105 protein-coding genes, 1 pseudogene and 1 riboswitch (2 of these 107 running past the window's edge) are annotated in these 115343 nt (G+C 39.1%); of the genes and pseudogenes, 20 read left to right on the top strand and 86 right to left on the bottom strand.

The window, feature by feature from the left end; all coding sequences use genetic code 11:
- Together WAA20_RS09850 and WAA20_RS09845 are read left to right on the top strand one after the other, a co-directional pair.
- On the top strand, window positions 1-151 hold the final stretch of the coding sequence (locus WAA20_RS09850) for an amino acid ABC transporter permease (protein WP_073387871.1). It extends 506 nt beyond the left edge of the window; 151 of the gene's 657 nt are visible here — the last part of the coding sequence; its start codon lies beyond the left edge, outside the window; it ends in the stop codon at window positions 149-151.
- Window positions 152-299: 148 nt separating this feature from the next.
- Window positions 300-1052 carry an amino acid ABC transporter ATP-binding protein gene (locus tag WAA20_RS09845; RefSeq protein WP_073387873.1) on the top strand — a complete coding sequence of 251 codons (753 nt, stop codon included), beginning with the start codon at window positions 300-302 and terminating at the stop codon, window positions 1050-1052.
- 137 nt (window positions 1053-1189) lie between these two features.
- On the opposite strand, the gene WAA20_RS09840 is transcribed toward WAA20_RS09845, so the two are convergent.
- Complete coding sequence (locus WAA20_RS09840; protein WP_167562716.1) at window positions 1190-2278, bottom strand: GGDEF domain-containing protein; 1089 nt, start codon at window positions 2276-2278, stop codon at window positions 1190-1192.
- A gap of 221 nt (window positions 2279-2499) precedes the next feature.
- Window positions 2500-3024 (bottom strand): hypothetical protein, encoded by a 525-nt coding sequence (locus tag WAA20_RS09835; protein ID WP_073387876.1) that lies wholly within the window; start codon window positions 3022-3024, stop codon window positions 2500-2502.
- A 334-nt stretch (window positions 3025-3358) separates the two neighbouring features.
- On the opposite strand from WAA20_RS09835, the pseudogene WAA20_RS21065 reads away from it, so the two are divergent.
- From WAA20_RS21065 to WAA20_RS09825, 3 genes and pseudogenes are all read left to right on the top strand, one after another.
- Window positions 3359-3484, top strand: a pseudogene (locus WAA20_RS21065) (helix-turn-helix domain-containing protein); the annotation flags it as partial.
- A 180-nt stretch (window positions 3485-3664) separates the two neighbouring features.
- On the top strand, window positions 3665-4669 hold the full coding sequence (locus WAA20_RS09830) for an IS30 family transposase (RefSeq protein WP_242951176.1): 1005 nt from the start codon (window positions 3665-3667) through the stop codon (window positions 4667-4669).
- Between the two features lie 443 nt (window positions 4670-5112).
- Window positions 5113-6402, top strand: a complete 1290-nt coding sequence (locus WAA20_RS09825; protein ID WP_139263702.1) for an IS30 family transposase — start codon at window positions 5113-5115, stop codon at window positions 6400-6402.
- A 439-nt stretch (window positions 6403-6841) separates the two neighbouring features.
- Here WAA20_RS09825 and WAA20_RS09820 read toward each other — a convergent pair whose 3' ends face one another.
- From WAA20_RS09820 to WAA20_RS09805, 4 genes are all read right to left on the bottom strand, one after another.
- A complete protein-coding gene (locus WAA20_RS09820) occupies window positions 6842-7279 on the bottom strand; it encodes a hypothetical protein (RefSeq protein ID WP_073389802.1) in 438 nt (145 codons plus the stop codon).
- Between the two features lie 103 nt (window positions 7280-7382).
- Window positions 7383-7667, bottom strand: coding sequence for a hypothetical protein (locus WAA20_RS09815; protein ID WP_073389800.1), 285 nt, complete (start codon window positions 7665-7667; stop codon window positions 7383-7385).
- 314 nt (window positions 7668-7981) lie between these two features.
- Window positions 7982-8365: a hypothetical protein gene (locus tag WAA20_RS09810; protein WP_073389799.1), complete on the bottom strand. Its 384-nt coding sequence runs from the start codon at window positions 8363-8365 to the stop codon at window positions 7982-7984.
- Window positions 8366-8511: 146 nt separating this feature from the next.
- The gene (locus WAA20_RS09805) at window positions 8512-9549 is read right to left on the bottom strand and encodes an aldo/keto reductase (RefSeq protein WP_073389797.1); all 1038 of its coding nucleotides are present in this window, start codon (window positions 9547-9549) and stop codon (window positions 8512-8514) included.
- 234 nt (window positions 9550-9783) lie between these two features.
- Between WAA20_RS09805 and WAA20_RS09800 the strand changes: the two genes are divergently transcribed.
- The 3 genes from WAA20_RS09800 to WAA20_RS09790 are packed head-to-tail and all read left to right on the top strand — an operon-like array spanning window position 9784 to window position 13365.
- Window positions 9784-10758 carry a TAXI family TRAP transporter solute-binding subunit gene (locus WAA20_RS09800; RefSeq protein ID WP_242951226.1) on the top strand — a complete coding sequence of 325 codons (975 nt, stop codon included), beginning with the start codon at window positions 9784-9786 and terminating at the stop codon, window positions 10756-10758.
- A 4-nt stretch (window positions 10759-10762) separates the two neighbouring features.
- Window positions 10763-12757 (top strand): TRAP transporter permease, encoded by a 1995-nt coding sequence (locus WAA20_RS09795; RefSeq protein WP_330393674.1) that lies wholly within the window; start codon window positions 10763-10765, stop codon window positions 12755-12757.
- 5 nt (window positions 12758-12762) lie between these two features.
- A complete protein-coding gene (locus WAA20_RS09790) occupies window positions 12763-13365 on the top strand; it encodes an AAA family ATPase (protein WP_073389794.1) in 603 nt (200 codons plus the stop codon).
- A 250-nt stretch (window positions 13366-13615) separates the two neighbouring features.
- Here WAA20_RS09790 and WAA20_RS09785 read toward each other — a convergent pair whose 3' ends face one another.
- From WAA20_RS09785 to WAA20_RS09775, 3 genes are read right to left on the bottom strand one after another with little or no spacing between them, the layout of a single operon-like run.
- Window positions 13616-16519, bottom strand: a complete 2904-nt coding sequence (locus WAA20_RS09785) for a glycoside hydrolase family 3 N-terminal domain-containing protein (protein ID WP_073389793.1) — start codon at window positions 16517-16519, stop codon at window positions 13616-13618.
- A gap of 5 nt (window positions 16520-16524) precedes the next feature.
- A complete protein-coding gene (locus WAA20_RS09780; protein ID WP_073389792.1) occupies window positions 16525-17082 on the bottom strand; it encodes a hypothetical protein in 558 nt (185 codons plus the stop codon).
- 56 nt (window positions 17083-17138) lie between these two features.
- A complete protein-coding gene (locus tag WAA20_RS09775; RefSeq protein WP_073389790.1) occupies window positions 17139-19559 on the bottom strand; it encodes a glycoside hydrolase family 3 C-terminal domain-containing protein in 2421 nt (806 codons plus the stop codon).
- A gap of 370 nt (window positions 19560-19929) precedes the next feature.
- Between WAA20_RS09775 and WAA20_RS09770 the strand changes: the two genes are divergently transcribed.
- The gene (locus WAA20_RS09770; protein WP_073389788.1) at window positions 19930-21294 is read left to right on the top strand and encodes a sodium-dependent transporter; all 1365 of its coding nucleotides are present in this window, start codon (window positions 19930-19932) and stop codon (window positions 21292-21294) included.
- Window positions 21295-21350: 56 nt separating this feature from the next.
- Here the strand turns inward: WAA20_RS09770 and WAA20_RS09765 are convergent, their stop codons facing one another.
- From WAA20_RS09765 to WAA20_RS09725, 9 genes are all read right to left on the bottom strand, one after another.
- The gene (locus tag WAA20_RS09765; RefSeq protein WP_242951225.1) at window positions 21351-22022 is read right to left on the bottom strand and encodes a thiamine phosphate synthase; all 672 of its coding nucleotides are present in this window, start codon (window positions 22020-22022) and stop codon (window positions 21351-21353) included.
- Window positions 22003-23253 (bottom strand): 2-iminoacetate synthase ThiH, encoded by a 1251-nt coding sequence (gene thiH, locus WAA20_RS09760; RefSeq protein ID WP_330393673.1) that lies wholly within the window; start codon window positions 23251-23253, stop codon window positions 22003-22005. The genes WAA20_RS09765 and thiH overlap by 20 nt, the downstream gene beginning before the upstream one ends.
- The gene (locus WAA20_RS09755) at window positions 23253-24074 is read right to left on the bottom strand and encodes a thiazole synthase (RefSeq protein WP_073389785.1); all 822 of its coding nucleotides are present in this window, start codon (window positions 24072-24074) and stop codon (window positions 23253-23255) included. Before WAA20_RS09755 ends, thiH begins: the two co-directional genes overlap by 1 nt.
- Before the next feature lie 16 nt (window positions 24075-24090).
- Window positions 24091-24789, bottom strand: coding sequence for a thiamine biosynthesis protein ThiF (gene thiF / locus WAA20_RS09750; RefSeq protein ID WP_081373954.1), 699 nt, complete (start codon window positions 24787-24789; stop codon window positions 24091-24093).
- Window positions 24789-24983 (bottom strand): sulfur carrier protein ThiS, encoded by a 195-nt coding sequence (thiS, locus tag WAA20_RS09745; protein WP_073389784.1) that lies wholly within the window; start codon window positions 24981-24983, stop codon window positions 24789-24791. Before thiS ends, thiF begins: the two co-directional genes overlap by 1 nt.
- 232 nt (window positions 24984-25215) lie before the next feature.
- A riboswitch (TPP riboswitch) is annotated at window positions 25216-25321 on the bottom strand.
- Between the two features lie 169 nt (window positions 25322-25490).
- Window positions 25491-26258 (bottom strand): inositol monophosphatase family protein, encoded by a 768-nt coding sequence (locus WAA20_RS09740; RefSeq protein WP_073389782.1) that lies wholly within the window; start codon window positions 26256-26258, stop codon window positions 25491-25493.
- Window positions 26259-26448: 190 nt separating this feature from the next.
- Window positions 26449-26601: a hypothetical protein gene (locus tag WAA20_RS09735; RefSeq protein ID WP_022757447.1), complete on the bottom strand. Its 153-nt coding sequence runs from the start codon at window positions 26599-26601 to the stop codon at window positions 26449-26451.
- Window positions 26602-26613: 12 nt separating this feature from the next.
- Window positions 26614-27267, bottom strand: coding sequence for a M15 family metallopeptidase (locus WAA20_RS09730; RefSeq protein WP_081373953.1), 654 nt, complete (start codon window positions 27265-27267; stop codon window positions 26614-26616).
- Between the two features lie 6 nt (window positions 27268-27273).
- Window positions 27274-28419 (bottom strand): tocopherol cyclase family protein, encoded by a 1146-nt coding sequence (locus tag WAA20_RS09725; protein ID WP_073389781.1) that lies wholly within the window; start codon window positions 28417-28419, stop codon window positions 27274-27276.
- 213 nt (window positions 28420-28632) lie between these two features.
- Between WAA20_RS09725 and WAA20_RS09720 the strand changes: the two genes are divergently transcribed.
- Window positions 28633-28980, top strand: a complete 348-nt coding sequence (locus WAA20_RS09720; protein ID WP_073389780.1) for a type II toxin-antitoxin system RelE/ParE family toxin — start codon at window positions 28633-28635, stop codon at window positions 28978-28980.
- Window positions 28977-29267, top strand: a complete 291-nt coding sequence (locus tag WAA20_RS09715) for a helix-turn-helix transcriptional regulator (RefSeq protein WP_073389778.1) — start codon at window positions 28977-28979, stop codon at window positions 29265-29267. Before WAA20_RS09720 ends, WAA20_RS09715 begins: the two co-directional genes overlap by 4 nt.
- 137 nt (window positions 29268-29404) lie before the next feature.
- On the opposite strand, the gene hisC is transcribed toward WAA20_RS09715, so the two are convergent.
- The 15 genes from hisC to WAA20_RS09640 all read right to left on the bottom strand — a co-directional run bounded on the left by hisC (window position 29405) and on the right by WAA20_RS09640 (window position 44052).
- A complete protein-coding gene (hisC, locus tag WAA20_RS09710) occupies window positions 29405-30496 on the bottom strand; it encodes a histidinol-phosphate transaminase (protein WP_073389776.1) in 1092 nt (363 codons plus the stop codon).
- A 29-nt stretch (window positions 30497-30525) separates the two neighbouring features.
- Entirely contained in the window at window positions 30526-31686 is a 1161-nt protein-coding gene (locus WAA20_RS09705; protein ID WP_073389808.1) for an iron-containing alcohol dehydrogenase, read from the bottom strand.
- Between the two features lie 49 nt (window positions 31687-31735).
- On the bottom strand, window positions 31736-32488 hold the full coding sequence (locus WAA20_RS09700; RefSeq protein ID WP_167562760.1) for an amino acid ABC transporter ATP-binding protein: 753 nt from the start codon (window positions 32486-32488) through the stop codon (window positions 31736-31738).
- A 22-nt stretch (window positions 32489-32510) separates the two neighbouring features.
- Window positions 32511-33170 carry an amino acid ABC transporter permease gene (locus WAA20_RS09695; protein WP_073389775.1) on the bottom strand — a complete coding sequence of 220 codons (660 nt, stop codon included), beginning with the start codon at window positions 33168-33170 and terminating at the stop codon, window positions 32511-32513.
- Window positions 33171-33191: 21 nt separating this feature from the next.
- Window positions 33192-34013, bottom strand: coding sequence for a transporter substrate-binding domain-containing protein (locus WAA20_RS09690; RefSeq protein WP_073389774.1), 822 nt, complete (start codon window positions 34011-34013; stop codon window positions 33192-33194).
- 69 nt (window positions 34014-34082) lie between these two features.
- A complete protein-coding gene (locus tag WAA20_RS09685) occupies window positions 34083-35066 on the bottom strand; it encodes a C-terminal binding protein (protein WP_073389772.1) in 984 nt (327 codons plus the stop codon).
- Window positions 35067-35084: 18 nt separating this feature from the next.
- Window positions 35085-35948, bottom strand: a complete 864-nt coding sequence (locus tag WAA20_RS09680) for a transporter substrate-binding domain-containing protein (RefSeq protein ID WP_081373952.1) — start codon at window positions 35946-35948, stop codon at window positions 35085-35087.
- A 68-nt stretch (window positions 35949-36016) separates the two neighbouring features.
- Window positions 36017-36709, bottom strand: coding sequence for an amino acid ABC transporter permease (locus WAA20_RS09675; RefSeq protein ID WP_073389770.1), 693 nt, complete (start codon window positions 36707-36709; stop codon window positions 36017-36019).
- Between the two features lie 16 nt (window positions 36710-36725).
- Window positions 36726-37460, bottom strand: coding sequence for an amino acid ABC transporter ATP-binding protein (locus WAA20_RS09670; RefSeq protein WP_073389769.1), 735 nt, complete (start codon window positions 37458-37460; stop codon window positions 36726-36728).
- A gap of 204 nt (window positions 37461-37664) precedes the next feature.
- On the bottom strand, window positions 37665-38273 hold the full coding sequence (locus WAA20_RS09665; protein WP_073389767.1) for an AAA family ATPase: 609 nt from the start codon (window positions 38271-38273) through the stop codon (window positions 37665-37667).
- Between the two features lie 11 nt (window positions 38274-38284).
- Complete coding sequence (locus WAA20_RS09660; RefSeq protein ID WP_073389766.1) at window positions 38285-39271, bottom strand: arginine deiminase family protein; 987 nt, start codon at window positions 39269-39271, stop codon at window positions 38285-38287.
- A 61-nt stretch (window positions 39272-39332) separates the two neighbouring features.
- Window positions 39333-40610: an aspartate aminotransferase family protein gene (locus WAA20_RS09655; protein WP_073389803.1), complete on the bottom strand. Its 1278-nt coding sequence runs from the start codon at window positions 40608-40610 to the stop codon at window positions 39333-39335.
- A 40-nt stretch (window positions 40611-40650) separates the two neighbouring features.
- Window positions 40651-42306: a M20/M25/M40 family metallo-hydrolase gene (locus tag WAA20_RS09650; protein WP_073389764.1), complete on the bottom strand. Its 1656-nt coding sequence runs from the start codon at window positions 42304-42306 to the stop codon at window positions 40651-40653.
- Window positions 42307-42466: 160 nt separating this feature from the next.
- On the bottom strand, window positions 42467-43123 hold the full coding sequence (locus WAA20_RS09645; RefSeq protein WP_073389763.1) for a GntR family transcriptional regulator: 657 nt from the start codon (window positions 43121-43123) through the stop codon (window positions 42467-42469).
- Between the two features lie 14 nt (window positions 43124-43137).
- Window positions 43138-44052, bottom strand: coding sequence for an AEC family transporter (locus WAA20_RS09640; protein ID WP_081373951.1), 915 nt, complete (start codon window positions 44050-44052; stop codon window positions 43138-43140).
- 238 nt (window positions 44053-44290) lie between these two features.
- Between WAA20_RS09640 and WAA20_RS09635 the strand changes: the two genes are divergently transcribed.
- The gene (locus WAA20_RS09635; RefSeq protein ID WP_073389760.1) at window positions 44291-46066 is read left to right on the top strand and encodes a diguanylate cyclase; all 1776 of its coding nucleotides are present in this window, start codon (window positions 44291-44293) and stop codon (window positions 46064-46066) included.
- A 126-nt stretch (window positions 46067-46192) separates the two neighbouring features.
- Here the strand turns inward: WAA20_RS09635 and WAA20_RS09630 are convergent, their stop codons facing one another.
- From WAA20_RS09630 to eno, 10 genes are all read right to left on the bottom strand, one after another.
- Window positions 46193-47308, bottom strand: a complete 1116-nt coding sequence (locus WAA20_RS09630) for a GTP-binding protein (protein WP_073389758.1) — start codon at window positions 47306-47308, stop codon at window positions 46193-46195.
- A 194-nt stretch (window positions 47309-47502) separates the two neighbouring features.
- On the bottom strand, window positions 47503-50109 hold the full coding sequence (locus tag WAA20_RS09625; RefSeq protein ID WP_073389757.1) for an FtsX-like permease family protein: 2607 nt from the start codon (window positions 50107-50109) through the stop codon (window positions 47503-47505).
- A complete protein-coding gene (locus WAA20_RS09620) occupies window positions 50109-50801 on the bottom strand; it encodes an ABC transporter ATP-binding protein (RefSeq protein ID WP_073389755.1) in 693 nt (230 codons plus the stop codon). Before WAA20_RS09620 ends, WAA20_RS09625 begins: the two co-directional genes overlap by 1 nt.
- Before the next feature lie 226 nt (window positions 50802-51027).
- Window positions 51028-52023 (bottom strand): HAMP domain-containing sensor histidine kinase, encoded by a 996-nt coding sequence (locus tag WAA20_RS09615; protein ID WP_073389754.1) that lies wholly within the window; start codon window positions 52021-52023, stop codon window positions 51028-51030.
- A gap of 99 nt (window positions 52024-52122) precedes the next feature.
- Window positions 52123-52827: a response regulator transcription factor gene (locus WAA20_RS09610; RefSeq protein ID WP_073389752.1), complete on the bottom strand. Its 705-nt coding sequence runs from the start codon at window positions 52825-52827 to the stop codon at window positions 52123-52125.
- A gap of 94 nt (window positions 52828-52921) precedes the next feature.
- Window positions 52922-53782, bottom strand: coding sequence for a LysR family transcriptional regulator (locus WAA20_RS09605; protein ID WP_139263838.1), 861 nt, complete (start codon window positions 53780-53782; stop codon window positions 52922-52924).
- 212 nt (window positions 53783-53994) lie between these two features.
- Window positions 53995-55623: an IS1182 family transposase gene (locus tag WAA20_RS09600; protein WP_073386038.1), complete on the bottom strand. Its 1629-nt coding sequence runs from the start codon at window positions 55621-55623 to the stop codon at window positions 53995-53997.
- Window positions 55624-55883: 260 nt separating this feature from the next.
- Window positions 55884-57875 (bottom strand): FAD-dependent oxidoreductase, encoded by a 1992-nt coding sequence (locus WAA20_RS09595; protein ID WP_073387565.1) that lies wholly within the window; start codon window positions 57873-57875, stop codon window positions 55884-55886.
- A gap of 477 nt (window positions 57876-58352) precedes the next feature.
- Window positions 58353-58706: a hypothetical protein gene (locus WAA20_RS09590; protein WP_073387567.1), complete on the bottom strand. Its 354-nt coding sequence runs from the start codon at window positions 58704-58706 to the stop codon at window positions 58353-58355.
- Between the two features lie 240 nt (window positions 58707-58946).
- Window positions 58947-60245 carry a phosphopyruvate hydratase gene (eno, locus tag WAA20_RS09585; protein WP_073387570.1) on the bottom strand — a complete coding sequence of 433 codons (1299 nt, stop codon included), beginning with the start codon at window positions 60243-60245 and terminating at the stop codon, window positions 58947-58949.
- 232 nt (window positions 60246-60477) lie between these two features.
- On the opposite strand from eno, the gene WAA20_RS09580 reads away from it, so the two are divergent.
- A complete protein-coding gene (locus WAA20_RS09580; protein WP_073387571.1) occupies window positions 60478-60768 on the top strand; it encodes a hypothetical protein in 291 nt (96 codons plus the stop codon).
- A 90-nt stretch (window positions 60769-60858) separates the two neighbouring features.
- On the opposite strand, the gene WAA20_RS09575 is transcribed toward WAA20_RS09580, so the two are convergent.
- The 11 genes from WAA20_RS09575 to WAA20_RS09525 all read right to left on the bottom strand — a co-directional run bounded on the left by WAA20_RS09575 (window position 60859) and on the right by WAA20_RS09525 (window position 67847).
- Window positions 60859-61707: a hypothetical protein gene (locus tag WAA20_RS09575; protein ID WP_073387574.1), complete on the bottom strand. Its 849-nt coding sequence runs from the start codon at window positions 61705-61707 to the stop codon at window positions 60859-60861.
- A gap of 280 nt (window positions 61708-61987) precedes the next feature.
- Complete coding sequence (locus WAA20_RS09570; protein WP_073387575.1) at window positions 61988-63091, bottom strand: SGNH/GDSL hydrolase family protein; 1104 nt, start codon at window positions 63089-63091, stop codon at window positions 61988-61990.
- A gap of 48 nt (window positions 63092-63139) precedes the next feature.
- A complete protein-coding gene (locus WAA20_RS09565) occupies window positions 63140-63691 on the bottom strand; it encodes an NUDIX domain-containing protein (RefSeq protein ID WP_073387577.1) in 552 nt (183 codons plus the stop codon).
- A gap of 38 nt (window positions 63692-63729) precedes the next feature.
- A complete protein-coding gene (locus tag WAA20_RS09560) occupies window positions 63730-64137 on the bottom strand; it encodes a GNAT family N-acetyltransferase (protein ID WP_081373812.1) in 408 nt (135 codons plus the stop codon).
- A 77-nt stretch (window positions 64138-64214) separates the two neighbouring features.
- Window positions 64215-64670, bottom strand: coding sequence for a tRNA (N6-threonylcarbamoyladenosine(37)-N6)-methyltransferase TrmO (gene tsaA, locus WAA20_RS09555; RefSeq protein ID WP_073387579.1), 456 nt, complete (start codon window positions 64668-64670; stop codon window positions 64215-64217).
- A gap of 43 nt (window positions 64671-64713) precedes the next feature.
- Window positions 64714-65337, bottom strand: a complete 624-nt coding sequence (locus WAA20_RS09550) for a methyltransferase type 11 (RefSeq protein WP_073387581.1) — start codon at window positions 65335-65337, stop codon at window positions 64714-64716.
- Window positions 65338-65392: 55 nt separating this feature from the next.
- A complete protein-coding gene (locus WAA20_RS09545) occupies window positions 65393-65941 on the bottom strand; it encodes a GNAT family N-acetyltransferase (protein WP_073387582.1) in 549 nt (182 codons plus the stop codon).
- A 110-nt stretch (window positions 65942-66051) separates the two neighbouring features.
- Window positions 66052-66276, bottom strand: a complete 225-nt coding sequence (locus WAA20_RS09540) for a hypothetical protein (protein WP_073387585.1) — start codon at window positions 66274-66276, stop codon at window positions 66052-66054.
- Window positions 66277-66311: 35 nt separating this feature from the next.
- Window positions 66312-66419: a DUF3990 domain-containing protein gene (locus tag WAA20_RS09535; protein WP_139263740.1), complete on the bottom strand. Its 108-nt coding sequence runs from the start codon at window positions 66417-66419 to the stop codon at window positions 66312-66314.
- Window positions 66416-66631, bottom strand: a complete 216-nt coding sequence (locus tag WAA20_RS09530; protein WP_073387586.1) for a DUF3791 domain-containing protein — start codon at window positions 66629-66631, stop codon at window positions 66416-66418. The genes WAA20_RS09535 and WAA20_RS09530 overlap by 4 nt, the downstream gene beginning before the upstream one ends.
- A 127-nt stretch (window positions 66632-66758) precedes the next feature.
- Complete coding sequence (locus tag WAA20_RS09525) at window positions 66759-67847, bottom strand: acyltransferase family protein (protein WP_073387587.1); 1089 nt, start codon at window positions 67845-67847, stop codon at window positions 66759-66761.
- 430 nt (window positions 67848-68277) lie between these two features.
- On the opposite strand from WAA20_RS09525, the gene WAA20_RS09520 reads away from it, so the two are divergent.
- Window positions 68278-70350, top strand: coding sequence for an endo-1,4-beta-xylanase (locus WAA20_RS09520; RefSeq protein WP_167562709.1), 2073 nt, complete (start codon window positions 68278-68280; stop codon window positions 70348-70350).
- A 116-nt stretch (window positions 70351-70466) separates the two neighbouring features.
- Here WAA20_RS09520 and WAA20_RS09515 read toward each other — a convergent pair whose 3' ends face one another.
- The 4 genes from WAA20_RS09515 to WAA20_RS09500 form a co-directional block, all read right to left on the bottom strand.
- The gene (locus WAA20_RS09515; RefSeq protein WP_073387589.1) at window positions 70467-70937 is read right to left on the bottom strand and encodes a GNAT family N-acetyltransferase; all 471 of its coding nucleotides are present in this window, start codon (window positions 70935-70937) and stop codon (window positions 70467-70469) included.
- Between the two features lie 79 nt (window positions 70938-71016).
- Window positions 71017-72132 carry a hypothetical protein gene (locus WAA20_RS09510; protein ID WP_073387592.1) on the bottom strand — a complete coding sequence of 372 codons (1116 nt, stop codon included), beginning with the start codon at window positions 72130-72132 and terminating at the stop codon, window positions 71017-71019.
- A gap of 143 nt (window positions 72133-72275) precedes the next feature.
- Window positions 72276-72563 carry a Nif11-like leader peptide family natural product precursor gene (locus WAA20_RS09505; protein WP_073387593.1) on the bottom strand — a complete coding sequence of 96 codons (288 nt, stop codon included), beginning with the start codon at window positions 72561-72563 and terminating at the stop codon, window positions 72276-72278.
- 59 nt (window positions 72564-72622) lie between these two features.
- The gene (locus WAA20_RS09500; protein ID WP_073387596.1) at window positions 72623-72925 is read right to left on the bottom strand and encodes a hypothetical protein; all 303 of its coding nucleotides are present in this window, start codon (window positions 72923-72925) and stop codon (window positions 72623-72625) included.
- A 436-nt stretch (window positions 72926-73361) separates the two neighbouring features.
- Here WAA20_RS09500 and WAA20_RS09495 point away from each other — a divergent pair, with 436 nt between their 5' ends.
- The gene (locus WAA20_RS09495; protein ID WP_073387597.1) at window positions 73362-73925 is read left to right on the top strand and encodes a sigma-70 family RNA polymerase sigma factor; all 564 of its coding nucleotides are present in this window, start codon (window positions 73362-73364) and stop codon (window positions 73923-73925) included.
- A complete protein-coding gene (locus WAA20_RS09490) occupies window positions 73922-74776 on the top strand; it encodes a hypothetical protein (RefSeq protein WP_073387599.1) in 855 nt (284 codons plus the stop codon). The genes WAA20_RS09495 and WAA20_RS09490 overlap by 4 nt, the downstream gene beginning before the upstream one ends.
- A gap of 162 nt (window positions 74777-74938) precedes the next feature.
- On the opposite strand, the gene WAA20_RS09485 is transcribed toward WAA20_RS09490, so the two are convergent.
- The 10 genes from WAA20_RS09485 to WAA20_RS09440 all read right to left on the bottom strand — a co-directional run bounded on the left by WAA20_RS09485 (window position 74939) and on the right by WAA20_RS09440 (window position 88877).
- A complete protein-coding gene (locus tag WAA20_RS09485) occupies window positions 74939-76918 on the bottom strand; it encodes a TIM-barrel domain-containing protein (protein WP_073387600.1) in 1980 nt (659 codons plus the stop codon).
- A 111-nt stretch (window positions 76919-77029) separates the two neighbouring features.
- On the bottom strand, window positions 77030-78361 hold the full coding sequence (locus WAA20_RS09480) for an MATE family efflux transporter (RefSeq protein WP_073387603.1): 1332 nt from the start codon (window positions 78359-78361) through the stop codon (window positions 77030-77032).
- 228 nt (window positions 78362-78589) lie between these two features.
- Window positions 78590-79951 carry an ElyC/SanA/YdcF family protein gene (locus tag WAA20_RS09475; protein WP_073387605.1) on the bottom strand — a complete coding sequence of 454 codons (1362 nt, stop codon included), beginning with the start codon at window positions 79949-79951 and terminating at the stop codon, window positions 78590-78592.
- 287 nt (window positions 79952-80238) lie between these two features.
- Window positions 80239-81519, bottom strand: a complete 1281-nt coding sequence (locus WAA20_RS09470) for an FUSC family protein (protein ID WP_338802714.1) — start codon at window positions 81517-81519, stop codon at window positions 80239-80241.
- 143 nt (window positions 81520-81662) lie between these two features.
- Window positions 81663-82484 carry an amino acid ABC transporter permease gene (locus tag WAA20_RS09465; RefSeq protein ID WP_073387608.1) on the bottom strand — a complete coding sequence of 274 codons (822 nt, stop codon included), beginning with the start codon at window positions 82482-82484 and terminating at the stop codon, window positions 81663-81665.
- 1 nt (window position 82485) lies between these two features.
- The gene (locus tag WAA20_RS09460) at window positions 82486-83202 is read right to left on the bottom strand and encodes an amino acid ABC transporter permease (RefSeq protein ID WP_073387610.1); all 717 of its coding nucleotides are present in this window, start codon (window positions 83200-83202) and stop codon (window positions 82486-82488) included.
- A 16-nt stretch (window positions 83203-83218) separates the two neighbouring features.
- Entirely contained in the window at window positions 83219-84121 is a 903-nt protein-coding gene (locus WAA20_RS09455) for a transporter substrate-binding domain-containing protein (RefSeq protein WP_073387612.1), read from the bottom strand.
- Between the two features lie 28 nt (window positions 84122-84149).
- Window positions 84150-84872: an amino acid ABC transporter ATP-binding protein gene (locus WAA20_RS09450; RefSeq protein WP_167562714.1), complete on the bottom strand. Its 723-nt coding sequence runs from the start codon at window positions 84870-84872 to the stop codon at window positions 84150-84152.
- 320 nt (window positions 84873-85192) lie between these two features.
- The gene (locus WAA20_RS09445) at window positions 85193-87766 is read right to left on the bottom strand and encodes a PEP/pyruvate-binding domain-containing protein (protein WP_073387615.1); all 2574 of its coding nucleotides are present in this window, start codon (window positions 87764-87766) and stop codon (window positions 85193-85195) included.
- 397 nt (window positions 87767-88163) lie between these two features.
- Window positions 88164-88877, bottom strand: coding sequence for a GH25 family lysozyme (locus WAA20_RS09440; protein WP_081373814.1), 714 nt, complete (start codon window positions 88875-88877; stop codon window positions 88164-88166).
- Window positions 88878-89056: 179 nt separating this feature from the next.
- Between WAA20_RS09440 and WAA20_RS09435 the strand changes: the two genes are divergently transcribed.
- Window positions 89057-89590: a Uma2 family endonuclease gene (locus tag WAA20_RS09435; RefSeq protein WP_073387616.1), complete on the top strand. Its 534-nt coding sequence runs from the start codon at window positions 89057-89059 to the stop codon at window positions 89588-89590.
- A gap of 56 nt (window positions 89591-89646) precedes the next feature.
- On the opposite strand, the gene WAA20_RS09430 is transcribed toward WAA20_RS09435, so the two are convergent.
- Window positions 89647-89799, bottom strand: coding sequence for a hypothetical protein (locus WAA20_RS09430; RefSeq protein WP_167562710.1), 153 nt, complete (start codon window positions 89797-89799; stop codon window positions 89647-89649).
- Between the two features lie 172 nt (window positions 89800-89971).
- Between WAA20_RS09430 and WAA20_RS09425 the strand changes: the two genes are divergently transcribed.
- A complete protein-coding gene (locus WAA20_RS09425) occupies window positions 89972-90814 on the top strand; it encodes a DegV family protein (protein ID WP_073387618.1) in 843 nt (280 codons plus the stop codon).
- A 136-nt stretch (window positions 90815-90950) separates the two neighbouring features.
- On the opposite strand, the gene WAA20_RS09420 is transcribed toward WAA20_RS09425, so the two are convergent.
- A complete protein-coding gene (locus tag WAA20_RS09420) occupies window positions 90951-91685 on the bottom strand; it encodes a DUF4097 family beta strand repeat-containing protein (protein ID WP_073387620.1) in 735 nt (244 codons plus the stop codon).
- A gap of 322 nt (window positions 91686-92007) precedes the next feature.
- Window positions 92008-92739, bottom strand: coding sequence for a LytTR family DNA-binding domain-containing protein (locus WAA20_RS09415; protein ID WP_073387744.1), 732 nt, complete (start codon window positions 92737-92739; stop codon window positions 92008-92010).
- An 883-nt stretch (window positions 92740-93622) separates the two neighbouring features.
- Between WAA20_RS09415 and WAA20_RS09410 the strand changes: the two genes are divergently transcribed.
- Window positions 93623-94234 (top strand): GHKL domain-containing protein, encoded by a 612-nt coding sequence (locus WAA20_RS09410; protein ID WP_338802711.1) that lies wholly within the window; start codon window positions 93623-93625, stop codon window positions 94232-94234.
- A 192-nt stretch (window positions 94235-94426) separates the two neighbouring features.
- Entirely contained in the window at window positions 94427-94750 is a 324-nt protein-coding gene (locus tag WAA20_RS09405; protein ID WP_073387624.1) for a hypothetical protein, read from the top strand.
- 134 nt (window positions 94751-94884) lie between these two features.
- On the opposite strand, the gene WAA20_RS09400 is transcribed toward WAA20_RS09405, so the two are convergent.
- The 15 genes from WAA20_RS09400 to WAA20_RS09330 all read right to left on the bottom strand — a co-directional run.
- Window positions 94885-96345 carry a sensor domain-containing diguanylate cyclase gene (locus WAA20_RS09400; RefSeq protein ID WP_073387626.1) on the bottom strand — a complete coding sequence of 487 codons (1461 nt, stop codon included), beginning with the start codon at window positions 96343-96345 and terminating at the stop codon, window positions 94885-94887.
- 251 nt (window positions 96346-96596) lie between these two features.
- A complete protein-coding gene (locus WAA20_RS09395) occupies window positions 96597-98495 on the bottom strand; it encodes a hypothetical protein (RefSeq protein WP_073387628.1) in 1899 nt (632 codons plus the stop codon).
- 82 nt (window positions 98496-98577) lie between these two features.
- Window positions 98578-98997 carry a hypothetical protein gene (locus WAA20_RS09390; protein ID WP_073387630.1) on the bottom strand — a complete coding sequence of 140 codons (420 nt, stop codon included), beginning with the start codon at window positions 98995-98997 and terminating at the stop codon, window positions 98578-98580.
- A gap of 203 nt (window positions 98998-99200) precedes the next feature.
- Window positions 99201-101663, bottom strand: coding sequence for an adenosine deaminase (locus WAA20_RS09385; RefSeq protein WP_073387631.1), 2463 nt, complete (start codon window positions 101661-101663; stop codon window positions 99201-99203).
- Between the two features lie 325 nt (window positions 101664-101988).
- Window positions 101989-103431 (bottom strand): cobyrinate a,c-diamide synthase, encoded by a 1443-nt coding sequence (locus WAA20_RS09380; RefSeq protein ID WP_073387633.1) that lies wholly within the window; start codon window positions 103429-103431, stop codon window positions 101989-101991.
- Window positions 103432-103796: 365 nt separating this feature from the next.
- A complete protein-coding gene (gene cobK / locus WAA20_RS09375) occupies window positions 103797-105923 on the bottom strand; it encodes a precorrin-6A reductase (protein WP_073387635.1) in 2127 nt (708 codons plus the stop codon).
- Between the two features lie 63 nt (window positions 105924-105986).
- Window positions 105987-106742: a precorrin-3B C(17)-methyltransferase gene (cobJ, locus tag WAA20_RS09370; protein WP_073387637.1), complete on the bottom strand. Its 756-nt coding sequence runs from the start codon at window positions 106740-106742 to the stop codon at window positions 105987-105989.
- 100 nt (window positions 106743-106842) lie between these two features.
- On the bottom strand, window positions 106843-107751 hold the full coding sequence (locus tag WAA20_RS09365; RefSeq protein WP_073387638.1) for a cobalamin biosynthesis protein: 909 nt from the start codon (window positions 107749-107751) through the stop codon (window positions 106843-106845).
- A gap of 112 nt (window positions 107752-107863) precedes the next feature.
- Complete coding sequence (locus WAA20_RS09360; RefSeq protein WP_073387640.1) at window positions 107864-108613, bottom strand: ABC transporter ATP-binding protein; 750 nt, start codon at window positions 108611-108613, stop codon at window positions 107864-107866.
- Window positions 108603-109670: an iron ABC transporter permease gene (locus tag WAA20_RS09355; protein WP_081373819.1), complete on the bottom strand. Its 1068-nt coding sequence runs from the start codon at window positions 109668-109670 to the stop codon at window positions 108603-108605. The genes WAA20_RS09360 and WAA20_RS09355 overlap by 11 nt, the downstream gene beginning before the upstream one ends.
- A 54-nt stretch (window positions 109671-109724) precedes the next feature.
- A complete protein-coding gene (cobM, locus tag WAA20_RS09350) occupies window positions 109725-110492 on the bottom strand; it encodes a precorrin-4 C(11)-methyltransferase (RefSeq protein WP_073387641.1) in 768 nt (255 codons plus the stop codon).
- A gap of 3 nt (window positions 110493-110495) precedes the next feature.
- Entirely contained in the window at window positions 110496-111638 is a 1143-nt protein-coding gene (cbiD, locus tag WAA20_RS09345; protein ID WP_073387644.1) for a cobalt-precorrin-5B (C(1))-methyltransferase CbiD, read from the bottom strand.
- 130 nt (window positions 111639-111768) lie between these two features.
- On the bottom strand, window positions 111769-112410 hold the full coding sequence (locus tag WAA20_RS09340; RefSeq protein ID WP_073387646.1) for a precorrin-8X methylmutase: 642 nt from the start codon (window positions 112408-112410) through the stop codon (window positions 111769-111771).
- 348 nt (window positions 112411-112758) lie between these two features.
- Window positions 112759-114375, bottom strand: a complete 1617-nt coding sequence (locus WAA20_RS09335; RefSeq protein WP_081373820.1) for an ABC transporter substrate-binding protein — start codon at window positions 114373-114375, stop codon at window positions 112759-112761.
- A 5-nt stretch (window positions 114376-114380) separates the two neighbouring features.
- Window positions 114381-115343 carry the 3' portion of a sirohydrochlorin cobaltochelatase gene (locus tag WAA20_RS09330; RefSeq protein WP_330393634.1) on the bottom strand. 693 nt of this gene lie beyond the right edge of the window, so 963 of the gene's 1656 nt are visible here — the last part of the coding sequence; its start codon lies beyond the right edge, outside the window; its stop codon occupies window positions 114381-114383.

The raw sequence follows: 115343 nt of genomic DNA, 5'->3' as shown, positions 1-115343 counted from the left end.
ATATGAGATCATCTGGAATGGACAGGCCTTTATCAAGAGTAGTGGTATAATCTGGCCGTTATTCTACACAGGCGCTTTCTACCTTATATTCAGCGGACTTCTGACATGCCTGTTTGGATATATTGAAAAGAAGCTGAGCTATTTCAAATAATGATAGTTATTTCAGAAATAATCTATTACCCAAACTACTTGAAGCAAAATCATAAAATAAACATTCAAATAAAACCAGTTAGTTCATAAAAACCTAACGGCAATATATATGAAATCAACATAATTCATAATAGGAATCCAATAACAATATGCCAATTTTAGAAGTTAGAGATTTAAAAAAGAAATTTGATAATACACAGATCTTAAAGGGAATAAGCTTTGATCTTGAGGATGGACAGGTCATATCCATAATAGGATCTTCAGGAAGCGGTAAAACGACCCTCCTTAGATGCCTCAATTTCCTTGAGACTGCTGATGCTGGGACGATCACTGTTAAGGGAAAGCAGCTCTTTGATGGCGCAAAACCTGTAACAAATGCCGAGGAACTTAGAAGAAACAGACTTCACTTCGGCCTTGTTTTCCAGCAGTTCAACCTTTTCCCTCAGTATACAGCACTTGAAAATGTAACTCTTGCGCCGCTCCTTAACGCTGATAACAGTCAGAAGGTTCAGATCATAAAGCATGGCAAAGAGCTTCTTGATCAGATGGGCCTTTCAGACCGCATGGATAATTATCCACACCAGCTTTCAGGCGGACAGCAGCAAAGAGTTGCTATAGCAAGAGCACTTGCCCTTAAGCCTGATATACTGTGCTTTGACGAGCCTACATCAGCACTAGATCCTGAGCTTACAGGAGAAGTTCTCAAAGTAATCCGTAATCTTGCAGACCAGAAGACAACCATGATCATCGTAACTCACGAGATGTCTTTTGCCAGAGACGTGGCTGATATAGCCATATTCATGGATGATGGAGTTATAGTAGAAAAAGGTCCTGCAAAAGACCTCATAGAGAATCCGAAAGAGGAGAGGACCAGACAATTTTTATCAGGTCTTTCCAAATAAAATAGATTTCTATTTCGTGATCAAGAATGCAACTTAGAATTTTGATTTTATAGTAATAACGTTTTGTATTATAAAATGCCCCGGGTAATTGTTATTACCTGAGGCGCATTTTATTTAGGGCGCGATTATTTACGCAATTATTTATCTTCAGATGAAGTATGTCTTACAGATTTTATGCTATATAGCTTATCATCAGCTTTTTTAATAAGAGCAAGGAGATCATCTTTGGAATATACAATTCCGCAAGCAATGCCATAGCTTATTCTTATTGGTGTATCGATTCCTTCAACCCCCGTTTCCATAACTTTCTTTTCCCATTCAGACATTCTCTGTTTAAATGTAACTTCGGTAAGCTTTGTAGTCATGACAAGGAACTCATCGCCGCCATAACGGAAGCAGTCTTTTTTCCTGAATATCTCAAGGAGATTAGAGGCAGCCATTTTAATGACTTCATCGCCTTTTAGATGTCCGTACTTATCATTGTAAGTCTTAAACAGGTCAATATCAGTCATTGCAACGCAGAAGGTTAAGCCCTTTTTGATCTTGATAGAATCAAGTGCGAATCTGTTCATGAGACCTGTGAGCTGATCTTCAGATGATTTTATATAGAAATCTTCAGCACGTTGTCTGGCCTCGTAGGTCGCAATAACCGAATCATTTTTCCGGTGATAACTAACAACACATAAGATCAAAACTACTATGAGATAAGAAAATGCGTTTATAAATACAATATTTTTGGCTCCGTCAACGGAATATAACATGGAATACAGAAGGATAAATTCAAAAATCAATAGCACCATATGATATAAAGGCGTTATCTGAAGGAAAGATATAATACTGACATTGGCTACAAACAAAACCAGAATCTGCCTGCCCACCTTATAGTTAGTATAAGAAGTATACATACTAAAAAAGGATATGATTATTATGAACATGAGCACGATAAACACAGACAACTTATGTCCATGAATTTTGCCCTTAATAAAAAGATCAGCCAACGTAGCTAATATAACACACGAAAAGACAACTGTTATATTGACTGCTGTAGTAAGATTAAAGTATAGATTTTCGCGATATATGATCAGATAACGCAGCATTACAAGGCTTTCTACAATAGCTGTAAAAATGCTCATAGCCTTAATGCTGGACATATTGGCCATATCAACAATATCATTTATTTCTTTTGGATTCTTTGGTAAAACTAATGACCAAAATTTTTTCAACATATCCATATAGTCCCAGTTCCTTTTTGCAAAAGCGCATTGGTAGTTGGTGGATATTAAATCTATAAAAACAGAAGAGTAAGGTTCAAATCAAACTTAGTCACTACTATATATCGGATAATAATCTAAAAAATCTTATGACAAAAAAGAGCGATGGTTATGCGGTCTTGCATAGCCATCGCTAAGTATTATAGATAATATAGAAAATTACAATGTAGTTAAAATCAGTCTAAGATTTCATTTACATCATAAATCGTTTCTTCGTCCCAATAAAGGTATATTTCACCATTTTCGTCAGTGTCATAGCCCCAGCCATGATATACACAATGAACGCCTGAAAACATAAAGTTCTTGTATTCATAGAAATTCATCTCAGGATCCATAAAGCCTAAATTGTGACTAGCAATAAGTTTATGTCCATCCATTTCAATAACATCTTCTTTAAGTGGAACAACTTCTATAATTTCAATAGCTAAAATATAGGGAAGAATTGGCATACATATTATAAGTAAGCCCAACAAAAACACAGATGCAATTCCTAATTGTACTTTTTGGTCTTCGGTTTTAGATGCTTTCTGTATAAGTCCTGCAACAAATGTAAGACCAGTGGTCACAACCCATATAACATTGATCCAGGCTCTGAATTGTAAGCCAAAGAAGGCTAAGAATACACGAATGAAAAAATATCCTGCCACTAGGAAAGCAAATGTTTTAAGTAAGTTTTCAAAGGGTTTTTTTAAAGTTTTCATGTAATTCAGTATAACACAAGAGCATAATATAAACAGAAAAAAATATTATAAAATCAAGAGTTACAAGATAAGTGAACACTTGATTGTGCTCAAAGCCAGCACTGGTGCGGATTCACGCGACCCCGGGTCAAAGTTGGCAACATTTCGTAAAACACGCGTTTTGCGAATAGTTAAAGATACAGGAAAACACCTTTTGATAATTGAATCTCCTAGTGCACTATTGCAGGACTTAATGCACACATATGCAGTTACCTTTGCATTATGTGTGTTTTTTATGTGATAATTTGCCTATGTCCTGCAGGTTGATTACTTTCTTTATGGGAGGTAGTCAACAATGTCGCAATATAAACACCTTACATTCCAAGAACGCATTTGTATTGAGGAGTTACTTGAAAAAAAGTTTTCTATCAATATGATTGCAAAGAAACTCAAGAAATCAAGATCAACTATTGCAAGGGAAATTCAGAGAAATCGATATCAGGTATCTGAAGCTCGATCAAAGATCCATCTATGTATACATGAAAAAAGCTGCGAACGTACACATGTATGTGGTGATGAATCATGTAACAGAACATGCGCTCATTGTGTTGGGATTTGTCATACAGATAAATGTAAAGATTTTACCCCACAACAGTGTCATTTGATAGTCAACTCACCTTTTGTTTGTAATGGCTGTGACAGGCTTGATATAGGTATTGGTCATGACGCATGTCGCTATATTAAGTTCAAGTATCATGCCAAACGTGCCCAGCTTTTATACGAGGATACTCTAAAGAATTCTCGTACAGGAATATCTTATTCTCCTTCTGAACTCGCAGATATCGACAATCTGGTATCTCCTCTTCTGCTTAACGGGCAATCCATATCCACCGTATTCTATAATCATGCAAATGAGCTACCATGCTGCGAAAGGACACTCTATAACCTGGTTAACGGATGCTATCTTACAGCTAGAAACATTGACTTACCAAGAAAGGTCAAATTTAAAACCAGATATAAGCATGGAAACGGTCGAAATCATGATATTTTTACCTTTGACAGAACATATGCTGATTTCAAGAGCTTTATAGCAGAAAATCCAGATGTACCAATCTGTGAAATGGATACAGTGATTGGAACCAATGAGAAAGGCTCCGTTCTACTTACATTGATGTTAAGGAATTGCCACCTGATGATTGCCTTATTGCTTCCAAACAAGTCTCAGGCAAGCGTTATCAATGCGTTAAACGATCTATGTGATCAGGTAGGAATAGATGTATTTAAAAAGATATTCGGGGTCATAATCACAGACAGAGGCACAGAATTCTCTAATCCTTTAGCTTTGGAATGTGATCGATATGGGGAAATCAAAACAAAAGTATACTATTGCGATTCTTATTGTTCCTGGCAGAAAGGAATGATCGAGAAAAACCATGAGTTCATCAGATATGTTATACCCAAAGGGACAAGCTTTTCCGGACTGACCCAAGCGGATATAACACTCATGATGAACCACATCAACAATTATCCAAGAGCTTCGTTAAACAACTGTACGCCATTCGCACTGGCGGAAATGCTAGTTGATAAGAAGCTCCTGGAAACGCTCCATTATCACAAAATCATGCCGGATAGCGTGATATTGAAGCCTTCATTGTTAAAAAAGTAATTCACTAAAAATTATAACAGAAAAATCAATCTGCAGGACTAAGTGCATATTTTCTTTAAAACATCGAGAAGTGACCGCTTAGTTATGCAAAAAAATGGTCAGTTCTCTGATTATAATGTCCAAAAATAAAAAAAGCCGCATAAAACCTGACATTAATAAGTACTACAAACTCAGATTTTATGCGGTAACCTTTACATTTATACTTAGATCAAAAAAATGTGCACCTAAATTTTCAAATGACGAGGAAAACACCTTTGAAAACACCTACTAATATTCTATTTTAAACGCAACAATCCTACAGTAAACGCAACAAAAAGAACTACTGTTGCATTTACTGTAGGATTTCTTTTATTCTTATGATAAATATGTATTTCGGATGATGGTCCTTGGTGTTCATATGATGATCTAGATTATATGAAAGGCAGGTGAAGAAAATGTCTCATATGACATTAGATGACCGTGTATCCATCCAAGAAGGTCTTGATAATAATCTTTCTCCCAGTGCAATTTCCAAAAAAATAGGCAAAGCTCGTTCTACAGTTATTCGGGAAATAACTAAACGTAGAGCTTACAAAGGCAAGCGTTACCCAGGTGCAAAGCCACCCTGTGTACGAAAAAAAGACTGCGTAGTGTTTGGCTTATGCAATAACAAGCGATGTAGCAGCCCCTGCAGAAATTGTCATGCATGCAAAGATATATGTCCTGAATATTTTCCAAATGAGTGTGAAAGGCTTAGCAAATCACCGCATGTATGTAATGGATGCATTAAAGCTCCTTCTTGTAACTATGACAGATATTATTACTATGCTTCATATGCCCATAATTCGTATCAGGACATACTGATAAGCACTAGGGAAGGAATTAATCAGGATCCCGAGTCTCTCCAGTTATTGGATGATATTATCTCCCCTCTCATAAGAAAAGGCCAGTCTCTTTCTCATATATTTGCCAATCACGCTGATGAAATTGGCTGCAGCCGAAGTACTGTTTACAGATATTTAAATGATTCCGTACTTACGGCAAGAAATATTGATTTGCCTAGACGAGTCAAATATAAGGCGCGTAAGACTTCAAATGGTAATAAGCTGACCAAAGAAGAAAAGCTTATGGTTTTATCTAGAAGCTATGAACGCTTCAAGAAATATATGGAACAGAACCCTGATACGGAGGTTGTTGAAATGGATACCGTTGTTGGGCCAATATCTACCAGCAAAGTATTACTTACTCTCCTGTTCAGATCATGCAATCTCATGCTTGTTTTCCTTTTGAAGCAAAAGACTCAGAAGGAGGTTATCTATGCATTAAACTGGCTTTGTGATGAACTAGGAATAGAGTTATTTAAACAGTTATTCCCTGTCATACTAACGGATCGTGGAACGGAATTCTTAAATCCTGAAGCAATTGAATGCGACCGATATGGGGAAATCAAAACAAAGCTGTTCTATTGTGATCCACAATGTGCCTGGCAGAAAGGTGCACTGGAAAAGAACCACGAATTCATAAGGTATATCGTTCCTAAAGGCACTTCCTTTGATGATTTGACTCAGGCCGATATCACTCTGATAACCAATCACATAAATAGCCTCGCACGTGATAAATATCATGGAAAAACGCCGTATCAGTTATCAAAAGTATTAATTGACAACAGGCTCCATGAAATCATGAAGCTTGTTGAAATAAAGCCGGATGAAGTTTTTCTCAAGCCTGCGCTCATCAAAAGACAGCGTAGATAGTTCATCCGTATCCATCTATTAGTTCCAGCTAATAAATGGACTCTTTTGATTATCATATGTCACGTCTCATTCGAAATGCAACAAATAATAATACTAGATTGATGTGTTGCATTTAGTGTGAGAATTTAGATGCCAGACATCTTTTTGTGATGTCTATAATTGAGAATAATCGATGATATAAATAAAAACAACGAGAACCAATATCCGATAAACACTGGTTTTCGTTGCTTTTAGTATAAGAATCATTTATATCAGAATTTGTTGCGTTGACCTTGAAATTTTAGCCTTTGAAAACACCTTCCCTATCCTCCAAAGGCTCATCTGTACTGCATTTCGGGGCGTTTAATGAAGATTTTTTAGACTAATGATTGTTTCATTCAAATATAGATCTATGCCAGAATCGGTATTCTTTACAGGAATCAGGACCTCAGAATCTACATTAAAACCTGCTATGATCTAAATTCACCTGTGTAACGCCGCTTCTGATTAGATGTAAATCTTTACCGTTGATGGTTGTATACATCTCATCGCCGTTCAAATATAAATAACACATACATGTCATTTCACCTGCAGCTTCATAATAAACAATATTTCCACGTTCTAAACTGAAGCTGTCTTCGTTGTAACACAGATCAGCAATAATACGCTTATAATCATTTTCTTTATCAGAAAAAGACATGCAAAGATTATTTCTGTCGTCTACATACCAGTTAATCTCTTCATTTTCGCTGTCAGAGATCCAGGTGCCAAGGAGCTTCTCTTTTATCTGATCATAATCGCTTGCGGGTCTGTTATTATATAAAAAAATGGCTATCACAGCTACTAAAACAACTGCAATAATGCCTGCAATAATCTTTATTTTCCTTGCTATATTCATAATAAATCCCCCATATTCCCCCAATAATAGTCTTCTTCAGTAATATTCTAGCATAAAAAAATGACCCGGATTAAATCCTGAGTCATTTCTAATTCAAATATTATTATCTTCTTGTCTTGGATCTGGTCTTTATTCCATTAGGATCTCTTCTAATCTGAACGTGACCATAACCTTTCATCTTTTCAGACATCTGACTGTATATTACGTCATAATATTCAAGCTGTTTGTCAGACAGATACTCGTACTCTTCAAGTTCTTTAAAACGTCTTTTAAAATGCTGGAACTCTTCCTGAGCTGCATCCTTATAGTTGTTGTTAATGTACATTTCACAGGATGCTAAAATGCCCTCTAATTCCTTGTGTTTTTTAGGTCCCCCAAAAATGCCCATGTTTCCTCCCAAAACTATGAAATAGAATTTTATTGGCCTTTTTGCCTACCGAATCACTCTTCTATTCAAACCGCGATAAAAAGCGGATTTTGGACTTCTCAAAAAGTCATACCTACGTATTATAGCGTGTTGATATGAATTATTCAATAATTTGTATCACTTTTCACAAAATTGTTAGAAACTTTCTGTGAAATACTCGTTTTTTAATGTATAATTCCGCATCAGAGCTAATAAAAAGGGCTTTAGCGAAAAAAGCTAAAGCCCTAAATAAAATTACATATTAAGTTTTATATGAACATGTTCATATAATTCAATTATTTAGTTCCCTTTACAGACTTCATATAAGCTAAATAAGCAAGAAATCCAAATACAACAATATATACAAGTGAAGACCAGCTAAAGTAACCATATTTGAAAATGTCTACAAGCTCATCGATAAGAGATTCTGCAACTCTAAGTCCTAATGCAATTGCGATCATTAAGAAGTTCTCTGTTCCAAGAAGCATAAAGAAGAAAAGATAGAAAAATACTCTTACTACAGAAATAAACCAGCCTAATGAAACTCCAGGGATGCTGCTAACAATCAGGAGCGCTCCACAAACGAATGTTGCAGGAAGTGCAAATGCCTGAATTGGTGCAAGAAATTTGTTGTTGCTGAAATAAGCGTTGAGAGATTTACATACGTTTTCGAAACCCATTTTTGTATCCTCCAATAAATTTTTTATTAATTTCAACCCCAAAATTATAGCCCACAAAAATGTCTAATACAAGATTTTATTTAACCAATTCTTGCTCTTTATTTTTGGAAAAAAGCGAAATTAAAAGTCACCTTTTCAAGATAAAACTATTTTACCTTCCTCTCCCCTTTAAGTACCATCCTGTAATCTTCCAGATTCTTCTTCAAAAGCTCAGGAATATTGAGCTCATAAGGGCATCTTGGCAGGCAGGCGCCGCAGTTTACGCATTCATCAATCTTCTTCATCTCTTCCTGCCAGTATTCTGAAAGCCATGCATCACTCGGAGCTCTTCTTAACATCAGAGACATCCTGTTACACTGATTGATCTGAATACCAACAGTACAAGGGCTACAATATCCGCAGCCTCTACAGAAATCGCCCATAAGCTCTTTTCTCTCGCTCTCGATAAAAGCTTTGATCTCATCGTCCATGGAAGGAGTCTCATCCATATATGAAAGCCACTCATCAAGCTCTTTATCTCTCTGGATGCCCCAGATCGGAACAGCGCCATCAAACTGGGATATAAAGGCCATTGCAGCCTTTGAATTAGTGATAAGACCGCCCGCAAGTCCCTTCATGCCGATAAATCCTACATTATGTTCATTACACATATGAATCAGCTCGATCTCTTTATCTGATGCAAGATAGCTCATAGGATACTGAACTGTCTCGTACAGATCTGATTCTATGAGTTCTTTGGCAATACCAAGCTTGTGAGCAGTTCCGCCAATATGTTTGATCATGCCTTTAGCCTTAGCTTCCTGCATGCATTCGTACATTCCGGTTCCATCACCTGGCTTATAGCACTGGCCCATGAGATGAAATTGGTATACATCGATATATTCAGTTTTTAAAGTTGCAAGTGATGTCTCAAGATCTTTCCAGAAAGCTTCAGGAGTTTTGGCCTGAGTCTTTGTGGTGATCACGATCTCATCTCTTTTCACATAGCCATCTCCAAATGCTGCGCCAAGCTTCTCTTCACTGTCGCTATAAGCTCTTGCTGTGTCAAAAAATCTCATGCCGCCATCATAAGCTTTTCTAAGAAGCACTACAGCTTCGTCCAAAGACACTCGCTGCACGGGAAGTGCTCCAAAGCCGTTTTGCGGAACGCATATGCCGGTGCGTCCTAATGTAACATTTTTCATAATCTTCTCTCCTTTTAAAATCTCTTTGCCAGATTTATCTTTTACTTAAGATGTTCTTAATTGCCATTTGTATTCATACTATTACATGTTCATCCCTTCTACAATATAAATGCTTAAAGATTTTTACCCAAATTCTTATCCTGTAAATATGAAAAAGCACCATATTTTTCATCAAAAACAGTATATGAAAATATATGTTAAAATATATTCTGACAAAATAAGAAAAGAGGGAAAATGATGAAGAAAACACATGTTTTCAGGACTTTAAGTTTAGTCCTTGCCGTTGTCATGTGCACATGTCTTTGCGCCTGCGGTAGCGGCCTTCGTTTCATGTTTGGAACAGGCGGAACTGCAGGAACATATTATGCATATGGCGGAGTTCTTGCCCAGTATATGAAGCAATATGCGGGCGTTCGCGTTACTGCCGTATCAACAGGCGGTTCTAAAGCTAATATTCAGAGTATTCAGGATGGCGATTTCCAGCTTGGATTCACACAGTCAGACGTTATGTCTTATGCCTGGTCCGGAACCAGAGCATTTGAACAAGACGGTGCAACTCACGATTTCAGAGTTCTTGGATGCTTATACGCTGAAACTGTTCAGCTTATCACAATGGATCCGGATATCAGATCCGTATCAGATCTCAAAGGTAAAAGTATTTCAATAGGTGAAGCCGGTTCTGGCGTTTATTTCAATGCGCTTGACGTCCTTGAAGGCGCCGGTATCACACTTGATGACATAAAGCCCCAGTACCAGTCTTTTGAAGACTCCAAAGAGTCTCTTAAGGATGGCAAAATAGATGCAGCCTTCATCGTAGCAGGTGCGCCAACTACTGCTATTACAGAGCTTGCTACAACTAATGGCGTAAAGCTCATCGGAATAGACGGCGATCTTCGTGATGGCATTATAGAAAAATGCCCTTACTACTCTGCTTATACAATTCCTGCAGGAACCTACCCCGGACAGGATGAAGATGTAGAGACAATCACAGTAAAAGCAACAGTTATCGTATCTGCTTCACTTGACGACGATGTAGTTTACGACCTTACAGCAGCCATATTTGATCACATAGATGACATCACTCTTGAAAATGCCAAGGGCGCAGAACTTAATCTTGAAAATGCAACAAGCGTAACTGACGTTCCTTACCATGAAGGTGCTGCTAAGTACTACGCTGAGCATGGAATCACAGTAAGAACGGAGGAATGATATTTTGAGTACTAACAATAATATTGAGACTAAAGAATCGAATATCTTAAATGCCTCCGCAACTGCAGCGCAGACACAGACAGGAGGCGCTGACATCGATTCTGTAATGCGCAAATATGACAGAGAGTCCAACACCAGAGTATGGACCGGAGTTCCAAAGATAGTCGTAACCGTTGTCCTTGCACTCTTTTCACTCTGGTGCATTTATGTAACACTTTTTGCAACCTTCCTTGAAGAGATAAGACTTACATCCTTCATGGCACTTATAGTCCTAATGGGATTCCTTATCTATCCTCATAAAAAAGGCCTTACAAAGCCTAACTACATTCCAATCGGCGATATGATCTTCATGCTCCTTGGAACTGCATCATACTTATACTTTACTTTCAATGCTAATGATATAATCAACCAGGGAACAAGATTTGAATGGTACCAGATCATAATAGGTATCGTCGGAATCGCTGCTCTTGTAGAAGTTACAAGAAGATGCGTAGGTATGCCTATTCTCATCGTAGCAGCATTCTTCGTTATATATGCTCTTACGATAGGCCTTACAAACCCAAGCTTCCCTGGAAGAGTCAGATACCTTGTACGTAACCTCTTCTATACAAAAGGCGGAATCCTTTCTACACCAGTTAATGTATGTTCCAAGTACATTGTCGTATTCATTATCTTCGGAGCATTCCTTGAAAGAACCGGAATCTCAAGCTTTTTTATCGAGCTTGCAAACAGCATTGCAGGTAGATTCGCAGGTGGTCCTGCCAAAGTTGCAGTTATCTCTTCTGCCCTCTGCGGTATGGTATCAGGTTCATCAGTAGGTAACACTGTAACAACAGGATCAGTTACGATCCCTATGATGAAAAAGACAGGCTACAAGAACGAATTTGCAGCCGCTGTAGAAGCTGCTTCATCAACAGGTGGTCAGATCATGCCCCCGATCATGGGAGCTGCAGCCTTCCTTATGGCAGATTTCATCGGTGTTCCATATTCAGATGTAATAAGTAAAGCCGTACTTCCTGCAATCCTTTACTTCTTTGGAATATTTATTACAGTTCACCTTGAAGCAAAGCGTCTTAAACTTACAGGAATTCCTAAAGACCAGCTTCCAAGCTTCTTTAAGCTTATTAAAAAGATCTATCTCCTTATACCTATCATCATGCTGATAGTATGGGTATCAGGTAACTACATGACTATGCAGAAGGCCGCATCACTTGCGATCATCCTCTCTATCATAGTTGGCTTCATCAATAGAGATGCAAAGCTTAATCCCAGAAAGATCCTTGATGCTCTTTCATCAGGCGGCAAAAGTGCTATCACAGTCGGCGCAGCCTGCGGCGTAGCCGGAATCATCTCCGGAGCTATCACAATGACAGGTCTTGCCAACGAACTTATAAACGCTATTGTAGGCGTAGCTGGTGATAAGCTCATAATTGCGCTCATACTTACAATGCTTTGCTGTATCGTACTTGGAATGGGCGTTCCTACAACAGCCAACTACTGCATCATGGCTGCTACAACAGCTCCTATCCTTATAAGAATGGGCGTTCCGATCGCAGCTGCTCACTTCTTCGTATTTTACTTTGGTATTGTAGCTGATATTACTCCACCTGTTGCCCTTGCAGCTTACGCAGGCTCTGCTATTGCAAAGTCCAACCCTATGAAGACAGCCTTTACCGCTTCAAGACTTGCTATCGCAGCTTTCATAGTTCCATATATGTTCTGCTTAAGCCCGGCGCTCCTTATGATCGATACAACACCTCTTGCTGTTGCCCAGATAAGCATTACAGCAGTATTTGGTATATTCGGACTTGCTGCAGGCCTTGAAGGCTACTGTTTTACCGATATGAACAAGATCATCAGAGTACTTACAGTTGTCGGAGGACTCCTTCTCATCTATCCGGGTCTCCTCACAGACGGAGTCGGACTTGTACTTGTGATCGGCTCACTTGCATTTCAATTTATTATGTCAAAAAAGACTATAAAAGGCGCGGAGGCATAACTATTATGGATAACCTTAAATTCCCTGTAATTACGATCGGTAGAGAATACTGTGCATATGGACGCACTATCGCCGGAATGCTTTCTGAAAGACTCGGAATCCCTTATTATGATAAGGATTTTGTGAAAAAAACTGTTATCGAAAGCGGCTTTTCAGAAGATGAAGTCAACTCTGAAGGAGAAAGCCTCTCCTCTTTATCTCTTTTTATAGAGCATTTTTTAAATGGTACAGCTGCTTACAATTCCTATGATGACATCTTCAATGCACAAAAGCACGTAATCGTAGATCTTGCCCAAAAGCCCTGTATCATCGTAGGCCGCTGCGCTGACTTTGTACTTAAGGAAGCAGGCATTAAATCGCTTGACGTATTCCTGTACGCTGAAACAGACTTCAAGCTTGAACGTGCAGCCCAGCTCCATCCGGGAGTAGATGACGCTCACCTTAAGAAGATCATGAAAAAACAGGACGAACTTCGCCGCATTTATTATAAGCACTATACAGGTCATGACAGCTACGATTTCTCTAACTATGATCTGTGCCTTAACACAGGAATCATCGGCGTTGAGAAGTGCGCTGACATTATCGAAGAAATCGTCAAAGGCGTTTAAGGTCAAAAATTACAGGATGTAGTTACGACATGTACAGAAAAACATAGATGCTTTTCTGTGTTGGACGCTCATATCCTTTGAAATCTATGATCTATAGTCAAAGCTAAATAAGAATTACCATTGGAAAAGGGACACCGAAACGAATCCGGTGCCCCTTTTCCTTATATAAACTAATTTCTCATACCCGTCTTAATGATATAAAGTATTTACCATTTATAATATTTTATAATTACCGGTATACCTTTACTTCTTATGCCACCTCTTCTTTTTTCTTAAATGCCTTTACAAGTATCAGGCAGCAAAGTGCGATAACCACTGCATCTGCAATGTAGAGGATAACCTTCCATACCGGCAGCTTATTGGAATAGTTCTCTTCATAATATGCACGGCTGTTAGCTACTACATAGAGTGCATTCTTAGCAGACTGTCTCATAGCCTGCTGAGCTCCGTTTGTATCTCGGAACTGAACATTATTGGTCTGAGTCGGATAGTTAACAAGCATCATATCTGTACCATTTCTGATAGCCTGATCTGATGACATGTATCCATATACACCAAAGTAGTCAGTAAGTACAAATCCCTTAAAGCCCCATTCACCTCTAAGTACGTCCATAAGAAGTTCAGAACATCCGCCTGCCCATCTGTTTCCGATGTAGTTAAAAGATGACATAACTGCAAGACAGCCATAATCCTTTACACAAGCTTCGAAAGGTCTTAAATAGATCTCACGGATTGCCTGCTCATTGGACCATGTGCAGAGCATATCAAGACGATTCTGCTCCTGATCATTAAGTGCAAAGTGTTTCATGTAAGCATATACGCCATTTTCCCATGCACCTGCTACAGAGTTACCTGCAATATATCCGGAAAGAAGTCCGTCTTCTGAATAATACTCGAAGTTACGACCTGCAAATGCTGTTCTGTGGATATTCATGGCAGGTGCATACCAGCCGGAAGTATCCATTTCATCAGCCATAACGCCGATGAAGTAACCAAAATCATGAGCAAGCTGCTTATTAAATGTAGCTGAGATAACTACGCCTACAGGGAAGCCCAGTGAGCCGACACCTGTAAAGTTGTTGTTGATAGATGAAGGTCCGTCGCAGTCATTTGTACGGATCTTACCAACACTGTCAATTGAATTGGTCTGGTATCCGCCAAGTGAAATGATATCGTTCATTTCATCAAGTGTAAGCTGATCCATAAACTGATCCCACATAGGATCATCCTTGTCGATACCTACCATGTCTTTTAACTTAATACCGTTATCAGCTCCTGTTGTGATAGCAGCTGCATTTGGATCTTCATCGGCAGCAGTTGCTTCAGGAGTAAGATAATTACTGATGTTGTAGAAAGAAGCCTTAGCTTCATCTGTCATATTGTAATCTGTAGGAGCGCTGATCGCTTCAGCATAGTTTGCAAAGCCGTCAGCTCTTGAAAGATAATTAACTTCGCCTTCTGCAAAATCAAATCTGTTAGTTACTTCTGCCTGATCAGAGTTACGACCCTTGATCTCAGAAGCTACTGTATAAGTCTTGGAGTCGATTATATTATGAGAATCTTTATTAATGGAAATAATATAATCTCCTGCTTCAAGCACATATCCCTTAGCATCTTTGTAGTCATAGGAAGCCATGTCTTCGAGGGCAAAAGATACTGTGATAGTCTGAGAAGCTCCGGGTTCAAGAATATCTGTTTTCTCAAACTGAACAAGGTTTGCAGATGCCTTTTCAATTCCGCCGTTTGTATACGGAGGATTGAAATAAACTTCAATAACGTCTTTTCCTGCTACGCTACCTGTATTTGTAACAGTTACGTCAAATGACAATGTTCCATCAGATTCTGTGATCTCGCCCATCTTCTGATCAAATGTTGTATAGGAAAGGCCATATCCAAATGGATACTGAACGATCTTATCATAATCTATAAGGCCTTCAGCAGCTGCTGTCTCATAGAACTTGTATCCAACATAGATTCCTTCTACATAGTTTACGAAAGATACATAGGATGTTGATTCAACACCTGTAAAGCCTGTTGAAGTATAAGACATATCATCCATGTTCTTATAATTGAAGTCACCAAAGTTATTCCACCATGGTGTTTCTTCAAAATCATATACATATGTATCTATAAGTCTTGCGGAAGGATTAACTTCTCCGGCAATGATCTCGCCAAGAGCTTTCATACCAACGTGTCCCTGACCAGCTGTCCAGAGAACGCCCTTGATCTGTGCATAATCATTTACAAATCCAAGTTCGAAAGCATTAGCTCCGTTATAAACAAGGATAACCTTGTCAAAATTCTTACATACAAGGTCGATCATCTCTTCTTCTCTGTTTGAAAGCTGAAGATAGTGATCACCTTCATCCCAGTCATTGCCTTCATTTAATGAATCGTCATAAGTACCTGCAGTATAGGTTGTTCCATCCTGGAAGGAGCCATCTACTACAGCCGGCATATTAGCTGGAAGGTCAGCACCCTCACCACCTGAGCGGCTGATAACGATCATTGCTGTATCAGAGAATTCTTTTGCGTTACTTATAAGAGAATCTGTATAAAGAGATACGTTAGGTTCCGGAAGTGTCCAGTCCTGAGCCCACATACCAACTTCAGGTCTGTCAGCCTTATATTCTGTATAGAACTGAGTTAGCTCAGCGTTAGTCTCAATTCCTGCATCCTTCAAAGACTGAAGTATATCAGTTGTAGCATAGGCATTATTTAAAGCACCTGATCCTGCTCCGCCAAGGATAGGATTAATTGATGCCCAGCCAAATACATTGAGCTTATCTCCCTTAGCCATAGGAAGAATATCATCGTCGTTTTCAAGAAGAGCGATACCCTCTTCGCCTATCTGAACTGCAACCTCTGTAGCTTTATCAGATGTTGCTTTTGAAATAGTGCCACTGCCTGAAATAAGATCCAGCATAGTACTCATAGGCCCTGTACAGATCATATTGACAACTATGCAGATTCCGGCAAGAAGAGCTACCAAAAGACAGGCTTTTGTTCTTCTCTTAGCCGGCTGCTTTTTCATAGCCTTGCCGACAACGATCCTTAGGATGATCCAACACACTATGATTATGCCAAGCGCTATAAGATAAGGTTTTAGTGTATTAAGGACATTAAGCACATCATCGAAATTAATAGCTAGCATATAGATTAATCTCCTTTCTTAGCTTCTCCTTCTGGGAATATAATCTTGTTAACAAAAAAGAATATAACCATCGAGATACCACCATTTAGAACTACAGTTCCTATATTGTAAACAAAATCAGGTACAAAGTGGCCTGCAACAGCTACCCATACACAGTTGATGGAGTTGACTATGCAGGTGATGATAATAAAGGCGATTACATACCACATGGCCTGGAAGTATATATTGCCTTTACTTCTGAATACAAAGCTTCTCTGGATCGGGAAGTTGATGCACTCGCCTATTACCATAGCTACCATATAGGCCCAGAAATACCTCATACCACCGCTTGCCTGATCGTAACCTATGATATTCCATAAGAACTCTATTCCAAACAGATTCACAGGAATACCGGGCCATCCATAGTCGGTTTCAGGCATGAAGGAAAAGGCTTTGGGCAGAAACTGAAGGATAAAGTACTTAAAGACCGTGATCAAATTACTTACGATCACAAAAAGTCCTCCTTCTCTGATCCATTTAGCTGCAACAGGATGCTTATCTGCAAAGCTGTTCCAAAAATTCACTTAAAACCTCCTTTTCCGCAAAACTTTTGCTTATTTATATCATTAAGATAAACGCCTTACCCGCTTATCTTCTTTTCGTATTTCTTATTAGCACTGCTATTCTTGAAATATCCTTTTATAACTCTTCCAAGACCTGTCCAGAAATGTCCGTTCACGATCTTCACAATGCCGCTTACCATCTCCCTGCTGACAGCGCCACCTGTCATCTTAGCCATGGCTCTGAATGGCATATTGTATATGAAAAGAATATTAAGATCCGGCTTACCTGCATCTTCAGCCTTCTTTTTCATCTTTGTAAGCTTCTTATAAGCAAATCTTGCAAGACCGCTCTTTGAATAATAAAGCTGGCATATCGCATCATTAGGCCCAAGCTCGCCGCTCCATTTACCAATAGGAATAGAATATCCAAGAAGCGTCTCAAACTCCTTATCAGGAACCTGCTGAATACTTCCGCTGTAGTAGTGCTCCATTTCGCTCTTTTCATAAGGATATTCAGTTGTAGTACCCTTAACATGGAGGCTGCCTGTCAGCACGATATCATTGACGTTCTTACCGATCATGATATCGTAGTCGCCCTCTTCAACCTCCCATTTACCGGTCTTAACATTCCAGTATCTGAAGGTCTTGTCATCAAAATCAATCTGTACCTGCACGCTTTGTCCTGCAGGAATACTTACTTTCTTAAATCCCTTTAATTCTTTGTCAGGTCTGTATACATTGGCATTTTTAAGCCCGACATACAGCTGAACGACCTCAGCTCCGTCCATATTGCCTGAATTTGAGACAGTTACCATTATGCCCTTATCACTTACTCTCAGATCTGAATAGGTAAAAGAAGTATATGAAAGGCCAAAGCCAAACGGATAAAGCACAGGAATGTTCGCAGTGTCATAATACCTATAGCCTACAAATAAACCTTCTCTATACTCAGAAGTACGCTCAGGGCTTGGATAATATCTAAAGCAAGGCGTATCCTCAAGCCTTCTCGGGATAGTCTCTGCAAGGCGTCCAGACGGATTTGTCTTACCTGTTAAAATATCCATGGAAGCCCCGGCACCTGCCTGGCCATTCAAATGCATATGTAAAAGAGCCTTGAAATAGTGATGCCATGGCATCTCAATAGCAGAACCTGCACTGATGATACCAATAAGATTAGGATTAGCCTGTCCAAGCTCCTGCAAAAGAGATATCTGATTCTGAGGAATTCGCATATGCTCTCTGTCAAGGCCCTCAGATTCGCTGATCTCATTGAGGCCGAAGAAATACAGAACAACATCTGCTGTAGCTGCCAGATCTACAGCTTCTTTTTTCATAGTTGCATCTTCTTCACCATTACGGAGGTATCCTCTGGAAGATCCCACAATCTGCAGGTCGTAAGAAGAAGCTATCTCTGTGATCTTTTCACATTTTGTCGGTTTTACAAGGGAAGAGCCTGCGCCCTGATAGCGCGGATCAAAGGCAAAATCGCCTATGATGGCAACTTTGGTCTTTGGTTTAAGTGGAAGAATCTGATTTTCATTCTTTAAAAGGATCGCACTTTCACAGGAAGCCTTTCTTGCAAGGGCGTGATGATCCTCGGTGTCAAAAGACTCCTTGTGATCTTTAGCATTTTTGCTAAGTTCCATTACAGCTGTGAGCAGGTTATCAACTCTAAGATCTATTTCAGATTCTGTGATCTTTCCTGAGTTAACTGCTTCAATAAGCTCTCTTGCAGAATCAAGACCAGGATTAGGCATCTCAAGATCAGATCCTGCCTTAACACCCAGAGCATGATCATTAGAAGCTCCCCAGTCAGTTATGACGATACCATCAAAGCCCCATTCATCTCGAAGTATATCTTTTAGCAGATGCTCATTTTCGTTTGCATATGTTCCGTTGACCTCGTTATAGCTGGTCATAATAGACTTTGCATGAGCTTCTTTTACAGCAATCTCAAACCCTGTCAGATAAATTTCCCTAAGGGTTCTTTCATCAATAACGCTGTTCATAGCCATACGTCTCATTTCCTGGCTGTTTACAGCAAAGTGTTTTGGACATGAATATACGCCATTTGCCTGAATTCCTCTTGTATAGGATGCAGCCATCTTGCCTGCAAGATAAGGATCTTCAGAGAAATACTCAAAATTACGCCCGCAAAGGGGACTCCTTTTGATATTAAGACCAGGTCCAAGAAGCACGTTAACGCCCTGCGCCATAGCTTCCTGACCAAGGGCATCACCAATTCTCCTTCCAAGCTCTTCATCCCAGCTACTTGCTATAGTCGCAGCTGTTGGGAAGCAGGTTGCAGGAAGGGATTCATTAAGACCAAGATGATCTCCGGCGCCGGCCTGTTTTCTTATGCCATGAGGGCCATCAGAACAGAAAACAGAAGGAATGCCAAGCCTTTTATAATCTCTTGTCTGCCATTCGCCTTTTCCGCTCAAAAAGGCGGCTTTTTCTTCAAGAGTCATCATGCTTACGATATCAGTATTTTTCATAATTTAACCTCGTGGTTTGCAATTGATGTAACTACAGGACACAGTTACAACATGTCCGAAAATACAAAAATGTATTTTTATGTCGGGCCTGTTTTTCATCAATTTACAGAGCTAATCTTTCATTAACTTCTTACAAAATCCAGATTTAAACTATAATATAAAGACCGCATATATATTATCGGTATATATTTTTTTATTCTTTACATGTTTCATAAGTTAAAAGCTTGTATTATTAAGGCATTCAACGCTTTTTTTGTTAAAAACATATTGATTTTATTGAATTATTTTAATTATTTCTTGCCACAAACACTTTTGTGCTTTAAAATGCTGTATGGATAAAATATTTGATAAACGGAGTTAATTAAAATTTATGGACAAGAAAAGAAGTCATTTTTCAGGAAAGATCGGATTTGTACTTGCGGCAGCAGGTGCCAGCGTAGGACTTGGTAACATATGGAGATTCCCATATCTTGCTGCCAAGTACGGCGGAGGCGCATTTCTCCTTGTATATATAATCCTTGCACTTACATTTGGATATACAATGATAATTTCTGAAACCGTTATGGGAAGAATCTCAAGAAGAAGCCCGATAGGAGCCTTTCAGGCATTTTCAGACAATAAAGTCTATCACGCAGGCGGCTGGATCAACGCTATAATTCCTATCCTCATCGTGCCTTACTATTCTACCATCGGCGGATGGGTGCTCAATTATCTGTTCCAGTACCTTGTAGGTAATACAAGCGGCGTTGCAAGGGATGATTATTTTACATCATTCATTTCTAATGGCGTTCAGACAGAGACCTGGTTTTTAGTATTTGCATTTTTTACCCTTGTAGTTGTATTTGCAGGAGTTCGTAACGGTATAGAGCGTGTTGCCAAGTTCATGATGCCTGTTCTTGTAGTCCTGTCCCTTATCATAGCTGTTTATTCCATGACAAGACCCGGAGCTCTTGCAGGAATCAAATACTTCCTCATCCCTAATTTTGATAATTTCTCATGGATGACAGTTGTTGCAGCAATGGGCCAGATGTTCTACTCACTTTCAATTGCTATGGGTATTCTTATAACATTTGGATCTTATATGAAAGATGATGTTCATATAGAAGAAGCGACTGTAAACGTAGAAATTTTCGATACAGGAATCGCTATCATGGCAGGTCTTATGATCATTCCTGCTGTATTTTCTTTCTCAAACGGAGATGCAACACAGCTTGGAGCAGGCCCAAGCCTTATGTTTATAACACTTCCCAAGGTATTTGCTGAAATGGGCATGACAAGGATCATGGGAATCATCTTCTTTGTACTTGTATTTTTTGCAGCACTTACAAGTGCCATAGCACTTTCTGAAAGCGCAATATCAACCTTCGAAGACGAGCTTAACTGGAACAGACACGTTTCAACTCTCGTTATGGCTGGGATCATGATCTTCTTTGGATCACTTTCATCTCTTGGCTATGGACCACTTGCAAATGTGACAATCCTTGGAATGCAGTTCCTGGACTTTTTCGATTTCCTTACAAACTCAGTTATGATGCCTATCGCAGCTATATTCATCTGCTTCTACATCATTAAAGTCATCGGCTTCCATGCAGTTGAGCACGAAATGACCAAGGAAGGCGGAACCTTCAAGCGCAAAGGCCTTTACCAGTTTATGATCAAATACCTTTGCATCGCATTCCTTCTTGTCATACTGATAAGCTCAATACTTCAGGTTTTAGGAATAATTATAATCTGATCTGACGCATAAAAGGACTTGGATATTATCTCCAAGTCCTTTTTATTTGCTTTAATTCAGCCTTCCATAACATCAGGTAAATAGTCACCGCACATAAATCCGCTCATCATACACCCGCCGCTTGCGCCGCACCCTAGTATTTCAGGCAATTTGGAAGGTGTAATTCCTCCGATTGCATATACAGGTAAATGAACATGTTCATTTACTTCTTTGAGAAAAGAGATACCTCTTCCAGGAATCCCCTTCTTACAATCAGTTTCAAAGATATGTCCAGCAATTATATAGGAACAACCAAGGCTCTGAGCAGTAATTGCATCTTCTACGCTATGACAGGATGCTCCTAAAATCTTTAAATTTGCTCTATCAGATTCTGGAATATCTTTAAGTTCATTTAACGGCATATGAAGCCCTGCCCCATTTTGAAGTGCAAGTTCAGGGTGAGAATGATATATAAATGGCACATTATATGAGTCGCATATCCTTTTGACTGCTAAAGATAAACTCTTGTATTCAGAAGCATCAAGATCTTTTTCCCTGAGGATCACAGCTCTTGGCCTTAAACTGGCAACAAGCTTCATTCTGTCTAAGAATGGTTCTTTGCACAGTTTTCTATTTGTAATGCATATCAGTTTAGTATCAGATCCATATGTATTATCAGGTCCATATGTATTATCAGATCTATATATATTATTAGTAAATCTACTATTTTCATACATATAAGTAGTCATTTAGTACGGGCTGCAGACCTTCGCCAGTGATGTCCTGATACATAGTATCAAGGCTTCTTGCGTCGTTAATCTCAAACTGCTCATCACCTTTTGCTGCAGCTGATTCCTTTCCAGTATATTTACTTTCATGATCGCCTATTCCTGTTGATACTCCGGCAGATACCTTGGTTGCAGCGATCCTTACTATACCATTTCTAAAGGTACTACTTTCTCTGGATGAAACGGTGATCCCAACAAAGGGAAGGAATATGCGATATGCACAGATTATCTGGCATAACTGCTTTTCATGAACGTCCATGGGATTTATCTTATCGTTATTAATGATAGGACGAAGTCTCGGGCATGAAAGTGACATCTCTGCATGAGGGTATTTTCTCTGAAGATAATAAAGGTGAAGTGCCGTAGCAAGAGCATCCCTGCGAAAATCAGCAAGACCCAGAAGAGCTGAAAATGCCACTCCTCTCATGCCACCTCTAAGGGCCCTTTCCTGCGCGTTGAATCTGTAGGGCCAGACTCTCTTGTGCCCCATAAGGTGAAGCTTCTCGTATGCATCAGTGTCATAAGTTTCCTGAAATACTGTTACATAATCAGCGCCGCACTCATGAAGATATGCATATTCGTCCGTGTTCAGAGGATAAACCTCAAGACCTACATTTTTAAAATACTTCTTTGCGAGCTTACAGGCTTCTCCAATATAGTTAACATCGCTTACTATGCGGCTTTCACCTGTCAAAAGAAGAATCTCCTCCATGCCGCTTTTGGCAATAACTTTCATCTCATGCTCTATCTGCTCAGTATTCAGGCACATCCTGTGAATGTGGTTGTAGCAGTTAAATCCGCAATATACGCAGTAGTTTTCACAATAGTTTGCAATGTATAGCGGAGTAAAAATATAAACATTGTTACCAAAGTGCTTACCAGTTTCGTTCCTGGCCCTTATTGCCATCTCTTCAAGAAACGGCTCTGCTGCGGGTGACAAAAGAGCTTTAAAGTCCTCAATACTACAGGTATCATGTGAAAGCGCCGCCCTGACATCCCTGGCAGTATACTTATTGTAGTCGTAAGTATTGAAAGCATTTAATACAAGATCCTGAATATCAGAATCGATTATTTCCATGCCTTCCATGTACTTCATATGATCGCTTCGAGTTGAAGGATCTGTTTCTAAAGCAGTTTTTCTATCAAGTTCTTCCTGGGGAAGCGAATCATTATGTATGAGAAAATCATTCATCACGCGCCCCTTTCTTCCTCATGAAGGAATCCTGTAAGGGGATCTGAAGCACTTGCGCCTCTTGTAAGAACTCGTCCAAGGCCTGAAAGATAAGCCTGTCTACCTGCCTGTATCGCAAGTTTAAAGGCACTTGCCATCATAGGAAGATTACCGGAAGTTGCAAGCGCAGTGTTAGCCATTACTGCAGCGCAGCCAAGTTCCATAGCTTCGCAGGCCTGAGACGGCGTGCCTATTCCTGCATCAACGATTATAGGAAGATCTATTTCATCAACAAGGATCTTGATAAACTCTTTGGTCACAAGTCCCTTGTTCGAACCAATCGGAGCTGCAAGAGGCATCACTGCCGCAGCACCTGCATTTACAAGATCTCTTGCTACGTTAAGATCAGGATACATGTAAGGAAGCACCACAAAACCTTCCTTAGCAAGAATTTCAGTAGCTTTGATCGTCTCATAGTTATCAGGAAGAAGATACTTAGTATCTTTCATGATCTCGATCTTTACAAAAGATCCGCACCCAAGCTCTCTTGCAATCCTTGCTATACGAACTGCCTCCTCAGCATTTCTAGCACCACTTGTATTTGGCAACAGAGTTACATTCTCAGGTATATAATCAAGAATATTTTCATGTTCTTTTGTATTCGCCCTTCTGACAGCAAGCGTTACTATTTCAGCCCCTGCATCCTGTACAGCAGCCTGGATCAGCTTCATTGAATACTTGCCTGAACCGAGAATGAAGCGCGAGTTAAAGCTGTGTCCTGCGAGAATAAATGGGTCATCTATACTGCTTGTATTGGTTGTACAATTATTATATTTATTCATAGTCTGTTCTCCAATTTCATCCATTTTTTTTGGTCAAAAGCTGAATTATCTTATGTGCCTGATGAGCTGCACAGACCATTACTCTTGTTGGTAACAGGCAGCCTGCCTCATCCACATCTGTATGTGCGTCTCCACATAAATAGAAATGCTTTGAAATCTGCCTTGTAATAATTTCGTTGACGTCACCTGCCCCAGCCATACCGGATCCGGCAACAAGATCTTTTTCCGGCAATGCTTCTAATACTGTATTTACAAGCATTGCCTTTTGGTCAGACTTATCAAAGGCTTCACATATAACGTCTGCATCAGAAAGAAGATCTTTGACCACATCACTTGTAATCTTAGTGTCATGCAGCTCCAGCCTTGTTAGCGGCGCTATCTCCTTTAAATTCTCAGAAAGTGCCCAGGCTTTCTTTCTTCCTATCTGAGAAGTCTTATAAAACTGCCTGTGAAGATTTGTAATATTAACAGTATCAAAATCTATAAGTATAAGCCTTCCAACGCCAGCCCTGCTAAGCATCATAGCAATGTTAGACCCCAGGCCCCCAAGACCACATATGGCAACAGTTGATTTAGAAAGCGCCGATACGATAGCTGTACTTTCTTTTTCTTCCAAGGCTGTTCTCAGCTCATATCCAAACAGGCTTTCATTCTTGAAGCTAGTATCCGAACTGTCATTTTCAGATACAGCCTTTTTTGTAATAACCAAACTCATTAACCACCTCCGACAAAGCTTACAACTTCAACAACATCGCCATCTTTTAAGGTGGTGCTTTCATACGAATTCTTTGGAACGATCTGCCCATTGAGTTCAGTTACAACTCTGGATAGCATAAAGCCCTTTTGCTCAAGCATACTAAGAACATCCAGCCCGTCTACCTGACAGGCTTTTCCATTAACAGTAACCATTTTTTCCTCCTGCTTTCTTACAGGATTCTTTTGTTTTGGGGTGAGAAAAAGAATCTAAATAAAAAGAATCTGATTAAATAAAACCTGAATAAAAAGAACCTGGATAAAAAGAACTTGGATAAAAAGATAAAGAATAGAGCAAATACATACAACATCAATGATATATCTTAATAAAATAGCTACCGAAATAAATCGGTAGCTAAAAAGACACATAATCGAGTATACTACTCCCATCAATAGAAATGGGCATCCCTACGTTGGCATTATCCAAATCAGGTTCTCGGTCGAAGGTCTAACCTTCCTCTCAGCCTTTCACAAAAGCTCCCGTTTGTTTAATTGTCATGTAACAATATACTACTAGCATAGAATTATTACAAGGGGTAAAAATAATTAATCAGCAATCTCTTCCATTACTTTAGCGAATTCTTCCTGGACCGAATCTTCTTCAAGCTTAACTTTCTCTCTGTATGAAGCAACTATATCAGCATCAACAATTTCTGATCCTTCTTAGTCTTTAAAGCACTTCGGTATCTCTTTAATTCCCCTGGCCATACAAAGAGTTGATGAAGACCCTGTATAAGATAAGGGCTTTCCCTCAATATCAGTCACGCTGCATCCTGCTTCTATTGCTATAAGCGCAGCTGCTGCATAGTCCCATATCTGGATCTTAAGTTCGAAATACAGCCCGCACCTTCCAAGTGCAACGCAGCACATATCCCATGCTGCAGTTCCCGATCTGCGCAGATCCACGCAAAGAGGGAGAAGATTTTTTGCTATGTCAAAAGACCTGTCTCTATACTCTTCATAATACGGTGCTGTTCCAAACAGTGCCAGACTGTCAGAAAGAGGCGAATCAGATGACATTATCTTTTCGCCGTTAAGATATGCGCCCTGACCAGCTGTTGCAGAAAACATCATATCGTCATAAGGGTTATAAACAACCGCCATATAAGGCTTTCCGTCTTTTAACAGACCTACAGATATTACAGATGGCCTGTATTCATATATAAAATTAGACGTTCCATCAATAGGATCAATTACAAAGCAAAATCCCGAGCTCATCTTTGAAGCGAATTCGTCCTGACCATCCTCTTCTCCAAGGAAAGCAGCTTCAGGAAGTATCTCTTTGAAACGACCAATAAGGTATGCCTGGATCTTCTCATCAGTTTCTGTACAAAAGTTTGCATGTCCTGATTTTTCCATGATCTTGGGACGAACCGCAGACAGCATCATGTCTCCTGCATCCTTAACTATACTAATAATATTATCTATCATGATTTCAATCCTCAAAAAAATGTTATAACCTACTAATATCCATTTGAAGCAATATCTTCTTCAATTACAACCTGTTAAAAGAAAACTGGTCATAACAACAGCTAATGTGATACTTACTATTCTTTTTTTCATATAATTTCTCCTTACGAAATTTGTGTAAGTCCTGCGATTCGAACCTTGTGAATTAAAATTAAGTTTTATCCTTATCCTTCCTCATGGCGTCTCTTATTGCCATAGCCAGCACCTGCTCTGGCGCATTGGCAAGAGCATCCTTCTTAGGATTACTCTTTGGTTTTATAGACTTAAGATCTTTTTTGGGATTATTCTTGGATTCATCTGACATAAACGCCACCCTTTATTTCAAATACTCAATTGAAATAGGAAAATCAAAATATGTTTCAGGATAAGGTTCGTTCTCCAAAGTAAAGTGCCACCATTCGCAGTCAATAGGTTTAAACCCATTCCTTATCATTACCTCTTGGAGAGTCATGCGGTTTTCATACTGCTCATCTGTTATGCCCTTATAATCCGGATGAGATACTTCGCTAAAATGGTCAAAGGGACTTCCCATATCAACTTCTTTACCCAACTTCATATCAAATAAAGTCAGATCAACAGTACTTCCCTTGCTGTGACTTGAATTCTTTGCTATATATCCTTTTACAAAGAGTTCCTGTTTTTCAAGATCCGGATAAAAATAAGGCTTCATCCTGATATCAGTATCTTCTATCCCCCACAGAACAAAATGCTTAACCGCACGGGCTGGCCTGTAGGCATCATAGACTTTCAATCTGTATCCCTGAACCATCATCTCATTGCTGACAGTCTTTAAGGCTCTGGCAGCTTCTTTAGTAAGAAGCGCCACAGGCTCCTCATATCCGTCGATCCTGTCACCAATGAAATTATATGTGGAGTGATACCTTATTTCCTGAATTATGCCCGGTATATAATCTGCAAGAACTACAAAACCTGAAGAATCCATTTCTTCACTAATGTATTCTGCCTTCATGAAATATCACCCTCCATACTCGCCATATTCACAACCAATATGCGTAGCTTCTATCTCATCAACAAGCACAAGCTTGTCTCTCTTTTTATCGTATAGCTTCACTGTGCCCCATCCGTTACCGCCGTTCCACAGATGGTTGTGCCGCTTCTTCCCATCAGGAGATTCGTAGTTGATAAAGAGCATATCTTTCTTAAGGCAGTGAACTTCTGTTTCCATTGCTGCTTTTATATTCTCCTGCCTTACATGCCAGATAACCTCAGTATCTGTCTCTTCAAAGCTAAATTCAGTCTTGACCTGAAGATGAAGCTTTGAAAAGTTAAAATCATATTCTTTTCCCTCGTAATAAAAAACTCCAAGAAGCCTTCTATCAAGAGGAACAAAATAGATCTTAGGCCTTCCGCCGCCAATATCAAACACACTGTTTTCGAGCTTCTTTCCAGTCTTCTTACTCACAAGACAGTTAGAAGAAAGCCATACCCATGGACTCGTAAAGTCTCTTCCCCAGTTTTTGTCAGCATAGCCATAGCTCTTCTCAGGAACTACGTTATACTTCCTGCCATTATAAGTAATAGTCCCGCTATAAGCACTCTTCATACCCTCAGCATGCCAGTACATTGCAAATGCCTCCACATCTCGAAGAGGCTTACTTGCGCCGTAGCCAACATTAAATGCAATCTGTTTATCAATTGTAAGGTCAAAAGAAATATCGCCTGCATCGCACATCCACTCAGGATGAGCTTTAGCATCTTCCTGAGACACGCTGATACTTCCTTTAAGAACTGCATCTGATGCAAGACAATCTCCTGCACTAACCCTGTAAGGAGCAGTCTTATGAAGCTTAACCTCTTTTAGAGAAAAGAATCTATGCAGCTGGCAGGCATCTTCTCCCCATGTTCCCGCCTTGACCATAAGATAAGAAGGCTTCTTTTTCTTCTTTTTATTAGCAGGAAGCTGCCCAAGTACCGGCTCTTTCTCCGCAAGTGCCGGATTACAAATAAAAAATTCAATAAAAAACGGCTTATCCTCGCCTGTTTCTGCGTCCTGTGCCGTAAATGAATGCCACCACCAGTCATATCCCTGATGCGCAAGCGGTCCGTGTAACATAAATGCATTACGTCTTTTACTATGTCTGTTGAATTTTCCTATTATCATAGCTGTCCTTTATATATGTATTTGTTAAAGCTGATCTACCAAGAATTTGTGCCTTTTACACACTTATAATCTTATCACACTATAAGAATTATAAAAAAGAAGTTTGAATTTTGTGATTGTCCAGGTTCTTTATTCAAAATATGTTTTATCCAACATTTTTTGTTGACAATATGTTCTTTACGACATATTATTATCTTGAGGAAGAAGGTATTTATGTACGACATTAAATTTTATGATACTGAGGATGGTGCTTGTCCGGTTCAGGAATTCTTAGATTCATTAGAACCCAAAATGCTCGCTAAAACGCTCCGCACTATTGATCTACTTGAAAAAAACGGACCAGCACTTAGAGACCCACAATCCAGTCCTATGGGTGATGGAATATTCGAACTTCGTACCAAACAAAGTTCAAATATCTCTCGTGTTTTCTATTTTTTCTTTATTGGAAAGAAAATCATATTAACTAATGGTTTTATAAAGAAAACTCAAAAGACACCAAAAGCTGTACTGGAATTAGCAAAGAAATATAAATCCGATTACGAAAGGAGATATTCCAAATGAGTAGTTATCGTGAATACAAAGCTAAAGCTTTAAAAAATCCAGAAGTCAAAAAAGAATATGATGCTTTAGAAATCGAATATGATATTATTCAGGCTATGATAGATGCAAGAAATAATCAGCACCTTACTCAGAAAGATCTTTCTGAAAGAACCGGTATAACCCAGGCGGATATCAGTAGGATTGAGAATGGCACAAGAAATCCAAGTCTTGCAATGGTGAAACGCCTAGCTGAAGGCTTAGGAATGCGTTTAAAGCTTGAATACATGCCAACTGTAGCCAAACAATGAATTTTGAAAAGCGAACTGCTATTTTTTTCAGATAGTAGTTCGCTTTTATTCGTTCCTAATCCTCTACTTCAATAGAATCAAGACTCACATCCCCAGGAATCCCCCGAATGTAGCTTATATGTACAGCTTTCGATACCTTATGCTGTAACTGAGAGCTTGCAGCCAGCATAGCTGTTTTCGATTTCAAGGAGAGCTACAAGGACTCTTTCCATTTCATCGTGGGTTCCTACGGTCATTCTGATATAATCGCAGACCCTTTCGTCATCGTAATGCCTTACAAGAATCCCCTTCTTCTTAAGCTTTGCCGTAAGCTCCCCCGCCGGCGTCCTAAACGCCTTAAAGAATACAAAGTTAGTAGTTGTCGGAATCACCTCATATCCAATTTCAGAAAGCTTTTTCTCAAACTCCTCCCTTTCTTTGATAACGCTATTAACGCAGTATTCAAAGTAAACTTCATCATTTACAGCCGCACATCCGCCTTCGATCGTAAGAGAACTCAGATTAAAAGGATTAAAAGCAAACTTGATCTTGTTCATATCCTCAATTATTGCCTTAGATGAGATCGCAAATCCAATCCTTGCCCCCGGCATGTTTCTTGATTTTGAAAAAGTATACACAACCACAAGATTACTATATTTTTTCACAAGCGGAAGAACCGATTCATTACCAAAATCAACATATGCTTCATCAATGATGACCATCCTATTCTTATTAGATGCCACAAGCCTTTCAATCTCTGACACCGGAATAGCAAGCCCCGTTGGATTATTGGGATTTGCAATGATCACATCCCTGTCAGATTCAATATAAGGCTCGATATCCAGCGTAAAGTCGTCTCTGAGCGGAATCTGCTCGTAGTCAAGTCTGTAAGCCTTAGCATAGATCCTGTAGAAATCATATGTGATATCAGGAAAACAGATCTTCATGCCCGGTCTGAAAAAGCTCATAAGGCAAAAGCTCAGAACTTCATCCGCGCCATTACCAACGAAAACTTCCTCAGCACTTACTCCAAAATGATCACCGATCGCCTTTCTAAGCTTCCAGCAATATGGATCTGAATAATGTGACATGCCGTTGATATGTGCCTTATCGATAGCCTCCAATACCTTAGGTGATGGGGGAAAAGAACTTTCGTTTGCATTAAGTTTTAAGTATTCCCTATCATCAGGCTGTTCTCCTGGATTGTAAGGTTCAATATTTTCAAATTCATCAAGTAAAAAGTAGCTCATGGTTTACCTCTCCAAATATTTTTATAGTTTTAAAAATCAATTTCATCCCCATAAAAGACAACGCTTAGCATCCTGTCCATATGCTCTTTTGATACAGGAACAGGATTAACCTTAGTCGCTCCAAGCATTGCATGTTCCAAAACAAGATCATGATTATCGATAAAATCATCCTCCGCAAGTCCTGCTTCAGCAAAGCTTTCCGGAATACCAAGCTTCTCTTTCAGATCTTCGATCCTTTCTATTATGTCTTCGCAGTGGCAGGCATAAGACAGTTCTTTAAGCTTTGCAGCTACTCGCTCGTCCCTGCTGTTGTACTTTAAAACATACGGCAGGATTATCGCATTTGTAAGGCCGTGTCCCATGTTGAAAGCAGCTCCAAATGAATGTGCAATGCCGTGGACCATACCAAGACCTACATTTGCAAAAGAAATACCTGCCATACAGGAGTAGTTATGAACCTTCTGCCTTGCAAGCGCATCTTTATTCTTGCAAGAATCAGGAAGATATCTGATTATTCCAGCAATAGCTGCTTTTGCAAGAGCTTCGTCAAAGTCATCAAGATTATGATTTGTATAAGACTCTATTGCATGAGTAAGAGCATCCATTCCTGTTTCTGCAGCTATATTAGCCGGCATGGTCATTGTTATGTCAGAATCAAGAATTGCAATATCAGGTCTTAAACAGTCAGTTATTATCGGTACTTTAAGCCTTTTCTCCGTATCTGTTATTACAGATGTCTTAGTAACTTCTGAAGCTGTTCCCGAAGTAGACGGAATGCATATAAGATCTGTTTTTCTATGAACCGGAATAAGACCCTTTTCCTTATATTCAATTACATTTTCCTTGTTTAATTCAGGAAACTCATAGGATAAAAGCATGGCTTTAGCAGCATCCATAGCACTTCCGCCGCCTATAGCAAGAACGCAATCAGGCCTATACTCATTAAATACCTTAAGACCTTCATCAACCTCTTCAAAAGAAGGATTCTTCTTAATACCTGATATTACTCTGACTCCGCTTCCGGACATTATAAGCATTTCTTTGGCTTTATCAATAATGCCGTTTTTGATCATAGAACTTCCCCCTGTTACTATGATTACCCTTTTATAAGAAAGCTTTTTTAAATACCCGATAGCTCCACTTCCAGTTACTATCTGCCTTCCACTTAGTACCAGATTTTTAACCGACATGTCTTCCATTGTGTCATAACCTCTAATTTTAATTGTTTATAATTTAAACTTATAATATACTTCCCAAAAACTGCTTTGCTTCCTTAGTCTTAGGATGTTCAAAGATTTCATCAGCAGTCCCTTCTTCAAGTATCTGTCCATCTGCCATGAAAACGATCTTATCTGCAACTTCTCTTGCAAAGCCCATCTCGTGAGTAACACACAGCATTGTCATTCCCTGAGAAGCAAGATCTTTCATAACTGCAAGAACTTCACCAACAAGCTCAGGATCAAGAGCTGATGTAGGTTCATCAAAGAGCATGATCTTGGGCTCCATGGCTAGTGCTCTTGCAATAGCAACTCTTTGTTGCTGGCCACCCGAAAGCCTTGCAGGATATACATTTTCTTTTTCCAAAAGACCTACTCTCTTTAAAAGCTCTCTTGCAATATCATCAGCTTCATCTTTTGGAACCTTCTTAACATGTACAGGCCCTGCCGTTATGTTCTCTCTGACAGTCATATTTGGAAAAAGATTAAACTTCTGAAATACCATTCCCATCTCAAGAAGTGCAGCTTTTTTCTCAGCCTTACGCATTTCTTCCTGTATGATTCCCTGCTTTACCCTGCAAAAAAGCTTATCGTCTATAAATATCTGTCCACTTGTGATCGTTTCAAGTGTGTTGATAGATCTAAGAAGTGTTGATTTACCTGCGCCTGAAGGTCCGATTATAACAACAACTTCTCCGGGATCAACGCTTAGATTTACATTCTTTAATACCTGCAGATCACCAAAGTTCTTGCACAGGTCTTCTGTACGAATAATTGACATATGTTTACCTCCACTTTCAGTCATATACCGAATACCTCTTTTCCAGCTTATTAAATACAAACTGGAAAAGAGCTGTGATGACCAGATAGATGATCATAGCCGGAATGTAAACAAGTGCCGTAGCAGATGATGATGATATTGCTCTTGTAACCTTTGTAAGATCAGCAAGTCCAATGATCGCTACCAAAGATACATCCTTCAAGACCATGATGAATTCATTTCCAACCGGGGGTATAAGTCTTCTTACAGTCTGAGGTATGATGACCAGAAGCATTGTCTGGGCTCCTGTCATTCCTATGGTCCTTGCTGCCTCAAACTGTCCTTTATCAATAGACTGGATTCCCGCACGGATATTCTCAGCCAGGTATGCTGCAGTATTTAAAGTGTAAGCGATCATGGCTGCAACAAAGGCACTTCTTATGGTCAGTGCCGGATTGAACTGCGGCAGACCAAAATACAAAAAGTATATCTGCATAAGAAGCGGAGTTCCTCTGAAAAAGAAAATATACGCACTGCATATCTTATTGATAAACATATGTCTGCTCATTTTTCCAAGTGCAAGGAAAACGCTTAATATAAGGCCTATTGCCACGGATAAAACAGTTATGACTATTGTTGTCTTAGCTCCCAGAAGAAGTTGCGGAAGCCAGGTAATGATTCGACTTATACCATTCATATGATCGACCCCTATCTATTTTTAGTTGCTTGGGATTACATCTGTTGTTCCAAAATACTTAAGTGCAATTTCATCAAGCTTTCCGCTTTCTTTAAGAGCATCCAGCGCTTTTTCAAGCTCTGCGCAAAGTGCTGTGTTATCTTTCTTAAGGCACATAACAATAGGTTCAGCCTCAGATGACTGCCATACTGTCTTATAATTTGATGCTTCATCGCCAAGATAATAAGCTGCTACAACAGAGTCAGTACATACAGCATCAGCTCTTCCAGCCTTAAGTTCATCAAAAGCGTTAATTACCTTTTCATACTGTCTTAAGTCTGTAGCAAGACCATCAGCTACATAATCCTGAATAATATAATCTGCGGTTGTCTCCATCTGAACTGCAACAGTTTTTCCTGCAAGGTCTTCAATAGATGCAATGTCAGAATCTTGAGGAACAACAAGAACAGGTGCATTTGCAACATAAGGTTTTGAAAGAGTATAATTAGCATCTCTGTCTTCAGTAAAACTTACTGTTGAAATAACAACATCATATTTATCAGCGTCAAGTCCTGCAAAAATACCATCCCATGCAGTATCTACAAGTTCAACTTCAAGACCCATCTCTTCAGAAAGAGCCTTTGCAAGCTCAACATCAAATCCAACAGCTGTTGCACCGTCTTCATCGAAATATTCCATTGGAGGATATCCGATCTCAAGACCAACCATGAGTTTTCCATCTTCAATAGTAAGTGAATCACCGCTTCCCTTTGCACTGGACTTTTCGCTTCCACATCCAGACAGAGAAGCCATCATAAGAGCTATAGCAACAAGACCAGTTCCAAATCTTCTTAATTTTTTCATAATACTTATCCCCTTTCTTTTTTTAAAATCAAATTATTTTGAGAAAATTTCTTAATTGAATATCAGATCTTAATTGAATATCAGATCCTTATTGATCAGATTGTCAGGCTTTCTTCCCTCAACAATGCACTGAACCTGCTGTCTAAGAGCTATTTCCCTTGCCTTGAAAAAAGAATCTTTAGAAAGAAAGCCTGCATGCGGCGTTATGACCGTACAATCTGTAAGTTCAAACAGTTCGCTCTTTCCGTTTTCTTCATCTTCAATAACATCAACTCCTGCGCCCATGATCCACTTTTCTTTTAAAGCTTTTACAAGAGCCTTTTCATCAACTACTTCTCCTCTTGCTGTATTTATGAGAAAAGATGTTTTCTTCATGAGTTTTAACTCTTTTTCGCCGATAAGCTGGTATGTAACGCCATCAATCAATGGACAGTGAAGCGACAATACATCAGATCTTTCGCATAACTCTTCTAAAGTATCTACTTTCTCGCAGCCAAACTCGTGTAAATCCTGAGCACTTTTAGTAGGAGCATATACAAGAACGTTCATTCCAAGAGCTTTAACAACAGGAGCTACAAGCTTTGGTATATGTCCGAAGAAGACCATTCCAAAATTCTTGCCGGAAAGTCTGTAGGTCTTAAAACCTTTAAGAGGATTCCACTGACCGGCTCTTACATTCCTGTCGTAAAAGCTTAACTTACGGACCAGATCCAGCATCAGCCCAACCGTGTGCTCAGCGACTTCTTCTTCGCAATAGCCGGGTGCATTGGTCATACATACTCCATATTTTGTTGCTGCCTTAATATCAAGATTGTCATAACCGATAGACTGAACTGAAACACACTTAAGCTTTGAACACTTTTGTAATACGCTTTCATCAATGCGGTCGTAAATAACAACAACTCCGTCTGCATCCTTCAGGTGCTCTGATATCTTTGATGTATCAGTCTCTTTTACTTCAACAAGTTCGATATCAGTTACTCCCCAGCTCTTAAGCAGGTCTTTTTCATATGTAAGGCTCCCTGTTGTGTTGTAATACACGAGTTTTTTCATTATTTGATTCCTCTTTTATCAGCCTGCTGCATTAGAAGCTGCAATAGCGCTATATTCTTCGATCCACTTATCAAAGTTTCCGTTTTCCATATTTTCAGCGATTACTTTGTTAATGATCTCAAGAAGGTCTTCGTTACCCTTTTCAAGAGCAACTGCTGTCTCTTTCTTGATTCCAAGATCAGCAGCTGAGAATGTAAGTTCGTCATCTGAAATGATATACTGCTGGCCTACAATACTTTCGATACATACACCTGCTACAGTGCCGCTCTTAAGCTCCATGATGCAGTCAGGTACTTTATCAAGAGATACCAGCTGACTATCAGGATACAGATCCTGGCATACCTTTTCCTGAGTTGTTGACTTCTGTGCTGCAAGTGGCTGACCACTAAATGATTCCATAGTTGAATATGTGGATTCATTAGCCTTAAGGATCAAAAATGACTGTTCTGCAAATAAGTAGCTGTCTGAAAAGTCCATTGTTTCTTTTCTTTCATCAGTTGGAGCAATACCTGCAATTGCGATATCAATCTTATGTGCAGGAAGTGCTGCAAGAAGTGCTGAGAATGACATATCTTCTACAACAAGCTCTACGCCAAGTTCATCAGCAATTGCCTGTGCAAGTGCCATATCAATTCCGATTACAGTCTGGTCTGCTGATGTGATATCAACAAATTCATATGGCGGATAACCTGACGCTGTACCTACGATAAGAGTTCCTCTTTCCTTGATCTGGGCAAGCAAACTATCATCAGAAGCTTCAGCTGTAACTCCTTCAGATGCTCCTGTTGCAGAAGCTGTAGTAGCAGGATCGCTTCCGCATCCTACAAGGGCACTCATCATAAGTGTTACTACCAGTGACATAGACATAATCTTTTTCTTCATAATTCTCCTCCATTCCACCATTTCTGGTATCTGTATTTATTGCTACATGATCATTTCATGTGACAACCTTATCTTGCATAGCTTTTCTTCATCTTCTTTTCAAAATGTCTAAGAAGTGTTGAAATGATAAACGTGATGGCAAAATAGATAAGTGCTACAAGAATAAGTGGTTCCATAGGTTTAAAGCTGATTCCTCTTATCGTATCTGCCGTATACATAAGATCCGCGATTCCAATAACTGAAATCTGTGAAGATGTTTTGATGATCGTTATAAATTCATTTCCAAGAGATGGAAGTATATTTTTCATTGCCTGAGGGAAAACTATTGCAAGCATCGCTCTTCCAGGCTTCATTCCAAGTGCAAGTGCTCCCTCTGTCTGTCCATAATCTATAGATTCAATTCCGCCTCTTACGATCTCGCATACATAAGCTGTTGTATTTATAACAAGTGCCAGAGTTCCAGAAACTATCCTTGATATGTCAACTCCGCCTATGACAATACTTGGAACCTGAACTCCCATAATTGGAAGACCATAATATACAAGGAATATCTGTACCAGAACCGGCGTTCCTCTTATGAACTCTACATAAATGTTTGCGAAGATCTTGAGGATCTTAATTTTGCTCATTTTCATGAATGCCATCAGGATTCCGCATATCAGTCCGAAGATGATAGTCAGCACCGATACTATTAGTGTTATTTTTGCTCCATTTAGTAATAGCATTCTGTATTTAACTGCGATGTTTATAAGTTCTCCCATACACTCACACCCTCAATCAAAGCATTTTTGCCAAAAAAGCCTTAACCCTTTCATTACTGGTCTTGTCGAACACTTCTTCAGGTGTTCCCTCCTCCATGACGATCCCTTCATCCATAAAAGCAACTTTATTTGCAACTTCTCTTGCAAATCCCATCTCGTGAGTAACAACTATCATTGTCATTCCGGTTTTAGCAAGTTCTTTCATGACAGCAAGTACTTCACCGACCATCTCAGGATCAAGTGCTGATGTTGGTTCATCGAACAGAAGTATCTCCGGCTTCATGGCAAGAGCTCTCGCTATAGCAACTCTTTGCTTTTGTCCGCCCGAAAGCGTAGAAGGATAAACATCCATCTTGGAGTACATGTCAACCTTTTTAAGAAGCTTCATAGCATATTGCTGTGCATGATCTCTGGGTTCTTTTCTGACTGTAACAGGCGCATACATTACATTCTTAAGGACTGTCATATGTGGGAAAAGATTGAAATGCTGAAAGACCATTCCAATGTCTTTTCTAAGCTCAGGAAGATTTTTCATATTAGCTATACTTTTTCCATTGAACAGGATGTCTCCTCCTGTTATCTTTTCCATAGCGTTTATGCATCTTAGCATTGTGCTTTTACCTGAGCCGGACGGACCTATGATCGCAACAACTTCTCCTTTTTTAACTTCAAGGTTTACGCCCTTAAGTACCGCCGTTGAACCATAACTCTTTGTCAGGTTTTGTATTGAAATAATGCTTTTTTCTTCCATATAGCATTTCTCCTATCGTCTTATATTGCATTAAGACCATTTATTTTCTTAATAGAAAAAGGCGCCTGAATCTCTTTATAAGAATTCAAACGCCATCGTTTAAATAAATATTTTATTCTATATTAAAATAATCAAAATAATACTAACTTAATCCCCAAAAATTTTTATCATAATTATCTATAATATAAACTTTATTATTCTAACTTAAAGGGATGCAATAAATCTCTTTACATACGCCTCAAGGAAATCAACCGTTCCCTCTACTCCGAGTACTGAGCTGTCAACTGCAAGATTCACATATCTAAGATCATCCGGAAGATATCCTGCATATTGCTTGTGATATCTTTCTCTTGCTTTATCTACTTCCAGGATCATCCTTTTAGCCTCAGTTTCTGTCATCTGGAAGTCCTTTACACAGACCCGTTGACGAGCTTCTTTTGGAGAATAGATGAAGATCTTAAGAAGATTCGGATATTCATTAAGAATCGCATCGGCACATCTTCCAACAATGATGCAGCTTTCTTTACTTGCGATCTTTTCGATAAGCCTTCTCTGTTCAGCAAATATCTTGTCCTGAACATCTGTAGTTCCCATACCAAGCGGATATTTCATACTGAAAAGCCCTGCATTTACCGACTCTTCAAGCTCGCTTATCTCAGATACCGGCATGTTAAGCTTTTTTGATGTCTGATCAACGATATCTCTGTCATAATAGTTGATCCCGAGCCTTTCCGAAAGCAATCTGGCAATCGGTCTCCCAAGACTTCCGAACTGTCTGTTTATAGTAATGATATATCTTGAACTTTCTCCCATATCCGTCCTCCTTATATGCTTTCTCTCCAAAGTGGAAGCGTTGCGCAGTGAATACCGCCCCCAAGCTTGTTGATCTCTGACACATCAACAGGAAGTACTTCAACTCCTGCTTTTTCAAGATTTTTCCTTGTCCTTACACCAATTTCTGGAAAAAGAACTTTTCCCGGAGCTATAGCAAGGCAGTTATTTGTAAGCATCGGATCATCCCTGTCTGCTTCTATGATCTCGTATCCCTTTTCCTTAAGCGTTTTCAAAAACCAGAAGGGTAAAATAAATGTACTGCAAAGAACCTTGTTTTTATCAACCGGAACAAATGCTTCATCAAGATGTATATAATATGCCGGCATATCAAGAACTATAAGTTCTATATCCTGATATGAAAGAAGCCTTCGAAGCTGCTCAATTCCTTCATCATTTACTCTTACAGATCTTCCAACTATTGCTGTATGCCTGTCCAGCATTGAGAAGGATCCGCCTTCCATTGTTCCGCTTCCCTGAATAGCTCCTATTATCGGTATACCCTGTGATGTGAAGAACTTTTGTGCAAGCTTTGTTTCTCCCTGATGGAAATACATTGCAAATCTGTTTAGGATAACACCTTTTGAAGTAAGAAGAGCTATATCTCTTGTAAATGTAAGGTTAGTCCAAAATTTTGTTGGATCTTCAAAGTAAAAAACTTCTACGCCTTCTTTTCTTAAAATATCAGTCATGTTGTCATGCTGTTCTTTCATTTTGGCTATATTAGGAAGTTCTCTGTCCTTAAAGTAGTTTCTTATGCGTCCTTTTTCATCAGTAAGGATCCTCGCATCTGCTTCCTCTTCATATCTGCCGCCCTCTAGCTGCAAAAGCTCTTCTCCCGGGCAATGAACCAGTATTTTCTTTATCTTTCCAACAGAATTATCAACGCCAAAACTTTCTCCCCATACTTCCTGATAAACAGATGATTCAAAGGTGTTTTCAATCCTGCTTTTATCCATATACATCTGAAGTGTTGCCATTATAACGTCCTCCCGCAGCATATTTAGATCTGCTCATTACCTATCAGCCTATTTCCTTATATCAATTAAATGATCCTAGTGTGCTGTCAATTATTTCTACACACTTGTCTATTTCCTTAGCTGTTACATTTATAGGAGCTATAAATCTGACAACATTATGATCACTGCCGCATGTAAGAAGCAGAAGGTCTTTTTCAAGAGCAAGTTCCTTGATCTTAGCTGTTTTTTCAGGATCAGGCGTTCCGTCTTCTTTTACGATCTCTATGGCATCCATAAGTCCTAAACCACGAACATCTCCGATACAGCTATACTTTTTCTGAAGCCCATGAAGTTTATCAATAAAATATGCACCCTGTTTTTTGCAGTTATCAAGAAGATGATCTCTTTCTATGATCTCCAGCGTCTTAAGCCCTGCTGCGCATGCAAGAGGATTACCACCAAAAGTTCCGCCGTGAGCGCCTGCAGGCCATGCATCCATGATCTCTTTTTTGGCAATTACAGCTGAAAGAGGAATTCCACCGCCAAGAGCTTTGGCGCTTGTAAGGATATCCGGCTTAACTCCAAAAGTCTGGTATGCATAGAGTTCTCCGGTTCTGCCAATTCCTGTCTGGATCTCATCGAATATAAGTAAGATTCCATGCTTGTCACATATCTGTCTAAGTCCTTCAAGGAAACGCTTATCAGGAACTATGTAACCGCCTTCACCCTGAACAGGTTCTACGATTATCGCTGCTACCATCTCAGGAGCTATAAGCTTTTCAAATATCTCATCAAACTGAGCAAGGCATTTTAGCTTTCCGTTTTCACTTTCAAGTCCTTCCGGATGATGATATGCATCGCAGTAATCAGCCCAGTAAATTCCTGGTATAAGTGGTTCATAATACTTTCTGTAAGCTGAATTTGATCCTGTTATTGATATACAGCCAATTGTTCTTCCGTGGAAAGAATTCTTGAAAGCAATTATTCCGGGGCGCTTTGTATAATACTTTGCAAGCTTTATGGCACCTTCATTAGCTTCAGCACCTGAATTACTAAAATATACTTTAGTGTCACCACCTGTTTTTTCTACAAGCTTTTCTGCAAGTTCTACGTATGACTTATAGTAAACAACGTTGTGGCCTACATGGATCATATGATCAAGTTCAGCTTTGATGGCATCTACGACTTCTTCATTTTTAGCACCGATATTATTAACAGCAACACCGCTTGCAAAATCAAGCACCTTTCTTCCATCTTCTGTATAAAGATAAGCACCGTCCGAATCAACTACTCCAAGCTTTGTTGCTCTTCCTGATACTCCTGACATAACCTTCTGACAACGTTCATATAATGTACTCATAATATCCTTTCTTACAAGGAGCATAATGCGTGATGTCGTATTAAGCCTCTAAGTAATATCTAATAGTTTTTTCGATCAGTTTTGGTAAAACACCAAATGTATATGGCTTGTGAACTCGTTCCGTCCACTTGTGTGCATCTTTTCCATATGTTCCAAAAGTAAATGCCGGAATATCAAGGCCCCCTATCTTATCAAAGGGTATAGGATAAAGGTAATCCATATCAGGAAAATCTTTATGTAAAGCCTCAACCGAATCTTTTGGATCATCGATTTTTATATAGCTGCTGTCCGATAAGCTTGGATAGAAATGAAGCATCTTATATTCAACATTCTCTTCTTTTTCAACATCCTTAAGGATCTTTCCAAGTGAATCGATAAGCTCTTTTTCCCTATCAACTTCCTCATGTAAAGTACTATGAGGACAATATGGCGGTGTATAGAAAAATACGATCGCAGGAGCTGTTATCTTTGCTATCTGAGACAGTTCCTTTACAAGAAGCATCATCTTTTCTCTGATATCATATTTCTTATCATCCAGTCCTGAGATAAAAGATCTTATATGTGCTTCAAGATTCCCGTCGAAAGTATCTTTAGCTATTTCATATATTTGCTTATATTCATATACATTAGGCTCGTATTCAAATGGTATATATTCCATTTGCGCTTTGTCGTAATAGCTTTCAGAGCATTCCTTAATTCTGTTCTGAACATCAGCCAGGGCTTCATGTGCAGCAGTGACCAGTTTACTTGTAACTTCCAGAATACTTGCATCATGTACGAAATAGTTGAAATATACAAAAGCTTCCTGCGCAGTCTGCACATTGTAGAAATCCTTGAGATCTGAGATCTTCAGTACTGCAGGAGGAAGTGAATACTCACCTTCATATCCATCGCAGAAATCTGTGTTAAGATCTATCTTTTCAACAAGTCTTGATGCAATAAGTGAAGCATCAAATCCTTCAAGACACTGTCCTACGTGAGTACTCTTACCAAGTATGTAAAAACTTGGAAGAAGCTTTCCAACAGCACCTGTATAGATGTAGTTGTGCTCATCTCCTGCATATAAAGGACATGTATAGTCATTGTTTATTGCAAATATATATTCATATCCTCTTTCTTTTTTTATCTTTTGATAGAAATCAAGACTTTCTATCATTCCTGTATGCATGTTTTCTTCAACGGGATTAAATGCGAATATCAGATTCCCTTCAAGTTCATCAAGCCTTTCTGACATAAGATTTGCAATTGCCATCAGAACTGCATCGCCGCTCTTCATGTCAACGCTTCCTCGACCAAACATATAGAGGCCTGATTCAAGGTCTTTTCTTACTTCATCAGAAAGAGGAACTTCCTTAAGTGCATCCAGTAAGGAATCACTGTCAAAGCAGTGCTTTTTTAGAATTCCGTAGTCCTCAACTCCAACTGTATCTGTATGTCCATGAAGTATGATAGTCCTACAGGATTTAGATCTCCTGCCTTCAAGAATAGCGAATACATTTCGCCTCTTAAGCTTGTCTCCTTTAAGAAGCTGGACTACAACCTCTTCAGGATGATCTTTAAAATATGGAATGTCTCGAAGATAACTTTCGATATATAGACCAATGTCCTTTTCCCCGGACGTTCCGTTTACACTTGGTATAGCTACCATTTCTTTTGTGATTCGGTAGCTTTCAGTAAATAAGTCTTTTGTCTCCATAGCTTATCCCTCATGTACTACTGAACTGTCTCTGCTGTTTTTGTATATTGTATACAGTATACATCTACAAATAATTTGTCAACAGCTTTTTTCAAAAAAATAAGGGAGCAAACACATTTAAATGTTTGCTCCCTTGCAATTGCTGCTTAAAAACTTATTTTCAGACAAGCATTCTGGTACCGGCGCTGTCTATATGCGCCTTCATAGCTTCGGCTGCTTTGTCGTATTTATCGTTTATAATATATTGCACTATTATATCGTGCTCGTCAACTGCTTTTTTGCTATATTTATTTAAAGTACCTGAAAGTATATGAAATCTCTTGTTTACAAGCATTGTCCTGTCGATCATATCATACAGGAATGTGTTCTTGGCACATTCAGCAATGTACATATGAAACGCAGTCTCAGCTTCAAGATATTCAAGCTCCTCTCCTTTTTTAGATTCACCTGAAAGCTTCCTGCATTTGTCAGAAAGTTCCTGAAGATGTTCTTTTTTCTCTTCTGTCATTTTTCCTTCAAGAAGCTTAACAGCAAGAGTTTCAAGACTTGAGCGAACTTCTGTTACATTCTCGATGTCCTGTTCTGAAACCTCTGACACAACAAGCTTCTTGCCACCACCCGGCGCAAGTATATGCTCATATTGCAGCTTTTTAAGCGCATCTCTTATTGGGGTTCTGCTGATCGACAGCTGATCAGCAAGCATCTCTTCCGTAAGAATATCACCAGGTTTGTAACTATTAGAAACGATCGCCTCTTTTATTATCCTGTATGCCTTATCTGAAAGTGTGTCTTTTGTAATAGGTGAAAGATTTGCCATAACTACTCCTTTCTTCAAAATATCAAAAGCGAAACCAAAGGAATCGTAATAACCGAAAGTATCGTCGTAAGCGCCACGCCCTTGGATGCAAGCTTATAATCACCATCATACTGCTGAGCCAGCATAGCCGCCATACTTGCAACAGGAGTAGCCAGCATGATATAGCATACATTCAAAATCAGCTCATCAGTAATAAAGAGCTTCAAAATAAAAATGCCAACGATCGGAACTGCAACAAGCTTTATAAGGGAAAAGATAAAAAGCCTCACATCACCAAACATATCCTTAGCCTTCATGTTGATCATGGATTGTCCGATTACCATCATGCTAAGAGGTCCTGTCAAGCCGCTTAAGCTACTGGCAGTAGTTTTAAGAAAATCTGGTACCGGAATGCCGAAAATGTATATTATAAGTGATACGGCACAGGCTATAGTTCCCACATTCACTGCTTTAGACAGGTCAAAAGATTCTTTTTCCTGACTATTCTTCCTCATACAGGCAATACCATATGTATAGATCAGGATATTAAACGGGAAAAGGAAAAGTGACGCATACAATAGTGACTGCGGACCATAAGCCGCCTGTAATATAGGGAATCCCATAAATCCAATGTTATTGAAAATGATCATAACCTTGTATGGACCAATATCTTCTGCAGGTACGCGAAGGATTGGCGGAATTATATATCCTAAAAGTATCAGGAAAGCAAATACACCTATTGCCAGAAGGAACATAAATGCAAGCTCTTTGCCCTGAATTGAAGCCTCATCACTAAGACCTGCATTAAGGATCATCGCAGGATTTGCTATATTAACTACTATAAACGAAAGGGTCTTGGCAGAGCTATCTGAGATAAATCCTTTTTTACCGCAGTAAAAGCCAATCCCCATGAAAATGAACAGAACTATCATTTGCTGTAATAATAACATCTCACTTAACCTCGTTATATTATTTAAAGCCTTTTTAGAAAGTCACACTTTTAGAGAACATTATATAAGGCAGTAACTCGATGTTTCAAGTACCAATAAGCCATATCTCAAATAATGTAATTAAATCACAAAAAAGCCTGTCTAAATTAATTCATATTTAGTAAAAAGTAAAGCAATTCATACCGATAAACATAATAGCGTTATTATGTCATCCCATTTTCGAAAGGATCAGGATCATATGAAGCAATATACCTACGTTTTAAACGATGATTTTTCTATTGAAGATGTCGCAAGAAATATCAGGGAAAAGCTCCATGAAAATCCGGGTGCTACTTCTGTCCTTCAGGTAATAGAGTCATCCGGAACAGAAGAAATCATAAAATATGGATATGAGAAAGCGTCCGAATGGTTCCCCGATATGATCATATATGGAATGACATCTCAAGGTTCCATTCTTAATGGAATGAATGATGTCACCATCAATTATAACGGCAAAGGCATTTGCTCATTACTCCTATTTGATAACAGCACTGTGATCGCAAACGGATACGATTGCCACGAAAAGACTACCCTTGAATGCGGACAGGATTTTGTGAAGCTTCTTGACGGACGTAAGGACGTCAAGGGCGTACTCATCATGTCATCTGATACAACTCTTTTTTCTGATGATTTTGCAAATGCTATTTTAGAAGTTTACCCCAACATCCCGATCTTTGGCGCAATGGCCGGCACTCAGGATATTACTAACGACCGTTCCATGGTTTATTTTGACCAGAAAATATATTACAGAGGTATAGTCGCAGTTGCCTTTTGCGGTGATGATCTCCATATAGAAGCCAAACACAGCCTTGGATGGAGGCCTCTTGGCAAAGAATTTACGATTACCAAAAGCTCAAAAGACGGATTGGTAAAAGAAATAGATGGAAAGCCTGCTATAGAAATATATAAGGAGTACCTTGGCGTGTCAGAGAATAAGTTTTTCTACGACAATTCAGCAGCCTTCCCTATCCTCTTTTTACAAAATGATGAGCTTGTAGGAAGAGTTGCACTTTATTGTATAAACGGTGCGGTAAAATACACCATGCCTATTCCCGAAGGCACAAGAGCCAGTTTTGCCTATGCCAGAAAGAAATATCTACTTTCTGAGTCTTTAAAAGGCGCTAATGAACTTATTGAATTCAATCCCCAGGCAATCCTTATCTATTCCTGCGTGACCAGAAGAAATTTCATGGGAGATCTGCTTGCTGACAGAGAATTTCTTTATTATAAAAATGTATGTGCTAATTGCGCCTTTACAGGCGGCTACGGAGAATTCCTTTATAGCGATATCGGCGCCGGCCTTTTGAACGGAACCCTTATAGCCATAGGATTCAGAGAAGGTGATGCTGCTCTTTCAGGTGTAACGCCCTATGTTGATAAAGACCTTGAACCAACTGACGAGACTGAAGCAATCCCTCTGATGGAAAGAATGATCAATCTTCTTGAAAAGACAACAGATGACCTTAGAGTAAACGTTCTCCAGTTATCTTATACTGCAAGCCATGATGAGCTTACAGGCATTTATAACAGAGCGACGTTCAATGAGCTTTACAATGAACTTCTGAAAAAAAAGGATTCTGACTTTACTTCAGGACTATTCCTTATTGATATTGACCATTTTAAGAAAGTAAACGACACTTATGGGCATGACATAGGCGACTTGGTTCTAAAGAAGATCGTTAAATATATAAGTGAAATTCTTCCTGAAAACTCATATCTGTGCCGTTGGGGCGGCGAAGAATTCGTCTGTATCATTGAGAATGTAAACAAGCAGGAAGCTATGGCATTTGCAGAAAATCTGAGAAGACAAATTGAATCATCAGACTTTTTGCCTGTTCCTAAAGTTACTGCAAGTATCGGTGTCACTATTGTAAATGGCACCAATAAGAGCCATAAAGATGTCTTTAAAAAAGTTGACGAAGCTTTATACGAAGCCAAAGAAACAGGCCGCAACAAAGTAGTCTACAAAATGTAAGCCACAGGATAAATCTCGTAATATAAACGTTTCATGTATCGAGGATTCCTGAGGCTGGTCGTGTCTATTCCAGTGACCATCTTACTTTCAGGCACATCCATAAACTGTACATCGCTAACTTTGGCATTAAAAATCAAAGTCCTCGTCAATGCAATCATTTAGAAGCTTTACAAAATCCGCTTTTTTATAACCTTTACCAATAATAACAATCTGATTCAATCGATCACCATACTTTTCGTCCCAGTCATCGCAGATATCGGGATATTCTTTTAATATAGCATCAAGTTCGTTCTTGGGCCAAGCTGACACCCACTCTGTCATCTTTGTGATAGAAGCGTTTCTTCCTGCCTGTTCGAAGAGCTGGATACGGTCTGGATCGTCCGAAAACCAGATATAGCCTTTGGTACGGATGATAGTCCTTGGATACTCATCAACAAGCCTTTCAAAAGCTTTCCTGTTGAATGGCTCCTTTTTCTCATACACAAAAGAAGTAATACCGTATTCATCAACGCAGGCTTTATCATCATCCGTAACGCCCTCGTTAAGCGCTCTTTGTACACTGCTTGATGCAAGAACCTCTTCATAATCAAAATCTTCGCTATTAAGAAGAATGTCCAGGTCTACCTGACCATTAACGCACGGTATCATCAAAGCTTCACGCTGAAGGCCTCGAAGCTCGTCTTTGACTTCTTTAAGCTCATCTTGTGTAAGAAGATCTGTCTTATTAAGGAGCAGTACATTACAAAATTCTATCTGATCAATAATAAGGTTGATGATATCGCCTTCCCCGGTATCCTCTTCATCAGAAAGCTCATTAAGGAACTCTTTGTACATCCTATCTACATCAACAACTGAAACAACGGTTTTGAGGAAAACTCTTGTATCAGTCTCTTCTTCATAGTTAACGAAAGCACCTGCAATAGATGATGGTTCACTGATACCTGATGCTTCAACGAATATTGCTTCAATACTGTCATCAGCTGCAAGTCTTTCGATTTCTTCCATGAACTCATCTTTTAAGGTACAGCATATGCATCCATTCTGCATTTCAACCATTTCTATCTGAGCAACCTGATTCTTGGTCTTTCCCAGTATAGATGCATCTATATTAACGCTGCCCATATCGTTAACAATAAGGGCTATCTTTCTGTCTTCCTGAGTCAGAAGATGCTGCATAAGCGTTGTCTTCCCTGAGCCAAGATAACCTGTAATAAGCACAACCGGAACTTCTCTTTTAGACATACACTACCTCCAAGCAAAAGCATTTACGCTTTCGCCATTATAATGTAGGCTCCGCCAGTTGTCAAAAGGCGCCTCATTATCGCAAAAAGGTAGGGATGGCAGTTTATAAGCCGCCATCCCCTAGACGCTTTCATCGGATACAGGATGTATTAAGCACATGTCCAGGAGTACATGGATGTACTCCTATGTGCCAATTAAATTACATCACACTTAAGTGCCTCAATGATATTGTCATCTTTGATTTTGCTTGCACTTAAAAGCATACTAAATCCAACGATGCCAAATACCGCTAAAACAATTATAAAGTACATAGGATAATTAAGCTCAAATGCATAAACCTTATTCTCAATCGCATTAAACATCGCATAGCTAAGAAGGATCGATGCAGGTATACCAATAATAAGAGCTCTGATACCGTACAGAATAGTCTCAAGAAGGAGCATTTTCTTGATCCCTTTTTGTTCCATTCCTACTGACTTATACATCGCAAATTCCTGCCTTCTCATGTGTATTGCTGTTGAGATTGTATTTACGATATTGGCAACGGCGATGAGGGTCAGAAGGATCGTAAAGCCGTACATTGCTGTATTAAGCATAAGTGATACTGTAGACATAGCCGCTTTTGATGTGGACAGATTTTGAACAACGCAGTTTTTATAGCCGCTGTAAGTTGTAAGATCACTGATCTTTTCATATAGCGCGTCTGCATCGTCTGTTGTCTGGAATACTCCGAAAGTTACGCTCAGCTTATATCTGTCGATATTTTCAGCAGCCTTTTCAAAGTACATTGAAGCAGGTACATAAATATTTACAGTATTCTTTGGAACAAGTTTAAAGAGGTAGTTATCTGCATCATAAGGTACGATACCTGCTACTTCTACTGCAGGAGGGTTATTTGCAGGATCATCATAAAAGAGCTTTTGACCTATTATCTTATCATTAAAAACAGACTTTCCGTTCTTTTCAAGATGGTAGCTGTCAAGGATAACGCCTTTTAACTGCCCGTCATAGTATTCCTCTATACTAATTCCATTGTCGTTTAAAAGCTCGTTAAAATCACCATCATCAACGCATACTACGTTGACTGAACCAATATCATCAAACAAGGCCTTATAATCCTCTGTAAGACATCTGCTATCCAAAAAACTCCTATTTGCTGGTTCATGATCAGTAGCCTTTTGCTTTTCTTTAAACATAAAAGTTATATAGTCTGCAGATACGATCCTGTCTACTTCAGGAAGGGCTTCGAGCTCTTCTTTGAGCTTATCTGTTTCACCAGGAGCGCAGGTTACATATATATCAAAAGGAAGGTTTAAATCGTATTGATTGACCTTATTAAATGTCTTATCGAAATAGTTGATAGTAAGGAACAATATTATTGACATAGCAAGGGAAAAGACAATAATAGTTCCTTTTAAACCATTTCGTTTGATATTCTTATATGCAAGCTCTCCTTCATAGCCAAAGATCTTCTTGATAAGCGGATTTGTTCTAAGTCTTCTTGCTCTGATCTTTACAGTATTGGTCTGACGAAGGGCATCAAGTGGCATTATCTTTGATGCTTTATGCGCCGGAACAAGTGATGAAACAAATATTGTTATCGCTGACAAAACGACAATGATCACAATAACCAAAGGACTTATAATAACAGGAACTGTTCCTCTCATGCCCTCTGCGCCAACGATAATATCAGATTCAAGGAGTTTTTTTCCAAGTACTGCAAGAGTAACTCCGGCACCGCCTATACCTACCAGAATACCGAGAGGAATTCCTATAAAGCCAAGTACCAATCCTTCAAAATAGATTGAAGCTCTCTTCTGAGCCCTTGTTGCGCCAACACTTGCAAGCATTCCAAGATATCTTATTTTCTCTGTGAGGGACATTCCAAAAGCGTTATAGATAAGGACTACAGATGTAGCCATAACTATAAGAAGAGCAATTCCCATAAGACGGAATAACTGCATATAAGAGTCACCCATTCCCTGAACTGCCAAGACGCTGATGAGGTATTCATAGTTAAGGCTTCCAATATGAACGTTATATTCTTTTGCAATTTCTTTGATCTGAACCGTAGAAGTATAATCAGCCTTTTTTAACGTAATGCGGCACGTCAGGTAAGATTCGCCTTCTTCATTACAGGAAATAGGAGCTCCGTTTTCAATGATCCTAAGGATATCAAAATCCTTAGTAGGTCTGTTACCATGAAGAATCGCAGTCACTGTGCATGTTTCAGTAGATATAGCCTCGAACTCTTCCTCAGATCTGTAGCTTCCGCCATAGTAAACTATTGTTCCGTCTGCCTGATACTCATATCTGTTACCAAGTTCAAAGGTAAGTGTATCGCCGACTTTAATATCAAGTCCATTATCCTTAAGGAACTGCTCTTCAACCGCGATCTCATCAGCTTTCTGAGGAAGCGTTCCTTCATAATCGCAGTTAACAAGCTGTCTGTATATATCGTAGTCGCCAGTAAATGCGTTACCAACTCTATAGCGCATCTCCTTTTCAGTGAACATCCTGACGCCTGATATCGTAGGATCTTGATAATTTACGCCCGCAATCTCAATCCTGTCATCAGTTTTAAGCGCCTCTACATCTTCCCATGACAATTTGTCATAAAATGCATGTACATTACCATCTGTAGCCTTATTTATTTCTCCAATGAATCTGAAAAAAGAAAATACGCCAACAAGTATAGCTGTTATAAGTGCCGTAGAAGCCACTATTCCAAGAATCGTAACGATCGTACGCTTCTTATTTTCAAGAAGGTGTCTTATGGTAAGTTTAGTTATTATATTCATTACGCGCTAAGCTCCTTTCTGCCGGAGTCCTTAGTGATCCTGCCATCTTCAATTGTGATGACTCTGTCTGCTGAAAGAGCTATTCGTTCGTCATGAGTGATGATGATGACTGTCTGCTTGTTTTCTTTATTAAACTTTCTAAGAAGTGAAAGGATCTCTTTGCTGTTTTCAGAATCAAGGTTACCTGTAGGCTCGTCTGCAAGAAGAAGTGATGGATGATTCATAAGAGCTCTGCCAATTGATACCCTTTGCTGCTGACCGCCTGAAAGCTGGTTTGGAAGATGTGTAACCCTTTCTTTAAGTCCAAGCTTATTAACAAGATCTCTTAAAAGTGCTTTATCAGGCTTTTTGCCATCAAGCAGGATTGGAAGTGTCATATTCTCTTCTACATTCAGGATCGGAATCAGATTGTAGAACTGATAGATGAGACCGATGTGTCTGCGTCTGAAGATTGCAAGCTTTGTTTCATCAAGCTTACTGATATCAGTTCCTGATATATTGACTTCCCCTGAAGTTGGAGTATCAACACCGCCCAGGATATGAAGGAGCGTTGATTTGCCAGAGCCTGAAGGACCGATGATCGCAATAAATTCGCCCTGCTCTATATCAAAAGAAATATTCTTAAGGGCATCAACTCTTGTATCGCCGCTTCCATATACTTTACAAAGGTTTTTGATTTCAAGTATTTTCATTTTCTATATGTCTCCCTTCTCAAATCAAATGAGTATTTTTTGTTCTGAGAATAGGTTATAATACTCATCTTACAATCAAGTGACTCTTTTATTACAGTTTTGTCACAATACAAATGATATTATAATACCATTCGTCATCTCACGAAATCCGCAGCAACTTTATATGCAGCTCTCTTCCGAAGACGAATCATGTAAAATGCCCAGCGACGAAGCGTTGGGCATTTTTTTAAATAATTGTTTTATAGAATTTAATAAAAAAGCTCGTTCCTACCCCTTCTATACTTTCTACTAATATCTCTCCATGCTGACCGGTGATAATAGCATTAGAAAGCGCTAGTCCAATACCAACGCTGTCTTTGCCGGCATTTTTTCCCTTATAAAATCGCTCAAATATATGGGGAATATCCTCTTTGGCAATTCCGCAACCGGTATCACTGATCGTTATCTGAGTAAAGATAGCTGTATCTAAAGTATCTACTTTAAGCTCTCCGCCTTCATCCATATGCTCGATGCAGTTCTTTACAATATTTTGTAAAGCTTCTACAGTCCAGTTTTTATCACAGTTTAGTTTAATATCAGATATATCATTTGTATAAGTAATGTTTCGAAGCTCAAACTGAATCTCAAAAGGCTTTATCACTTCCTCCAAAAGATCTTTACACGTAACTTCTTCGCGCTTTAGCTCGGTCGTTCCTGCATCAAGCTTTGAAAGCTTAAGAAGCGTCTGAATAAGCCAGTTCATCCTCGAAAGCTGAGCCGACTGAGTCCTTAGAAATTCAAGCCGCTTATCAGGATCATCTTCATTAGTCAAAAGATCATTCATCACCATCATAGATGTTAGCGGTGTCTTAAGCTGATGACTTATATCAGCAATAGCCGATGCCAGCTGCTTTTTATCATCAGAAAGAAGCTCGTTCTGATACTTTAAGGTTGATGCTGCCTTATAGATATTGTTGGCAAGAATCGACAGCTCGCCTTCCTCCTGCTCCAGAATATCAGGCGTATTGTTCCCTGCAAGTACCTTTACAAGATAATCATTTATACCTTCAATCTTTTTATATCTTTTATTAGTATAGAAATAAAAAGCAGCAAGAATAACGATACCTGTAATAAGGCACAGTATTCCTGCCATTTTCCCACTAAGTACAAATCCGCCTAACGCCAATAAAATGGTAACTGCGGCTCCTATAAGTATCATGTTTCTAAATTCTTTATTGTTCATGACTCCTCGCCACAAGTCTTTTTCTTAATAAAAAAGTGATAATATCTCTGGAATCTTTCATATCAAAAATATACATTCTAAAATTCCAGATAATCGCATTTAGTTAACTATATACCCCAATCCTCTAACTGTCTTGATAATCTGCGGATCAGACGGATCTTTTTCAATCTTGTCTCGAAGCCTTTTGATATAAACAGTCAGCGTATTGTCATTTACAAAATCCCCGCTAACATCCCACATATCCTGAAGCAGCTGATTCCTGGAAAGTACAACGCCCCTGTTATTACAGAAAGTCAGAAGGAGCCTGTATTCAAGTGCTGTAAGCTCAATAGCCGTCTCTTTCCCATCATCGCCCGTAACCGTAACTTTAGCTTCATTTGTATAGATATTAACGTTTGAAAGTTTCTCTATAGCAGCATCTGACGTAGCTTCTCCAGCGCCTCTTTTGCCAGAGCGTCTTAATACCGTCTTAATCCTTGCCATAAGTTCATTGATCCTGAAGGGCTTACAGATATAATCATCAGCCCCCATCTCAAGCCCCATGACAACATTAACCTCAGCATCACTAGCCGTTAAGAATATAACCGGTACATCTTCCTTGGCTTTTATGAACTTGCAAACATCATATCCATTACCATCCGGAAGATTAATATCCAGAATACATATATCGTAATACCCGCTCTTAAACTGAGCTTCAGCATCTTTCACATTCTCACAATGTGTTACTTCATACCCTTCTTTTTCAAGCGAATACTTAAGTCCCATGCTTATAGCACTATCATCTTCAAGCAAAAAAACACGCATGACCAACTACTCCTTCAAAATTAACACTTATACCTTCACAGATATAAAAAACACTTTAACAATAACTTTTTATCTGCAAAGGTATTTTTCTCTCTCACGCCTCGCTAATAGCCTGTATAAGCTTCTGCGCAAGTTCAATGTCAGGCGACTCTTCACGATAGATGCCGTATATATCCCATGAATATGCATCCTTGATCTTTATCGCCCTTACACTTGCATCTTCCTTAAGAAAACGCGGCGAGATTCCAATACCAACCTTATTCTTTACAAGAGTATAGATTGATTCACCTTCACCAACCTTAGCAATTATCGAAGGATTAAAGTCTTCAATGTGGCATGCATTCACAAAATCATGATAAATATGGTAATTCTCATTCATGGATATTATCTGCTCATCACGCAGATCAGAAAGACTTACTTCCTCTGCGTCCCATAATCTATGCCCCTTATAAACATAAAGGACTACTTCAAGCGAGCACAAACGTACCGCCTTAAGCCCCTTATCCTTTGGGATTCCTACAACGATACCAAAGTCTATATCTCCATTTGCGACCTGGTGGCGGACTTCTGCATTAACTCTCTCACGCCAGCTTCCGGATATCTCCGGATAAGCTTCCATGAATTTTCTTAAATTTGCGATATTAACAACTCGAATAGTTCCAAGAGAAAAGCCTATCTTAAAGCGCTTATCCTTGCTTCCCTGAACCTGGATCTGGCTAAACATTTCGTTCAGATTCTTAGTTACTTCTTTTGACTTTTCATAAAAGATCTTGCCGCTTTCAGTCGGGATAAGGCCCTCTTTAGTGCGCACAAACAAAGCTGTCCCGCATTCTTCTTCAAGGGCTTTTATGATCTTACTTAGTCCCTGAGGAGAAAGAAAAAGCTTGTTGGCAGCAGATGTTATATTTTTTTCTTCATATACGATTTGAAAACATTTAAAGTTTTTTGTATTCATAACTATGATGATAAAACAATAATCATAGTAAAGCAAACGAAGAAGGGGCTGTCGCACTAGATGATTTGATCATCTGGGCGAGGCCCCTTTTTCATGCCTTAAAAACGGCTTTTTTACTATATATTTTTTATATACTCTATCTTTGGGTGTACTTTAATAAGCCGATTGAATTATCGACGCTGATACAAATTTTTTATTTTAAAATTCAAAATTTATGACACTTTTTTCAGTTCAAATAGATGTGTTCCGGTTCGCTCGGACATAATCTTATGGTGGAGTTTGTTGATGTCAAAAGCTATTGCCAAAAGTGTACTCTGTGCCAGAACATTCTCACTTCCTTTATAAAGGTATCGTCTGAAATTCATATCTTCTTTCACGTTTGCAAACGAACCTTCTGCTTGTATGCTACGGTTCATTCGTAGCTGTGTTCCATAATCACTAGTTATTCGTTCAAGACATTCTGCACGTTTTTCTTCCATTTTTCTTGATACAGAAAGAACCTTTTTCCTATCTTCAAATGGAGTTTTACAATTATTGCCTTTTATGCAGTCTTTCTTGAATGGGCATTCATGGCAACTTTCACACTCATATATTGTTACTTCACGTTGGTAATCGGTCGCTGTCTTTTGTTTTCTTTTGGATACAGCTAATAGCTTTTTTCCATTCTTGCAAGTATAACTGTCAGTTTCAGAATCATAGTCCATGTTTTCTCGTTTACTGATATCTTTTTTGAACTTTCTTGTTTTTGACAGTTCATAATTCTGTGGTTTTATATATCCGGTCTGATCGTTGTTTTCAATGAAAACATAATTCTCTTCACTTTCATAACCGGCATCAGCAACTATATTTTTATATTTGAAGGGAAGATGTTCTTCCATATCTTTTAGGAAAGGTATCAGAGTAAGAGTATCTGTTGGATTCGGGTAAATGCCGAGCCAGGTTACATATTCTGCATCAACACCATGCTGCAGGTTGTATGCAGGCTTAAGCTGACCATTAAGCATAGCGTCTTCTTTCATTCTCATGAAAGTGGCATCGTTATCCGTTTTAGAATAGCTATTTCGTCTGCCACATTTATAAAGCTTGTTTGTGTATTCTTTAAGCTTTTCTGTATATTCTTCAAGTTTTTCGATTGAGCGTTGAAGCATTGTTTTCCTTTTACCAATGCCATGTACAAACTCGATAGCCTCATCTTTTTTGATCTTGTAAAGCTTCTTTCTTAATCGTTTCAAAGTGCGAAGTGATATCTGGTCTTTATATACAACCTTAAAATCATAGAGTTCTTCGCATTCCGCACAGAACATACAGATTTTCTCTGCAAGTTTAGCCATGTTCTTGGTCACGGCTTTTTTCCATACAAAAGTATATTTGTTGGCAACAGATTCAATCTTTGTTCCATCGATAAATATATTCTCACCTGATATCTCTCCAAGATCCAGAAGTATAGTTCCAACCTGCGACATTACAGACTTTGAACATTGTGAGAGATGTAGGGAAATAAATCTTGCTAATGTAGAATGATCGGGTGCGGGTGCCCCTTCAAGAAGATACATGAAATTGATATCTCTTTTGCAGGATGATTCAATATCACGACTGGAATAGATTCTGTTCATTGCTGCATAGATAACAATCTTAAGCATCTGACGCGGTGAGGCCTGACTCTTTCTGATTCTGTCATAAGTCTCATAAAGATCAGAAAGATTCATCTCCTCCACAAATGCACTAACCAGGCGTACCGGATCATCAGATGGAATAGATATTTCTATGTCTAGCGGAAGTTTGATTTGATGATACAAGGAAGATACTGTATAATCTCCTTGTAAGATTTGGTTTAGTCGCATAAACATATTTTACAGCAAAAACCAGGCTTTTCGAAGCTTGGTTTTTGTGTTTTGGGCATAAAAAGGGAGCTGAGCACTAATTACTTAGTGCGACAGCCCCTTCTTTTATAAAAATTATCTAGTAGGGGTTTATAAAACTTCTAAAACATCTGAAAATATGAATTCTACTATTAGTCAAAATAAATATATGTATTTATGTAATATGTATTCAAGAAATATATATCAGTTTTTTACAATATAAATTCAAGAAATCATATTTATCAAATGTTATTAGCAACTTCAAATGCATCCCAGATCGCATACATGATGTTTGAAACCTGTCTTGCATCTCCAAGTAAGTAGATCTCGTCTACGTCATCTTTGTACTGGTTGTAGAGAGAATTCTCACTTGCATATCCAACGCAAAGAACTACGCTGTCAGCCTTGATTTCTTTAATAGCACCTTCTGTTTCAGCCTTAAGCACGCCGCCTTCAAAGCCTGTAACTTTAGCGCTAGTAACAACATCGATTCCGTTGAATGGTATAAGTCTTTCAAGCATTTCCTTGTTAGCTGAGCAAAGAGGTCCGTTAACAGCCATAAGCTTATCAAGAGCTTCAACGATTGTAACCTTCTTGCCATTCTGAGCAAGATCAAGAGCAAGCTCGCATCCAACAAGACCGCCGCCAACTACTACAACTTCCTGTCCTGGATCTTTCTTCTTAAGAAGTACCTGCTCAGCTGAGAACACCTTCTCATCATCGCCAAGTGAGAACATCTTAGGTCTTGAACCTGTAGCAAGGATTACAGAATCATATGAAGGATCAAGAATCTCTTTGTCTGTAGCCTTTGTATTAAGGTGAACTGTTACACCGAGTCTTTCAAGTTCGTCTGTATACCACTGCGCAAGAGCGATATCATCTTCCTTGAACTTAGGAGCACCACCTGGGATCAGGTTACCGCCAAGCCTGTCTGATGCTTCATATACAACAGGCTCGTGTCCTCTTTCTGCAAGAACTCTTGCTGCTTCACATCCAGCAACACCGCCGCCTACAACAAGAACTTTCTTTTTCTTAACAATAGGATTGTATGCGTTAAGCTTCTCCTTACCACACTGAGGGTTAACAGCACAGTTGATAAGTGAATATGTCTGGATACGTCCCATGCAGCCTTCCTGGCAGCTGATACATGGACGAACCTGCTTGTTAAGGCCTCTTCTTATCTTGTTAACGATATCAGGATCAGCAAGTGTAGGACGACCAAGTGAGATCATATCGCAGATGCCGCTCTCAAGGCACTCAGATGCTGTATCAGGGTTATCAACACGGCCTGCCATGATAACAGGGATATTTACGTTGTCCTTTGTAATCTTTGCAAATTCCTTGTATGGAGCCTTCTCCATGTACATCGGTGGGTGATTCCACCACCATGCATCGTAAGTACCAGCATCAACGTCAAGAGCGTTATAACCGAATTTCTCAAGGAGCTTAGCTGCCTCGATACCTTCTTCGATATCACGGCCCTTTTCTTCGAACTCTTCTCCAGGAAGGGCGCCTTCTCTGAAGTCTTTGACCATGCTCTTAAGAGAGAATCTCATTGCAACAGGGAAATCCCATCCGCAAGTCTTAGCGATCTCTTCACGGATTTCCTTAGCAAAACGAAGTCTGTTTTCAAGTGATCCGCCATATTCGTCTGTACGCTGGTTAAAGAATGAAATAGCGAACTGATCGATAAGGTAACCTTCGTGAACAGCGTGGATCTCAATACCATCGAAACCAGCTCTTTTTGCATTATAAGCACCCTTACCAAAGCTCTCTACGATGCCGCGGATCTCTTCTTTAGTAAGAGGACGACATGTCTTATCAAGCCATCTGTGTGGGATTGGTGATGCAGAAACAGGCGGGAACTCACCAAGGTTTGTAGGGATTGTTACACGTCCGAATCCGCCACTCATCTGAAGGAAGATCTTAGCACCATAAGCATGTACACGCTCTGTCATCTCACGGCTGGTTCTAACAAACTGAACCGGATTATATGTACTGTTAGGAGTATTTGGGAAAGAAGGCTTCTCAACCTCTGTATCAGAAAATGTTACACCGGTAATGATAAGACCGATACCACCCTTAGCTCGTCTTGTGTAGTATTCGATACCTCTTTCATTCCAGCCACCTTCGCAATCGCCAAGTCCGAGCGGACCCATGGGAGCCATTGCATAACGGTTTTTGATCTCAAGATTGCCGATCTTGAGGGGCTCAAAAAGATTTGGATATTTCATAGTTTTCTCCTGCCTTTATTATTTTTTTGTATCTCTAAATCAGAGCATCTCACCTGATGCAGTTTCTGATCCAGTAAATATCACGATATCTATATTTTAACTTTTAAGGCAGAAATGAAGCCATCAACGAATCGTTTATACTTTTAAACAATTCGTTGATGGCTGTTTTTATTGACTATATCTTTTTAGGTTTATCTTGTATTTTGAATTTATATTATGAGGTAGGTGTCAAAAGTTCCTTTTGACACCTTATGACTAACGGATTGTTCCGTTTCTTCGAAACTCTCACAATCCTAAAACATTCGCAAATCCGCACTACGTGCTACTTTGCTCATGTTTTGCGGGTCATAAATTCATATTCGATTTCGAGCAAGCTCGAATCGAAATGACTTTTGACCCTTACGTCATATTATTGATATATCGTTATACCGTATATCATAATGTGTTCTTATATCATTGATATAACGTTATTTGGCTTTAATACAATGCTTTTCTCTTGTGGAAAGCGCTTTTTATTATCAATCCTGTTCCAACAATAACAGGAACCAAAACAAGAAGAACATCTACCAGTGATGAATAAGCAAAATAGAACTGAAGTCCAAGAAGAAGTGAAAGCACCAGCAATGCTACGCTTCCTATAAGGCACCCAATTGTTATTTTGTTAGTGTTAACAACTACTGCGATCGCAGATATAATAAGAAGAATTAAAATGATCGCTGATGTATTGAATCCTGCAATGCAATAAAATCCGAAATGTGATACTCTTACCATTTTGAAAAGCATGAATAAACCGATGATAACAAGAATCCATCCAATAGTTTTCTTTGACATAAGTTTTTCCTCCAACCAAAAATCTTTTTTCCTTAGCCTTCCCTAGTATACGTCATTAAGATGCCTGTGTCATCATAATATTATAGCGATATCAACTCTTTTAACTTGGTAAAAAGAGCGAATAAAACCTCCTAAGCAGATATTGCCTGCCCAGGAGGTTATGTACCAATTATTATTTAGATAAAAAACATATTTAATTTCAATATAATCTCTATCAAAATGATCTTTTGCTGCATATCATTACTTCTTAACGTTGAATGCCTTCATTCCGGGATATCTTGCAGCACTTCCGAGTTCTTCCTCGATACGAAGAAGCTGATTGTACTTGGCAACACGCTCTGAACGTGAAGGAGCACCTGTCTTGATCTGTCTTGTGTTAAGAGCAACAGCAAGGTCAGCTATTGTTGTATCAGCTGTCTCGCCTGATCTGTGTGAAGAAATAGCTGTATATCCGTTCTTATTGGCAAGCTTGATAGCTTCAAGAGTTTCAGATACGCTACCGATCTGGTTGAGCTTTATAAGGATTGAGTTAGCAGCGCCGTTTTCAATACCCTTTGCAAGACGCTCTGTATTAGTAACAAAAAGATCATCACCAACAAGCTGTACCTTATGACCGATCTTCTCAGTCATTCTCTTCCAGCCTTCCCAGTCTTCTTCATCAAGACCATCTTCAATTGAGATGATAGGATACTTGTCTACAAGAGACTCCCAGTGAGCGATAAGCTCATCTGATGTGAACTCTCTGCCTGACTTAGGCTGCTTGTAGAAGCCTTTGCCTTTTTCGCTCTTCCATTCTGATGAAGCTGCGTCCATAGCGATCATGAAGTCCTTACCAGGTTCATATCCTGCAGCCTTAACAGCAGCAAGAATTGTCTCGATAGTCTCTTCATCACTTGTAAGGTTAGGAGCAAATCCGCCCTCATCACCAACAGATGTTGCAAGGCCTTTATCCTTAAGGATCTTAGCAAGTGCATGGAATACTTCTGCACACCATCTGAGAGCTTCTTTGAAAGAAGGTGCTCCAACAGGCATGATCATGAATTCCTGTGTATCAACAGTGTTTGTAGCATGAGCACCGCCGTTTAAGATGTTCATCATAGGAACAGGAAGGTCTGTAGCCTGAATTCCGCCAAGGAATCTGTAAAGAGGAATATCAAGAGATACAGATGCTGCTCTTGCAGCTGCGATAGATACAGCAAGGATAGCGTTAGCACCAAGCTTTGACTTATCCTTAGTTCCATCAGCAGCAATCATTGCTGCGTCAATCGCATATATATCAGATGCATCCATTCCAACGATCGCATCTGCGATAGGTCCATTAATATTAGCAACAGCCTTGGATACACCCTTACCAAGATATCTGGACTTGTCTCCATCTCTAAGCTCAAGAGCTTCAAACTCACCTGTTGATGCGCCTGAAGGTGCTGTTCCCCTTGCTACAGTTCCGTCTACAAGTGTAATCTCTGCTTCTACTGTAGGATTTCCACGAGAATCAAGGATCTCTCTTCCAATGACTTTTTCGATTTCAAGATAATTCATACTTCCACCTTTCTGAATGCCGGTATATACCGGACTATACTGAGTAATTTGTCCTTAACGCTTCTTTGGCGTAAGTGTTTATGAATTGTTTAGAGTTAGCTTCTGCTAACCATATAATATTAGCATTTGCTAACAATTATTTCAATATATTATTTAAATTTCTTTAGGATATTTTTAGTTCCGTATTATATCGTATCCTCGTAATATTTGATCACACAAGAAAGGAAATACAATGTCAGCCCTAAATATTCAAGGCACAAGCAGCTACCAGATGCAGCTTCAATCATACAGCAGTAAGATAAACGAGTTACGTAAAAAAGATGATAGCTCTTCAATTTCACTGGCATCATCACTGAAACAGCAATATACTTCAGTACAGAGCAATCTTGCGTCAGTAGTCTCTTCAAATAACGCTTATGTAATAAAACGAATAAAAGAAAAAGAAGCACTGGATCGTTATATCTACAACAAGGAAGCGCAAAAAGAACAGATTAACAGTTCATCATTTGAAGCCTCTGTATAAAAAATTAGTGGATAAAAAAAGACGTATGAAACAAAAGTCCCATACGCCTTAAAGTTTTATGAATAGTAAATAGATTTATTCTTTAAAACATTAATCAAGCAGAGCTAGTTCACAGATGCCTCCGCTGTATACATCCAATCCTGCAATAGAAGCACCGGTTCCATGAGGAGCTAAGATATACCATTTTTCATCATATTGGATCGCATCAACAAACATAACATAGTCTTCACCGTCAATCTCAAGTTCAACACCAAGCCATTCAATTTTGCCACCATAAACTTTTTTCAAAGTCTTATGTATCTTATCAGAATTATCGTTTGAACTTGCTTGAAGAAAATAGTAACAATCCTCTACATCGCCAACTTTGATACTGTCAATATCACTAGCACCTTTTAACATATCAACAACCTCATCTGCATCATACTCTTTACCATCACCAACTTGTAAAGCTAATCCTGAAAAAATCGGAGAATCAATTGGCTGTGAGACCCTAAGATATGCTCTTATAATAAAGTTGGTCAATTGACCTTTACGCTCTTCAATATTTATTTGACGAGTTGCTTCATCGTCACCGGTCATTATAGGACCGCCAAATATTGTTGGCATATATGCGCCATATCTTTCTATCTGTGCTTCATAATCCAAATTATCAACATAGCTTTCTATCGCACAGCAGGATAACATCTCATTAATATCTTTGTTAGCAAACGCCTCAGCATAAGCCTTTGCTGCCTCTTCCGGAGTATTATATCCCTTTCCTTCATAAGTAGCACCTGATGATTTATTATGAAACATCATATACGCAGCGGTTCCTAACCCTGAAACTGCCATAAGGACCAAAATAAGCAATACTAATAAAATATTTTTTACAACTTTGCTACCCGATTTTTCTTTATTGTCGGAATCCGGAATTGTAGCACCACACTTTGGACAAAACATCTACTTAACTCTTCTTTCTTATGTTTTTTATTTCAGTATCATTTTTAATAATATGACGTAAGGGTCAAAAGTCATTTCGATTCGAGCTTGCTCGAAATCGAATATGAATTTTTGACCCACAAAACATGAGCAAAGTAGCACGTAGTGCGGATTTGCGAATGTTTTAGGATTGTGAGAGTTTCGAAGAAACGGAACAATCCGTTAGTCATAAGGTGTCAAAAGGAACTTTTGACACCTACCTCATAATATACTTTTTTCAAATAAAAAGTTATATCTTTATTTAATCATCTATACCTTTTATAAACTCTGAAAGCTCTACTGCAGCAAGTTCATGCGATACAGGTGATGGATGATAATCAGCTCCGTATCCATTCTTTTCAGGATCCTGAGGAGTGAGGTGTACAGCGTATACTTCGTTAAAGCCACTCTTTTCCTTAAAAGCATTTACAGCTTCCTGTTCCGTTTTAAAAAGTGCATCCCCCATAAGACCAAATGCTACAACGATCTTTGATGTAGGATTAAAACCGTGTACTTTTTCTAAAAATGATATATATGCTTTATAAAAAGCCTGTCTCTTTTCTTCATCCTGCTGAACGTAGCTGTCATCATTGGTTCCAAGATTTATAACGATGACATCTGGCTTTCTTTCAGAAGCAAAATCCCACTTTCTACTCTCCATCTGAAGGCCTCTGAAAGTGTTATATGAATAAGCGAATATATCATAATAAGGCTGTATCAGTTCTTCAAGCTTTGGAACATTAGGATCAGGTGTATAGCCTGATATAAGGCCATGACCGCTGTAGGAAACCATGCTGTAGTCGGCGTCAAGCTTCTGCGCAGTCTTATATGACAATGCTTTGGTTACATTTTCATTACCTGTAGCAAAAGGATGGAATTCATTAGGAACATCTACGCCGTAGCCGCAGGTAATGGAATCTCCGATGAATTCAATATATTTATCTTTTAATGGCGTAGGCTGTGCAGGGCTTTCTGCTAAGATCCTGATCTCGCCAAGACCTGCAGTAGACATTCTGGGCTCTGAAAGCTTAATGATCTTTACAATATGTTCAGCAGCCGGAATACTTTCATCAAGGCCGCATACTTCAAAGACTTCCATTGGCTTTTTTATCACAGTATCAAGCTGCATGACATCATCAACAATAACTGCCACTCTTGCCTGATCACGCCAGGGCTGCGGCATATTTTCATCTACACTGGTTGTAGAGTCGCCATAGAAAGTTACAGTAAGCTTTGTGCCTGTGTATTTAAATTCAACGCCTGATCCAGAAAGGCTGAGAATCCTTATATCATCAAGCATAAATGTCCTTCCAAGAGGCTTTACATATTCATCTGTTGGTAAAAAACAGTATTCTTTAAGTTCCATAATTATCTAAATTTAACCTCACGTTCTTCAATATTTTTCACTTTTTAGTTATTCAAATTCTTTTGCCCTTTTCCTCACCATCTCAAGCTCTTCAGGATAGATACAGTTCTTAAACGAGTTCTCCTTTACGCCTGTAATACACTCATCAAGATCCATCCAGAGAACTCCGCTTACTTCTTCCTCTTGAAGAACAAGGTCACTTTCCTCAACATCTTTCCACAGAAGGAAAACCTTTGTAAACTGCCTGTCATGGAACTCTTCTCCAAAAAAGACATCGTCCCACACAATATATCTGTCACCGCAGTATACAAGATCAGACTCCTGCGCTGTAATACCAAGTTCTTCACGAAGCTCTCTTACAGCAGATTCAAGGTATTCCTGTCCTGCAGTGATATGCCCTGCGCTTGAAATGTCATAACATCCGGGAAAAGACTTGATCTCTGCCCTTTTCTGCAAAAGAACCTGAATCTTATCAGCTCTTTTCCTCAATATCCAGACATGTGCAGTTCTATGTCTGACGCCATTTTTGTGAGCATAAGACCTTTCTACTGTTTCGCCGGTAGGATTTCCGTTTTCATCAACAATATCAAGATATTCCATTTCTGTTGTATATCCTTTTCATTAATTTTTTATTTGTATTATATCTTCTTTAAATAGAAATACTTTTTAAGTTTTGGATCTGCATCTTCACGAACAAATTCCAGTTCATATCCAAGCTTTTTATAAAACTCCGGAGCCTGAAATCCAAAGGTAGTGATCGCTATCTTCTCGTATCCCTTACCTTTGTATGCATCTTCGACAGCTGCGACGAGCTTACTTCCGACTCCATATCTTCTGAATTCTTTTCCAACGATCAAATCTCCAATACGAACCTCGTTGTAATACGCATGACCGGTGATAACTCCGGCAATCTTTCCATTTTCTTCTGCAGCAAAGCAGAATTCTTCGTACTTAAGCGCCACATCACAATCTATCGCATAATTTGAAAATTCCGTGTTTATAAAATCATCAATTCTATCATCTATTGTAACTCTTTTTATATCCATTTTTTCTCCGTTTATTTAGACAGACAGTATATTAGTATTGCCTGTTGTACTTATAGTAAGTCTTATAAATGATTTCATCAGAAATAATGCTCCATCAAGCGATCGACCCATTTCGGAACTTTGGCATCCTTTTTATCATACACAGGGTAATATGGCTTAATATCAAGGATTGGCGTTCCGTCTATTGCATCTAGACCTTTCACTGTAAGCGTACTGTTAGTGACAGATATGATCTCTACAGATGTCATTCCAATCTGATTAGGTCTGTCTTTTCCTCGTTGAGAGAATATACCAACTAGAGGCATATCATCTCTGTTCTGAGGCCTTCTTTGTAAATGCTTTTCTTTTTCATATTTAGCTTTATCAAGATGAAATAATATTATAGCATGAGAAAAATCTTCAAGTCCTGTTAAGCCTGTCTTAAATTCATCATTAAGTACTACTGTCGATGTATCATCGCCCCATGAAGTGTCTTTTCTCTGGGTAACTTCGTTTTTAACGTATCCAATTGGCTGCATCACAATGTCTGTCATAATTACCTCCGCGTCTACTATAATTCCATCTCATATTTTTTAATCATTCTTTTTGAAAATCCAATCTTACCAAAGCCTTTCCATTTGGAAGCTGCACTTTAGTCTTAAAGATATTGTTGTAGCCTGATTCAAGCATAACAGCACTTAGTGAATCCTCTTCCATCTGATGATGTACTTCATCTAGTCTGTCGAATGCATGAAGATACGGAGAATCTGACACCCACTGTTCATCATCAGTATTAATCTGTATCACGCATGAAACATATTCGGGATCAACTTTATGAATTACTTTTCGAAAGACATCATAACCAATGTACTCAATTAGGAGATTGGCTATTACAAGTTGTGCATTGGGGAGCTGATCAGATTCTTTGATCAAATCGACCTTTAAACATTTCAAAATATCAGATAGATCAATATGCCTTTTTGAAACAGTTTTAAGATATTCTTCGTTAATATCTACTCCATAAACAGTCCTATACTTATCCCTGTTTACATGTTCTAAGCCATTTCCCCCAGCGATTCCCAGTACCATAGCTGTAGTGACCGGATATGCTTCAAACTGCTCTTTCATTATTGAATTCATTGCCTGAAGCTGCTTTACGCTATCCAGACTCATATGATTTTCATAATCGTCCAAACTGATTTCTTCCCATGGATTACTCATTAGACCTACCCTCTTGTTGTTCAATATCTCGTCCTGATGTCTTGTCTTAATTAGATCATAATTTCTTCATCATCCAATCAGCATCCATATAGGTTCCATCAGCATATTTCATGTTATCAGGGAATGTCCCAAACTTTTCAAATCCAAGCTTCTCATACATACGAATAGCATCTTTGTTCTCAGCCATTACTTCAAGCTCAGCCTGCTCATAGCCCACGCTCTTTGCAACATCCAGAACAGTCTGTAGCATTGCTTTACCTATGCCACAACCGCAATATTCTTTATAAAGCGCAATCGCAACATCACATCTGTGCCTATACCTTTTGTATGGAGCTATGCTCATAAGAGAACAATTACCAATATGCTTACCATCAATAAACGCAAGGAGCATTAACTCCCGCTCAGAATCGATCTTAGCCTGTATAAATTTCTCTTCGTTTTCTTCCGTTATAGTTATCTCATCAGGTTCTCTGATCAAAAAAGGTGTCTCAGCACTTGTTGTTTTCAAGTATTTTATTAGATCTGCTGAATCTTCTGGTCGTGCATTTCTAAGTACTATAGTTCTTCCAAGTTTATCTTTAATAGTTTTTTCTTCGAATAACATTTACTACCTCCATCAAAATATTATATATACTATATCAGAAAAACAGCTGATTAACAGTGAGATTATTATCCACATAAAAAAGGAGTGGCATCAAACCACTCCAATATTTATCACTTAAACAATTCGGGCTCTGTTTCTTTTAATATATCTGCGAGCACTTTGTAATCAAGATATTGTATATCTTCATTTCCATTATGAATCTTTGTAGATAATTTACTTCCATAGTATATAGACATTGCTTTTTCAAGTGTAATTCCATTACTTTCTGCAATATACGCTATAAGCCTTTCTTCAAGACCTTCCTGATATACCTGCTCTAAAACTTTATCTTCCATTCTATACCTCTTCGTAGGATTCGAACTTCAGTAACTTATCTTACCGTAGTAACATAAAAACCTTTTCCAAAATCCAATGGTCTAAATGAATGATTTATATCTGGATTTTTTACTATTTCAATACTCCCGTGATATACGATCATAAGTTAACTCCCCTAACCTCTAAATACTCTTTTATATCATCAACAATATAAGATGTGCTCTGTGTATGCAGTACATCAAAATGCAACACAAGAAATTTATCAATGCAATCAGCTTTAGACAACAAATGATAAACTTCAGACGGAAGTTTTCCCCATTTATTCGCACAAGCGTGAATCATATATATCACAAAAGAAAATGTCTCTTTATTCATAGATAACCTCATATTTTTAAACATTACTTCTTTTATATTATTTTACCACATTAAAAAAGAACTAATTCATCCGCTCCTCTAATAATATAGCAAAAACATCCCCTTACCAGCGAGATTATTAATCTTATCAGCTCACTATTGCTCCCGCTTTTGGTATTTTCTTTAACAAAACAGCAAGTATCAGCGCCATCAAAAATACAATTATAGAATTGACTGGAACTGATATTATCGCCGGATAACTTGCCACATTAAAGGCAAAATAATGATCAAGTATATCGATCACCATAACATGCACCAGATATATTCCAAACGTATGGCTCCCAAGGAACACGAATGCTTTCGTCAGCCATGTGTTTTCATCATAAACCTTATTCTTTTCCTTTGAACTTCTAAATAAAGCAAAAATTCCTGCAGAGCCAAGCACTACAAGCGGATTGGTCTCCAGCATAAATGTATAGACATACTTTCCGGTGATAACAGAGCATCCCCATGTCAATAACACCGACAATAAAAGCGCAGGAAAAGCACTGTAAATAATGATACTGTGCCATTTTCCAAGTCCATACTCATGTATGTAATGCCCCAGTAAATACAGTCCAAGATATCCCGGCACGATGGTCATATTCAAATTATCCAAATCTCCAAGAAACGCTTTCCACAGAGCATATCCATAACTATCTCCAGCCATTTCTGCGAAAAAAGAGCTTACACCTTCTACAGTCCCAAATACAGCGCCAAAAATAATGCAGATCCAGATAACATACAATGTCACCTTCCTGTCAGCTGTAATACATTTTAATACAGGTGTTATAAGATACAGGCCTATCAGCATGAGTAGATACCATAGATGCCCTGGCAGCTGAAACAGATGAAGAATAAAGTACTGTATATTCTCCTGATTCATCAACGTATAAAAAAGTGAATATAAAATGACCCAAACGACATAGCATATAAGAATTCTCTTTATGTATTTATGAAAAATACTATGAAAGTTCATTTCCTTTCCGGGTCTTAACATAAGCGCGCCGGAAATCATGCAAAAAGCGCAAACGCTGAATCTTCCGATCAGGTTATAGAAAGTCTGAACAGACCAGTCAAAGGACCCTATTTCGATTTTTGACCAGTTAGCCCCTGATACATGAACCACTATAACAGCAAAAGCGCTTATAACTCTCAGATATTCTATATAGATGAACTCTTTTTTTCTGTCATTCATTGGATTTCATCTCTCCTTCAGAAAAGTCATAATCCTCTATATTTAAACTTCTTATATTTTACTAAATTACGTAATACCGTGGTTGTATTTTTGTTTATCTAAGTGTACATCAACATTTCTCAGATGTCTTTCATTTCATAATCATTTTATAATATGTTTTCGCAACTTTGAATCAGAAATCCGCATTTACTGCGGATTTCGTAAGAAAGTGAATCGGTAGGTAAATAGGCCCAACACCGAAGGTGTTCTCAATTGGCCTATTTACATGACTTTTGGAACAAAGTGACAAAAAGTCATACTAATTCATCAATTCTGATAAGTAAACGACAATAAATGCGTAGTGCACGATTTATTTATGTAATAAGATAAAAAGAGAATATACGTATACAATAAGTATATTTCTATTTTTTATGCCATTATGGAGGAAACAATGAATCTCAAAACCGCCTACGAACCATATTTTAAGATTGGTGCTGCGATTTCCAGATGGAATCTGCATACCAAGGCTCATATGAAGCTTCTTACAGACCAGTTCAACAGCTTCACATGTGAAAATGATATGAAGCCCATGTACTACCTTGACATGGATAAAAATAAATCAGATCCGGAAAAATATAACCTCGAACCCGCTCTGACCTTTGAAAATGCCATACCTTACCTTGAATTTGCCAAAGAAAACGGCATAGCCATGCGTGGTCACACCCTTGTATGGCATAATCAGACTCCTAAGTGGTTCTTCTGTGAGAACTATAACGAGAACTTCCCATATGCTGACAGAGAGACTATTCTTAAAAGACTTGAAAGCTATATCAAAGGCGTTCTTACTTTCGTTCAGACGCAATATCCAGGGGTTATCTATGCCTGGGACGTTGTAAATGAGATCGTTGACGAAGGCGATTTCAGAAAGTCTATCTGGACCAAAACTGTAGGCAATGACTTTTTTATTAAAGCATTTGAATACGCCAGAAAATACGTAGCTGATGGTGTAGCCCTCTTCTACAACGACTACGAAACAGCTCTTGACTGGAAAAGAGATTTCATCATAGAAAACGTCCTGACACCCCTTATAGACAAAAAGCTTGTAGACGGAATGGGCATGCAGTCTCATCTTCTTATGGATCATCCTGACCTTGAAGATTATAAAAAAGCTGTCGAAAGCTACGGCGCCCTTGGACTTCAGATTCACATAACAGAGCTTGATATGCACAACGCAGACCCATCAGATGAGTCCATGCATGAGCTTGCTTTAAGATACAAAGAGTTCTTCAAGATCTATCTTGATGCCAAGAAGTCCGGCAAAGCCAATATCACAAGCGTAACCTTCTGGAATCTTCTTGATGAGAACAGCTGGCTTTCAGGCTTTAGAAGAGAAACAAGCTACCCGCTTTTATTTAAGGGTAAGTGCGAAGTTAAAGAGGCTTACTATGCGGTTCTTAGTGTAGCACTCGGCTCCGAACAGGCAGACAAATGGACTCCAGACTATCCTGAAGACGACTATCAGCTTAAAGACATGCCGCAGAATGGCCCAGAATTCAGGATTTCTCGTGATAATATCTGGCAGGAAGGCGAGTATACTTACGAAGCATCTTACGGCTTTACGCCTAATGTCTTCGCGTACCTTCATCCTGATACCGAGAATCGTCCATGTATGCTGGTTGTCCCAGGCGGCGGATATTGCATGTGCTGCTCACATGAGGGAGAACTTCCTGCAATGGAATTCTATAACCGAGGCATGAATGTACTTGTACTTAGCTATACTACTGACATCACCATGTCCGTACCGCTCAAAAAACAGCCTCTTAATGATATCTCAAGAGCTGTAAGATTTATAAGAAAAAATGCTGATAAGTACAGCATTGACCCTGACAAGCTCTTTATCATGGGCTTTTCTGCAGGTGCTCACGTATGTGGAAGCCTTGCAGTTCATTTTGATGATGTACAGGATATTAGCGCTGAATATAACGAAGTATCCAACAGACCTACCGGAGTTATCCTGTCCTATCCAGTAATCACAACAGGCGAGTACACACACAAGGATTCCGTTAAGACCCTCCTTGGTGATGCTCCTACAAATGAAGAGCTTGAATACTTCTCTTTGGAAAAACAGGTCAAAGACAATACGCCGCCCTGCTTCATCTGGCAGACTCAGGAAGATGATCTCGTACCTGTAGAGAACAGCTACCTTTTTGCTATGGCTCTTCGTAAAAAGAAAGTACCGTTTGCCCACTACGTATTCCCAAGAGGCCACCACGGTCTTACAATAGCCAACGACACCTTCTTTAAAGGTTGGTTCGGCGGTGATTACACTATGGAGCAGACAATGAGAGCAGCTTTTAACGTCAAAGAAGGAAAAGGCGTTAACGTATCAGAAAAAAGAAAACAGGAACTCATCGACCAGTTCTTTAGCGGCAATGATTTCCAGGGAAATGGAATTGATATGAGCCTCAAAAATGACGTAGGCCTGTGGTCAGATCTGGCATGGGCATGGATTAACAGTATATAAAAATATACAGGGTACAGATCGTTAATTTGAATCTGTACCCTGTTTTTTACTTTAGAAATCTTTCAGTAAGATCGATCATCTTTTTTAAAATGGCCATCTCTAACCTTAATATTATCTCAGAAATAATATTGCAAGAAATTACCGTTATGCTTAAATCCATACGCTTCGTATAACTTGACACCCATATTAGAAGCTGTAATATAGATCGTTCCGCAGCCATAATCCCTAGCTTCTTTTACCACACGGTCCAGAAGCTGCGTTGCAATCCCCATCCTTCTATAATCAGGATCCGTATACATACTTGATAAGATTCCAAGTCTCCCTGTAGGACAAGTGAAGTACGGAGGCTTTTCTGCAAAAGACATTCCGCTTGTGCCAACTATCTTATCGCCGTCAAATGCAAGCCACGACACATATGTACCAGCAGCCATATTCTTGGTATAAAAATCCATCAGCGACTTCTTAAGATCCACATTTTCAGGAACAGTCTTACCTTCCGAAGTATACTCTTCTGTCAGCTGATTAATTCTCATTTCAATGATCTGGTCAAGTTCATTTTCAGTCAGCTTTTTATATACAATATCCATTATATTCATCCCCCTTCTATGAACCAAAGAATAAACGAAATATAACATCTGCATATTAAGAATTTTATTACTGTCGTTTCTATCTTATAATCAATTCTGTAGTACTAGAAAAGCTCATAATTGCTCCTTTATTATCTTCTAATCTAAAGCCTTCATCACATTCGTCCCAATAGCAATTTCTCTCAGTACCATCCTCCCAAACTCTTTTATACTCATGATCAAGCATGGGATTACCTGTCTTTACCATAAGCTGAAATTCTACATTTTTAGCCCAAGGATCAACTGTGATACGATACCCTTTATCTGTTTTTTCTATCTGTACACCTTCTTGAGCATTAAAGGTATATTCATTTGTCTTTACTATTCCATGTTCTTTCTCTGTTCTTCTATAAACAGATCTGTTTTTTAATAAAACATCTCCGATCTCTTCATATTCCCATTTTTCATAGTGAAGATAATTTAAATAACTATAAGAAAATTGCTCAAATTTGCTTTTTAAAACTATATAATCACACTTGATATTATACTTTTCCTGCCTTTGCTTTAAATCATCAAAGGTATAACTTTCTAAAGAAAAGCTTTCCGGCAATTGTTCTATCCAACCGTTATAATATATAGTTGCTCCCCTGTCCGGATTATTTACATATTCTTTTACATCACCATTTTGAAGCACCAATTCACCCGGAAGACCATAATATTCAAAAAAAGCATCAGCCGTACTATCAAATGAACCTTCTCGAAGCGGTCTATAACACAAACCGGTATGGAATGAATCACCAAATATTGTATCAGATGGAAGATCAAGGCTCTTCAAATAGTATTCCTTAGAACACTCAACAAATTCTTCCAACATATCATCGTCTGGTCTGAGCCATACAGCACCGGTTTTTATATTAGCAGCAAATCCTCTATCTGTATGTCCGTCATTCATTGTACCTGTTACATAATCAGTAAGATACCAGGGACCACTTGGATACATTAAATCATAATGATTAATTTCTACTATCTTTCCATAAGGACAATTCATTTTTATCCAGTCTTCCATTAATGCTGTGCCCTGTTTTACAACTTCATTAGCTTCATCTTCTGAATACCGTGGTCCATAGCATCCCGACAAAAGAAGACAGCTACTTGCAATAATGCAAAAAAGTGCAATAAACCTCTTAATCTCCAATGATACAAACTTATATTTCATACGTCTCCCCCTAAAAAATAGATTCCCCTTTAATAAATGAAACACACTATAAACTCTCCTAAAAATAACTTTTACAAATAACACATTTTTAATTCTATTGATAACCTAAAGCGCTCTGCAAATGATTAGATTAGCACAGCAGATCAAAGTGCTTCGAGCCTCATCATAAAAATATTATACTCATCATTCCACTCATCAAGATCCGGAGAGTTCTCGCCGCCGCCATTAGTACTTCTCTTGATCTCCGCATAGAATTCTTCGCCTTGATTGATCATATCCATGACAGATAATTCAAGACCATTTTCTGTCGCTATGGAGCAGAAATCAGCCAAAGGATTATCTGACTTTTTAGTGTCAATAAGCTTCTGCCTGAGAGCTTCATCAGCTTTTGCTTTTTCAAATAGTCTGTCAAGTGTGTCGCTACAGTTCATGCCTCTCCCTCCTGTCTTTATAAGCCGTTTTGCGTGTATCATATACGGTCAGCTACAATTTAATCTTCCTCTGTGCCTAGCCCATAATTAAGTATCTCATTATATCTGGCATTGGCAGCTTCCGCTTCCTTCTTTTCACGCCACACATCTATATCACTGCATATTGCCAGCATCTCATCTACTATAAGCTCAGGTGTATCGGGCTGAACATTATAAAGATATCCAAGCATCCTGTCCATTGCCTTTGGACTTCCAAGCTGCCTTGCAATCTGCTCTCCCAGCTCACTCGGAAAGCCGAGCTTTTTTATAGCAGATACCAGTTCATCTTTCTTGGCTGACCAATATCTTTGATCGTTTGTCATGTCTGTACCTATACCTTTTATTAAATAATAAAATATTAAGTATTGTCGTGTCGATTATAATTAGTAACTTGATCATTATGATGACAGGGGCAAAATTTACTTTTGACCCTTACATCATCATTATAAAACAATGATAAAAAACATCTTGTAATCTTTCTCCCATAACTACTACAAAAACTTTAAATGCCCCCTGATTTCTACTATAATAGCATATTTGGCCCCAAAGCGTAACCAATTGCTACTATAGTAGCATTTTTCAAGAAAACAATTTATCAGTTTAACATTATGCTTTTTATCTTTTTGCCATTATCAAGGCTACATATATTAAATTTTGAACACTAATTTGAATAATCTTTTTAAAATCCTGTGATTTCATCAATTATTTGTTGGCTATATAATTGTAAGGCGCCTACAATACAACACGGAAGGAGCAACTATGAGGGACGAGGAAATAATCGATCTGTATTTTCGCAGAGACGAAAAAGCCATAAAAGAAACTGATCAAAAATACGGCAGATACTGCCAAACAATTGCCACAAATATCCTGATGGATGAACTAGATACAGAGGAATGCATAAATGATACCTACATGAAAGCCTGGAACAAGATCCCGCCAACAAAACCTGCCATACTAAAAGCATTTCTTGCAAAGATAACAAGGGACATAGCCCTAAATATGTTCAAAGCAACTAGAACTGCAAAAAGAGGCGGAGGCACCATTAACGAGCTTCTTGATGAACTTGAAGACTGCATCCCGGATAATAACAGCGTTGAGCAATCTATACTTAGTAAGGAACTTGCCGGCATCATCAGATGCTTTGTCAGAGACCTTGATGAAAAAGATGCATATCTTTTTACCAGCAGATATTTTTATGCAGAGGATATCGCTTCTCTTGCCGGGAGATTTGGAATGACCAGGCACAACGTCACCGTCACGCTTTCAAGACTCAGAAAAAAGCTTCAGGTAAGACTTGTAAAGGAGGGTTATCTAGCATCATGAAAAGCGAAGATTTACTATACGCAATGAATGGTATTGATGATATTACTATTGTTAAGGCCAAAAACTATACAGAAATAAAAAGAGTATCTGTTTTCCCAAAAATATTAGCTCTTGCTGCATGCATAAGTCTTATAGCAGCGATGTTAGGCACTGCCCTATATAGAAACCTGTTCGCAGGTAAGCATATGACGACAGATAATACAGGTTCAGGAGGAAATATAACAGATATAATATCTGATCCATTTACAATAACAGCTTACGCTGCCCAAGGTAATGATGTTGTTCTGGAAAAAGGCGATGTGACTCCTTTGTGCGAAATCTCTGAGTATTATCTCCTGAGCTTTATTATGGATTCTGATGAAGATGATGCCAATATAAACTATTCAATAGAGCTTCCAGCCCTGAAATGCACTGGCGATAACATCAAGACGATCACTTATACAGCCAATAATGCTTCCTTAGAGCAAAACAAATACACCTACGAAAACAGTTCTGAGTCTATCGAGACCAAGACTCTGGATAAATACGAAGTAGCATATGACTCGCAGGAGATGGACCGTGACACTGTGCTGGAGCTGTGCGGCTCAGTTCCTAAAACAGATGAGCTAAACCACGACATATTCGATCCCGATTCATTCGATGATATGGTTAACGGCACCAATCTCTTGTTAAAAGACGTTTCGATCACTTGCACAGTTACTTATAACGACGGAACTACAGCAAGCCAGACCATAAATATCGGAGCCAAGTTCATGAGTTGTGAAGAACTGGGAATTGACCTTAGCGATTACAACGCTGATCCTGCTTGGCTGAGTGAAGGATACGTAGTAATAACATTCGAACTCCAGTAATATTAAAAATATACATTCTTGAACATAAAGTTCAAGAATGCAGCAATATCACTCAAAATAAGCAAATCAATAAAACGGCGCATCGTAACTTCTGTGAATGCGCCGTTTTGTTATTGTTTTGTTATTGTTTTTTTATTGTTTTATTACCGTTTTATTGTTGCCTTATTTGATCCTTGAAATTCCGTCATCAGTATAAAGCTCATAATTGTCGCTATCAGCCTCATAGCAGATATATTTAAGACTATCAGCGCTTACCTTATCTGTTCTATTCTCAGGCTTTGCAAGAGGAAGCACATGTCCCTTCCTTACAAACACAAGCACCTCTCCAAGATCCGCCTTCACATAGTGATCATCCGCGCTAAGAACCTCTTCATCATAATCATCATAAGCCCTGAACCTGATCATCTTCATATCTTCCGGAAGATATACATATCTGCCAGTCTCATTCTGCTTATAAACAGGAGCCAGCATAATGCTCTCGCCAAGTAAAAGCTGATCTTCAACCTCACCACTTCTTTCATCATCGTACTCAAAAGAAAGCGGTGCAAACAGCATCTCATCACGAAGTGCCGCCTTCATGAACTCTGAATACAGATATGGCAAAAGAGCATATCGAAGCTCAACAAGCTTTTTAAACTTATCAACACTTTCAAATCTGTAAAGTTCCTGTTTCCTTGTGCCCATTGCAGAATGATTTCTAAACAGTGGTGTAAAGATACCAAAAGCGATCCATCTAAGAAGCAGATCTTCTGTAGTATCAGCACCAAATCCGCCAACATCAGCACCTGAATAAAGGAATCCGCACATTGAAAGCGCCGGCATCTGCTGAATGTTCAGAAGAAGATGTGACCACCATGACTTATTATCACCGCACCAGATACCGCCATATCTGTGCATTCCAATATATGAAGAGCGTGAAAACATAAGGATTCTCTCATCAGGAGACAGTCTCTCGAAGGCTTCTCCTGCCGCTCTTGTCATATTGTAGCCAAAAAGGTTGTGAACCTTGTCGTGACGGATCTTCTGACCCTTGTATTCATGATAGAATCTCTTGTAATCAGCTTCATTATTATCAATAGAACCCACCAGATCCTTAAAGGCAAAAAATGAATTGATATCCAGATTCTTATCTTTATAATCTTCAATCTTGTCGAACACTTCTTTAAGATGATCTTCTGTATAGAAGATTGCCGGCTCGTTCATATCATTCCAAAAGCCGTCTATACCCTGATCCAGAAGCACCTTGTACTTATTTCCAAACCACGCCCTTGCTTCATCGTTAAGGAAATCCGGGAAGTGAACTCTACCTGGCCATACAGCAGCTACGAGCCTTTCTCCATCCTCTTTTTTGACAAAATAGTCTTTTTCTACGCCCTCTTCGTATACATCATATCCATCCTCGATCTTAACTCCTGCATCGATGATCGGAACAAGATGGATCCCCCTGTTCTTCATTTCAGATACAAACTCTTTAAAGTCAGGAAAAGCCTTATCATCTACCGTGAAGTCCTTGTACCTTTCCATATAATCGATATCAAGATAGATCATATCAAGAGGAATGCCGGCTTCATCATACTTGTCCGCAACTTCCCTTACTTCATCTGCAGTAAAATAGCTCCACCTGCTCTGACCATAGCCAAAAGCCCAGCGCGGAGGAATATAGCTTCGACCAATAATTGAACGAAACTCTTTGACTACACCTTTAACTTCTTTTTCTTCACCCTCAAAAGGACCCTCTATGATATATATATCAAAATCATAGTCTTCAAAAGAAATAGTAAGCTCATTAAACTTGCTATACCCTATATCAAAAGTAACAGTTCCGGGAGTATCAATATATACGCCAAGAGTCCTGCTTTTCGATGTTATGACAAAAAAGTTCTGAGAAGCATACAAAGACCTCTTGTCCTCAGTATGATTAGGATCATCAGCATTATTACTTGTATAGATCCATCCCCTCTTATTCATCCCACGAATAGTCTCACCAAGACCAAACACCTTATCTTCCTGATCTAATTCTATAAACAACGACTTAGAGCTTGCATCCGCCTTAAAATATGGAATCTCTCCATTTGTAATCTCAATATCTTTAACGACAGAATCCGTTTCAATAGGATTTCCAACTCTGAATTTTCTGACCATCTATTTACAAAACCTCCCATAATTCATATATCTATCTCATTGTAATATACTTTCTAGATCATTATAACCCACCAATATCATATTATTTGCCAGAGCCCCTAACGGCACAGCCTATCTCATTACTTCTCTCCACAAGAACACCTTGAAGAGTCCGAAAGCTACAACTGTTGTAACTATATCAGCTGTGAACTGTGCTGCGATAACGCCGTTAAGCCCCAACACACTAGAAAGTACAATTATAGCCGGAAGGAATACCAGTCCCTGTCTGCAGGATGACAATATAAATGCTCCCGCTGCTTTACCAGTAGCCTGGAATGTACAGATAACAATAAGGCAGATACCCATAAGCGGCATTCCCAGAAGCTGGAATAACAGCATCTTAGATCCTGTAGCGATCATCGCTTCATCACTTAAAAACTTCCCAATAATAGGATGTGAAAAGATAGTTAAAGCTGCAAGGCATACAAGGCCGGCTCCGCCTGTTACAGCCATACCAAATCCCATGATCTTACGAAGTCTTTCTTTAAGCCCTGCACCATAACAATAGCCAATAAGAGGCTGACCGCCAAATGCAAGACCTACAATGATAAGAACCGCAATATTAACGATCTTAAGTATAATTCCCATGATCGCTATGCTTTCATCGCCATAAGGCTGTAAATATCTGTTAGTCAGAGTGATTCCTATTGTCTGCATGAGATTAGTGATACTTGAAGGAAGTCCAATTGCAAGAACGCTTCCAAAAGTCTGTGCATCCATCTTAAGATCTTTAATATCAATAGACAGAACATCACTTCTAGTCTTAATGATAATAACAAAAAATGTGCAGGTAATAATATAACCAATAATTGTAGCCATAGCCGCACCCGCTGCGCCAAGACCAAGTACAAAGATAAAGATTGGATCAAGGATGATATTTATAATAGTACCAATAACAGATCCAATCATGGATTCCATTGCCTTACCTTCTGCACGAAGCAGATTTGAAGGAACAAGTGAAAAAATAACAAAGGTTGAACCCAAAATAAGCCATGAATAATACTGATCAGCATATTCGTAAGTTGCGCTTGTAGCACCAAGAAGTGTAAGCATCGGTCTTTTAAGCGCCAGCATTATGACTGTAAACAAGATTCCTGTTATGATAGCCGTATATATACAAAATGTGCTCTTTTTCCTTGCGCCATCCTTGTCATGAGCTCCAAGAATCCTTGATATAACAGAGCTTCCACCTATACCGAAGATATCTCCAATAGCCAGAAGCAGTGTAAATAGCGGCGCGCAGATAGATACACCAGCAATAAGGTTGGTATTACCTGTTTTCGCAATGAAATAGGTGTCTACAAGGTTATAAACAAGTGTTACAACCATTCCCATAACAACAGGAAGCGCCATCTTCATATAAGCTTTTGGAATAGGTGTTTTTTCAAATAATTCGTTTTGCATGTTGATTCCTTTCGTTATCCCAATATGTTTTCGGGCAAAAAAAAAATCCATAACCCGCCTAGGATTATGGATTTCCTTACCGTGGCCGATCTCTCAGCCCTACTATCAATATTTAATTCTCAGCTATGATATCACCCATTTTAAGATGAGTCAACCAAAACTTGATTAAGTCGTATACATCTGCTAGCAGACATTGTTAGAGCACTCTGCAACCAAACATGTAATCTTTCACAGCTTGTACTTCACATAGAATTCCACCATACCGAAGAACTCCCTTACCGTATAATGGATACCCACAGGAAAAAGAGTTACCGCAGGAACTGAATGTACATTGTTATATCCCACATTCCTTGCTATAGACATAGCTCTGTATTCATGGAATCCATTAGAGATGATGCCAACATATGCGTCTTCATCGCCTATAATAACAAGGCTGTTCTTAAGGTTTTCTTCTGTATCAGTTGACTTATCTTCAAGTATTATCCTGTCTTCGTCTATTCCATACTGCTCAACCAGTATTCTCTTTGCACATTCTGCTTCGCTTATAGCTTCATCAGGTCCCTGGCCGCCGGATGCGATGAGGACTGTATCTTCATTCTCCATCAGATATTCAGCAGCCTTCTGAATCCTTGCTCTGTAAGGATTTGACGGCTGTGTACCATGAAGACCTGCTCCAAGAAGTACTACATATTCAAGATCAGACTTAGGAGTAGCTGTCATAGCACCAATTACTTTGCTCTCAACTATGACAAAAAAGATTATGAAAACAAGTGCCAAACCTCTGTAAACATATCTCAAAACTGCGGGAATCTTGATTTTCTCTCTTCCATCTATTCTTGCTTTGATCATCAATACTCTGACAAGTGCAAATACAGCTATCAGAATCCAAAGCCATACCCATGAAAGGCTAAAACCTCCTCCATAAGCAAGGCAAGTAAAAAAGTACAATACAGACCACACAAAAAGTATGAAATAAATATATAGTATTACTTTATCAAAAGTCACCTTTCCAAGACCTGCGTAGCGGCTTGTTCTTTCTTTATACTCAAGATAATCATCACCAAACACAGTCGGAAGGAACTTTTCTTCTTCCAGAATCTGAAGATGAAGCATTACCATGGCAAAAATTGAAAATGCACACAAAACAGGATTGAAGAACATCAGCATGATGCCGATGTAAACAAAGTCAAAACCAAGAAATGCAGGATTCCTGGAGTAGTTATAAATTCCCTTGGTCACAAGACTTCTTTGGTCCATGTCAGATGCCGCAACACCTGCTCTCCAGCTATCCCTCATGGTATATACTGATAAAAAGAAAACTATATCACCAAGAAATGCAAAATACATTCCTATTACGCGCCACATGATCATAAGCTGCGCAGTTCCAATTACTATAGAGACAACTTCAACAGCCGGCACTAAAAGCGTAGCCACTTTCATTATGCATTCAATATAAAACGTTCTGTCATGAACCTTGCCCTTGGCTATCTGATTGGTAACAATGCCTTTCCTCCTCTGAATCAGCATCTTTCCAAAGTAAATCCCATAAAACACTGCCATAAAGCCAAGTGCGATCATTCTATATGTCATTTAAAACTTATTTCCTCCCTTGTAGTCTATAGTTATTAACACTTCAACGCCGTCCCCGTACTTGATAGCGTTCTCCATAAGATTTTGCATTACTTCGACGAATCTCTCCTGGTCACCGTATACTAGGATATCACAATAGTCGCCTATAACAAAGCTTGTCTTCTGGCAACTCCCGGATAATATTATTATAGGTGTTGCCGCTTTGTTATGGTATAAGTATATAGAATAAATTATCAAATAATCTTCAACTGGGATTATGACCAGCAAAAAAGCGCCCGATGTAGTGTTTATACATCAGACGCATGATGAAGCAAATTTATATTGTTCGCCGAAGATCTTCGAGGACTCCAATTGAACATATAATGCAGTTTACGCACCAATGTGTTGCAGTCAGAGGAAACGAAATCCGCTTTATTTCTACGATTATCGCTCATAGTAACTATTTGAGAAGCGCCTGTCATAGTTTTTACGTAGTCAGCCATGTTTTGGACGGATGCATTCTTGTTATAGATCTTGATATAAGAATAGCCCTTATAATCATCAGACGGATAGGATAGGATCTTGAGCTCGCTGTATACGTCGCTTTCTTCGATCTCCTGCACAAGACGTTCTATTTTTTCTGTCTTATCAATGCACATCATATAGACTACCGGATGCTCCTTGGGCCTTTCCTTATTGAGGTAATTGCGATAAGGCGACTTATGGAGCTTATCGTATATATCAGTCTCAGCAGGATTTATTAGTTCGTCGTAATAGATAATAAGGACATCATCAAGGATAATTGTAGTAAAGATATTGAAGCCGCGTTCCTTAATAAAATCCTCGATGCTGTTCGCATGTCTTGCAGAAATGATATAGACCTTAGGGTATCTGTTTTCCTTGATATCATAAAGGATGGCGCCATCCATGGCTATGACAGGAAGAACTGGTTTTACATCCGGCATACCTTCAAGAAATCCTGCAGGTGTGCGCAGAGTCATGAAAGTTAATTTCATCCCCTTTTCAAGCATACCTCCTATCCTGATCTTTCCAAAAGATGTGACTCCTCCCATAGAATCATCCATTGACTTATCAAGATCAGCTATAAATAAAGTCTCCCTGTCAATCCGTCCGTGGATATAGATAGAATTAAGAATCAGTCCGACAAAAATACCTATAAGTGTATCCAGCGATCTGTTGGCTACAAAGATATAGGGATTTTCATCCATTAAGTGATTTACAACAATACTTAAAAAAACAACGCAGGAAAAGTATGATGCTTTCTTTTGCTTTAAAACTACTGTTGTGTATATTATTGGTATTAAAACCATAGAGATAATAAAGTAGTGTAAAAAGCCGTCTCCGATTCCTTTTATCTGCCCTTTTATAAGAATATAGATAAGACCGTATAAAGCGCCGATTCCAGTTCCTACTGTTCTTTGAAGTGCATTCTGTACTGTATTTTTGGACTGGTTCTGTATGCACCAAAGGACTGCAAGCGCTGAATAAAAAGGCGTCCCCTCTTTTCCCCTTAAGAAGTAGATCGCAAAGCAGATCATAACCCCAAGTGCAGACTTGATAATACGCATTCCGATATGTGGTAAGCGCGGCAGATGTATCATCCCTTTTTCCATACTATTCCTAAACCTTGATCACTAATAATTTTTATCCTTATAACTTATAAGATTCTGACAGATGTTCAATCTCAAAAGTCACTGTCTCTTTTTTATATTTAATCTTCCTGTAGCCTATTGATCATTGCTACAGCTTTTTTCGAATCTTCTTTAATAAATGACTTCTTCGTAACCTTAACCGCCACTGATTTCTTCTGCATCTTCCTGACCGTCATAGAGATGGAGAAATTGATCACAAAATAGATGGCAGCAGCAAGTCCGAACAAAACGAAAACATCTGAAACGTTGATGGAATTAAGCCCATTGTACCTGTTGGCTGCAGACAGGACCTGCTTGGTCCTTGCCATAAGCTCTATTACTGCAACATTTGCTAGGAATGAGCTGTCCTTGATGGTAGTGATGACCTGGCTAAGAAGTGTTGGAATAATAGCCCTGAATGTCTGAGGCAATACAATGAATCTCATGATCTGCACCATGGAAAAGCCCTGTGACTGGCCAGCTTCTATCTGTCCGCTTGCAACAGAGTTAAGTCCTCCTCTTACGATCTCTGCTATGACCGCTGAAGTATACAGGATAAGCGCAACGCAGGCTTTAAACATGAGCTTATTATTAACAGAAGAAAGTCCAAACATTTTCCTGTCCATAAATCCCGGAGCCGGACAAAAGACTACGCAGATGAATATCCAGAATAATAGCGGAGTATTCCTGAATAGCTCTATATATGCAACAGATATAAACTTTATGATCCTTACCTTTTTAGTCACTAGGTAATTTCTCATAAGGGCAAGTACTGTTCCAAAGACTATACTAAAAAGCACAGCTATTATAGAAATGATAATTGTAAAAAGAACTCCCTGAAATATGAACTTTATTATTGCCGGATTTTCCAGTATTGACAGGCTTCCACTTAAAGTATCCATGTCATGCCTCCTTTACAGTACTTCTTTGAAACACTCTCTGATCTCTTTTCTTAAGAGATGATTCCCACATAGTTGCAAATGTTGACAGAGGGAAACATATCAGGAAAAAGATCACGCCGCATACTATATACGCGGGGGCATAGGAGCCGCCTGTATTTTCACCTGTAACGAAACTGTATGTAAGTGATAACAGGTCAGCTCCTCCAACAATATAAAGACAAGATGTATTCTTTATCATGTTGACGATAACATTGGTCATAGGCGGTAAGATCACCTTGATACTTTGAGGAATGATTATGTAATACATCTGACCGGCATATCCAAATCCCTGGGCTCTGGCAGCTTCAAACTGTCCCTTTGGAACTGATTCAATACCTGCCCTTATAACTTCTGCCATGTAAGCACCGGTATATATACCAAGTGCCAGGATTCCGGTTACTATTATTCCAGGGCTGTGTCCTGAAAATGCCAGTGCATAGTACAAAAAGCACATCTGCAAAAGAACCGGTGTATTCTGTATTACCTCTACATATACCCTGCTTATAAATCTCAGTACCTTTTTACTACTTGTTGCCATAAGCCCGAAGATGATACCAAGGGCAAGGGCAAGAAGTAACGCTACCAGCGCAGTTCGTAATGTATTAAAAAGGCCAAGGAGGAAAGTTCCCCTATAGATCCATATCTTAGTCCAGGCTCTAGCAGAAAATAATCCTGACATTACCGGTCCTCCATTCTTAATCCAATCCGTTTTCAGAAATCAGAGTATCAATTGTTCCGTCGCCCAGATCTTCTTTTACCAATTCTTCAGCAACTTCTGAAAGTCCTGAACCTTTAGTAGTTGCAATGCCGTAGTCCTGTGGAGCAAACTCAGCTTCGATATAAAATCTGCCCTCTGTCTTGTAGATTGCAAGGATTGACTTATCAACGCAGAATGCATCTACTTCTCCGGCGCTAAGTGCTGTTGAGATAGTTGGATAGTCATCATACTGCTGGAATGAAACGCCTTCAGTCCATGTTGCTGGATCAAAGCTTTCTTCATCGAATCCATCGCCGCTTATAAGGCCTTCCTCGATCATGGCTTTTACAAGGGACTTAGCTGAGGTTGAACCTGAGGATACGCCTACTGTTGTACCTACGATATCGCTTAAAGTCTTGATGCCTGAAGCATCTTCTACAAGTACGCTTACGTAATCCGTATAATATGGTGTGGTGAAATCCCAGCTCTCTTTTCTCTCATCTGTGATAGTGAAAGTTGCAAGAACACAGTCGATATCTCCTGAATCAAGAAGCTCTGTTCTTGTAGCTGCGGTTACTGCGGTAAACTCAACTTCAACTCCGAGCTTATCTGCAAGTTCCTTGGCAAGTTCGATCTCCATACCGGAATATTCTCCTGTAAGAGGATCCTCGTATCCAAATCCAACAACTGCATTCTTAACACCTACTCTTAATACTCCCCTGTCTATAATGGCCTGTACATCTTCAGAATATGAGCCCTCGGAAGGTTCGCCAGCAGTTGGCGTTGCCGGTGTATCTTCTGAAATAGAAGCTACATCTGAAGCTGAATCTGCTCCGCCGCAGGCTGCAAGCATCACTCCCATAATTCCTGCCATAAATGCACTAAGTAATCTTTTTTTCATAATTTTATCCTCCTAAAAATAATCTTTTTTATCGTATTATCTTGCCCAAAAACTGCTTAACGCGGTCACTCTTGGGACTTGTAAAGAAGTGTTCCGGAGTTCCTGACTCAATGATCTGGCCATCCTCCATGAATATCACTCTGTCTGCGACCTGCCTTGCAAAGCCCATCTCATGGGTAACTACGACCATGGTTATGTTTTCCTTTGCAAGCTTTATCATTACATCAAGAACTTCCTGAATAGTCTCAGGGTCAAGAGCCGATGTTGGTTCGTCAAAAAGGATGATCTTACTTTGTGAACAAAGAGCTCTTGCTATGGCGATCCTTTGCTGCTGACCTCCTGACAGAGTTGTTGGATATACTCCAGCCTTATCTTTAAGTCCAACAACATCAAGATAATGATATGCAAGTTCTTCAGCGTCCTTTTTTGATTTATGATGAAGCTTCATGGGTGCAAGCGTCAGGTTCTTTAAAACAGTCATGTGCGGATAAAGATTGAACTGCTGGAAGACCATTGATGTACTGTCACGGACAACCTTAGTCTTGTTCTTATGTGTAAGCTCTACTCCGTCAATATAAACATGCCCGCTTGTGGGCGTTTCAAGGAAGTTCATACATCTTACGGTTGTTGATTTACCGGAGCCGGACGGACCTATGATAACGAGCTTTTCTCCTTCTTTAACTTCAAGATTCACATCTTTTAATACATGCAGATCTCCAAAGCTTTTATTTACATTTTCAAGCTTTATCATTGCCATATGATCTTCCTCCAAAAAACGGCGCTTCGGTACAATACCGAAACGCCGTCGTCTCAAAATAGGTATAGAATTAGGAATAAAAAAAGGGGCGCTTTGATTCATTTAATGAATCAAAACGCCTTCGTCTTGTATACAAGTATACTGATTATTTATAATTTGGCAAGTCCTAATTTAATACTTTTTTAAAATAATTAATATCGCTACAGGCATTAAATCTATGTTTAGGTTAAAAAAAATCAATTTAAAATCAAAAAGCTCCCCGGCAACAAAAATACCGAGTCTTATTGGATATCTTAAATATTATTAAAATCTGATCACTCAAAACTAAGCAACAAATGATTCTGCTCAAGGTCATAATAAAGATTACATTCAGAATCTTTCAGATCATATACCTTTACTATATCAGCATCGGCATCATTCGCAATATATTCAGATGCTATATTTTTATGCTCTTTAAGTATATCTAGCGAAAAGTGAAGAGTTTTCTCATTGGCAAATACAGCCGTATAAAGTATATCTGCCTCTACAAGATCCTGGAAGATATGACTTCCGTAGGAAAGCTCAGGATTATAGCCTGCTTCCTTCTCTTCTACTTCGCACACTGCCTCAAATTCGCTTATATCTGCAAACGTAGTAGGAACGCCAAGTTCTGGCGACGAAGTTCCGATACGCCCTGGGACGATAAGCATCATGTGGCGGTCTTCGCCTCTGAATCCCCAGTTTATCTTGCCTATGACTTTGGCCATACGCGCCTTGTCAGCGTATGGCATGTTGTAATAAGCTTTAGGCTCTACATACACCAGCAAATCAATAGGCGTACACCTTGAAAGTCCCATTGATGAGCCTTTACTTTCAAGGATAATCTTATCTTCCGATACTTTGTCAGGAATCGATACTCCTGCTGTATCCTTGAAGACTTGCAAAGGCCTGCACTGAAGAAGGTTGATTGAATACTCACCGTTTTCTGACAGGTTCATGGTGAACTCTATATCAACCGGGTGCTGATATTCTTCCTGTATAAGGTGCATTAGCTGCTGCATCTGAGACATCAGTATATCTTTTTTGACAAGTCCAAGGCATGATATGAATCTGACATCGCGATATATTCCGCGGGATCTAAGTGAACTCTCAACTTCATAGTCATGCTCAAGAAGAGTATTTTTTAGATATACAGGTATCTTTTCTTCAATTTCTTTTAGTTCCAGTCTCTTCAAAGTATGTTCGCTTACATCTACAGCTTCAACCGCCCTTTGCGAGAACTGGTGCTTCTCAGCCACAGTCACGCACGACGTCGCCTGAGGCATATCAAGACTTACAAGGCGCGGATATGAACCCATAGTCCTGTCAACCGCTGATGTTCCAAGCCCCATTACAAGTCGAAGCATACCGGCCTTGGGGTCAATTCCCTGAAGGAACTGATAAGGGCTGTAAGAATAGCCAACACCCGCCGCGCAAGGCATATAGTAAGAACCGTAATAAGAACCTGATACGCGCTGAACCAGAAGAGACATCTGTTCATCTCTTTTATCAAGGCCGCGCCTTTTTCTATAGTCGAGGGCAGACAGACTCATTGTGGATGCATAAACTGTCCTTACAGCGTTTTCAAACTCGTCAAGCCTTTCTTCCAAAGTGCCTCTGTTGGCGCAGAAAACCGACTCATATTTTCCCGCAAAGGCATTACCAAAGCCGTCTTCAAGGATACTACTGGACCTGACAATAAAAGGATCCTGTCCGTAATAATCAAGGATATTCTTGAACTTGGTCTTAAGATCCTCTGCAAAAACTCCCTGTTTAAGCTTCAAAGCAAATTCATCCGCAAGCGAAAAGTACTCTTCCTCAGTCCTTTGGCGGATGCGAAGATCCCAGAATTCGTTGTCTACGATATAGGTATAGTAAATATCAGATCCGATAAAAAATGAATCGTGCGGCTCCAATACCTCATCGATCTCAGGGCTCATATTGCGGATGATAGCTCTTGCAAGCAGCATTCCGCAGGCCTTACCACCAATAAGCCCCGTTCCTATCATATGGCTTCTGACATTAAAATAGTCATCGGGCTTGAAATGCTTTCTGACCATTGCACGCATCTTCTCGTCTCTTGTCATCATGATATTGCACATGATATTACAGGACTCTTCGATGTCCATATCGTTGTCATACTGCATCCTGGCCATATTGAAGAACTTATCCCAGAAGTCTATATACTGGTCTTCACCCGGTCTTTGGAAGTTATCAAGAAGCTGGTAAAAGCGGCTTGACTGTACTCCATCAAGTATCGGCCTGAAGGTATTGTCTTCTTTGTTATAAATATGAGGCAGAAACATAGTCTCAGAATCACGGTTCCACACCTTCTCAGGCCTTACATATACATGCTTGGAATCGGAATATACATCAAGAAAGAGCTGGGTCGTATTAAGAATCTTATTGACCGCATGGAACGAGTGCTTACCCCTTATAATTGGGAAAAAAGCTACAGTATCAAGAATAAAAAGAAACGGACAGGTCACTCTGAAAAAATTGCCCATCATAAGGTCAGTTGCCCACCTTATCTGGAGTTCTGACAGGCAGTCAAAAACATAGAAGGCATCCTTACCTTCTTTTTCTATAATGTTGTGAATATCTACAGTAAAGGTCTCGAAACGGTGAGTAAGTGGGACATTTATGGTCTTAACTTCAGGGCAGTCCTCTACTAAAGGTTCGTGACTTGCAAACCTGAAATAGATAATATTCCTGCCATCCTTCTTAGCCTGGGCTATATAGGGATCTACGAACAGCTTAAACTCAGACAGATCCGAAACCCTGAAGACGACGTTATCTCCAAGCCTAATATTATCAAGCGCTTTATCCATCTCCGGTATACCGGATTCAATCCTATCAAATGCAGCCATAATCGCCCTCCGGGGAATTGCATCGAACTTCGCATGTATAAAATTGAGGCCTCGCCTATTCCTGAGGTTAGCAGTTAATAAATGGTTTGGGGTTCATGAAAATCATATAAAATTCAAGGCATGATATCTGTAAGGATATATTCTGGGATTTATAAACTCGCTTCGCTCAGACAAATAAATCCCAAACAGAATATATCCTTCCATCTATCAAGCTCTTGAATTTAATATAATTTTCAAAGAACCCAAAACCATTTATTAACTGTCAACCTCAGGAATATTCAAAGTCATTAGATTTTTATAAGTGCGAATTTTGAGTTAATATATACCTACTTTTGTAACCAAAAAAGAGCAAAGAACGCTTTTAATAAGCGCCTTTGCTCTGTTATTATTATAGCATTTATTTAACATATAATGTGCTCAATTTTTTCTTATTAGTCACGTTACCATCAACATATCTGCCAAACTCTACGATGCCCTCAAAATCGAGCTTTTCAGTGTACTGCCATATAGCGAACTTCTGAACCGGTGTACAGGCTGTATTTCTTATCCAGAGGGGATTATCTTTGAATTCGCCCCACAGATATGTGAAGTAGAAAGTCTGGGTTGTGTATATGAGCGGTTTTACTCCGTATTCATCTTCCATAAGGTCAGACAGTTCCTGTACCTGCTTAATAACAAGCTCCTTATCGGGTTTATTCTGCCTCATATCGCCGTACCACTCAACGTCAATTGCAGGAATTAAGGTCATATCGTAGTCTGCTATTGCAGCCTTATAGTTATCAAACTGGGACTGAGCTGGGCTTTCAAGGCTTAGGAAGTGATAGAAGCCATAATCAATGCCATTCTCCTTAGCGCCTTCATAATTAGCAGAAAGCTTGGTATCTACATGTCCACTACCTTCAGTAGCCTTGATATATGCAAATGAGATCCCCTTATCAGGAACCTGGCTCCAGTCAATGGTTCCCTGGTGGTGTGATACGTCAATTCCCTTTATTGGATAAAACCTGGATGATATAGATGCCAGATTCGCAACGCCTATTATGGCAATGATGGCGATGAGAATAAGGACTTTGATAAGTTTCTTCTTTATGGACTTTATATTTATATTCATGATTGAATTTAGGCTCTTTCATAGTTTTTATGATTCAAATACGTATGAAGTAAGTGGCAAAATGCATCCTGTTACTTCAACGCAGTAACTATAGTATATCATCTAAAGCGTAACTAATAAAATCTTGTAGTGTTAGTGACGCACTCTTATGCTATCATATAAGTGATGGAGGTGACGTTATGCCTTTAATTAAAGCTGAACTAAAAACTATAGACTATATATATGCCCTACCTGAAGGGGAACGTGCTGAATTAGTCGATGGCGTCATTTATAATATGGCTCCGCCGTCTGTAAATCACCAAAGGATTGCTCGCGATTTAACAACAGATCTAACTAATTATATACGCAAAAACAATGGAAAATGCGAAGCATTTTTAGCTCCATTCGCAGTTTTTCTCAACAACGATGATTACAACTATGTTGAACCAGATATTGCAGTAATATGCGACAAGAACAAGCTTGATGACAAGGGATGTCATGGAGCTCCTGATTTTATCATTGAGATTGTAAGCCCTTCCAGCAAGAAGATGGATTACATGATAAAACTCTTCAAGTATAGAAGCGCCGGTGTTCGCGAATATTGGATAGTGGATCCTGATAAAAAGATGGTCAGAACCTATAACTTTATTGAAAATGAAACAGCAGATTATCCGTTCTCTGAAAGCATTCCAGTTGGAATTTATCCTGGATTTGAACTTAAAATTAGCATTTAAAGACAAGGGTGATGCCTTTTTGTGACATCACCCTTATATTATCTTCTAAAAATTCTTTAATTTTCGTTTTTCTTACATTCCTTAACAATAGGTCTATCTATATTTGACTTGCGGAGACCGTAATTATTTGCTCCAATCATATTTGCACCTTCAAGTCTCTTTGATTCTCTTGCCATTAAAATCTTCATTCCCATGAACATTGCAGTCATTTTCATTTCCTCTCTATTATTATTTGTTGTGAATGGATTAACCGTTTCAACAAGGTAATAATATCAAGACATATATCACACAAATGTCACACAGATAAATCATTAGATAACAAAGCGTTTCTGGCTACAAAGTGCTATTATAGTATGTAAGATTATTCATGGGAGGCGCATAATGGTTAAGATTTTTTCAGACAGCACTTGTGATCTGTCAAAAGAATTATTAGACAGGTATGAAATTGGTATAATTCCCTTATTTGTAAGACTTGGTGATGTTGAATTTCTAGATGGCGTCAATATTACACCAGAAGCTTTGTATAAATGGTCTGATGAACATAACGATACACCTAAGACTGCAGCTCCAAGTATAGAGGACGTAGCAAAGATCTTTAATCCTGACAGTACAGATGAATATATCGTCTTCACTATCTCATCTTCTATGTCCGCATGTTTTAATAATGTACGTCTCGCTGCTGAATCTTTAGAAATCGAGGACAGAGTTCATATCATAGATTCTGCTAATCTTTCTACTGGTATCGGCCTTCTGGTAATAAGAGCTGCAGAGCTTGCAAAAGAAGGAAAGACAGCTTCAGAAATCGCAGATGAGATTGAAAGCCTTAAAGATAAGGTCCGCGCAAGTTTTGTAATAGATACTCTTGTTTATCTCCACAGAGGTGGACGCTGCTCTGGTCTTGCAGCACTTTTCGGAACAGCCCTTAAGCTCCATCCAAGGATTGCCGTATCAGGCGGCGCTATGCACCCTGAAAAGAAATATCGCGGCAATAGCCATAAGTACGTTATGGATTATGTAAAGGATATGGAATCAGATCTTAAGAACGCCAGAAAAGACCGCGTATTTATCACACATTCAGGATGTGATAAAGAAATCGTAGAACAAGTAAGAGAATACCTTTTAAGCCTCAATCACTTTGACGAAATCCTTGAAACACGCGCAGGAAGCGTCGTATCTTCTCATTGCGGTCCAGGAACGCTTGGCGTTCTTTTCATATCAGACTAAGACGAAATACTTTTTAACTAACGCTACAATACGTTTTAGGAAGTTAATAGAGTAAATTTGGTAGATTCCACTTATATAATCCTCGAGCGTTATCCGTACGAGGATTATATAAGTGGAATCTACCATTAACAACTATTTATTGTGAATAGCTATCGCCCTTCTTTGCACCATTCACAACAATATCGCCCATAGATGTCTCGAGCTTACCAGTCCATGCACTCTCGCTATCAACTTTGATATCACCCATAGAATCTTCAAGCTCAAGATTTACGAAGGTTCCCTTAAGCGTAATCTTGCCCATGGAGCTGTCCCATTTTACTTTAGCTATATCAGATGTTTCTATTTCGAAATCGCCCATCGATGCAGCGCCTTTAAGTTCATCAGCTTTAACATCTGTTACTTTGATATCACCCATGCTGTCATCGATGCTGATAGTTCCAAAGCTTGCTTCGCTTACACTTACATCTCCCATGCTATCCTCGATTACAAGTTTAGCACTGTTTACGCCTCTGACTGTTATGTCTCCCATGGAATCATCAAGCTTTACATCTTTAAACTCAGTACCTGTGGGAACTGTGATAGTTAAATATGTTTTCTCAGATATATCATCTGATACAGATATCTTATTCTCTGTCTTTGTCTTTACGACCAATGTTCCGTCTTTAACTTCGTATTCAGGCTGAAGCTTTTCAGGATATCTGTATTTAAGGCTATATCCATCGCCTGCAACTATGCTAAGATCACCGATTGAGAGATCTACATCGATCTTGGAGAAGTCACCTAGTCCAGTTTCAAAATCGATCATTTCTCCAAAATCTTCAAATGTAATGCTGATACCTCTTGTTTTACCGTTTTTGATAAAATGAAACATATTCCCGCACCCCGCTATACTTAGTATACAAATAATAATTACTATCCCTATTCCGAATTTTTTCATCAATAAAATCCTCTCCTTAGATATATATCTATTGTATATTTCTTTTTATCGTTTAGAATTGTAATTTTAGAAAATCCCCGGAAAGAGCCTTTTTGGTATTATAACATTAACGCACTAAATTTGTGGCTCTTTTTCACGAATTTTACGTCTTTTTTCACTTATTTTCTAATATGTCCATTTTCCTATGACTTTTGTCACTTCGTTCCAAAAGTCATGTAAATAGGCCAATTGAGAACACCTTCGGTGTTGGGCCTATTTATGAGCATTTGGTAAGGGAATGTATATATCTTGTGGAGACGACACACACTTCACCATTACTCAGTGTAACCGTGCGGTTTTTAAGGTCTACTTCCCGTAAATGTTTTTTGTTGATCACGGTGGATCTGTGACAGATTATGAAGTTAGATCCAAGTTCATCTTTGATTTCTTTTATCTTCCCATTAAATTCAAGTATTCTTGCGGGGGTATGCATGATAACTTTGTGAGGGCTTGATGAAGTCTCTATGTAAAGGATCTCCTCAACAGGTATGCAATATTCCTTATCTCCAATCTTCACAGCATATATCTGATTTGCATGATTATTAACTGCTGAGTATCTGGAATATGCATTATTTATGCACTGATGAATGCGCATGTGGAGGTTATCCTGATCATCTTTTAATATAAAATCAAGAGCCTCAACCTTATAAGTAAAGGTCATGTAGCACATCTCAGAATGAGTTGTTACAAAGACAATGAATCCGCGAGGATCCTTCTTCCTGATCTGCTGGGCAAGAGTCAGTCCGTTCATATCTGACGCAAGTTCTATATCCAAAAAGTATAGTCCAACATTTGGATTATCATCTATTGTCGATAAAACCTTGTATGGATCATCTGTAGAAAGCATCAGTTTAAGATCGTAATCTTCTATCATGATGACTTGATTCACATATTCTGTCATCAAACCTCGCTGGGTCTTATCATCTTCACAAATATAAATATTTAACATGAATTTTTTACCATCCATCAAAAAACAAAAGTTCCTTAAATATACTACCTGCACATATTTATTAAGTCAAAATATATTTCCAAATCCTTGAAAATATAGTAAATTAATGCATTGTACTACTTTATTGACGCGAACTACAAAATGTATTTTTATGTACAAATTTCATATAAAGGAAGATTTATTATATGGATATTACGATTTTATTAGATGCTATTTCTACCAGCTTTTGGTTGCCTGTCTCTGCTAATATCATGTGGACAAAGCATGTAAGCCTTCAAAAGAGAATCTTAAGCTTTATTATGATGAGTTTGGCATATATATGTATTTATATAAGAGACAACACATTCTCAAGTGTAATGATTTTATGGCCAATATTATTTCTTATAACATATTTTTGTTTTAACAAAGATATAAACTCATTTATCCTGGTTCCGGGAGCCTATATGATAGGTGTTGTTGCGAATTACGCATAGCGATTATATTTTATTTTATAAAAGTAGACGCTCACGCAGATAATGTACTATATTTCGTAAGACTTTTCTTAATCACAGTACTGATTGTAGTACTATCCTATTTGGTTAATCGTTTATATTTAAAGTATACTAAAGCAATTGAATACATACCTTCAAAAAACATAACAATTGCTATGACCGTGATAATAACTATTGTAGGTTTATTTTATTGGTTTATGGTTTTTCATGCCAAATCATTAGGCGATGAAACAATAACTCCGATTATTTATTTTGTTTTTTATTTAGCTCAGGCAGCTTTGATCGTTTTAATATTCCACTTTATTACCTTTAATATTTATTCAACTCAAAAAACAAAGCGCGAAGAAGAAAGCAAAAGAAACCTTTTAGAATACACCTCTCAGGTAGAGAACATGTACGACGAGCTTCGTTCCTTCAAACACGATTATGTAAATGTACTCCTGACATTATCAAGCTTTATCGACAATAATGATATGGACGGCCTTAACGCATATTTTAAAAGCACAGTCCTTCCAACAAGCGAAAAGCTCAATCAGGGCAAATACTACCTTCACAAGCTTTCTAAGATAAAAGAACCTGCGATCAAAGGTATGCTCTCTGCCAAGTTCATAAACGCCATGAACCTTGGAATTAACCTTTTCGTCGATATTATGGACGATATCCCTGAGATATCTATGAGTGTTCTGGATCTTACAAGAATTCTTGGAATATATATAGATAATGCTGTAGAAGCCGCTCTTGAAACTGAAAGTAAAGAGATCAAGTTCAATGTAGTTCTTGACCAAAGCTCTGTAGCTATCATTGTAGCCAATTCTTTTGTAAATAAAGGTATATTCCTTTCTGAAATTGAGAAAAAAGGCATCAGTACTAAAGGTGAAGGCAGAGGTATTGGTCTTGACAACGTACGTAAGATACTTGAAAGCTATGAAAATGTAAGCAAGATGACAGAAATAAATGACAACTACTTTTCCCAGACACTTGTGATTGAAAAGATGACAGCGTAAGATTTAAATCCTGGCAACACTATCTCTTGACCGTGTTATGTTTTTAATATTTCCGCGCTTTATTCATCCTAAACGCAAACCTCTCCGCGAATAAGACTCCGAATTAGTATTTCAGGACTAAAATGTCGATCCTCCATGCTTGCTGGTAGACTTTACTTATCAACAAGATACCTAAACAAAAAGGAGGACGAAATGAATAACATCTATGTTGTAGTATTACTTATTTTAACTGGAGTTGCGCTGATTTCTATGGCTCTTTGGGAGGCATTTGGCGCTATAAAGCACAAGAACAATAAAGAAGAGTTTAAGACTGTTGTGACCAAAGCAAGAGCCGACTCTGCCAAAACTTTATGGTTTGTTTTTGTGTGTTGGGAATTATTAACATTTTTCATCAAGGGAGAACCGACATTTACTCTTAACAATATTCACACCATGGTTTTGATCATGTTCGGATTACAGTGTACCGTCGAGCTTTTTGCTGGCATCTATCATGAAAGTAAGATTGCGCGTGCTTAATACACTCCAGTGAAGCCTCACACTAAAATGCCAGCTACTTGCAACTATCCATGCAGCATAGTTGCAAGTAACCGGCGTATTTATATAAGTTGATATTTTAGTCTGACGTTTTAGATACCTTTATAACCATCTGATCAGTTTGCGATCACAGTGTATGTATCACGCGTCTTTTTGGACTCGTACAGTGCCTTATCAGCAACTCCGATAAGATTATTGACAAGTTCTGTCCCGTAGGCTGCGCCGAAGCTCATGGTTATACGTACTTCTGGGCTGTTATCAATCTTGATCTCTTTAAGTGCCGACTTAAGGTATACAAGTTTGCTTTTAAGATTTGCTCTTGTTATATCGAAAAAAACTATCATGAACTCATCACCGCCGTAGCGTATGACAACATCATCTTTTCTGACAGAGTGTTCGAGAAGTTTGGCCACTTTTTGTATAGCTTCATCTCCGCCCTGGTGACCGGCTGTATCATTGACATTCTTGAACAGATCGATATCTGCCATAACTACCGCCTTGCAAGGCTCGAATTTAAGCTTATCATCAAGGAACCTTCTGTTTCGGATCTTAGAGAGAGAATCGACATAGATTTCTGCCTCAAACTCAGATATCTTTTTCTGCTGAGCCAGGCTCTGCAATTTAGTATCCGTAGTATCCATACAGCCGTAGACTATATGCGCAAGGCTACCGTCTTCATTTCTGTCACCCACCATGAAGACACCATTGAACCAGCGGTTTGCTTCTTCACTGTAGAATTCCATGCTTGTCGATCCATGTTCCTCGATAGCTGCAATGATCTTGTCTCTATCAAGCCAGTTATATAAGCTTTGATGGAAGCTTTCTGCAACAGTCGCTTTAACATTATTTTTTAGAAATACTAAAGCATCAGGATCTTTATCTGCCATCTCAACATATTCATTGGTACTTATCATGCGGTAGCTCATATCTCTAACATCTATGAACATAGAGAAATTAAAGACCTTACCTATAGCCTCAACTATCTTAAGATACTCCTTCAGATCTCTCTGAGCTGTAATATCGCGGTAACACCCCATGTAGATCTCCAGTGAGCCGTCATCTATGCGTCTTATAAATCTTCCTGCTCCTGTGACCCATATGATACTGCCGTCTTTCTTCTGCATACGATATGTAGCATGAGTGATATCCGGCAGATCACGATGGCACTTGATCGAATCCCAAAACAGCTTAACTATACCATCCCTTTCTTCCGGAACAAGAGTCTTGACCCAGCTGTCAAATTCATTAGGAAGATCGTCTAGTCCGTCATAGCCCAGCATCTGTCTGGTCTCATCATTGAATTCAAAACTGATAAGGTTCTCTTCTCGGTCGAAAGTACAGAAGTACATACCTGCCTTTAACCCTCTAGCAAACATATCCTCTCTGTATCTGGCGATCCGGCATTTACTATTTGCTTCATCAATTCTTCTATTACATTCAATTATTAGTTCACGCTGCGACTTGGGATAAGCATCTACGTCAAATAAAGGCGTATACTCATCAACAATATCACTAGCTTCAGCTGTAAACTGGCCTATACCATTATCTATGCTGCTTGCTACATCTTTTTTATCCATCAGAGCTCCTTTTAACCTATCATAACTTAAAAGAAGATTCATTAACTTCATATCGCGGGCAAAAGAGAATACCTAATGGTTCAGATTAGAAGAGCCCGCGGCACTAATCGTGGGGGTGACAATAAAACACTTTCAAAATCATACCTATGTTAGCATTGAAGAATGTTTATATCCACTAATTCTATATCGGCATTTTGGGGCTTTATTATAATGCTTTTGGCATTTTACGTTCAACTGATATTCAACAACTATTACCAATTCCAAATATGACTAAAGGAATTACTGATGCTTCGACCATATTCATTAAAACCGGAAGAATTGGTAGATGCCATAAGATAAATTAAAAATATTATTAAAGCTATAAGTCCGAAAAAGAACTTCATAATATACTCATTTGTCCATTCATTTTCGTAGTCATCGTTATAGTCAGAATAATCAGAGTCATCCTCATCTAATGGACTTACTAACGAATCCAGACTGTCATCATCGTCATCATTATATTCTTCTGCAATCTCTGAAAGATCATATGAGCTGCTTTCTGGTTTAAGAATTTCTACATCAGGATCAATTCCTTTTATCAGGCTATCGAGATTCCTCTGAGGTTCTGCATAGTAAGTGTTGTCTTCTGACCTTTCCCTGACAATACCCTTAGTGTAATCATTTTTTGTGGCTATAGTCTGGTTTTGAGCATATTCGTTAACTGAAGTCTTGCTGGCAACCTCTTTGTAATCAGCAGCCTTGCTGTCAGCATATTCATTAACAACAGTCTTTCTGTTAGCATCTTTATAAACATCAGCTCTATTGTCGCGCTCTCTACCAGCAATTACATCTTCTGCCTTAACTGTATTATCCCTATCAGACACTTTTTCTTCTGCTTCAACATCATATACATTATCTGATGTCTGATAGCAGTAACGACTAAATTGTAATGAGAGTTTGCTTATATGGAAGAAAAGTCTGCTTGTATAGAACTTTGTTTTATCCCATAACAGCTGAGCCTTGTCATCATACCCACTCTCGTCAAAAAAGCCTGTCTCAACAGCTTTGTTTATCTTTTCGACATTTTCTTCTGTAACTTTTTCATTTACGTAGCTCTTGTCCAGTTCAAGGACTCTTTTTCCAAGGGTGTGGCTGACACCAATTAATACTCTACTTAAAGCAAAAATAATTCCGCTTAAATAGTAACAAAGCCTGCTCAAATAATAGGTGAGCTTACTGAAGAAGTATACAACACCGGTTTTAAGATCTTTGACGTCTTCAATGCTATACGCATCCTCGAATACATCTTTCTCTTTACCACTTTCTTCTGCATCCTCATTAGGCGCCGCCTTCATAAGCGGTGTCTTAATATCCATCCAGGAGCCTTCAGATTTGTTGTTATCTACTACAGATCTACTCTTACGGCTATTATTTTGACCTAATGAGCTATCTCCGAATAAACTTGTTCTTCTATCGGTTCTATAAATACTCTCAACATATCGATCTGAGTCTTGATTGCTTCTGTATGTATTTTCAAATGGTTCTTTGTTAGTATCGCCGCATAAACTATTTCTAAATGCATCTACGTTCTCTTCTTCGCCATATGAACTATCTCCAAATGCATCTGAGTTCTCTTCTTCGCTGTATGAACCATCTTCATATGAATTCGAATCAGTTTCGTCGTATGATTCATCTTCAACTGATTCCGAACCAGCTTCATCGTATGATTCATACCCGAATGAATTTGAGCCAGCTTCACCGTAGATATCTTCTCCAAATGAAGCCTGATTCTCTTCCTTACTGTTGATGCTTTCAATTAGAGATCTTAGCTTCTCTTGTTCAGTATATACTTTATCTTCTGCTCCAAATCTTTTGGAAGCATTCTGCTCTTCTGCATTTTGAAGGACGTTCAGAAGGCAATCATAAAGCTTTTTAACGCCTTCAGCCTCATCAGTTCCCTGATAAAGGACCTCTTTTGATCCATCTTCTAGATTTTTATATGCAATGAAATCTCCGGTCCAATAATCCTTATAAATACCATGTGCATTAGATCCGATATGATCCGAACCCAAATAAAAATTAAGCTGGTAAAGGCTAATCCCACTTTTATTACAGTAATCCCTTAACTCATCGATAGTCACAGGTACTCTGCTATCAACATTATCTGTCATCCCTGAATATAATCCTCCCTAATAAAACAAAATAGTGCTATCCAATATCTTGGATTTTTCTATATATATATTTTCTCAATGCTTACATAACAGGCTCAACAAGCTCTAAAGAGCCTTCTATATGTATCACATCACCCTTTTGAAAATCGATCTTACTCTCGAATTCAATCTGTATTCGCTCTTCGCAAAGTGAAGTAAGCGCATATATTGAATATTCATCCAGCACTTCCTCAACCTTAACAACGGCATTTATATCTGATGAATGTATGGTAGGCTGATCATGCATCAAATCTTTATCACAGATATAAGCATTCTCAACCAGGTCTATCCAAAGATTGCCCTCTATGACATCGCCTATACTCTTCACTTTAGAATTCCCATTTTCATCAAGATATTCGCGGAATTCCAGGAAATGTACCGTAAAACATTTTCCTTCAGAAGATTTAACATCAACAAATCTTTCGTAGCCATCAGTATTAATATTTACGATTTCAAATTTCATATTTTCCCTCATTTAAAAAAGTGGGAACAATGCCGTGAATACAGCAAAAAAGACCATTTACAGCCCAATAAAACTTTTTCTCCCACTACTTTTTATAAAAAACCACAGTTGCAAGAAACTCCCCTTTTTCTTGCAACCCAATTAAAAATCTTTAATTATAATATATGCTTAAAAGACATTTATACCGCTTTTTTCCTATATCGTCAACTCTTTCCCTTCTGTTTTGCAAGGAGCTCTTTTATCTTAACTACAACATCATTGTTTTCGTCAAAAAACTCTACATATCCGTGAAGTGATCTTGCTTTCTGCCAAAGGGTCTTAGAGTGACTCCAAACCATAATAGCAGATTTGCCCTTACCATTTCTAGCCTCTTGTATAAGATTTGCTGCAGCGCTGTTTCCATCGAAGGCCACAACAAGTGAAGGGCGTCTTTCAAAGATCTCATAGTTAAAGCTCTTGTAGATGCCCATACCTTCTGTTTCTGTAGAAACTCTTATCTTAACGCCTGAAGCCTTGAGCTTTTCAACTTCTTTTTTAGAAACTGCAGCAGGAACAACGGCGTATATCGTAAACTTCTTCTTATTATGTTCGAGTAGATATTTTTCATAGCCTGAAAGCTTGTGGCCTATTACAAAGTATACTTCCTCTGGATCAAGGAATTTCATTAGCTTTTCCAGCTGGCGGATGCCTTCGTTTGTGACTTTTGTGGCTCTGCTTTCAGTATTAAAGCTGCCTCCGATAAGGATCACTGGAAGTCTGTCCCAGGCAAGCTCTTCGATTTCTTCTTTGAGTTCTCTGTTTGCATCAAACTTAGGAACTGTCTTGTGGGCAGACTTTGAGATCCTGACAGTCTGCATCTTTTCAAGAAGGACTTCCTCCATATCACGGCCTTTAAGCATGTCATAGAAAGCTGCCTTCTTGTCAGAATAAGCTTTTCTGCTATCTTCTATGATCCTGGTCTCAGTATCCTTCATAAGACGCAGATCATTCTGGGAAAGCCCCAGCATCCTCTCAAGAGAAAGCTCTTCATCAATTGAGTTAGTTCCGTACAAAGCCGCACCATCAGAGCCCTGAACGCACATGATGCCTTGCTTAAGGTACTGTCTTAAGGGGTGATGCTCCAGTGAATTAAGGTTATTGAGACGCACGTTACTAGTAATCTGGAATTCAAGGACTACGTTATTGTCCTTGAGCTTTTTAAGCACGTCTTTGCCCTTATTAGATCGTAGGCTATATGTATAAAGACCGTGACCAAGCCTCATCCTGGGCATAGCCTGTCCGGGTGCAAGAGAATCTATGACACATTCTATACTGTGGGCGATGTTGTCCTTCCAGCTGTCGTTTTCACCTGCATGGACTCTTATGACAAAATAGGGATCGCCTGCTGCAATCTTTACGATTTCCTTGAAAACAGGCTTTAAGGTGATGATATCGTTGATCTCTTCACCTACGAAATCGCATCCTGCAACATAAGGATCAAGTGCTGTCGCTCTGAGTACTGCAAGGTTCTGCTCAAGATAATCAGAAGGTGTAACGGCGTCTTTTACGATAGTCAAAGGAATCCTTCGCATAGCTGCAAGGAATCTTATCATTACGCCTGTCTCCTGATAGATCTTAGGCATAACCTGATGAACCTGGCGGAGCATCTCGATGGATTCATATTTTTTTACCAGCGTTGTATCACTTATTTCCGCATAGGATACGCCCTGCTTCTTGTAATATCTGGCGATCCAAAGGAGCTTATCCTGGAAAATAGTATTCTGCGCATAGTCAGGATTTTCCCTGTCTCTTAGCATCTGCTTAAGGTACTTCTTAACATCCTCATCAGGAATAAGGTCAGCGTTGTTAATATCGATCTTGTCGTCGCTCTCTTTGCCCTTACAAAATACATAACGGTAGAGATACACCTTCTCAAGATTTGTAAAAACAGCCTGCCCGTCCTTGATAACAGAAAGTGAACCACGGATCTTGACTATATTCATCTCTGCATTGCCGAGATTGTTAAGGATAAGGTCGGCAAAATTGATGAAAGTATTATCGTTGATCTTTCTGTCCAGATATTTGCCAGTAAGGGGCGATGTTATGAACTGTCTGGCAACCTTAGCCCTTTGAGCATTAACCTTGTCCCACTGCTCCTGAGTAAGCTTTAGATCAAGTTTCTTGACATAATAAAGGGGATATCTTATCTGATGGCAGATACCAAGAGCAATGAGCATATCGCCTGAGAGATTGCCGTTCATGTGAGTATGAAGATCTGCGCTGAACTTAAGATCTTTGCGCACAAATGTCTTGAACACGGTCTTATCAAGGCCAAGCTGATAATCCTTGGTCTGGCTCATAAGAGTTTTGGATATAGCGGGGATCGCAGCCTTCATCTCGATACGTCCGTCTGGATATATCCTGGCAACTTCGATGTCGCCGAGGCTGAAGATGTAGCTTTCTTCATTGTAGCCATCAACATAACACGGAATCTCGCCTTTAATAACAAGCATTCCCTTATCGTCCTGAGAAAGGGGGAGCTTGCAGATGGCGGCAAGATTACGGATGAGGTTGCCGGTGCTATGGTTAGGCGTAGTCAGCACGTAATACATCTTGTCCAGGTCTTTATACAAGCTGACAATTATATCTTTTTCATTATCTAAGAAAAAACAGGTAAAGTAAGTCATAGTGTTTTCCTTCTTCTATGCTTTGCCTTATTCCTGAGGATGGCAGTAGATAAATGATTTGCTTATCTCTCGAGTTTTGAAATCCAAGGCATGATATCTAGATATTTATATTCCAGGATCCGAAACTCGCTTCGCGGGGACATGCGGATCCTAAACGGAATATAAATATCCATCTATCAAGCTCTTGGATTTTGCAAAACTCTCAAAGACAAGCAAATCATTTATCTACTGCCACCCTCAGGAATTTTCAAGGTATTAGTAATAATTCATATGAGATTTTTTTTGATTTTATAAATAATTACGTCTATGTATATTGTACTATATATCATTTTTCTAGAAAGCATCTGATAAAATCAACATTTGAAGGATAATATAAGTGCGCAAAGCCGCCGAAACTGTTATTTATAAGCTGATACCCTGTCCAATTTGCGCCGGATAACTTTTTTAAAGTACATACATCGCCATTGCATGATGTGTCGTAATAATGAAATTCGTGTGCTTTGATTTCTTCGCCTTGTTTAAGATATGGATTATCTGACTCTGCGCTCATAGTTACGTAGCCAAAATGCTGTAGCTTGTCTTTTTTGCACCCTTTGCCGTTAAAGAGACCTACCATCTCATATGCTTTGCCTTCAGGATCTTCAAGACTTTCCTGAAGATATAAGAAGCCTCCGCATTCTGCAAGGATAGGCATTCCGGACTTTCCTGCTGAGAGGATTGACTCTCTCATGAATTTATTCTCAGAAAGCTCCTTAACATATAATTCGGGATATCCGCCTCCAAATATTAGTCTTGATACGTCAGGAAGTTTCGTATCATGAATTGGGGAAAAGAAAACCAGCTCTGCTCCCAATTCTTTGAGAAGATCCAGATTGTCTTTATAGTAGAAACAAAAGGCTTCGTCCATAGCAACGCCGATTTTTACTATATCTTGTACATCATGAATAGTATGTTTTTCGCCTATTCTATCCTCAACAACACGAATATCAGTATCTTCTGTCACATAATCATTATCATTATTTATAATGTTATCTTCTGCAAAAAAAGCTTGATTTTCATCAATAGAAGGCGCTGATTCTGCAATACTCATAAGCTTATCAAAATCCAAATTTTCTTCAAGCTTGTCAGCGACTATATCAATTGTAGATAAAATATCCGGAATCTCAGAAGGCATAATAAGCCCAAGGTGTCTGCTTTCAAGGCTTACGTCTTTAAGCTTTGGAAGCATTCCTATAACAGGAACCTTAGTTTCTTTTTCTATCTCTATTTTGATGCTTTCAGCTACCATTGGGGATATATTGTTAAGGATTATACCGCCGATGGTGCCTGCTTTATCATAATCGCAGAATCCCTTTACAAGAGGAACTATTGACCTGCTCATACCTTTACAGTTAACAACAAGTATGGCAGGGGTCTTTGTGATCCTGCAGATATCATAGGATGAACCTTCATCTGATGTAGCGCTCATGCCATCATAAAACCCCATTACGCCTTCCATAACTCCAATGTTTCTGTCATTAGAGCCGCGAGACAGAGCTTTTTTGACGCCGTCACTTCCCATGAGGAATACATCAAGATTTCTTGAAGGAATTCCAAGGACTTTACTATGGAACATTGGATCGATGTAGTCGGGGCCGCATTTATAGGCAGCAGGAAGAAATCCTCTTCTTATAAGGATTCTTAGCATAGCGCAAGTTATAAGAGTTTTCCCGCTTCCACTTGAAGTGGCGCACATTAAAAACCTGGGAAAGGTTTTAAAATCTTTCATTCGCACCTCTAATTATATGACGTAAGGGTCAAAAGTCATTTCGATTCGAGCTTGCTCGAAATCGAATATGAATTTATGACCCGCAAAACATGAGCAAAGTAGCACGTAGTGCGGATTTGCGAATGTTTTAGGATTGTGAGAGTTTCGAAGAAACGGAACAATCCGTTAGTCATAAGGTGTCAAAAGGAACTTTTGACACCTACCTCATTATATTTAAGCTTCGTACTTATAAATCTCTCATTTGTAAAGATACATGACGTATCAAGTACATTTTTAGAATTAATGAGTTCCACAAAGAACTCTGGATGTAATTCTATATACGAAGATCTATATATGTACGAAGCTTAAGTTATTTTAGTTCTTTTCTATAGCGTAATAATATAAACAGGGTTCAAAGCATCTGCGAGATGATACCTTCCGACTTTCTTAAATCGGCTTACTGATACCATTATTATATCAGGTTCAATATCAGGATACTCATTAATAACATCCATCACCTGAGCAAAAGTCTCGGCTGTTACTGTATTTATGACAATTCTTGCCTTACTATTTTTTTGATATACAGCATCGATTATCTCTTTGATATTGCCGCTGCTTCCGCCAATAAATACGTGGCTTGGCGCAGGAAGATCCTTCATGGCATCTGGAGCCAGGCCGCTTATCATCTCAATGTTTGAGACATTAAATTTCTCTATATTCTTTCGAAGAAGTTCTATGGCCTCTTCATTTTTTTCTACAGAATAAACAGATATGCTTTCGTCAAGGAGAGCTGCTTCAAGCGAGATTGAGCCTGTACCTGAACCTATATCATAGAAAACAGCGCCTTTTGAAAGAGATAGCTTTCTCATAGAAAGAGCTCTGATCTCTTCCTTGGTCATAGGGACATTACCTCTAATTATTTCATCATCACATAGAGTTTTTACAATCTTTCTACCTGTGGCGTTTTCGTTATAAGTATATACAAGACATTTTCCGGCTATATCTTTTATAGTATCCGGATTACTTTTGGCATCTATTATCTTTTCAGAAGATGTTCCAAGGTCGCACCCTACGATGACCTTATCTGCAAGGCTTATGAGCTTTTCTGATATATTCCTTGCATGTTCAGCGTCAGATGTTAAAACAATAGTTTCAACATTATTAGTAACATTTCTTATAACATCACATTTTCTGCCATGAGCGCTTATAACTCTGACATCTTCAAGTCCAAGTCCAAGTTTTTGGGCAAATAATGTTACTGAAGATATGCCGCTGATCAGGTTGACTTTGTAGCCTTTATCTTCAAACAGCACTGTGGCCTTCTTAGCACCGCTGCAAAGGCTTATATCACCAGAGAATAAAACAAGCGGTTTTATATACTCCCTATTACCTTCTAGATAGTCATAGATCTTCTGTCCCTCGTATTCTGAAATCACCGGCACACGGCTGTTTTTTAGGTTATTGACAACCGCTTTGGCGCCAAAAATGATATCTGCTTCATCAATCGCCTTCTTAAGTTCAAGCGTATAGTAGTTGTCATCTCCAGGCCCCATGCCTGCAAGCGTAATAGCTTTATCAGAAGCGACATTTTTATCAGAAGAGATAGTTTTATCAAAAGCGATATCTTTATCAAAAATGACAGTTTTATCAAAATTTATATCTTTATCAGGAATGATATTTTTATCAGAATTGATATCTTTATCAGGAATGATATCTTTATTCGATGCGATAGTTATGCCAGTGTGCTTTGAAAGGATTTCAATTATTTCACTCAAGCTATACGCATCCGGGCTCTCAAGAGCGTTTTCAGGATTTCTTACGACTATCGCCTTTATGCCGCAGCTCATCGCAGCTTCAATCTTCTCTTCAAATCCGCCTGCCTTGCCGCTTTCCTTGGTGATAATAGCTTTTGCATCTATATCTTTGATCGTAGCAATGTTCATCTGTTTGGAGAAAGGTCCCTGCATGGCAATTATCTGTCTTCCACCAAAGCCTGCCTTTATGCACTTACCAATGCTGTCTTCGTTGGGAAGGACTCGTACGAATACTCTTGATGTATCAGTAATGATCGAAGCGATTTTTTCAAGATCCTTACTACCTGTAAGAACCAGTATATTACCATCTGTATCTTCCGCAGCCTTGGAGGCATCTTCTATAGAATCCACGCATATGACGTTATCAGTGCCATCCGCCTTAACCTCAGTACTTCTCTTAAGCCTTAAATATGGAACATCACTAGCTTCACAGGCTGTTTTGATTTCCTTAGACGCAGCTGTTGCAAAGGGGTGCGTCGCATCAACAACAATAGAGACCTCAAGAGACTTTATCATCTCTTCGATCTCTTTGAAGTTCTTCCTTCCAACAAAAAGATTTTCTTCACCGTTTTCTAAGAGTATCTCCTTGCCATATTCAGTTGCAACGCTGATCTCATGAAGAATTCCGGCTTTTCTAAGATAATCCGAAAGAATCCTTCCTTCTGTTGTTCCGCCAAAAACAAGTACTTTATTTTTCACTATTGATAACCTCATGTCGCGAATAGCATGAGCGACTAATGATTGAAGTGGCATCGCCACTTCTCAGCGATTGAAAATTTTATTTTCAATCGCATAACCCCTTGGAGTAACCATAAATCCGCTAAAATCCTTAGTTGACGAGTTGCCTATAAACACTGTACAAAACATATCCGCCTGAGCATCTTTGAGCTCATTAAGCGTCATTACGCTGCGTTCTTCTTCGGATCTCCCTATATTCCTTGCAATGCCGCAGACTCTATCCGGCGGCAGTACTTCCATAAGAATATCGCAGGCATGCGAAAGGTATCCCTTTCGTCCTTTACTTTCAGGATTATAGATAACAATTACCATATCAGCACTGGCAGCAGCTCTGAGCCTTTTTTCAATAAGCTCCATCTTAGTAAGCCTGTCACTTAAACTTATAAGGCAAAAGTCATGTATGAGCGGAGCCCCAAGAAGCGCCGCACCTGACAGAGCCGCCGTAACGCCAGGTATAATCTCGATCTTTACATCAGGAAACTTTGCACCAAACTCATATGCTAGGCCTGCCATTCCATAAACTCCGGAATCACCTGAACATATAAGTGCGACGTCATATCCTTCTGCAGCTTTAGAAAGAGCCAGCTCTACCCTTTTCTCTTCGCCGGTCATAGCCGTTGTAATATATTCTTTATCTGGGAAAAGAGGCTTCACAAGATCGCAATATACCTTGTAACCATAAATGTAATCACACTTTTCAAGCGTATTTCGCGCTCTTATAGTCATATCCTCTTCACTACCAGGGCCTATACCAACAACATACAATTTACCACTATTCATATATTGCTTACTCCATCTTATTTCTCACAATATTGCTTTATTTCTCCAGTAAATCTTAACTGGATATAACACATTTTATATATAAGTTTTAAATCAACTCTTATCCTTTTATCTGTACAGCGACCATTCCAATTGCCAATGTCATGCCATCTTTCTTAGTCTTTTTCTGGATGATGGTATGACACCCATAGGCACATACAGATCTTTCGCATACATTATCAGAACCTGTCACTTCCATGACAAGATCCGAATGCTCGAATTCCCCTTCCTGCTGCATCAGAACATCTGATGAGTATGTGATAAAAGGAACGCCAAGTCGATTTGAAAGTTCTATAAGTCCCTCTTCATCCTTCTTTTTATCAGCAGAAACCAAAGCTTTTACGGATCTTATATCTATACTTTTTTTATTAAGAACTTCATTTAAAAACTCATAGAGTTCATCTACGCTTTTACCTTTTCTGCATCCCATTCCTATTACAGTACATTTGGGTATAAGACATAGGGCATCTCTTTCCGGCTTATTAGGAGTAACTATAAACTCCGTCTCATGCCCAGCAAGAAGCGTCATGGAAAACTCCTTTGCCTTTTTCATATCGCTTATTCCAAGACCGTTACTCTTTGCAAAAACATCTACAGCAAATTCATTATTTACATCAGTTGCCGTTGTAATAACAGGTACAGCTCCTATCTTAGAAGCAATCTCCTTAGCAGCCTCAACGCCGCCTCCGATATGCCCTGAAAGAACCGGTATCACAAAAGTTCCCTTTTCATCTATAACAATAACTGCCGGGTCCTTGGTCTTATCCTTACAAAAAGGTGCAATTGCTCTTACAGCAATACCCATGGCTCCTATAAAGACAAGAACATTCCCTTGCTCAAAATTATCCCTTGTCCAGTCCTTAAGGCTATCAACCTTCAAGCCATCTTCACCTGAAAGTCGTGCCATTAGAGCTTTTCCTGTATCAGTAAAGCATATGAACTTATACTTACCTGAATTTGCTTGTTCCATTCAAAATCCTTTTTCTCTTTTTTCTCTTTCGAATTCTTCATTAACTATTTCTTTGTTTATTTAAGTGCCAATCTTAGGAAGACTCACCTATAAAACATCTTTACACGTACAACTAGACTTCCACATGCCTCTTAACTCGCTCATACATCTCATCCGTAAGCTCATAAAGCTCTTTAATAATTCCGCTTTCAATGACTTTTGCCGGCTCTTCACATATCGTCTCGCCATCTTTTTGTACAAGCAAAACCCTGTCCGATATCTCAAGTGCAAGCTCAAGTTCATGAAGTGACATAACAATAGTCACGCCTTCACTTGCCAGCTTTCTTATTACATCCATAAGCTCCAGCCTGTGCCTGATATCAAGATATGACGTAGGCTCGTCCATGATCAGATACTCAGGATCCTGGCATATAGCTCTTGCGATGAGCGTCCTTTGCTTTTGCCCGTCACTAAGAGATGCAAAGGGCTTTTCCTTAAGCTCAGCAATATTCATAAGATCGCAGGCTCTACCTGCTGTATCATAATCATCTTTTTTGTAAAGTCCTAGAAGATCACTATATGGAAGTCTCCCTGATAAAACAACGTCAAAAGCGCTCATGTGCTCAGGTCTCACCCTTGTTGTATTAACGATCGACATGCGCTTTGCTATCTCTCTAAGAGGAATATTCTTGATTTCTTCATCATCCAGCATCACAGCGCCGCCAAGCGTTTTTAGTTCACCTGAAATGCTCTTTAAAAGAGTCGATTTACCGCCGCCGTTTGGACCTATCAGAGATATGATCTCACCCTTTTTGATCTCAAGAGACAGGTTATTTACTATTATCTTTTTGTTATATCCAGCTTTCAGCTCTTTAATTTTCAAACCTGTGCCTCCTGATTATCATGAAGATTACAATAGGCGCTCCAAACAAAGACGTTACCGCTGATACGTTAAGCTCTGTCGGTGCAAAGAGCATCCTTGAAAGAAGGTCGCTAACAAGGCAGAATATGGATCCTGCCAGGAAAGATGCAGGTATCAGTACAACCGGCTTTGAAGATCTAAGCGACTCCCTCATAAGAAATGGAACTGCTATTCCGACAAAAGAAATAGGGCCTGCATAAGCTGTAACGCAAGCAGACAAAACGCATGAAAGCATGATTATAAGCACTCTGCAAAGCTTAACATTAACGCCAACGCTTCTGGCATAGGATTCGCCAAGTCTGAAAGCATCAAGCTTTTTGGACATAAGCATTACTAAAACCATAGTTATGGAAACAGTCACAAGGCAGTATATAACGCCGTTCATATTTGAACCTGAAAAGCTTCCCTGTGACCAGCTATGAAGATTCACAATATCAGAGTCATCAGCAAATGCTATAAGAAAGTCAGTGATCGCACTGCAGATGTACCCTATCATGATACCCGCAGCCAACAGCGCCGCCATGTTCTTAACACTTCTTGATATGAGTATGATAAAAGAAGTTGTGATCAGCGAACCTACAAAGGCAGCACCAATCAGCATATATCCTCTTACATAAAATCCTCCGCCCGCAACAAGTATAAGCAGCACTGTGACCATCATCTTCGCGCCCGAAGACACACCTAGAATATAAGGACCTGCAATAGGATTAGAAAAAAACGTCTGGAGCAAAAATCCAGACACAGCAAGCGCGCCTCCAAGGATAAACGCCATGATAGTCCTTGGAAGCCTGATATTCAGGATGATACTCGCCATTTTGTCATTCGTATTTGCTCCAAACAGCACTCCTGCAAGCGTCTTCAAGTCTATATCTACATTACCAATAGACAGGTTCAGAACTATGCCCGCAAGCGAAACTAATATCAAAACTATGAACACAGTTACCAGGCGTATCCTATTCTCATTATTATATTTATTCTGTATATTCTTTTCTTTAAGCATATCTTCTTTTTCACGCATTCAAACACCGTACATATTTAACCAACCTATCTTTAGATGATTCCTGATGGCTATTTATGTACGATTTTCAGTCCCTTGCCTGAATTCGGTTGTAAAGTCAGCCGCATAGAGTCTCGAAAGCTCATATCCGCTCTGTGCCACTGCTTTTCCAACGATTATAAGGGCTGTCTTAGTTATGCCGTTTTCTTTAGCTTTTTCAGAAAGGTTATCCAATCTGCACACAACTTTTTTCTCATCAGGCCATGTTGCCTTATAGACTATAGCGCAAGGCGTATCTGGGCTAAGGCCACCAGCTATAAGCCTTTCAGAAAGCGTCTTGGTATTACCTGCGGATAGGAAGAAAACCATGGTAGATCCGTGAGAAGCAAGGGCTTCCACAGCTTCTTTTTCCGGAACCTTGGTGCGACCTTCCATCCTTGTAATGATGACGCTTTGAGTTATCCCCGGAAGCGTGTACTCCATGTTAAGAGCCGCTGCAGCTCCGCAAAAAGAGCTTACGCCGGGAGTTGTATCATAAGCGATCTTTTCTTTATCCAGAATATCCATCTGCTCCCTTGTTGCACCAAAAATGCAAGGATCACCTGTGTGAAGCCTGATTGTATCCTTGTTTGAAGCCTCCGCAGCTTTTATGATATCTATTACTTCATCAAGATTTAGCTTACTGCTGTCATAGATCTCGCACCCCTCTTTGGCATAATCAAGCAGCCCTGGATTTACGAGAGATCCTGCATATATGATCACATCCGCCTTTTCTATCAGCTCTTTTCCTCTTAAAGTTATAAGATCCTTCGCTCCGGGACCTGCACCTACAAAATGTACCATAATCTAAATTTCCTTTATCCAAGTGTGCGCATTTTCAGTTGATACCAGCTCTTCGTTCTCTCCCGAGAAGACGATCACTTCAACTGATATATTTCCATCGCTCCATTTTTCCATATATTCTTTGATATTCTCAGCCATTTTGTCAAAAACGATATCGCCATGGCCTGTTTCATTTATAATTCTAACCGCCTCACCTGTCATAACACATTCGGGCAGTGTATCTTTCACCTTATCAAAATCAGTTTCACTCATATACCTTTTCGAAAGGTCCGTCAAGATTTCCATTCTGTGGTCGCCATATCTTGAATGAGTGTTCTTAATGCCCCCTGCAACTTTTACAAGTTTTCCAATATGTCCTGCAAAAAGAATCTTTGTAAAACCCTCATCCAGAGCAAGTCTCACCGAGTCATATATAAAGTTGGAAGTCATGACAACATTTTTTTCATCAATGCCATATACTTCTGATAAAAAAGTGATCCCGTAATTGCCGGGAGCCGCCATTAAAATCTTCTTTCCTTCCGCTTTCCTGACACGGATTTCAGTCTTTATAGTCTGAACTATCGCGTCGTCGCTCATAGGCTCTACTATACCGGTTGTGCCAAGAATCGAGATGCCGCCTACGATGCCAAGCTTTGGATTAAATGTCTTTTTAGCAAGCTCTTCGCCGCCCGGAACACTTATTGTAACTATAACTCCCTTATTTTCCTGCTCGTATTCTTTAAGAACAGCAGATATATTATCAGTGATCATCTTCCTCGGAACAGAATTGATCGCAGCTTCTCCGATCGGCTGATCAAGCCCCGGCTTTGTAACTCTTCCAACACCTTCGCCGCCGTCAATGACGATTCCAGGTTCATTTTTAAGTTCTACCTTTGCATATATCATCGATCCCGTTGTAACATCCGGATCATCGCCGCCATCTTTTATGACCGCGCAGGATACAAAGCCATTATCTAGGCCTTTTTCTATACCAACAATTTCTGCATTATAGGCAATCCCTTTGGGCGTCATAATGCTGACATTATGAATATCGGTCTTTGTAAGCAGCATTATAAGCGCAGCTTTAGAGGCAGCCGCCGCACAGCTACCTGTCGTAAAGCCCATCCTAAGCTTCTTATCACCCTTTTCAATAAAGAGCTTGTCCATAACACCCTCATACTAGCTAATTTTTATTTTTTACAGAATTTCTTAATTCAGAGTATTCCTTTACAAAATTTTCTCTATCTTTAGAATATTCCTTTTAAAAGAACTTATCATCTTCAAAAAAATCCAAATTTTAAAGCTCACGCTCTGAAACGGAATAAAGAAGCGAGTTACAGATTGCTGCAGCGACTGTACTTCCGCCTTTTCTGCCCCTGTTTACAATATAAGGAACATCACTTTCCATTATCAGTTCCTTAGCTTCAACCACGTTTACAAATCCAACAGGAACGCCAATGATAAGTTCAGGCTTAAGCTCTCCATCATCTATAAGCTCTTTTAATCTAATAAGAGCAGTTGGTGCATTACCTATGGCAAAGATAGTTGGAACACCAAGCTTTGCAGCCTTTTCCATGCTTACAATAGCTCTTGTAACTTCCCTTTCTTTAGCTTCCTTTGCGACATCCTCATCAGCCATAAAGCAGTGCACATCGCCGCCGAATTTTTGAAGCATCTTTTTATTGATTCCTGAAAGAGTCATATTCGTATCCGTAACAATATGTGCCCCTTCCATAATAGCCTTCTTTGCCTTTTGAATACAATCTATAGAAAAAGTAAGAGTATCAGCATACTCAAAATCAGCGGTTGTATGTATAACTCTTTGAACAGTCGGCATGATTTCCTTAGGAAAACTCTTGCCCATCTGTTCAAGCTCCTTCTCGATTATACGAAAGCTTTCTTTTTCTATCTCCATAGGCTTTATAATCTCGAAACTCATCTAGTACCTCATTATTTGCTACTGTCTAATATTTTTTTTACTTATCATCAGAATCTTCGCACATTTAAACCACAAAAACCTTGACGATTCCTGAGGATGGCAGATAATAAATGATTTTTTTGTCTTTGAAAAATATATTAAATTCAAGAGCTTGATAGATGAATATTTATATTCAGTTTAGGGTCCGCATGTCTGAGCGAAGCGAGTTTCGGACCCTTGAATATAAATATTCAGATATCATGCCTTGAATTTTATATATTTTTCATGACAACAAAATCATTTATTATCTGTCAGCCTCAGGAATCCTCGAAGCCTTCACCTTTTTAAATGTGCGAAGCTTCGATTCCCTTATTGCAGCTTGTGGAAGAAATCCGTCTCCTCCTGCTCGCCGGCAATTACTACTGCCAAGTCGCTTATGATAGTTCCTGTCTTATCAGAGAACTGGTACAACGACTTATCTGTGTACCATATGTTTCCTTCCTGGAAAGCCTTGAAATCCTTAAATGTCACGTCGCTTCCCATCAGCTCTTCCAAAGACTCCGGAACCGATTCGATCGTCGCATTATAGATCAGAATATCCGCATCAGAAGCATACTCATAAAAAGCCTCTATGCTTATAGTCATCTGAGATGCGCCGCCGTCGTCTCCAACAGGTGCAAGATACTCGCCGCCTGCCATTTCAATTATCTTAGCAAAATAATCATTGCCTGTTCTTGTAACAACCTGGTGATTTGAATTTAGGTAAAACAATACTACGCTTTTTCCCTCAACATCCAGATCTTCAATCTGTTCTACCTGAGCCTTCTGGCTTTCAAAAGCGCTTTCTGCTTTTTCTTCTTCGCCTGTAAGAACTCCGTAGACTTTGATCCATTCGCATCTTCCAAGTGGCTCTTCCTCATAACTTGATCTGTCTATAAAAACTGGTACGCCCAGCTCTTCAAGCTGTTCCTGAACCTTTGGAACGTGAAGGATCATTGTGCTTTCTACAGCAATATCTATGTCCATCATAACTATCTGCTCATAGTCAGGTGCGCTGTATTTGCCGCCATATTTAAGTGTTCCGTCTTTCATGGCGCTTGCAGCAGCTTCAATATACCAGTCTTCTTCCTCTATTCCTGATAATAAGATTCTGTCCACGCAGGATAAGGAATCGAAATGGCACATCGCAGCTGATGCTGCCAGGTATATCCTGTCTAGCTTTCCTTCAAGGACTACTATGTCCTGCCCTAAGTTTTCAGGAGTCTTTTGTCCTTCAGGTACTAAAAGATAATTCCTGCCATCATCTACGCTGATAACAACAAAGCCGCTTTCATATCTGTGAATTCTGTAGCACTGAGCATATGAGTTTTCATCTGTAGATACGTAGGTCAGGCCTTCTATAGAAGGCGGATTAAGACTTGAATTAGCCGAGGAATTGCTGCCATCTCCTTGGTTATTTCCTGCATTACCGTCTCCCTGGCTACCATCTGCATCACTGCCATTTCCTTGGCCATTTGCCGCATTACTGCCGCTTCCTTGACCACCTGTCGCACCACTTCCCTGTTCGCCATTTTCCGAAGTGCCATCCGCATAATCTTTTTCCAGAGTAAAAAGAAGTGTGTATTCAATTAAATGAGGCTTACTCATGGCTGTTGTGTCAGCCTGAACCTGCATTTCCTTGTCCAATGTTATAGGGATCTCAAACTCGGAGTTACCTTCCGGGTTCACAGGATAGTATGTTTCGCCGTCAACGATCATGTAGTCGTAGTTGGGGCTACTCCATACGATCCTGGCGGTGGATTTGCCATCCTTTACAGTCACGCTGCAGGGACTTTCTATATAAGCTCTGCCGCTTCCTCCTGATAGCAGAACGGATGCGGTATATTCCCCATCGGAAATAGTACCGCATCCCCCTAAACATATGGAAAAGAAAATCAGCAAAAGGCCGGCAACGATCGCCAGATTTTTGACTTTTTCTTTAACCATGATAATTACTTAATAACAGCTCCTGTGTGCTCAACATAGAGTTTCTGAACATCTTCAATTCCGCCAAGACCTGCGATCTGGCAATCGATCTCATCGAAGCTTCCGTCTGCTTCAAAGCCGCTCTTCCAGGAATCATCGTCATCGCCTGCCATATCGTTGTTAGCGTGGTCGCCTGCAACTACCATAAGAGGACGAAGGATAACCTTTGTATAACCGTTTTCCTTAACCTTCTCGATGATGTTTGAAAGCTCTGTTTCTTCAGGCTCGCCTTCTACAGTTCCGATAAATACGTTGTCGTATCCAAGCTCATCCATCTGAGTCTGCATCTGGCTGTATGTAACCTTAGCTGTGTGAGATGTACCATGTCCCATGAATACGAATGCTACGCCGTCTTCTTTGGCAGCATCAAGACTGTCATATCCGGATTCCTCTACAGCAGCTGCTGTGATAGCCTTTGCAACGCTCTCTTTGTCCTCATTGATAACTGTTGCATCGCTTCCTACTTCGCCAAGAAGTGGCTCAGCAATTGCAACTGACTCGAACTTATCCTTGTACTCATCAAGAGTTTCAACAAGTTCGTCATACTCAGCGCCGTGCATAAGGTGTGTAGGCTGAATTACAAGGTTCTTTACGCCGTTATCTACAGCTCTCTGAAGAGCCTGATCTACGTTATCGATCTTCTCGCCATCTCTAGCATAGATGTGGTTGATGATGATCTGTGCTGTGAAAGCACGTCTAACTGACCAGTCAGGATAAGCCTGCGCTATAGCCTTTTCGATACCGCCGATATCCTTAGCTCTGCTGTCGTTAAAAGATGTACCAAAGCTTACTACAAGGATCTCGTTCTCGCCAATATCATCGCCGTTAAGCGGATCGTCAAGAGAAGCATCACCTGTATCTCTTCCGAAGTAGTCAGGATCAGCGAATTCGCCTTCTACAAGCTCTTTCTGTGCATCTGTAAGAGCATC

The organism is Butyrivibrio fibrisolvens (genome assembly GCF_037113525.1).
GTDB classification, from domain to species: Bacteria; Bacillota; Clostridia; order Lachnospirales; family Lachnospiraceae; genus Butyrivibrio; species Butyrivibrio fibrisolvens.
Note: the sequence above shows the minus strand (reverse complement) of the source record. Positions and strands in the feature narration are given on the sequence as shown.

Excerpts from the sequence above, each read along its gene's own strand:
- cobM (WP_073387641.1), bottom strand. The coding sequence starts at position 110,492 with ATGGTACATTTTGTAGGTGCAGGTCCCGGAGCGAAGGATCTTATAACT.
- WAA20_RS09410 (WP_338802711.1), top strand. The coding sequence starts at position 93,623 with ATGTACGACGAGCTTCGTTCCTTCAAACACGATTATGTAAATGTACTC.
- WAA20_RS09785 (WP_073389793.1), bottom strand. The coding sequence starts at position 16,519 with ATGCTAGCTATTAATTTCGATGATGTGCTTAATGTCCTTAATACACTA.
- WAA20_RS09420 (WP_073387620.1), bottom strand. The coding sequence starts at position 91,685 with ATGTTTCATTTTATCAAAAACGGTAAAACAAGAGGTATCAGCATTACA.
- WAA20_RS09390 (WP_073387630.1), bottom strand. The coding sequence starts at position 98,997 with ATGAAATTTGAAATCGTAAATATTAATACTGATGGCTACGAAAGATTT.
- WAA20_RS09770 (WP_073389788.1), top strand. The coding sequence starts at position 19,930 with ATGGACAAGAAAAGAAGTCATTTTTCAGGAAAGATCGGATTTGTACTT.
- WAA20_RS09660 (WP_073389766.1), bottom strand. The coding sequence starts at position 39,271 with ATGGCAACACTTCAGATGTATATGGATAAAAGCAGGATTGAAAACACC.
- WAA20_RS09605 (WP_139263838.1), bottom strand. The coding sequence starts at position 53,782 with ATGAATACAAAAAACTTTAAATGTTTTCAAATCGTATATGAAGAAAAA.
- WAA20_RS09445 (WP_073387615.1), bottom strand. The coding sequence starts at position 87,766 with ATGGCTGCATTTGATAGGATTGAATCCGGTATACCGGAGATGGATAAA.
- WAA20_RS09815 (WP_073389800.1), bottom strand. The coding sequence starts at position 7,667 with ATGGGCATTTTTGGGGGACCTAAAAAACACAAGGAATTAGAGGGCATT.
- WAA20_RS09465 (WP_073387608.1), bottom strand. The coding sequence starts at position 82,484 with ATGGATACTTTAAGTGGAAGCCTGTCAATACTGGAAAATCCGGCAATA.
- WAA20_RS09820 (WP_073389802.1), bottom strand. The coding sequence starts at position 7,279 with ATGAATATAGCAAGGAAAATAAAGATTATTGCAGGCATTATTGCAGTT.
- WAA20_RS09495 (WP_073387597.1), top strand. The coding sequence starts at position 73,362 with ATGAGGGACGAGGAAATAATCGATCTGTATTTTCGCAGAGACGAAAAA.
- WAA20_RS09775 (WP_073389790.1), bottom strand. The coding sequence starts at position 19,559 with ATGAAAAATACTGATATCGTAAGCATGATGACTCTTGAAGAAAAAGCC.
- WAA20_RS09580 (WP_073387571.1), top strand. The coding sequence starts at position 60,478 with ATGTCAGCCCTAAATATTCAAGGCACAAGCAGCTACCAGATGCAGCTT.
- WAA20_RS09620 (WP_073389755.1), bottom strand. The coding sequence starts at position 50,801 with ATGAAAATACTTGAAATCAAAAACCTTTGTAAAGTATATGGAAGCGGC.
- WAA20_RS09385 (WP_073387631.1), bottom strand. The coding sequence starts at position 101,663 with ATGACTTACTTTACCTGTTTTTTCTTAGATAATGAAAAAGATATAATT.
- WAA20_RS09340 (WP_073387646.1), bottom strand. The coding sequence starts at position 112,410 with ATGAGTTTCGAGATTATAAAGCCTATGGAGATAGAAAAAGAAAGCTTT.
- WAA20_RS09455 (WP_073387612.1), bottom strand. The coding sequence starts at position 84,121 with ATGAAAAAAAGATTACTTAGTGCATTTATGGCAGGAATTATGGGAGTG.
- WAA20_RS09575 (WP_073387574.1), bottom strand. The coding sequence starts at position 61,707 with ATGTTTTGTCCAAAGTGTGGTGCTACAATTCCGGATTCCGACAATAAA.
- thiF (WP_081373954.1), bottom strand. The coding sequence starts at position 24,789 with ATGAGTTTGGTTATTACAAAAAAGGCTGTATCTGAAAATGACAGTTCG.
- WAA20_RS09590 (WP_073387567.1), bottom strand. The coding sequence starts at position 58,706 with ATGTCAAAGAAAACTATTGGATGGATTCTTGTTATCATCGGTTTATTC.
- hisC (WP_073389776.1), bottom strand. The coding sequence starts at position 30,496 with ATGAGCTACTTTTTACTTGATGAATTTGAAAATATTGAACCTTACAAT.
- WAA20_RS09545 (WP_073387582.1), bottom strand. The coding sequence starts at position 65,941 with ATGTTATTCGAAGAAAAAACTATTAAAGATAAACTTGGAAGAACTATA.
- WAA20_RS09720 (WP_073389780.1), top strand. The coding sequence starts at position 28,633 with ATGTACGACATTAAATTTTATGATACTGAGGATGGTGCTTGTCCGGTT.
- WAA20_RS09670 (WP_073389769.1), bottom strand. The coding sequence starts at position 37,460 with ATGGAAGAAAAAAGCATTATTTCAATACAAAACCTGACAAAGAGTTAT.
- tsaA (WP_073387579.1), bottom strand. The coding sequence starts at position 64,670 with ATGACAGACATTGTGATGCAGCCAATTGGATACGTTAAAAACGAAGTT.
- WAA20_RS09540 (WP_073387585.1), bottom strand. The coding sequence starts at position 66,276 with ATGGAAGATAAAGTTTTAGAGCAGGTATATCAGGAAGGTCTTGAAGAA.
- WAA20_RS09790 (WP_073389794.1), top strand. The coding sequence starts at position 12,763 with ATGGATAACCTTAAATTCCCTGTAATTACGATCGGTAGAGAATACTGT.
- WAA20_RS09705 (WP_073389808.1), bottom strand. The coding sequence starts at position 31,686 with ATGTCGGTTAAAAATCTGGTACTAAGTGGAAGGCAGATAGTAACTGGA.
- WAA20_RS09825 (WP_139263702.1), top strand. The coding sequence starts at position 5,113 with ATGACATTAGATGACCGTGTATCCATCCAAGAAGGTCTTGATAATAAT.
- WAA20_RS09510 (WP_073387592.1), bottom strand. The coding sequence starts at position 72,132 with ATGAAATATAAGTTTGTATCATTGGAGATTAAGAGGTTTATTGCACTT.
- WAA20_RS09440 (WP_081373814.1), bottom strand. The coding sequence starts at position 88,877 with ATGAATATAAATATAAAGTCCATAAAGAAGAAACTTATCAAAGTCCTT.
- WAA20_RS09570 (WP_073387575.1), bottom strand. The coding sequence starts at position 63,091 with ATGGAACTTAAAGAATACTGTTTTTTACCAACAGATGAATATGTAAAG.
- WAA20_RS09505 (WP_073387593.1), bottom strand. The coding sequence starts at position 72,563 with ATGAACTGTAGCGACACACTTGACAGACTATTTGAAAAAGCAAAAGCT.
- WAA20_RS09805 (WP_073389797.1), bottom strand. The coding sequence starts at position 9,549 with ATGAAAAATGTTACATTAGGACGCACCGGCATATGCGTTCCGCAAAAC.
- WAA20_RS09735 (WP_022757447.1), bottom strand. The coding sequence starts at position 26,601 with ATGTCAGATGAATCCAAGAATAATCCCAAAAAAGATCTTAAGTCTATA.
- WAA20_RS09810 (WP_073389799.1), bottom strand. The coding sequence starts at position 8,365 with ATGGGTTTCGAAAACGTATGTAAATCTCTCAACGCTTATTTCAGCAAC.
- WAA20_RS09715 (WP_073389778.1), top strand. The coding sequence starts at position 28,977 with ATGAGTAGTTATCGTGAATACAAAGCTAAAGCTTTAAAAAATCCAGAA.
- eno (WP_073387570.1), bottom strand. The coding sequence starts at position 60,245 with ATGAATTATCTTGAAATCGAAAAAGTCATTGGAAGAGAGATCCTTGAT.
- cbiD (WP_073387644.1), bottom strand. The coding sequence starts at position 111,638 with ATGGACAAGCTCTTTATTGAAAAGGGTGATAAGAAGCTTAGGATGGGC.
- WAA20_RS09530 (WP_073387586.1), bottom strand. The coding sequence starts at position 66,631 with ATGAATAAAGAGACATTTTCTTTTGTGATATATATGATTCACGCTTGT.
- WAA20_RS09625 (WP_073389757.1), bottom strand. The coding sequence starts at position 50,109 with ATGAATATAATAACTAAACTTACCATAAGACACCTTCTTGAAAATAAG.
- WAA20_RS09685 (WP_073389772.1), bottom strand. The coding sequence starts at position 35,066 with ATGAAAAAACTCGTGTATTACAACACAACAGGGAGCCTTACATATGAA.
- WAA20_RS09405 (WP_073387624.1), top strand. The coding sequence starts at position 94,427 with ATGAATAACATCTATGTTGTAGTATTACTTATTTTAACTGGAGTTGCG.
- WAA20_RS09535 (WP_139263740.1), bottom strand. The coding sequence starts at position 66,419 with ATGATCGTATATCACGGGAGTATTGAAATAGTAAAAAATCCAGATATA.
- WAA20_RS09725 (WP_073389781.1), bottom strand. The coding sequence starts at position 28,419 with ATGATAATAGGAAAATTCAACAGACATAGTAAAAGACGTAATGCATTT.
- WAA20_RS09450 (WP_167562714.1), bottom strand. The coding sequence starts at position 84,872 with ATGATAAAGCTTGAAAATGTAAATAAAAGCTTTGGAGATCTGCATGTA.
- WAA20_RS09800 (WP_242951226.1), top strand. The coding sequence starts at position 9,784 with ATGATGAAGAAAACACATGTTTTCAGGACTTTAAGTTTAGTCCTTGCC.
- thiH (WP_330393673.1), bottom strand. The coding sequence starts at position 23,253 with ATGAATGATTTTCTCATACATAATGATTCGCTTCCCCAGGAAGAACTT.
- WAA20_RS09655 (WP_073389803.1), bottom strand. The coding sequence starts at position 40,610 with ATGAGTACATTATATGAACGTTGTCAGAAGGTTATGTCAGGAGTATCA.
- WAA20_RS09600 (WP_073386038.1), bottom strand. The coding sequence starts at position 55,623 with ATGCGACTAAACCAAATCTTACAAGGAGATTATACAGTATCTTCCTTG.
- WAA20_RS09835 (WP_073387876.1), bottom strand. The coding sequence starts at position 3,024 with ATGAAAACTTTAAAAAAACCCTTTGAAAACTTACTTAAAACATTTGCT.
- WAA20_RS09755 (WP_073389785.1), bottom strand. The coding sequence starts at position 24,074 with ATGAATAAATATAATAATTGTACAACCAATACAAGCAGTATAGATGAC.
- WAA20_RS09365 (WP_073387638.1), bottom strand. The coding sequence starts at position 107,751 with ATGGAACAAGCAAATTCAGGTAAGTATAAGTTCATATGCTTTACTGAT.
- WAA20_RS09475 (WP_073387605.1), bottom strand. The coding sequence starts at position 79,951 with ATGACATATAGAATGATCGCACTTGGCTTTATGGCAGTGTTTTATGGG.
- WAA20_RS09415 (WP_073387744.1), bottom strand. The coding sequence starts at position 92,739 with ATGTTAAATATTTATATTTGTGAAGATGATAAGACCCAGCGAGGTTTG.
- WAA20_RS09425 (WP_073387618.1), top strand. The coding sequence starts at position 89,972 with ATGGTTAAGATTTTTTCAGACAGCACTTGTGATCTGTCAAAAGAATTA.
- WAA20_RS09650 (WP_073389764.1), bottom strand. The coding sequence starts at position 42,306 with ATGGAGACAAAAGACTTATTTACTGAAAGCTACCGAATCACAAAAGAA.
- WAA20_RS09565 (WP_073387577.1), bottom strand. The coding sequence starts at position 63,691 with ATGGAATATCTTGATATTGTTGATGAAAACGGAAATCCTACCGGCGAA.
- WAA20_RS09490 (WP_073387599.1), top strand. The coding sequence starts at position 73,922 with ATGAAAAGCGAAGATTTACTATACGCAATGAATGGTATTGATGATATT.
- WAA20_RS09355 (WP_081373819.1), bottom strand. The coding sequence starts at position 109,670 with ATGCGTGAAAAAGAAGATATGCTTAAAGAAAAGAATATACAGAATAAA.
- WAA20_RS09520 (WP_167562709.1), top strand. The coding sequence starts at position 68,278 with ATGAATCTCAAAACCGCCTACGAACCATATTTTAAGATTGGTGCTGCG.
- WAA20_RS09560 (WP_081373812.1), bottom strand. The coding sequence starts at position 64,137 with ATGGATATAAAAAGAGTTACAATAGATGATAGAATTGATGATTTTATA.
- WAA20_RS09635 (WP_073389760.1), top strand. The coding sequence starts at position 44,291 with ATGAAGCAATATACCTACGTTTTAAACGATGATTTTTCTATTGAAGAT.
- WAA20_RS09610 (WP_073389752.1), bottom strand. The coding sequence starts at position 52,827 with ATGCGTGTTTTTTTGCTTGAAGATGATAGTGCTATAAGCATGGGACTT.
- WAA20_RS09595 (WP_073387565.1), bottom strand. The coding sequence starts at position 57,875 with ATGAAATATCCAAATCTTTTTGAGCCCCTCAAGATCGGCAATCTTGAG.
- WAA20_RS09730 (WP_081373953.1), bottom strand. The coding sequence starts at position 27,267 with ATGAAGGCAGAATACATTAGTGAAGAAATGGATTCTTCAGGTTTTGTA.
- WAA20_RS09680 (WP_081373952.1), bottom strand. The coding sequence starts at position 35,948 with ATGAAGAAAAAGATTATGTCTATGTCACTGGTAGTAACACTTATGATG.
- WAA20_RS09335 (WP_081373820.1), bottom strand. The coding sequence starts at position 114,375 with ATGGTTAAAGAAAAAGTCAAAAATCTGGCGATCGTTGCCGGCCTTTTG.
- WAA20_RS09395 (WP_073387628.1), bottom strand. The coding sequence starts at position 98,495 with ATGACAGATAATGTTGATAGCAGAGTACCTGTGACTATCGATGAGTTA.
- WAA20_RS09470 (WP_338802714.1), bottom strand. The coding sequence starts at position 81,519 with ATGCGTATTATCAAGTCTGCACTTGGGGTTATGATCTGCTTTGCGATC.
- WAA20_RS09515 (WP_073387589.1), bottom strand. The coding sequence starts at position 70,937 with ATGGATATTGTATATAAAAAGCTGACTGAAAATGAACTTGACCAGATC.
- WAA20_RS09630 (WP_073389758.1), bottom strand. The coding sequence starts at position 47,308 with ATGTCTAAAAGAGAAGTTCCGGTTGTGCTTATTACAGGTTATCTTGGC.
- WAA20_RS09550 (WP_073387581.1), bottom strand. The coding sequence starts at position 65,337 with ATGAGTAATCCATGGGAAGAAATCAGTTTGGACGATTATGAAAATCAT.
- WAA20_RS09430 (WP_167562710.1), bottom strand. The coding sequence starts at position 89,799 with ATGACTGCAATGTTCATGGGAATGAAGATTTTAATGGCAAGAGAATCA.
- cobJ (WP_073387637.1), bottom strand. The coding sequence starts at position 106,742 with ATGAATAGTGGTAAATTGTATGTTGTTGGTATAGGCCCTGGTAGTGAA.
- WAA20_RS09640 (WP_081373951.1), bottom strand. The coding sequence starts at position 44,052 with ATGTTATTATTACAGCAAATGATAGTTCTGTTCATTTTCATGGGGATT.
- WAA20_RS09615 (WP_073389754.1), bottom strand. The coding sequence starts at position 52,023 with ATGAACAATAAAGAATTTAGAAACATGATACTTATAGGAGCCGCAGTT.
- WAA20_RS09690 (WP_073389774.1), bottom strand. The coding sequence starts at position 34,013 with ATGAAAAAATTAAGAAGATTTGGAACTGGTCTTGTTGCTATAGCTCTT.
- WAA20_RS09675 (WP_073389770.1), bottom strand. The coding sequence starts at position 36,709 with ATGGGAGAACTTATAAACATCGCAGTTAAATACAGAATGCTATTACTA.
- WAA20_RS09840 (WP_167562716.1), bottom strand. The coding sequence starts at position 2,278 with ATGTTGAAAAAATTTTGGTCATTAGTTTTACCAAAGAATCCAAAAGAA.
- thiS (WP_073389784.1), bottom strand. The coding sequence starts at position 24,983 with ATGGTTACTGTTAATGGAAAAGCCTGTCAGGTAGACGGGCTGGATGTT.
- WAA20_RS09740 (WP_073389782.1), bottom strand. The coding sequence starts at position 26,258 with ATGATAGATAATATTATTAGTATAGTTAAGGATGCAGGAGACATGATG.
- WAA20_RS09500 (WP_073387596.1), bottom strand. The coding sequence starts at position 72,925 with ATGACAAACGATCAAAGATATTGGTCAGCCAAGAAAGATGAACTGGTA.
- WAA20_RS09765 (WP_242951225.1), bottom strand. The coding sequence starts at position 22,022 with ATGACTACTTATATGTATGAAAATAGTAGATTTACTAATAATATATAT.
- WAA20_RS09665 (WP_073389767.1), bottom strand. The coding sequence starts at position 38,273 with ATGGGAGAAAGTTCAAGATATATCATTACTATAAACAGACAGTTCGGA.
- WAA20_RS09845 (WP_073387873.1), top strand. The coding sequence starts at position 300 with ATGCCAATTTTAGAAGTTAGAGATTTAAAAAAGAAATTTGATAATACA.
- WAA20_RS09485 (WP_073387600.1), bottom strand. The coding sequence starts at position 76,918 with ATGGTCAGAAAATTCAGAGTTGGAAATCCTATTGAAACGGATTCTGTC.
- WAA20_RS09525 (WP_073387587.1), bottom strand. The coding sequence starts at position 67,847 with ATGAATGACAGAAAAAAAGAGTTCATCTATATAGAATATCTGAGAGTT.
- WAA20_RS09460 (WP_073387610.1), bottom strand. The coding sequence starts at position 83,202 with ATGTCAGGATTATTTTCTGCTAGAGCCTGGACTAAGATATGGATCTAT.
- WAA20_RS09645 (WP_073389763.1), bottom strand. The coding sequence starts at position 43,123 with ATGGCAAATCTTTCACCTATTACAAAAGACACACTTTCAGATAAGGCA.
- WAA20_RS09480 (WP_073387603.1), bottom strand. The coding sequence starts at position 78,361 with ATGCAAAACGAATTATTTGAAAAAACACCTATTCCAAAAGCTTATATG.
- WAA20_RS09435 (WP_073387616.1), top strand. The coding sequence starts at position 89,057 with ATGCCTTTAATTAAAGCTGAACTAAAAACTATAGACTATATATATGCC.
- WAA20_RS09695 (WP_073389775.1), bottom strand. The coding sequence starts at position 33,170 with ATGAATGGTATAAGTCGAATCATTACCTGGCTTCCGCAACTTCTTCTG.
- WAA20_RS09400 (WP_073387626.1), bottom strand. The coding sequence starts at position 96,345 with ATGGATAAAAAAGATGTAGCAAGCAGCATAGATAATGGTATAGGCCAG.
- WAA20_RS09380 (WP_073387633.1), bottom strand. The coding sequence starts at position 103,431 with ATGAAAGATTTTAAAACCTTTCCCAGGTTTTTAATGTGCGCCACTTCA.